Below are 115,343 nucleotides of genomic sequence, written 5' to 3'. Positions count from 1 at the left end.
CGGCCTTACGACGCGGCCGTCACTTCTTGCCCGCGTAGATCACGTTGTCGATGAGGTCGCGGTAGCGCTCGGTGATGGCCTCGCGGCGCGCCTTCATCGACGCGGTGACGAGCCCGTTCTCCTCGGTGAAGTCGTCGGGGACGATCTCGAACTTGCGGATGGATTCGGCGCGGGAGACGAGCTCGTCGGCCTGGTTGACGGCGCGCTCCACCTCGGCGCGCACGATCGGGTTGCGCGCGGCCTCGGCCAGGTCGGCGCACGGCTTCGCGCCCTGCGCCTGGAGCCACGTGTTCGTCTCCGCCAGGTCGAGCGCGACGATGGCGGCGACGAACGGCTTGCGGTCGCCTACGACGACGCACTGGTTGACGACCGGCGAGGTCATCACCGACGCCTCCAATTCGCCCGGCGAGACGTTCTTGCCGCCCGCCGTGATGATGAGGTCCTTCTTGCGGCCGGTCACGGTCACGAAGCCGTCCTCGTCGAGCGAGCCGAGGTCGCCGGTGTGCAGCCAGCCGTCGCGGATCTGCTCCTTGGTGGTCTCGGGGTGGTTGTGGTAGCCGACGCATACGGCGGGGCTCTTGATGCACAGTTCGCCGTCGTCGGCGATGCCGACCGCCGTGCCCTGCATGGGCAGGCCGATCGTGCCGATCCGGTATCCGGCGGTCGGATTCACGGTGGCGGGCGCGCATGTCTCCGTCATGCCGTAACCCTCGAGCAGCGGCAGGCCGATGCCGTTGAAGAAGTGGGCGATGGACCTGTCGAGCGGGGCGCCTCCCGAGACCGCGTATTCGACATGCCCGCCGAACACGTCGAGGATCGACCGGTAGACGAGCCTCGCGTAGAACGCATGCCTGAGGTTCAGCGCGAACGGGATCGGTCCGCCGGACTGCTGCGCCTCCGACCAGGCGCGCGCCGTGGCGGCCGCGCCCGCGAAGACGCGTCCCTTGAGACCGGCGCCGGCCTTCTGCGAGGCCGCATTGTAGATCTTCTCGAAGATGCGGGGCACGGCGAGGATGAACGTCGGCTTGAACGCGGCGAAGTCGGCGAGAATCGTCCTCAGGTTCCCGGACAGGCCGAGCGTGACGTTGCCGGCGAAGCAGAAGAACTGCATGTAGCGTGCGAACACGTGCGCGAGCGGCAGGAACAGCCATAGCCGCGCGTATTCGGGCATGGCGATGGCCGGCATCGACCTCACGCCCGAATAGGTGATGAAGATGAAGTTGCCGTGGCTCAGCTCGACGCCCTTCGGCGTACCCGTGGAGCCGGACGTGTAGACGATGGTGGCGAGGTCGTCGCCGCGGACGGCCTGTTCGCGTTCGCGGAACTCCGCGTCGGTGACGCCCTTGCCGTACTCCTCGAGCGTGTCGAGCGCACCGAAGTCGATGACGTACACGTCGCCGAGGTCCGGGCACCGGGAACGCACGGACTCGACCTTGTCGCGCTGCATGTCGTTCTCGGCGAACGCCATGCGCACGTTGGAATCGTTGAAGATCATGCTCACCTGCGCCGGCGAGTTCGTCTCGTAGACGGGTACGGTGAGCGCGCCGATCGACATGATGGCCATGTCGAGCGCCGTCCACTCCCAACGGGTCTTCGAGATCACGGACACCGCGTCGCCGGGCATGACGCCGCGCGCGATGAGGCCTTTGGCGAGCGCGATGACCTTGTCGCGGAATTCGACGGCGGTGAACGACCTCCACTCCCCCGTGCCGGGTTCCTTGTATTCGATGAGGGACCGGTCCGGAGTACGCGCGGCGCGCTCCTCCAGTATCGAGAACAGGTTCCTGTCGGTGTCGATCGGCTGTTCCAGCGGCCGCAAGTATTCCGTGATCATCGTCTCCGTGACCTCCTTGGCTGTGTCGTCACCGATTGTACCGTGCGTCCGTACGGTGCGACGGTCATTCCACCGGTTTGAGCGCGATGCGCCTGGGCCCGGCCAGCGTCTCGGGATCGAGGTAGTCCTCGCCGCGTCTGACGCCCCAGTGCAGGCAGGCCCCGTCGCAATGGTCCGAGCGCGCGCCCACCTCGCCGAACGGCTCGTCGCGGATGGTCCGCGCCCCGACGGGCAGGTCCGTGACGGCCGGTTCGAAGGTGAGCGTCAGTCCGTCGTGCCGGACGCTCACCACCTGTTTGCCCGCCACCGTTCCGGCGAACGAGACGACGCCGTCGGCGGGCGCAAGCAGTTCGTCGTGTTCCGCGGCCGCGAGATCGATGCCGCGATGGCCGGGCAGCCATGGCCGATCGGGGGCGTCGAACGCCTTCAAACGCTCGACGCGGCGCAATGGCCATGACAGCGTCCGGCGGCATTTCCCGTCCGCATCGGCTCCGATCCCCTGCGCCAGCGCGATGTTCCGGTTCCGGACGGTTCCGGACGGTTCCGCCATCGTGGATACGGTCTCCATGCCGGTCGCGCACCATGCCGTCATGACGCCGGTCCCGGATATGGTCCGGTCCGTCGGACGCCCGACCGCGACGGCGTCCCGGCGGACCGCGTCGGCGGTGGGCAGGAGCGTCACGATGGCGATGGCGGCCACCGCGATGAGCCGCATCCGGATCTCCCGGCGGCGTTCGGCGAGGCGTCGTCGTCTCCTGGCCATCACCGCGCGTCTGCGCCGTACGGCGCGTCGTGCTCCGTCATTCTGTCGCCATCGCCCGTCCATGTCGGCTCCTCATCATCGGCATCGTCATCCGGCCGATGCCGGATATCCGTCATCACCAACGATGACGCGGCGGACGGGTCCGGGTCCAGCCGTACGGGGAATGTGGATAGAGCTCCCGGAAATCTTCACAATCGCCCGCGGACCGTGGGTGCCGGATACGGGCGGCCGGGGAGGAGATGCAGGAGATATCCGGAATACGCATGCCCGGAATACGAAAGAACCCCGCACGATGGCGGGGTCCGGGATGGAGCGGACAACGGGACTCGAACCCGCGGTCTCAACCTTGGCAAGGTTGCGCTTTACCAACTAAGCTATGTCCGCATAGAATCCCGCCGTGAGAAGCGGGATTCAGTGGGCGATGTAGGAATCGAACCTACGACCCCTTCGGTGTGAACGAAGTGCGCTAGCCGCTGCGCCAATCGCCCGAATCGCTTCGGTATTCAGTTATCAGGCCGAATCACTTCGGCATGGTGGGCGATACAAGATTCGAACTTGTGACCCCTTCCGTGTCAGGGAAGTGCGCTACCTCTGCGCCAACCGCCCGGGCCTGCATCCAGCAGTCGACCGAATCGCTTCGGTTCGCTGAGAGGTGGGTACGAGAGTCGAACTCGTCTATACGGCTTTGCAGGCCGCTGCCTAACCGCTTGGCTAACCCACCGTAAGGTCGTCAACTCATCGGACCTTAGAGCGGACAACGGGACTCGAACCCGCGGTCTCAACCTTGGCAAGGTTGCGCTTTACCAACTAAGCTATGTCCGCATTTGGCCTTGGGGATTTCTCCCCGCCGAAGCACGAGTCACTACTATATCCATCCGCGGGCGAATTGCAAACACGGCGTGTCGCGGTTGCGCCGCACCCGCCTCCGGTTCGGCGTCGAGCACCGGAGAACGGCGGGATTCCGCCCCTGCACGCCCATGGCGAACAGCGGGCGAATACGCGTTCGGGCGGCATCGGCCACCGCTATTGTGGAAGGCATGAGCGAGGAACGGGATCCGCGGCAGAGCGTCATGCTCGCCGCCTTCGAAGGGTGGAACGACGCATGCCAGGCGGCGACCAACGTCATCCGGCATCTGCTGGGCCGCTACGAGGCGCGCGAGATACGCCACATCAGCTGCGACGGCTATTACGACTACCAGGTGTCCAGACCGATGCTGTGCCGGGTCACCGGACGGCCGCGCATCATCTGGCCCCAGACCACGTTCTACGAGATCGCGCTCTCCCCCGACCGCCGCATCTACACCCAGATCGCGCCGGAACCGAACTACCGTTGGCGCGAGTACTGCCGGCAGAGCCTGCATATCGCCGACGAGTTCGACGTCGACCGCATCGTCACGCTCGGCTCGATGTACGCCGACTGCCCCCACACCCGTCCCCTTCCGATCGACGTCTCCCACGACCTCGACGGATGCGGCAGCAGCTGCGACTGCGGCGCGAACGACGGCGAGGGCGGGTACAGCGGCCCCGTCGGCATCCCCACCGTATTGGACGACATGGCCCGGGAGCAGTCGTTCGACACCACGTCGATGTGGGTGTCCGTCCCCCAGTACACCGGCAACGACGATTGCGCGCCCGCCACGCTCGCCCTGCTGCGCCGCCTCGGCGAGGAGCTCGGCTGCGACCTCGACGAGGGCGATCTGCCGTCGCGGGCGGACGAATGGAAGGCGAAGGCCTCGATGCTGCTCAGATGCAGCGACCAGCTGGCCGACTACGTGCACCATCTCGAACAGCAATGGGACCGGGCGGAGGCGGCGCGCGCGGCCGCCTCCGAGAACCCCGGACAGGCGGAACGGCTCGTGAGGGAGACGGAGGACTTCCTCAGAAACCTGTGAACGGCGGCGTCCGGCCGGCCGAAGCGCCGCCGCCCGGCCCACGTTCAGCCCAGCAGGGAACGGCACATGGAGCGGTATTCGCCCACGTAGCCGCCGCCGAAGAACACGCAATGGCCGGCGATCGGGTACAGACGCCACAGGGTCATGCGCTCCTGCCAGCCCGCCTTGAGCGGATGGACGCCCTGATAGCCGTCGAGGATGTCACGCAGATAGGTCATGCCGAACAGTCCGAGCATGGCGAGGTCCTCCTCGCGGTGGCCGCCGTGCGCCGCCGGGTCGATGAGCACCGCCTCGCTGTAGCCGCGATCGGCGGTCCACATCACGTTGCCGCTCCACAGGTCGCCGTGCACGCGCGCCGGCTTGTCCAAGGCGGCGCGGCCGAGCAGGTCGGGCATCGCATCAATCACCCGCTCGGTGAGCGCCATATCCGATTCGTCGAGTTCGCCGCGGCGGATGCCGAGCTCCACCATCGGGCGGAGACGGCCTTCCGCATAGTAGGAGACCGGATCGTCCCATTCGCCGGTGTCCATCGGCACCGGGTCCTGCAGCGGGCCGAAATAACAGGTGCCGTCGTACCCGGCCGGCGCGGAGCCGAAATGCGGGGCGCCCGCGTCGTGCATGCGCGCGAGCGCCGCGCCGAAGTCATGCGCCGCCTTGACGGTGGGCATCGCGGAATGGACCTTCTCGATGTCGAGATGGTCGTCGCCCCAGCCGATCACCTGCACGACGCGGGGACCTCCCTGCGGCATCGCCTCGCCGAGCCATTCGAGGCCCCTCCCCTCGCATTCGAAGAACCCCTTCGGGGCGTATCCCCTGCTCTTGCGGTACGTATCCATGAATTCGCTCCTTCGTTGACGGGCCCCTCGCGGCCCTGGTCCTCGCCCAATTGTGGCCTCATTGTGTGCATTGTGCAAGACATCATCCGCGATGCGCCATGCATGAGTGCGGTCTTAGACCCCTATGAGTACAGTGGTCTTCGCAATTGACGAACATCGCAATACCCGAGTTCTAGAGGTTAGAGGGGTTTATGAATTTCTTCCAAGCGATTTTCCTCGGTCTCGTCCAGGCGCTGACCGAATACCTGCCGGTGTCCTCCAGCGCGCATATCCGCATCATCGGCGACCTGATGATCGGCTCCGATCCGGGCGCCGCGTTCACGGCCATCATCCAGCTGGGCACCGAGCTCGCCGTGATCCTGTACTACCGCAAGGACATCATCCGCATCCTCGGCGCATGGTTCGGCTCACTGTTCGGCCGTGAGGGCAAGGACTGGAAGTCCCGTCTGGGCGCGAAGAACCCGGACACGCAGATGGGCTGGTTCATCATCATCGGCACGATGCCGATCCTCATCGCGGGCCTGCTGTTCAAGAACATGATCGAGACGACGCTGCGCAACCTGTGGATCACCGTCACCGTGCTCGCCGTGTTCGGCGTGCTGCTGTGGATCTTCGACAGCCGCGCCAAGCAGGTCAAGACGATGAACCAGATGACCGCCAAGGACGCGCTGATCTTCGGCGTCGGCCAGATGCTGGCGCTCATCCCGGGCGTCTCCCGCTCCGGCGGCACCATTACGTTCGGCCGCGCCATGGGCTACACCCGCGAGGCCGCCGTGCGCGTGAGCTTCCTCATGGCGATCCCCGCCGTGTTCGGCGCGGGCATCCTGGAGGCCGTCTCCGCGGTGAAGGACGTCAGCGCCTGCGAGGCCACGAAGGCCGCGGACGCCTGCGCCGCGATCGGCGGCGCCGCCTGGCCGGGCTGGGGCCCGACCATCGCGGCCACGATCGTCGCGTTCTTCGTCGGCTACATCGTGATCATCGGCTTCCTGAAGTTCGTGAGCACCTTCTCCTACAAGGCGTTCGCCATCTACCGCATCGGCCTGGCCGTGGTGGTGGCCGTCCTGCTCATCGCCGGCGTCCTGCCGGCCATCGACCCGTCCGTGGCCGGCTGACCTCCGCCTCCGCCGGCTCACGCGGCGGACGGATGGCATGACGAAGGCCCCGTTGCGTGGTTCATGGGAATGAACCACGCAACGGGGCCTTCGTCGTAGGGCACGGCCGACGGCCTACCGGCGGCGGAACAGCCGCCGTAGCCGCCGAAGCGCTCTTCAGCCCAACGCGTCCTTCAATTTGCTGAAGAAGCCCTTCCTGCCGGACTGGCCGCCGGTGGAGGGCCGGGAGCTCTGCGCCACGTGGGTGGCGTCGCCGTCGTGCGAGGAGGCGAACCGCTCGATGAGGGAGCGCTCCTCGTCGTTGAGCTTGGTGGGGATTTCGACGGCGATATGCGCGATGAGATCGCCGCGCTCCCCCTGCTCGCGCATGCGGGTCACGCCGAGGCCCTTCAGTGTGACGGTGTCCTCGGGCTGGCAGCCGGCCGGGACGGTCACGGTCTGCTCGCCGTCGAACGTGTCGATGGTGAGCTCGTGGCCGAGCACGGCCCAGCTCATCGGCACGCGCACCCAGCAGTGCAGGTCGTCGCCGTCGCGGGTGAACTGCTTGTTCGAACGGATGCGGATGTCCACGTACAGGTCGCCGGCCGGGCCGCCGCCCTCGCCGACCTCGCCCTGTCCGGCGAGGCGGATGCGCGAATCGTCGCCGATGCCGGCGGGCACCTTGACGCCCACGTTGCGGGTGACGCGGACACGGCCGTGGCCCATGCACGAGGAGCACGGCTTGGAGATCACGTCGCCGTGGCCCTCGCAGCGCTCGCACGGCGCGGAGGTCATCATCTGGCCGAGCATCGTGCGCACGACCTTCTGGCGGTGGCCGCTGCCGTGGCAATCGGGGCAGGGGACCGGCTTCGAGCCGTCGGCGGACCCGGAGCCCGAACAGTCGGGGCACAGGCCGAACGTGGTGATGCGCACCTGCTCGGTGCCGCCGAACACGGCGGTCTTCAGGTCGATGGTCATGCTGGCGAGCGCGTCGCGGCCGGGCTGGGTGCGCGGGGTGGGCCCCTGCGAGCCGCCGCCGAACGCGCCGCCGAAGAACGTGCTGAACACGTCGCCCATGTCCCCCATGCTGCCGAAGCCGCCGGCGCCGAACCCCGCGGAGGAGTTCGGGTCGTTCGGATCGACGCCGGAGTCGTACATGCGGCGCTTGTCGGGGTCGCTCAGCACCTCGTAGGCGTTGTTGACCTCCTTGAACTTGTCCTCGAATTCGGGGCCGGCGATGTCGGGATGGTATTTGCGGCTCATCCGGCGGTACGCCTTCTTGATCTCGTCGTCGCTCGCGCCGCGCTCGACGCCCAGCACCTCGTAGTAGTCTGCCACGGTTCGTTCGTTCCTTTATGCCTGTATATCTTGTGTTGCTAGCGGGTTATTGTGCCATAAGGAGGGGTCAGCGCGACCGGTCGCCGGCGGCCGGCGGAGCCCCCTGTCCGGCGTCCGGAGGCGGATCGGGACGCGAGGGTTCGCCGTTGGCGAGGAACGCGGTCAGGTACCTCGCGACGGCCCGCACGGCGGCGATGGTGTTCGCGTAGTCCATGTGGGTGGGGCCGATGGATCCGACGAAGGCGACCGGCTCGCCGCCGGGTCCGTGGACGGCGGCCGTCGGGCATGGGGCGTCACCCTCCGCCGTCCGCATCCCGCTGTCGTCGGGGCCGGCCGCTTCCGTCGACGCGTCGTCGCCCGTCTCGGTCCTGCCGTAGCCGCTGGTGACGACGGCGGCGTGGAGCAGGCCCGGCGTGTGCGTTTCGGATCCGATGGCCACGCCGACGCCGTCGCCGCGCGCCGTCTCCTCGCTCAACGCGCTCATCAGCCGCATCAGCACGACCTGTTCCTCCAAAGCGTCGAACAGGGGCGCGAGGTCGGCCATGGTGCGCTGCTGGTGGGCGAGGCTGGATGCGCCGGACATGTACAGTTCGCTGCCGCGCTCGTCGTCGTGCATGACCGCGAACGCCTGCGCGAGCTGGCCGGCGAGCGCGGCGACGGCGTGGAAGCGTCGGTCGGCGCCGAGCGCGCGGATCCGCTGCGCCGCCTGTGCGAGCGACATCCCGCCGCATTCGGCGTTGACGGTGTCGGTGAACAGCCCGAGCAGTTCGGACGACGGCATGTCGGGCACGGCTATCGTGTGCTGCGCGACACGCCCGGTGTCGGTGATGACGACGGCGAGCAACGTAGCGGTCGCGACGGGCACCAGCTCCACGTGGCGCAGCGTGGAGCGCGCGAGCGACGGCGAGGCGACGACGGCCACCTGACCGGTGATGCGCGCGAGCAGCCGCGCGGCGCGCTGCAGCGTGTCCTGCAGGCTCGCCGAACCGGACAGGAAGCTGTCGATGCCGCGGCGCTGCGCGCCGGACAGTGGCACGACGGTGGCGAGACGGTCCACGAAATAGCGGTAGCCCTTCTCCGTGGGCACGCGCCCGGCCGACGTATGCGGCTGGATGAGGTAGCCCTCCTCCTCGAGCGCGGCCATATCGTTGCGCACGGTGGCGGAGCTGACCCCCAGATCGTGCTGTCTGGTGAGCGAGGCCGAACCGACCGGCTCCTGGGAGCGGATATAGTCCTCGACGACGGCGCGCAGGACCACCATGCGTCTCGTCTGCGGCATGCACGCCTCCTTCGTTACGTACCCGACGGGCACATTTCATCCATCATTCATGTCGTGTTCCACGGCGCTTCATGCGGCGGCCGAGGGCACGGCGCGACACGCGCATGCGGGGCCGTGGCGGGCCCTCCGATCGCCTCGGGAGGCGACGGGAACGGCTCTCCGCACGCGTCATCGCGGTATTCCATTGTATTAGCACTCCCCCGTTTCGACTGCTAATCCGTTCGTCGCCAGCGTAGCGACACATATTGTGAACGCTAACAGAACAGAAGTTACCAAAACACGCCAAAATCACAACGCTACGTCGCGAAATGAAGGTAGCATGGGTAACGCAATGTGAGGGCGACAGCGCCCGGCACAAGCCGGATACGCGGCCCGACCAAGCGGAAGGAAAGACATCCATGACCGAATTCAAGGAGACCGAGCTGGACGAGCGCGCCATCAAGATGGCCAAGGTCCTGTCGGCCGACGCGGTTGAGAACGCCGGTTCCGGCCACCCCGGTTCCCCCGTTTCCCTGGCGCCCGTCGCCTACACCCTGTACCAGCACTTCATCAAGCATGATCCGAACGATCCCAACTGGGAGGGTCGCGACCGCTTCATTCTTTCCGGCGGCCACGCCTCCCTCACCCAGTACGTCCAGCTGTACTTCTCCGGCTACGGCGTGACCCTGGACGACCTCAAGCACTTCCGCGGCGGCGCCGACACCCGCACCCCGGGCCACCCCGAGTACGGCCTGACCCCGGGCATCGAGATGACCACCGGCCCGCTGGGCCAGGGCTTCGCCTCCGCCATCGGCTTCGCGTACGGCGAGCGCTTCCAGCGCGGCCTGCTCGACCCGAACACCCCGAAGGAAGAGTCCCCGTTCTACCACAAGATCTGGGCCATCTGCGGCGAAGGCGACATCGAGGAGGGCATCTCCGGCGAGGCCGCCGCCCTGGCCGCCAACCAGAAGCTCGGCAACCTGACCGTGATCTTCGACGCCAACCGCATCCAGATCGAGGGCGACACCAACCTGGTGCTCGCCGAGGACGTGCTCAAGCGCTTCCAGTCCTACGGCTGGTACACCGACGAGTTCAGCTTCATCCAGCCCGACGGCTCCTACAAGGAGGACGTCGAGGGCCTGGCCGACGTCATCGCCAAGGCCGAGGCCGCCGCCCCGGACCAGCCGAAGCTCATCAAGGTCCACTCCCTGATCGCCTGGCCGACCCCGGGCAAGACCAACGATCCGTCCTCCCACGGCTCCAAGCTGGGCGCCGAGGCCGTCGCCGGCCTCAAGAAGCTGCTCGGCTACGATCCGGAGGAGAGCTTCCACGTCGACGAGGAGGCCCTCGCCCACGCCCGCAAGGTCGCCGAGCGCGGTCTCGAGGCCCACAAGGAGTGGGACGAGAAGTTCGACGCCTGGCGCAAGGCCAACCCGGACAAGGCCGCCCTGTACGACCGTCTGAAGGCCGGCGAGCTGCCGGAGGGCTTCGACAAGGCCATCGACGACCTCGAGGCCACCTTCGAGGTCGGCAAGTCCGTCGCCACCCGTGGCGCCTCGGGCTCCGTCCTCAACGCCATCGCGGCCGTCATGCCGGAACTGTGGGGCGGCTCCGCCGACCTCGGCGGCTCCAACAAGACCGACCTCAAGGGCGCCGCCACCTTCGCGCCCGAGGAGTGCGCCACCAAGCAGTGGCCGGTCTGCAACGAGTTCGGCCGCCAGCTGCACTTCGGCGTGCGCGAGTTCGCCATGGGCTGCATCACCAACGGCATCCTGCTCGGCTCCCACACCCGTCCGTTCGGCGGCACGTTCTTCATGTTCTCCGACTACGAGCGCTCCGCCGTCCGTCTGGCCGCGCTGATGGAGATCCCGAACCTGTACGTCTGGACGCACGATTCCGTCGCCGTCGGCGAGGATGGCCCGACCCACCAGCCGATCGAGCACCTGGCCTCCTTCCGCGCCATGCCGCAGCTCGAGGTCGTCCGCCCGGCCGACGCCTTCGAGACCGCCGAGGCCTACCGCTACTTCTTCGAGAAGAAGAACACGCTGCCGACCGCCATGGTGCTGTCCCGCCAGGGTCTGCCGGTGCTCGCCGAGACCGCCGCCAAGGCCAAGGACGGCGTGCGCAAGGGCGCCTACGTCCTGGTCGACACCGAGGGCACCCCGGACGTCATCCTGCTGGCCACCGGTTCCGAGGTCCAGCTGGCCGTCTCCGCCGCCAAGACCCTGGCCGGCGAGGGCGTCAAGGCCCGCGTGGTCTCCGTCCCGTCGCTCGAGTGGTTCGAGGAGCAGGACGCCGAGTACAAGGAGGCCGTGCTGCCGGCCGCCGTCAAGGCCCGCGTCTCCGTCGAGGCCGGCGTGGCGATGCCGTGGTACAAGTACCTCGGCTCCTACGGCAAGCCCGTCTCCATCGAGCAGTTCGGCCTGCAGGGCTCCGGCTCGCAGAACCTCATCGACCTCGGCATCACCGCCGAGCACGTGGTCGAGGCCGCCAAGGCCTCCATCGCGGAAGTCGAAGCCGCCAAGTGATCCGGCGGGTGCCGCCGCCCACGAACGACGTGGGCGGCGGCACCCCTCCCCCAATCAGATTCAAGATTTGTTCCATGCGAAAGCGGCATGGAATGTTAGGAAGGAACACAATGACTGAAGCAACTCAGCGTACGTCCGACAACGGCGTCTCCATCTGGCTGGACGACCTGTCCCGCTCCCGCATCGAGTCCGGCTCCCTGCAGGACCTCATCGCCAACAAGAACGTCGTCGGCGTGACCACCAACCCGTCCATCTTCCAGAAGGCCCTGAGCCAGGTCGGCCCGTACGACGCGCAGCTCAAGGAGCTCGGCAAGGTCGACGTCGAGACCGCCGTGCGCGAGCTCACCACCACCGACGTGCGCAACGCCACCGACATCTTCCGTGAGATCGCCGAGAAGACCGACTTCGTCGACGGCCGCGTGTCCATCGAGGTCGACCCGCGTCTGGCCCACGAGACCGAGGCCACCGAGAAGCAGGCCGTCGAGCTGTGGGAGAAGGTCAACCGTCCGAACGCGATGATCAAGATCCCGGCGACCCTCGAGGGCCTGCCGGCCATCACCGCCACCCTGGCCAAGGGCATCTCCGTCAACGTCACCCTGATCTTCTCGCTCGAGCGCTACGAGCAGGTCATCGACGCCTACATCGAGGGCATCGCCCAGGCCGCCGCCAACGGCCACGACCTCAAGCACATCGGCTCCGTCGCCTCCTTCTTCGTCTCCCGCGTGGACACCGCGGTCGACAAGCTGCTGGAAGCCAACGGCTCCGATGAGGCCAAGGCCCTCGAGGGCAAGGCCGCCGTCGCCAACGCGCGCCTCGCCTACGAGCTGTTCGAGAAGAAGTTCGCCTCCGATCCGCGCTGGGCCGAGCTGGCCGCCAAGGGTGCCAAGGTCCAGCGTCCGCTCTGGGCCTCCACCGGCACCAAGAACCCGGCCTACTCCGACTGCAAGTACGTCGATGAGCTCGTCGCGAAGCACATCGTCAACACCATGCCGGAGAAGACCCTGAACGCGCTGGCCGACCACGGCAACGGCGCCCCGTCCATCGAGGGCACCTACGAGGAGTCCCACGCCATCATCAACAAGCTGGCCGAGCTGGGCATCAACCTCAAGGACGTCACCGACAAGCTCGAGGCCGACGGCGTCGCCGCCTTCATCAAGTCCTGGGATTCGGTCCTCGCCGACGTGCAGTCCGGCATCGACCGCGTCAACGGCTGAGACAGGCGCATCATGCGGACGCCCACGCGTCCACATAACGGCTGAATAGCTGGAACCACAAGACTCCCGACCGCATGGCCGGGAGTCTTTGCGTATATGGTGGGCACTCGGAAGACGCGTCGGGCGCACCCTATGGAAACGGCCCGCCCGACGCCGCACGATACGACACGACACGACGTCCGGAGACGGACCGACCGGAGCGAAGGAGGCCCACCCTCATGCATCTGACCGCAAGGCAACGTCTGGTGATGACGTTCACGTTCTTCTCGATGTTCTTCGGGGCGGGCAACCTCATCTTCCCGCCGTTCGTCGGCGCGCAGGCGGGCTCCGCCATCGTGCCGGCCGGCGTCGGGTTCATCGTCTCCGCGGTCGGCCTGCCGATCCTCGGCGTCATCGCCGTCACCTTCGCCGGCGGCTTCGACGCGCTCGCCTCGCGCGTCTCCCCCGGCTTCTCGCTCTTCCTCGGACTTGCGATCATCCTCACCATCGGCCCGTGCTTCGCGATCCCGCGCACCGCGACCACCTCGTTCGAGATGATGGTGGCGCCGTTCGCGTCCGGCTCCTCCAAATGGATGGCACAGCTCGCCTATTCGTTCGTGTTCTTCGCGCTGGCGTTCCTCTTCGCCCAGCACCCCGAACGCCTGTCCAAGGTGCTGGGACGCTTCATGGGGCCGCTGCTGCTCGCGCTCATCGTCATCCTGTTCGTCGCCTGTCTCGTCCACGGCGGCGTCGCACCGCATCCGAGCGGCGACTACGCGACGAACCAGATGGCCCGAGGCTTCCTCGACGGCTATCAGACGATGGATCTGCTCGCTGCCCTGTACTTCGGCATCGTCATCTCGGCGAACATCCGCGCCCAGAGCGTCGACGACGAGAACGAGGTGCGCCGCGAGACCGCGTTCGCCGGTCTCGGCACCGGCGTGCTGCTCGTGCTCATCTACGGCGCGCTGAGCTACGTGGGCGTCGTGTCGGGCGGTATCACGGCGATCGACTCCGCGACGGACACGGGCGCGACGGTGCTCACCAACCTCACCTCCTCCGTGTTCGGCGCGGCCGGAACCGCGTTCCTCGGCGTCGTGTTCGTCATCGCCTGTCTCAACGTGTGCACCGGCCTGATCTGCACGTGCGCCACCTACTTCCACACGCGGTTCCGCTCCGTCGCGGGGCATGGCGTGAGCTACCGCGCATGGCAGGTGGTCTTCACCGTGTTCAGCTTCGTCGTGTCGAACGCGGGTCTGAGCGCGATCATCAAGGTCTCCGTGCCGGTGCTGTCCGCCCTCTACCCGCTCGCCATCGTGCTCGTGCTGCTCGCGCTGACGCATCGCGCGCTCGGCGCGCGCTTCCCGCGCGTCTACCAGTGGACGATCCTGCTGGTCGCCATCCCATCCGTCGCCACATGCGTCGCCTCGCTCGCCGTCGTCTTCGGCGGCTCGCTGCCGTGGCTGGACGCCACGCTTCGGCTCCTCCCGTTGCAGGAGCAGCAGCTCGGCTGGCTCGTCCCCGCGGCCGTGGGCATGGCGGCGGGCGTCGTGGATTCGCTGGCCCGGAGGAGGGCCGCCGGCCGTTCGTGACGCATCCCGCCCATGGCGACTACTATGAGGGTGAGTCAACGAATCCCCGATGATGAACAGGAGCGTTTCATGGGTGAAGTGGTCACCGACAAGGACAGGGAATACGAGGCCGAGGAGCGTGCGAGCGCGCCGGGCGCCGACCAGGCGATGGCCGACCGTGTGAACAACCGTTCGCTGCGTCCGCGTTCCGAGGCGTTCAAGGAGTTCATGCGCTCCGGGTGGGCGGACGACGAGCCCGACATCGAGCCGCTCGAATCCTCGAAGTTCACGCCCGCACGCCTGAAGGCCCTGGGCGCGGCGTTCCCCGGCGAGCGTCTGGTGATTCCGGCCGGACAGCCCAAGGTGCGCAACAACGACTGCGACTACATGTTCCGTCCGGACACGGCGTTCGCCTACTACACGGGTCTCGGCGTGGACTACGAGGCGGGCGCGGTGCTCGTGCTCAACCCCGTCGACCCGGATTCGCCCGAGGCGAAGGCCGGCGAGACGCATGTGCCGGAGCTGTTCGTCGCCCCGCGCGCCGACAACTCCACCACCGACTTCTTCATGAACGCGCATTACGGCGAATACTGGGTGGGTCCGCGCGCCGGCCTCAAGGAGATGACGGCGATGACCGGCATCGAGACCCATGACATCGCCCAGCTGGCCGACGCCCTGTCCAAGGACGTCGGCGGCGAGGCGGGCGCGGTGCGCGTGCGCGTCATGCGCGAGACCGACCCGCGGATCACCGCCCTCGTCGAATCCGTGCGCGAGGCGAACGGCGCGGCCGACCCGGACCGCAACGCCGCGGCGGACGACAAGCTGCACGAGTTCACGTCCGAGGCGCGCATGGTCAAGGACGCGTACGAGATCGGCGAGATGCGCAAGGCGGTGGCGGCCACGAAGGCCGGCTTCGACCGCCTGCTCTCCTCCCTGCCGAAGGCGCTCGACAAGCCGCGTTCGGAACGCATCCTCGAGGGCGCGTTCAACGCGGTGTCGCGCGAATTGGGCAACACGGTCGGCTACGATTCGATCGTCGCCTCCGGCCCGCACGCCCCGATCCTGCATTGGATGCGCAACACGGGCGTCGTGAAGAGCGGCGACATGCTGCTCGTCGACGCCGGTGTCGAGGTCGATTCGCTGTACACGGCGGACATCACCCGCACCTTCCCGACGAACGGCAGGTTCACCGATCTACAGAAGCGCCTCTACCAGGCCGTGCTGGATTCCCAGCAGGCCGGTTTCGAGGCGGCGAAGCCGGGTGCCACGTATTCGGACATCCACCACGCCTGCATGCGCGTGATCGCCGAGCGTCTGCACGAGTGGGGCCTGCTGCCGGTGGACGTGGAGGAATCCCTCTCCCCCGAGGGCCAGCAGCATCGCCGTTGGCTCGCCTGCGGCGTGGCGCACCATCTGGGCCTCGACGTGCACGACTGCGCGCAGGCGCGTTTCGAGTCCTATCAGGGCGCGCCGATTCGTCCGGGCATGATCTTCACCATCGAGCCGGGCCTGTACTTCCGCGAGGACGATCTGCTCATCCCGCCGGAGTACCGCGGCATCGGCATCCGCATCGAGGACGACGTGCTCATGACCGAGGACGGTCCCGAATGGATCTCCGCCGGCATCCCGAAGCGAATCGACGACGTCGAGGCATGGATGCGCGAACGCGCCGAGGCCGCCGGGAAGGACCTCGCATGACCACGCCGCAGTTCATCCTCGACCTGAGAAAGAAGATCGGCCACGATCCGCTGTGGCTGATCGGCGTGACCGGTTGCGTGCTCGACGACCGGGGCCGCGTGCTGCTCGGCCGCCGTTCGGACACGGGCGAGTGGGCGATGGTGTACGGCATCAACGAGCCGGGCGAGCAACCGGCCGACACGGTGGTGCGCGAGATCAAGGAGGAGACGGGCGTGGACGCGGTCGTCACCGATCTGGTGGCGGTCACCTCGGACACACGCGTCATCACCTACGCGAACGGCGACAACGCGCAGTACATGGACCATTCGTTCCTGTGCTCGCTGAAGCCGGGAGGCAACGCCGAACCGTTCGTCGGCGACGACGAAAGCCTCTCCGTCGGCTGGTTCGCCCTCGACGAGCTGCCCGAGCCGCTGGCGAGGAGCACGGTGGAACGGCTGAAGCTGTTCCGCACGTATCTGGAGAACAAGGCGAAGGGCGACGCGCACGCCCTGTTCCTGTTCGACGGCGAACGCCGATGAACCGCGCGGCGCGGGAGCGCGTCTTCAGGCTGTTGTATCCGACGGCGACGCTCTCCCGCGCCGCGCTGGGCCGGCTCGCCGGACTGTCGCGCGCCACCGTGTCCGACGTGGTCAACGGCATGATCGACGAAGGCCTCATCCGGCGTACCGGACGGGAAGCGGGATCCGACGGGAGCGGCAGGCGCGCCGCGCTGCTCGGCATCGACACGACGCGGCTATACGCGATCGGCGTCACCGTACCGCCACGGAGGTCGCGGAAGCCCTCCATCGACGGCGCGCTCACCGATCTGAGAGGCGTTCCCCGGAACCATATGGGCGTCGCCCGCCCCGCGGGTCCCGATGACAAAGGGATCGTCGACGCCGTCGCACGGCTCGTGGACCGTCTCCGCAACGACGCGGACGGCATCCCGGTCATCGGCGTCGGCGTCGCCGTGCCCGGAACGAATGACGAGGACGACGGGACGGTCTCCGGACTCGAGGCACGGCTCAGGAGCCGGATCGAGGCGGAATCCGGCATCCCCGTGACCGTGGTCGCCGGCACGGTCGCTTCCGGCACGGCCGAACGCTTCTTCGACGACGTCGGCCCGAATCTCATGCTCGTGAGATTGGACGACGGCGTCGACGCGGCGACGTTCATCGACGGCGTTCCCGTCGGCGGCGGATACGGGTCGGGCGTCCGCATCGGCCGCATCTCCCTCGATCCCGATCACGGGCTTCCCTGCCCCTGCGGCGGGCGCGGATGCCTGGAGACGATTCTCGGCGCGCCGGCGCTCAGGGAGCGTCTGGACGGAGCGGATGATTCCGGCCGGGACGCGATCCTGCGCGACGCCGGTTCGCGCCTCGGCTCCGCCATCGCCCTGACGGCGGGACTGCTCGCTCTCGACGACGTGCGCGTGCTCGGCCCCGACGATGTCGTCGGCGACGGATTCCTCGATGCGGCGCAGCAACGTCTGGACGCGATGACCTCCTCCCTGCCATGCGTGCGTACGCGTATCCGGCGATGCCGGTACGGGGCCGACGGGGTCCTGCGCGGTGCGGCCATCGCCGCGGTGCTGCGACGTCTCGCACCGTCATCGCGGTGAGTTTCCCGATGTAATAGCACTTTTCGCCGCGCGACACGCAAACGTTTTCGCAACACGCCGAACAAATCTTAATTGCGTTCATGTATTAACCGCGTTAATATGTCCACGAAGTTCAGATTCAACGGCGAGCGGACAGCCACTCAATCGCGCAAGGAGGTGTCGAGATGAATAGCAGTACCCAAGCGAACACCACGGCATCCCAGGCGACGGTGGCGGAATCCAACCGTTCCCGCGTGCTCCAGCACCTGTATCACAACGGCGTCAGCTCCAGGGCGCAGATCGCCAAGGCGTTGGGCCTCACCCCCGCCGCCATCACCAAGATCACCGCGCAGCTCATCGAAGCCGGCGCGATCGAGGAGACCGGCGACATGGAGGGCGCGAAGAACCGTCGTTCCATCGGACTGACGCTTGACACCGAACGGTTCCACATCATCGGCGTCAAGTTCGCACGCTCGCTCGTGCAGGTCGGCGTGTTCGACCTGTGCGGCAACGCACTCGGCCTGGAGGATCTGCCGCCGGTCACCAACGAGACCATCGGCGAGGCCGTCAGGCTCATGCACGTCCGCATCGAGTCCCTGCTCGACGCGGATCCGTCCATCATCGCCATCGCCATGGCCGTCCCCGGCCCGTACATGCGCGACGAAGGCCGCACGGCCGTCGTCTCCTCCATGCTCGGATGGCGCGACGTCAACTTCATCGAGGAATTCGGCCACGCCTTCCGTGTGCCGGTGTTCATCGAGCAGGACGCCCGCGCCGGCGCGCTCGCCCACTACCTGTTCGATCCCGAATCGCACGGGGAGGACGACATCTCCTACTTCCTCGTCGGCGAGGGTGTGGGACTCGGCGTCATCGAGAACGAGCGCATCATCAACGGCGCCCTCGGCGCCGCCACCGAGATCGGCCACGTCTCCATCGACATCGACGGCAGGCCGTGCGACTGCGGCAACCGCGGATGCCTCGAACGCTACTGCTCCACCCCCGCCATCCGCGAGATGCTCATCGAGGAGGGCGGTCCCGTGCCGCACGCCGAGCTGATGAGCAACACGGAGGCGACCCGCGCCCTGTTCTCGCTCGCCAGGGAAGGCGTCGACAAGGCCGTCGAGATGGTACGCCGCATCGGCCGCTACATCGGCTACGGATGCGTCAACATCTTCAACACGTTCAATCCCCGGCTCATCATCATCGGCGACATCGTCTCGGAAGCGGGACGCCTGCTGCTCGACGAGGTGATCGCCACGGTGCGCAGCCGCTCGATCCCGGAGATCTGCGACTCCACCGAAATCAGACTGTCCACCATGCCCACCGACGCGACCGTCTGCGGCGCCGCGGCGGTGGCGGCCACCCAGTTCCTCGACCATCCTTCGATGTTCTTCGACCTGAGCTGACCGCGAAACCCAAGATTTCCATACGGAAAACCAATAGAAGGAAAGGAACCATCATGTCCAAGCCCATCGTTCTCTCCCTCGGCGAGCTCCTGTGGGATATGCTGCCCTCCGGCAAGCGCGCCGGCGGCGCCCCGGTGAACTTCGCCTACCATTCGATGATGAACGGCGCGGACGGCTACTCCGTCTCCGCCGTCGGCGAGGACGAGCTCGGCGACGAGCTGCTCGCGGAGACCGCCAAGGCCGGCATCCACGCCGTCATCCAGCGCAATGCCTGGCCGACCTCCACCGTCGAGGTCGAGCTCAAGAACGGCATCCCGGAGTACACGATCGTCAAGGGCGTCGCCTGGGACCACATCCTGTACACCCGCCAGCTCATCGACGTCGTCAAGCAGGCCGACGCCGTGTGCTACGGCACCTTGGCGCTGCGCTCCCCCGAGTCCCACGCGACCATCACTGAGCTGCTCAAGCACACCAAGCCGGGCGCGATGAAGTTCTTCGACATCAACCTGCGCGGCGACCACTACTCCAAGGAGCTCATCGAGGAGCTGCTCGGCGTCGCCACCGTCTTCAAGATCAACGACGAGGAGCTGCTGCTCCTGCGCGACATGTTCGACATCCGCGGCACCTCCGGCGAGGACGCCTGCCGCTGGTTCCTCGAGCAGTACGATCTCGACTACGTGATCCTGACCGCCGGCTCCGCCTACTCCACGATCATCTCCAAGAACGGTGAGATCTCCACCGTCGACACCCCGCGCGTCGAGGTCGTCGACACGGTCGGTGCGGGCGACTCCTTCTCCGGCACCTTCACCGCGCGCATCCTGCTCGGCGACACGCTCTCCGAGGCGCACCGCAAGGCCGTCAACACCGCCGCCTTCGTGTGCACCCAGAACGGCGCCTGGCCGGAGTACCCGGCCCAGATGACCGACTACCTGGCCGAGGCAGGCAAGTAAGCCGCGCCACGACCCGCGGGAACGGTCCGCGCACGACGGGTTCCACCCGATCGGCGGATTGTTCCGACACCACCTTTCCTGGCATAGAGCCCGATATCCGGCGACGTCCGTGCGACAATGACCGCCGCCCGCCCGTCGTCGGGTATCGGGCCCACCGCTGACGCCAGGCAGCCATAACTGAATATCGAATATCGACAATTTCGTCAGTCTCATTACAGGAAAAAGGGAATTATTACAATGAGCAACGAAACCGCCAAGACCGGCAACGCCGGATTCGCGAAGATTCTTCCGGTGATGTTCGCCTTCTTCGTCATGGGCTTCGTCGACCTCGTCGGCACCGCGACGAACTACGTCAAGGGCGAGTTCAACCTCGCCGACGGCACCGCGAACCTGTTCACCACGATGGTGTTCTTCTGGTTCCTCATCTTCTCCGTGCCGACCGGCATGCTGATGAACAAGATCGGCCGCCGCAAGACCGTGCTGTGGTCCATCCTCGTCACCCTCGTGGCCATGGCCCTGCCGATCATCGCCTACGTCGCCCTGTCCGGCACGCCGCGCCTCGTCCTGATCGTCATCTCCTTCGCCTTCCTCGGCATCGGCAACACCCTCATGCAGGTGTCCCTCAACCCGCTGCTGACCGTGTTCGTCAAGGGTGACAAGCTCGCCTCCACGCTGACCACCGGCCAGTTCGTCAAGGCCTTCGCCTCCCTGTTCGCCCCGTACATCGCCATCTGGGGCGCCACCAAGCTGAACATGTGGTGGATCCTCTTCGTGATCTACTTCGTCGTCGGCATCGTCGGCTACATCCTCCTCGCCTTCGACAAGATCGACGAGCCCGCCCCGGACGCCGGCACCACCACCATCGGCCGCTGCTTCAAGCTCCTGTTCTCCGACGGCATCGTGTTCCTGTGCTTCCTCGGCATCGTCGCCCACGTGGGTGTGGACGTCGGCATCAACGCCCAGGCCCCGCGTATCCTGACCGAGCACACCGGCGACACCTACACCGCCATCGCCGCCACCGCCACGATGGTCTACTTCATCGCCCGTATGATCGGCTGCTTCACCGGCGGCATCGTGCTCCAGAAGATCAGCAACAAGGTCGGCCTGCGCATCTGCGGCGTCATCATGACCGCCTCCGCCGTGTGCTTCGCGGTCTTCGCCCTCGTGCAGGACAACCCGCCGGTGTGGCTGTTCTGGGTCGCCGTCGCCCTCGTCGGCTTCGGCAACTCGAACGTGTTCTCCCTGTTCCTCTCCCACGCGCTCATGTACCGTCCGGACCGTCAGAACGAGATCTCCGGCCTCATGCTCATGGGCCTGATCGGCGGCGCGATCTTCCCGCCGATCATGGGCGTCGCGGCCGACGCGGCCGGCCAGTTCGGTGGCATCCTCGTGATGGCCGTCGGCTGCCTGTACGTGCTGGTCATGGGCTTCGCCTACAAGGTGCTCGAAGGCAAGAAGGCCGAGGCCTGATTCCTTCCCTGACGTGAACGGTCCGAGACCGCGCGTCTGAACCGCAAGGGGGTGGGTCTTTCCCGGAAATGATTTCCGGGAAAGACCCACCCCCTTGTTCGTGTGCTCCTCCACGGCGCGGAAACCGTCGCGGTCGCAGGTCTCATCTCCGCACGCGCAGCGTCGCCAGCTGGAACGGCCCGAACGCGAGCGGCGCACCGCCTCGGCCCGCCGTCACCTCGCCGTCGAGCGCACGCGGCAGGTCGGGCGCGGGCGGCTCCCCTTCCGTCAGATCGGTCTCCGCGACCACGCATCCGTCAAGCTCCGGGTCGAGGCGCAACGTCGCCCGTGCCCGGCCTCCCGCCGCCTCGTACAGGCGCAGGACGATGTCGCCGGAACCGTCGTCGGCGGGTTTCACCCAGTCGTGCACGACGACTCCCCGCACGTCGTCGAGCACGACGAGCGGCGGGACGGCCGCCGCGCCATCGATGTCCGGCGTGTTGAGCCGCGCGGCCTCGGTGAGCGTCGCCGGCATGTCGGCGGCGGCGAGCACCGACCAGTCGAACGTGTGCCGTCCCATGTCGGTGTCCGGGTCAGGGTAGCGCGGCGCGGACAGCAGCGATGGCCGGATCATCACGCCGCCCGCACTCCCCCGCACCGGGTCACGGCGGATCGACGACACGTCGGCACCGTAGGTGGAGCCGTTCACAACGGCGACCGCATAGCCTCCATCGGATTCGGCGACGCGCACGAACCGGTGCGTGCAGCTCTCGTATGCGGGGTTCTCCCCGATCGGACCGGCCGTGACCGGCCGTTCCACGAATCCGTACGGACATTCGAACCGCGCACGGTCGGCGTGCACGGCCACGGGGACGTCGACCTTGAGCATACGTTCCGGCGCATGCCAGTCCACGTCGGCATGGAAGTCGAGTGCACGCGCACCGGGGCGTAGCGTGACGCGCGTGCGTATCCGCACGCCGTCCGCCGCGGTCTCGGCGACGGCCTCCGCCGCGCCGTCTCCGGTTGCGGCGACGCCGATGAGCGCGCCGTCCGCGAGCGGCGTCACGGTGTCGAACGCGTCCCGTTCCAGCTCCCATGCGTCCCATTGCGACGGCTCGTCGCGCAGCAGCTCGTAGCGGCCGAGGGCCGTTCCCTCGGGCACGATCTCGCGATCCGCGGCGAGGTCGATCAGGGAGTCCACGGTGCCGTCCACGGCGATGTGCGCGCGGAGGAGTCCGTTGTCGAGCGTCGTGCCGTCGGCGTCGCGAATGATGTGGACGGCGCGGACGCTGCGCCCGTCGCCGTCGTGCGAATCCTTCCGACCATCCCCATTCCCATCTCCATCCCCGTCCGTGGCCGATGGGCTGTCGCCGCCGTCGCCGTGCGCGGCGAGCAGGTGCGTGGTCTCCGTCGCGATCGCCCGCAGTCGTGCGATGTCGCGCGCATAGGCCTCCCGCGCCTCGCGGTGGACGCGGGCGATGCCGGTGCCGGGCAGGATGTCGTGGAACTGGTCGGAGAGGAGCCGCTTCCAGATGCGGTCGAGCTCGTCGCGCGGCGGCGTGTAGCCGGGGACGCGTACGAGCGCGGTCGCGGCGAGACGGTCGACGACGCGCAGCAGGGATTCCTCCTCGCGGCAGCGTCGTTTCATCTCCTGCTGGGCCGTGGTCGTGCCGCGATGGAGTTCGAGGTACAGTTCGCCGCGGTGCACGGGCGCGTCGTGTGCGTCGTGTGCATCGCCGACGATGTCGCGCCGCAATGCGGCGAACAGTCGGTCGGGCGTGCCGAAGCCGACCCGAGGCGCGCCTTCGAGGTCGTGCGCGCGGCGGATCCGCGCGGTCATCTCGCGGGTGGGCCCTCCTCCCCCGTCGCCGTGCCCGTAGAGGATGATCGCGTCGCCGACGAGGTTCTTGTCGGCGAGGTCGCGTTGCGAGCGCATGAGCTCGTTCATCTCCATCGTGGAACCGTAGGTGGCGGATGGCGGCATGTGCGCGAGGATGCGCGTGCCGTCGATGCCCTCCCATAGGAAGGCGTGGTGGCGCGGCCGGTCCGTGTCGTTCCAGGAGAGCTTGCCGGTGAGGAACCAGTCGAAGCCTGCGCGGCGGGCGATCTGCGGCAGGCCGGCGGCGAAGCCGAACGAGTCGGGCAGCCAGACGCCGTGCGGACGTACGCCGAGATGTTCGCGGAAGTAGGCGAGTCCGGTGGTGAACTGGCGTACCAGCGATTCGCCGGCGGGCATCATCGCGTCGGATTCGACCCACATGCCGCCCACGGGGACGAAGCGGCCCTCGTCGATGCGCCGGCGCATCCGGGCGAACAGGTCGGGGTGGTCGTGTTCGAGCCACGCGTAATGCCGGGCGGAGCTCATGACGAACGTCATGTCGGGATCCTCGTCCATGAGGGCGAGCACGTTGGCGACGGTGCGCGCCACCTTGCGCCGGGTCTCGCGCATCGGCCACAGCCATGCGGTGTCGATGTGCGCGTGGCCGACGGCGACGTGCCGCACGGCGCTCGGCGCGGCGGGCGACGCGAGCACGCCGGCGAGTTCCCCGCGCGCCTGCGGGACGCTTGCCGCGCGGTCGCGTTCGTCGTAGGCGTCCAGCGCGCGGCGGAGCGCCCCGGCGAGCCGCCATCGGCGCGGATCGTCGGCGGCGAGTTCGCGGATGAGGCCGGACACGGTTTCGAGATCCATCATCAGGGCGTGCAGGTCCCGGTCGAACAGGGTGACGTCCACGCGGTTCAGCGCATACGGCAGGTCGCGCACGCCGGTCGGGTCGCCGCCGAGCGAAGTGGGCGCGTATCCGCCCGCCTCGCTCAGGTCGGGGTTGCACGCGGCTTCCAGGTAGAGCGTGAACCGGCCGTCGGCGTCGAGTCCGGCGATGTCCGTGCCGTCGGCGCGGACGAGCGGCACCCATCGGTTGCGCGGGTTGACGGCTTTGACCGCCGTGCCGTCGGCGCGGTAGACGAGTCCCTCCGCCTGGAATCCCGGCCAGTCGGGACGGTTCCAACCGAGGTCGGCGACAAGTTCGACGTCATGGCCGCGTGCGGCTTCGCGGTCGACGTGGCCGGATATCTCGAACCATGTGGTCCCCCAAGTCGTCCCCCACGGCCCGGGCACGGCGAACGGGCGGAATCCAGCCGTTCCCGCGCGGGCGCGCGCGAGGAACGCGTCGGCGGGTTCCGGTTCCCCGGGGTTGGCGGCGGCGCGCACGTCGCATGGGGCGAGCGTGGCGTGGACGTATGGCGCGATGCGTTGCGTGACGACGCGGTCGCAACGCGCAAGCTGGTGTTCGATATCGAGCGGCATCGTCCTCCACGATACCAGCGTCTCTTATAGATTTGTGCCTTCCCTATCCCCGAATCATGCTCTACCGTCCATAAACATTGTTAGTTGAATAAGCTATCTCAATATAACGACATGAATAAAAATACGTCTATTTTATAAGCATCGCACAACGATGCGACAACAAGCTCTAAAAATATCCATAGACGATACCGTGAATCATTTCAGTGAAGTATATATAACCATATAATCCACTTCCATCTTTAATGGGATAAAATAAAACGGCACCTTAAAATTATGCAACAAGAAATGAAGACAACCTCACCTGTTTACAATAATAGTACCAACAAGCCAAGATTACATAAATCTTCAATCATCAGAATGAGTTATCCAATTTATAAATCGACCAAGGTATAAACGGATGTGACTTGACTTTGTTCTGCGTTTCGCCTCTTGATGGGAGACTAGGAACATGACCGGAAAGACCCGTTATACGAAGGAGTTCCGAGCGAAGACGCTCAGGCTTCTTGAGGAGCCTCGTGCGGATCATTCGTCGGAGACGAGGGCCGTTGGCCTTGGTCTCGCAGAGTCTGTGGATCCCGCCCGAGACGTTACGTAGGTAGAGGAACGAGGCCGATCGGACGACCGGAGCACAGTCCGCGGGCGGCGTGGAGGAGACGGTCGCAGAGCTGAAGCGTCTCAGAACGAAGGACGCGGAATTGAGGAAGGCGAACGAGATCTTGACGACGGCGTCGGTTTTTTCGCGGCTAGGCTCGACCCGACACGGCGTTGAAGGCCGCATACATCGACGTGTACCGGAGCTGTTTCGGAGTCGGGCCTATCTGCGAGGTGCTGTCCGCGGCGCTGGATTGCGGGTTCCTGACTGCCTGCGGCCGCTGGGACCGGTCAGCCGTACGACAGCGCGCCACGAGGCGTTGGCGCGTGACATCGTCATGATCCGCGAGGACGGGTTCATGCGCATGTACGGGGTACCGGAAGGTATGACGGTAGCTCGTCCAGTAGGGATGGGCCCCGTGGGAGGTCGGCCACGACCGGGTCGCCCGCATCTCATGCGCGGGCTCGGTTTCCAGGGCGTACGAGGCGGCAGGAAACCGGTCACCACGGTTCCCGCCAAGGGCCGTGGCGGCAGGCTTGATCTGGTTGGAGCGCAAGTTCTTCGTATCAGCGCCGAACCGTCCGCACGTCGCCGACATCACCTACCGTGCGTCTGGCTGACGGACCGTTCGCGTGCGTCGCGTTCGCCGCCGGCGCGTACGCCAGGAGAATCGTGAGCTGAGCGGTCGTCTCGACGATGCGCCCCGAGAAGTCACTCCCCGCAGGCGTTGAGCCAGGCCGTCATGCAGGCGCGCCTCCATGGCGGGGCGGCCGGGTGCGTGCGCCACTCCGACCACGGCTCGCAGTACGTCAGTCTGGCGTACTCCACGCACGTGGCGGACGCGGGCATGTTCCCCTTGACCGGCACGGTCGGCGACTCGTATGACAACGCGCTGGCGGACCAACAACACGTACAAGCGCGAGCTGATCTGGGTCAAAAGGCCGTACCGGACGGTTGGGAAGCTAGAGTATGCGACGATGCGGTGGGGTCTCGTGGTACAACACAAAACGCCTGCACGCCTCCCTAGGCCACTGGACACCGGAAAAGGCCGAGAACGAGTATCATCGACAGCAGACGGCATAAGAATCAGACCACTTCAACTAAGCATGCGAGAGTACGAGATCCATACAAGCAAAATACATAGAAACTGCCGCATTTCGCTGATTATAAATCTTCGAAAGATTTCTAGTCTTAATGAAGGAATGATAGTACAATAAACACGAAAGGTTAAAAATGAGAAACAAGCCTATATTGAGAGATAGCCCTATACGGCGTCTTGCTCGAGACCTTAATATAGAATATCCAATCGAACCCGATTATATTATTTTCAAACCAAAATTCTGGCTATTTTGCATATCCGTCATATTGACAATCATCGGATGGATTAATGCAAACAATACTGCTCTTAACGCATTGGCCTTCATGTTTGCTGGAATTTTTTGGGGAATGATGGCTGAGCCAATCGGCAAACAGATAGTCGAAATTTTAAACAAGGCGGAAGTCAATGCTGTTTCATCCCCCAAAGAACACCTTACTTCAAGTCTTCTTCGAGCGACTGATTTAGATAGCAATCATGATGCATACCTTCTTTCCAAAGAAGGAATAATCCCACTTGGCCCCACTCATTTTAAGAAACGGATTATGATACTACGTTTTAGAAGTATTGCCAAAAGATGGAAATCCTTATATAAGGATAAAGACAGAATACAAGATCCTCGTCACCCTGATTTAGATCCGGTCATAGAAACTCCTTCAGCAGCTGACTATTGGTCTATAACAAACGACAACCTTGAGACAAAAATTAGACGCTGGCTACACTGCGGAAGAAAGCAATTCCAAAAGACCAAACTTATCGCCGGCTTTATTCTTTTAATCATCTCTTCCTTGATTCTAGAAGCATTGTGCAGTAATTTCGTCAGAAACATCGAACGTAGATACCGAGAATGGAAAGGACGGCGATTACTACTCACCATTGGAAAGTATTTATTCTTGTTAGAATATGGCAACTTCGAAATTATTGATTTGATTGTGGATTTCGGCATGATACATCATCTGAACATCAGTCAATATGACATTTCTGAAGGTCGTCATGTTGACTATACTTCAATAGAAATGCCCACGGATGATTTCCAATAGATTTTGGTAAACAGCGAGTTTGAATGAAATATTTGCAAATAGCTCACTAGATACGTCAAAGGAAGCGAGGGACCCTATGATGCAATTCGCAATTTAACTCGATATTGATATCAATATTTTTAATTATCTGCTTTCAAAAGACTCGATAACCACAACAGACGTCTTCAGCATTCAATCAGGCAAGCTCTGACACCAAGTTCAGCATACATTATTGCTTGCTTAAGACAGATACATGATGTAAATCAACAAAGAGAGTTAATCGCGCCAATAGGTATGGCCGTCGAGATGCCGTTTTGTCTACTTGACACCGCGAAATTCTTCACCCATTACCATGTTTGGTAGGTCCCGGTGGTCGGGGCCGGGTCGCCGGTTCCGGTATGACTTTCCTGCCCTGTCGTTGATGATCCGGGGGGGGTGTTGTCGCCGGGAGCGGGGACGTTCGATGACCGCTGATAGGAACCAGGCCGGCCGCATGGACGCGTCGGGGCGCATGGCCCAGGTCTCTCCGTAATGTGGATGCGGCACGGGCGTCCGGACTCCATCGACCGAGTCACGGCGGCCGACGGAACATCCCCTGACGGGAGGAACGATGATGAGCCCGGACGACATCGACGTGTGGGTCGGCCTGGACGTGGGCAAGAGCGCGCACCACGCGTGCGCCCTCGACCGCGACGGGAACACCCTATACGACAAACCGCTGAAACAGGACGAGAACGCCATCCGCACGATGCTGGAACGCCTCTGCGGACACGGCCGCGTGCTGCTGGTCGTCGACCAGCCCAACACCATCGGCTCCCTGCCCCTGACCGTGGCCCGGAGCATGGGCGTCGCGGCCGCGTACCTGCCCGGAACGGCGATGCGCCGGACCGCGCAGCTCCTTCCCGGGACCGCGAAGACCGACCAGCGCGACGCGCACGTGATCGCGTGGGCCGCGCTCAGGCTCCCCGAGAGCCTCAGGGACGCCGGCCCGGACGACGAGACCCTCGCCGCCCTGAAGCTGCTCGCCGGCCATGACGAGGACCTCGCCCACGAATCCACCCGCCACATCAACCGCCTGCGGAGCCTGCTCCTGCAGACCCACCCCGCGTTCGAACGCGCCCTCAAGGGCGACCGCATCGCCCGCGACGCGACCCTCGCCCTGCTCGAGCACTACGGCGGGCCCGCCGGCATGAAAAAGACCGGCATCGACCAGGTCAGGGCGTGGGCCAAGGACAACAAGCTGCGCGCCGGGACCATCATCGACGACATGTTCGAGGCGATCGGCCGGCAGACCGTCACCGTGCCCGGCACGCTCACGGCCGAGACCATCATCCCCTCGATCGCCCGCGACATCAAGACCATCAAGGACCGGCGGCGCGACCTCGCCGCGCAGGTCGAAAGGCTCCTGGAGGACCACCCTCTTCTCCGGGTCCTGACGTCGATGCCCGGGGTGGGCGTCAGGACCGCGAGCAACATCCTCCTCGGCATAGGCGGAGACGTCACCCGCTTCAAAAGCGCGGCCCACCTCGCCACGTACGCCGGCATCGCCCCCGTCACCAGCCAATCCGGCACCAGCATCAAAGGCGAACGCCCCGCCAGAGGCGGCAACAAACGACTCAAGAACGCATTATGGCAATCCGCGTTCGTCGCATCCACCAAACACCCATCCTCCATCGCCTACTACAAACGCAAACGCGAACAAGGAAAACACCACAACGCCGCCGTCATCTGCCTCGCCCGACGCCGCTGCGACGTCATCTACAGCATGCTCAAGAACGGCACCCTCTACCAGGAACCGACCCTCGCCGCCTGAACACCACGAAGGACAAGCACACCAGCCGCCACCGGCAAGGCGAAGCACACCCACGACAACCAACCAAAACCCGACACATCAACCCCCTACAGAATTGACAAAAACATAGGAACACCCCCTAGCAATCTCCAATGGACCGATAGCTTCCTTCGAGGTTATGTTGCCGCATTGCTAGGCTTTCGCATTTGTGCAATCCTTTATTAAAACCAACCCCTATCCCCGTAACACACCCCGGACCCATCCTTCACCCATCCCGCTGCGATTTCAGCAGTTGAGGTATCAACACGTTACAAGCCCCTCCATAGCCTGCAAAGGTACCATCGGCAACAATCTCGATAATCACACCCAATCACCCTATTCATATCAATAATCTCTTGTTCCAAGAAAACAATCATGCACCATATTCATAACACCTAAATATTTACCTATAAATCCACCGAACAAAAAGAAACTATAACATCAACACACTAAACAAGTCGAAGTCGGGAATAGGTATCATATTGACGAGCCCCACCCCTGTAGATTACATATCTACTATCACGAAAGCTCCGTCGCAAATATGCAAACGGAGCTTTCACTATTCTTAGAAATAAATATTGCCGCAGTAGGATCAGGCGATGGCGGCGTCGGCCTTGGCGCGGCGCTCGGCGAGCGCGGCGCGGATGGCCGGCTCGTTCTTCTCGAAGCGGCGGTAGAGCAGCATGATTGCGATGACGACCGCGTAGACGATGACCGGCAGCCAGATGAAGCAGAACTGGATGGCGCCGAGCGCTTCGGCGGTCTGCTTGGCGTTGGCGACGTAGCCGGCGGCGGCCATGATCTTGGAGGGGATCAGGTTGCCGAGGCCGGAGCCGAACTGGATGCAGAAGGAGGCGCCGACGGCGGACAGCAGGCCGGACGCGCGGATGCCGTTCTTGTATTCGCCGTAGTCGACGGTGTCGGCGAGCATGGCGAACGGCATGGCGAGCGCCATGGCGGCGCCGAGGATGGAAATGGCCCAGAACACGACGAACAGGGCGAAGCTGTGGGAGGCGGTGAGCAGCAGGAGCTGGCCGACGATGGCCATGACCATGCCGAGAATCATGGTGTCGGTCTTGCCGGCCTTGCCGAGCTTCTTGGAGATGTTCGGGATGAGGAACGTGGTGATGAGGCCGAGGATCTGCATGCCGTTGAGGACGGTGGCGAGGTTCTCGTTGTTCAGGTTGTACTTGGCGTAGTACACGGCGACGGACATGCGGTCCTCCTGGGCGATCCAGAAGATCACGAAGGCGACGATGAGGATGATCCACGGCCAGTTGCCCTTGATGGCGTGCAGGCTCTCCTTGAACGGCAGCGGGTTCTGGGTCTTCGGATCGTAGTTGTGCTCCTTGATGTTGCGGAACGCGAAGAGCAGGAGGGCGATGGCGATGACGCCGTAGACGGCGAAGGTGAACATGAAGCCGACCTTCTGGTTCGTCTGGCCGGTGATGGCCTTGCCGGCCCAGTTGACCAGCGGGATGGTGCACACGGCGGTGATGAACGTGCCGAGCAGGCCGCCGGACAGGCGGAAGGTGTTGGCCTTGACGCGTTCGGCCGGATCCGGCGTGAGGTTGGACAGGATGGCGGTGATCGGCGTCTGGATGCCGGTGTAGACAAGGCCGGCGGCGAGGATGTAGGTGACGGTCGCGTAGATGACCTTGCCCATCGGCGGCAGGTCGGGGGCGGTGAATGCGAGGAACACGGTGATGGCGAACGGCACGCACATCCACAGGAAGAACGGGCGGGACTGGCCCCACTTGGTCTTGGTGTGGTCGACGATGGAACCCCAGACGGGGGCGCTGATGCAGTCGCCGATGCGGGCGATCAGCAGAATCCAGCCGGCGGCCGCGGCGGTGATGCCGAACACGTCGGTGTAGAAGAACATGATGTACGTGCCGAGCGACGAATACAGCAGGTTGCCCGCCATATCGGTGCTCATGTACGAGACCTTCTCCTTGAGGGGCAGGACGCCGTTGAAGCCGGTCTCCGTCTCGTCGCTTCCCACGGTCGCGCCCGCCGCACGGGGCTCGGACACCGTTGCGCTGAATGCCATGGCTCATCCTCTCTGAATGCTGCGCGAATGTTCGCATCGTGTTCGCATCTGTGTTCGCATCTGTGATGCTCGCGTTCGCTTCTATGCCGTGATTGTCGGCTGTTGTTTGTTGGCGTGAAGAATATTCACGCGACGAGCCCACGAAAACCCATGAAAAAACGGCTTCTTCACATTTCCATCATCATTGTTATGGAATATATACCAGAAAACGGCCGATTATAACGCTTTCACAACGGTATGGTAACGATGCCATAACGAAATCACCCTATGGAAAACGCCCTATATTCCATTATATGGGTAAATTCCTCTCACATAATGGAATATAGGGCGTTTGGCGGGGTTCGGACCGTCCGGCGGCACCGGTCAGTTCTGCCAGTAGTATCCGAAGAAATCGGCGATCTTGTCGGTCGCGTCCTTGAGCACCTCGATGCGCGGCAGGTAGACGATGCGGAAGTGGTCGGGCTCGGCCCAGTTGAAGCCGCCGCCGCGCGTGATGAGGATGCGCTTCTCGTGCAGCAGGTCGAGCGCGAACTGCTCGTCGTCGTGGATGTTGAACCGTTTCACGTCGATCTTCGGGAAGATGTAGAACGCGGCCTTCGGCTTGACGGCGGAGAGTCCGGGGATCGCGTTGATCGCGTTGTAGATGTATTCGCGCTGCTCGTAGAGACGGCCTCCGGGCACGACGTAGTCGTTGACGCTCTGGTGGCCGCCGAGCGCGGTCTGCACGATGGACTGGGCGGGCACGTTCGAGCAGATGCGCATGTTCGCGAGCATGTTGATGCCCTCGATGTAGTCCCGGGCGATGCGCTTGTTGCCGGACAGCACCATCCAGCCGACGCGGTAGCCGGCGATCATGTGCGACTTCGACAGGCCGGAGAAGGTGACGCAGAACAGGTCGGGGGCGAGCGAGGCGATCGAGGTGTGCGTCAGGCCGTCCATGACGAGGCGATCGTAGATCTCGTCGGAGAAGATCATGAGGTGGTGCTCGCGCGCGAGGTCCACGATCTGCTGCAGCACCTCCTTCGGATAGAGCGCGCCGGTCGGGTTGTTCGGGTTGATGAGCACGATGGCGACGGTGCGGTCGGTGATCTTGGCGCGCATGTCGTCGATGTCCGGATACCATTCGGACTGTTCGTCGCAGACGTAGTGGACGGCGGTGCCGCCGGCGAGGTTCACGCAGGCGGTCCACAACGGGTAGTCGGGGCTCGGGATGAGCACCTCGTCGCCGTCGTCGAGCAGCGCGGACATGCACAGGTTGATGAGCTCGCTCACGCCGTTGCCGGTGTAGATGTCGTCGATGGTGACGTTCGGCAGGTTCTTGAGCTGCGCGTACTGCATGATCGCCTTGCGTGCGGAGAACAGGCCCTTGGACGGCGAATAGCCTTCGGTCTCGGTGAGCTGGTGGGCCATGTCGTAGACGACCTCGTCCGGCGTGCGGAAGCCGAACGGCGCCGGGTTGCCGATGTTGAGCTTGAGGATGTGCGTGCCGTCGGCCTCCATGCGGGCCGCCTCGTCGACGACGGGGCCGCGCACGTCGTAGAGCACGTTGTCGAGCTTGTGCGACTTGCCGAAGGTGCGTCGGCGCGGAGTCGCCGGCTCGGGGGCCTCGTCCCCATCCGTCGTAGCGGGAGCCGTGGCGGACGCTTCCCCGTCCGAGGCCGCGGCGCCGGCGGACGGCGTGGCCTCGCCCGTCGTCGTGCCGCGCACGCCCCTGAGCCAGTCCGCATCCACGTTGAGTTCGGCGGCGAGGAATTCGAGGATGTCCTCGCGCGGCATGGTCTTGCCGGCGACGTACTGGCTGATGTGGCTCTTGCCCATCCTCACGCCGCGGGCCTCGGCGGCGCGCACCAGATCGACCTGCTTCAGCCCCCTGTCGTTCATCGCCTCGTGAAGTCGTTCCGCGAACACCGCTGTGGACATGTCTTCCTCCAAACCATGAAGTTCAATATCCGTATTGAACATTGGTTCATAACCTAGAGGGAGTTCAAGACAAGTTCAATTCCGATCGCATCGCATATCATATGCCGGACATGCCCGCCGCCGTCAGATTGAACTTTCCGTTTCCCGCCCGATCCGCGCGCGGGGTCATAGCAGATGCGTCTCGATCCACTGGGCGACACCGTCCTCGTCGTTGGACGGGCAGATCTCGTCCGCGATGGCGAGGACCCTGGGATTGGAGTTCGCGACGGCGACGGAGCGGCCGGCGGACCGCATCATGTCGATGTCCACGAGATCGTCGCCGAAGGCGACGGCGTGTTCCGGGACGACGCCCATGCGCTCGCACAGGATGCCCAGCGCGTCGCGCTTGTTCGCCTTCGGGTTCATGAACATGTACAACGTGCCTTCGGAGACGGACAGCGCGAAATCGTCGGGGATCAGGCGGCGAATCGCCTCGCGCTGCTCCCCCTTCGGGAACGCGATGATCTTGTCGGCGACACCCGCGGGAACGTCCGTCTCGGTGAAGTCGGTGAACCGCCAGGTCTGGGTCTTCCAGTAGACGCTGACGTCGAAGTTCGTGTACCTCACGTCGTCCATGACGATGCCGACCTCGAGATCGGGCATCGCGTCGAGGAGGGACCGGCACACCTCGCAGGCGCGGGACGACGGGAATCCGATCTTCATGAGATGCCCGTCGGCGGGCATACGGCCCGAGGTGAGCATGTCGTAGTCGGATTTCGCGGGCTCGAAGTCGATGAGCGCGCCGTTCAGATAGATGCAGGCGTCGACCGGCAGCCGCTCCGCGAGGGCGTAGCCGGTGCTCACGGGCCTGGCCGTGGCGATGGCGAACCGGTACCCGGCGTCATGCAGGCGTTCGACGGCATCGATGGACCGTTCGGTGAGGTGTCGCCCCTCGAAGGTGGGGGCGCCGTGCAGCAGCGTGCCGTCGAGGTCGGCGACGACGAGCCGGGATTCCGGCGGGACGTGCGCGGCCGGGATCACAGCAGTCCCTCGCAGTAGGAGCGGACGAGCTCGGCGGAGTGGTGGAGCTTCGCGTGCTCCTCCTCGGTGAGTTCGAGTTCGACGATCTCGTTGGCGCCGTTGGCGCGCAATTCGGTGGGCACGCCGAGGAACACGTCGTGCTCGCCGTATTCGCCGTCGAGCAGCGTGGAGACGGGTACGATGCGCCGCTCGTCCCACAGGATCGTCTGCACGATGCCGGCGACGGTGGAGGCGATGCCGAAGTTGGTGCCGCCCTTCGCGGCGACGATCTCGTTGCCGCGCATGCGCGTCTTGCGCTCGATCTCGGCGGTGGAGACGGAGGCGAAACGGCTCTGGTTGTCGGCCAGGAACTTGGCGAACGGCTTGCCGCCGAGCGAGACGGTGGACCATGCGGCGAACTGGGAGTCGCCGTGCTCGCCCATGACGAACCCTCCCACGTTGCGCGGGTCGAGTCCGGTCTCCTCGCCGATGATGGTCTTGAGACGGGAGGTATCGAGCGCGGTGCCGGTGCCGAGCACCTGCGTGCGCGGCAGACCGGAACGCTTCCACGCGTACCAGGCCATCACGTCGACCGGGTTGGAGACCATGACGATCACGCCGTCGAAGCCGGAGGCCATGACATGGTCGACGACGTCGCCGACGAGGCCGACGGTGAAGCCGAGTTCGGCGAGACGGGTCGAGTTGGCCGGCGGCTTGCGCCCCACGGTGACGACGACGATGTCCGCGTCGCGGCAGTCGGCGTAGTCGCCGGTGCGCACCTTGACGTGACGGTCCTGGAATTCGCTGCCGTCGTCGAGATCGTGGCTCTCCCCCGCCGCCTTGGCGGCGAAATGGTCGATGAGCACGAGCTCGTTGCACAGTCCGTGCGTGACGATGGCGAACGCGGCGGTGGCTCCCACCTGTCCGGTGCCGACGATGACGACCTTGTTGCGGTTCATGGTGACCATGATGATGTCCCTTCGATGGTTCGGCGGCTCCCGGTTCCGGCGCGGAACCCGCCATAACGAACGCGACCCATGGCCGACTGGCGGTCATGGGTCATACGATCACGGACGGATTACGTGTCAGATGAGGTTGAACTTGGTCATCAGGCCGAGGGCGATGATGATGGCCACCCAAATCAGGGCGATGATGACGGTCCAGCGGTTCAGGTTCTTCTCGGCGACGCCGGACGTGCCCGCGTTCTGGGTGAGGCCGCCGCCGAACATGTCGGACAGGCCGCCGCCCTTGCCCTTGTGCATGAGGATGAGCAGGGTCAGCAGGCAGCTGAGCACGACGACGACGATTTCGAGGGCGATTTTCAGAGCGGTCACGAGTGGATTACCTCCGGTTCGGTATAAGTCTGCGCTCCAGCATAGCGCAATGTCTTGAAAAAGGTGGAGACCCGGGCGGTTTCACCGGGTGGCTTTGGCGGTGAGCCGGCAGATGCGGGTCAGCTCGTCGACGTCGAGCGCCGCGCCGCCGATGAGGAAGCCGTCCACGTCGGGCTCGCCGATGAGTTCGACCGCGTTCTTCGAGGAGACGGAGCCGCCGTAGAGGATGCGGACGGTGTCCGCCACGGTGTCCCCGAACGTGGCCCTGAGATCGTCGCGGATGGCCTGGGCCGCGTACTGCGCGGACTCCGGCGTGGCGACCATGCCGGTGCCGATGGCCCACACGGGCTCGTAGGCGATGATGAGCTTCGCCGCCTCGGCCTCGTTGAGGTCGCGGGTGACGTCGTGCACCTGGCCGACGGCGAAGTCGAGCTCGATGCCCTGGCGGCGCTCCTCGAAGCTCTCGCCGACGCACAGGATCGGCTGCATGCCGGCGGCGAGGACGGCCCTCACCTGGTCGACGATGTTGGCGTCGTCCTCGGGATGGTATTTGCGGCGCTCCGAATGGCCGATGATCACGTACGAGCATCCGAGGTGCGCGATCATGTCGGCGGAGATGTCGCCGGTGAACGCCCCCTGGTCGGTGACGGACACGGACTGCGCGCCGTAGCGGATCTTGAGCTTGTCGGCCTCGACAAGCACCTCCACGCTGCGCAGCGAGGTGAACGAGGGGAACAGGGCGACCTCCACCCTGCGGAAGTCGAAGTGGGCGTCACGCAGCTGCCATGCGAACTTCTGCACGAAATACGTTGCCTCGAGATGGTCGAAGTTCATTTTCCAGTTGCCCGCGACCAGCGGGACGCGTTCGGACGCCATGGATCCCTTCCTAGAAATACGTGAGAAATACGCGATACGTGAGAGACACGCGAAACGGGTGCGTATGGGGTGCGATGAGAAGCGTGTGCGGGGCGAAACGGCATGGCTCCCCACGCCACGACGGGACGTGGACGCGGGGAGCCGATGCGGAACCGATGTCAGGCGAGCACCTTCAGGCCCGGCAGCTCCTTGCCCTCGAGGAACTCGAGGGAGGCACCGCCGCCGGTGGAGATGTGCGAGAAGCCGTCCTCCGGGAAGCCGAGGTTGCGCACCGCGGAGGCGGAGTCGCCGCCGCCGACGATGGTGAACGCGCCGGCCGCGGTCGCGTCGACCAGGCCCTGCGCGACGGCCTTGGTGCCGGCCGCGAACTCCGGGATCTCGAAGACGCCCATCGGGCCGTTCCACACGACGGTCTTGGAGTCGACGATCTTGTCGTGGAACAGCTTCTGGGACTCCGGGCCGATGTCGAGGCCCATCTTGTCGGCCGGGATGGCGTCGGCGGCGACGACCTCCGGGGCGACCGGGGTGTCACCGGCCGGGAAGCCGGCGTTCACGACGATGTCGGTCGGCAGCACGAGCTCGACGCCGTTCTTCTCGGCGGTCTCGATGTAGCCCTTGACCTTGTCGAGCTGATCCTCTTCGAGCAGGGAGGTGCCGACCTCGTAGCCCTTGGCCTTGAGGAAGGTGAACACCATGCCGCCGCCGATGACGAGGCGGTTGGCCTTGTCGAGCAGGTTCTCGATGACGCCGAGCTTGTCGGAGACCTTGGAGCCGCCGAGCACGACGGTGAACGGGCGCTCCGGGTTCTCGGTGGCCTTGGACAGAGCCTTGACCTCCTTCTCGACCAGCAGGCCGGCGGCGGCCGGCAGATCGGCGGCCACGTCGTAGTTGGAGCCCTGGGCGCGGTGGACGACGCCGAAGCCGTCGGAGACGAAGACGTCGCCGAGGGCGGCGATCTTCTTGGCGTACGGGGCGCGCACAGCCGGATCCTTGCTGGTCTCCTCCGGGTTGAAGCGGACGTTCTGCAGCAGGACGACGTCGCCGTCATTCATCGCGGCGACCTTGGCCTGGGCGTCCTCGCCGTAGGTGTCGGCGGCCAGCGGCACGTCGACGCCGAGCAGCTCGCCGAGACGGGCGGCGACCGGGGCCAGGGACAGCTCCGGGACGACCTTGCCCTTCGGACGGCCGAGGTGGGCCATCAGGATGACCTTCGCGCCTCCCTCGCGCAGGGCCTTGATCGTCGGCAGGGCGGCCTTGATGCGGCCGTCGTCGGTGATCGTGGTGCCGTCCAGCGGGACGTTGAAATCGGCGCGGACCAGGACGCGCTTGCCCTTGAGGTCTCCGAGATCCTTGAGTGTCTTCATGAATATCCTTTCCTAACCGCTTGCGCGGGAAAGTGGCGGTTTCTTGCCACTTCGCATAATACAACAGGCCCGCCGTCCGGGCGGGCCTGACACAGGAATTTTTGGAACGTATCGCCGAATCGTTATGAAAACGTTCAGGAACGCGACTTGGCGGTCTTCTCCGCGAGCTGGAGCAGACGGCGGATGCGTCCGGCGATGGCGTCCTTGGAGATCGGCGGCTCGGCGAGACGGCCGAGCTCCTCCAGGCTGGCGTCGCCGTGCTCGAGGCGCAGCTGGCCGGCGGCGCGCAGGTTGTCCGGCACGTCCACGCCGGCGGCGTCGAACAGTTCGAACGCCTTGCGCACCTTGTCGCACGCCTCGGCCGCGGCCTTGGCGGAGCGGCGCATGTTCGCGTCGTCGAAGTTGGCGAGGCGGTTCGCCTTGGAGCGGGTCTCGCCGTCCGAGCGCTTGCCCGTCCAGTCGCGGGCGGAGCGCATGGCGCCCATCGAGTTGAGCATGCGTTCGATGGAGTCCGGATCGGTGAGCGTCACGCGATAGGATTTGCTGAGCTGGCGCGGCTTGGCGGTGATGCCGAGTCGCCGGGCGAGGCCGGCCAAGGCCATCGCGGCCTCGTTGCACGGGCAGATGATCTCCATGTACGGGTTCTTGCCCAGGTCGGACAGGATGCCCTTGGCCATGAAGGCGCCGCGCCATGCGGCGCGCACCTGGGCGATCTTGCCCTGCACGATCTTGACGGGCAGGCCGCGCACGGCCTTGTTGCGGTCGATGAGGCCGGTGGCCACGGCCAGGTTCACCGCGCCGCGCTCCACCTTGACCACATGGTACTGGTGGGAGCCCTTCGGCGTCGTCCTCGTGGAGCTGATGAGCTTGGCCTCGAGGTTGTACAGGTCCTCGATGTTGTCGCGCAGCCACTGGGCCGCGACCAGGGAATCGAAGGTGGCGAGCATGACGATCTGCTTCTGGGCGTTGTTCATGAAGCCGCCGGCGAAGCGGATCATGGCGGTGACCTGCGCCTTCCTGGCGTCCGCCTTCTCGTCCTCAAGCGCCGCGAGCTCGCTTTTCACATCATCCAGAAGAGCCAAGAGCCAACCTCCTAAGTCTCGTCCCTCTCAATGGTTTCAGGGGTTCGGGTCTGCAAGCGGGGACTCTTCCCCGCCGTCCGCCGAATCTGTGATACCGACCATCTTGGACAACAGTCGCGCCGTTTTCACTTTTTCGCGGCCGACGTCTCGACATGTGGTCAGCGCCGCGACGGGCGCGTTCACCGGCGTCTGCGCTGTTCGCGGGCGGAAACGGTGACATCCAGCCCGTGTGAGCGCAAACGTTTCGCCAGGGCCTCGCTCATGGCGACCGACCGGTGCTGGCCGCCCGTGCAGCCCACCGCGATCGTCACGAAATGCTTGTCCTCGCGCGCGTATCCGTCGATGGCGACGAGCAGCGCCTTCTCGTAGGCGTCGAGGAATTCGGACGCCCCCTTGCTGTTCAGCACGTAGTCGGCGACGGGCTTGTCCCATCCGGTCAGCTCGCGCAGGCTGGGCACCCAGAACGGGTTGGGCAGGAACCTCACGTCGGCCACGAAGTCCGCGTCGGTGGGGGTGCCGTATTTGAACCCGAAGCTGAAGATGTGCACGGAGACCGTCCTGGGGCCGGATCCGACCATCGCCTCGTACAGTTTGGTGGACAGCTGGTGGATGCTCAGCGCGGAGGTGTCGATGACCATGTCCGCGCGCTCCTTGAGGTTCGCGAGCAGCGCTCGCTCCTCGTTGATGCCGTCGATGAGGCGGTTGCCGTGCTGGAGCGGATGGGGTCTGCGCACCTTCTCGTAGCGGGTGACGAGCACGTCGTCGCTGGCGTCGAGGAACAGGATGCGGGTGTGCACGCCGAGGTCGTCGAGATGGCTGAGCACCTCGTTGAGGTCGTCGAAGTATTCGCGCGACCTCACGTCGATGACGGCGGCGAGCTTGTGCACGCCCTTGCCGTCGCCGGCGTTGGTCATCATGTCGACGAGCGGGACGAGCAGCTTGGGCGGCATGTTGTCGACCACGTACCAGCCCATGTCCTCCACGCAGTCGGCGGCGTGCGAGCGCCCCGCACCGGACATGCCGGTGATGAGCAGCACCTCGAAGCCGTTGGCGGGCGCGGGCTCGTCGTCGTGCGTGGCACCGGCCGCCGCAGCGGCGTTCATCGCGTCATGGTCCTCCATCACAGCGCCTCCTCCAACGCCTTTCTCATGGCGATCTCCAGATGGTCGTCGTCGACGGTGACGTCCTGCAGGCGGCGGTCGGCGTCGGACGGCGGATCGTCGTCCCAGATGCCCGTCATGAGCAGCACCTGGATGAGCGCCTGGTACAGGAGCATCTCCTCGCCGCCGATCGCGTGGCCGCCGTGGGAGCGCCATGCCTGCATGAGCTTCGTGGGACGCGGGTCGTAGACCACGTCGAGCAGCATGCCGCCGAACGCGTCGCCGGTGCGGTCGAGCGTTTCGGCGAGACCGTCCGCGGCATGCCCGGGAATCGTGTTGATCACGTAGTCGGATTCACGGGCGGCGGCGGTCACCCCGTCCGCGTCGGACAGGTCAATCTCGTCGTAGGGACGGCCTTCGACGCCGCGGAACGCCTTCGCGGCGGAGTCCAGTCCGAGGTCGCGGCCGGGATGGCGCGCGGCGATGGTGATGCGTTCGACGCCCGGCAGCATCAGGCAGGCCGCCGCGGCCGACGTGGCGGTGTTGCCGTTGCCGACGATGAGCGCGCGGCGTCCCGTCCGTCCGTCGCGATGCACGCCGAGTTCCCGGTCGGCGTGGTCGAAGGCCAGCTGGATGCCGACCACGTCGGTGTTGTAGAGCCTGATCGCCGGCTTCCCGTGGGGCCATGCGGGATCGTCGTGGGTGGCCTCGTCCCAGTCGAACACCGCCGTGTTGGCGACGTTGAGCTCCCGCGCCCACACGTTGCGGGGCGTGCCGTACGGCTGGATGGTCTTCTTGAGCGGCATCGTCAGGCTGAGTCCCCGCCACGTGGGGTCGAGCCCCTTGAGGAACCCGTCGAGGTCCTCCTCCCCCACCTCGTGCCTGTCGTACGTCCAGTCGTCGAGTCCGAGCGAACGGTACGCCGCGTTGTGCAGCACGGGCGACAGCGAATGCGAGATGGGTTTGCCGAGCACCGCGCACCGATTGGCGATCGTCATGCTTCCCTCCTTGCCTTCCCGGTTCTCCCGACCATCCTACTCGGGCCGTCCGGACCGCGGTCGGAAGCCGTCTGCTCATGGCCGGCGCGTGCCGGGGCCGCCGACGGTGCCGACCGTATCGCCGGTGCCGCCGGCGCCGTCCGCACCGTCCGCGTGCAGGGCGTCGTAGATGGCCTGCGCCTTGGCATGGCCTATCCCCTTGACCTGCTCCAGCTCCTCGACGCCGACGCCGCGCATCGCCTTGACCGAACCGAACCGCGCGAGCAGCCGTTTCTGGTAGGCGGGTCCCACGCCGGGGATGCCGTCGAGGGCGCTGCGCAACGCCCCCTTGCGTCTCGTCTGCCGGTGGTAGGTGATGGCGAAGCGGTGCGATTCGTCGCGCACGCGCTGCAGCAGGTACATGCCCTCGGATTGGCGTTTGAGGATGATTGGGTAGTCGTCGTCCGGCACCCACACCTCTTCGAGCCGTTTGGCGAGCCCGCATACGGCCACGTCGTCGACGCCGCAGTCGGCGAGCGCCTTCGCGGCGGCCATGGCCTGCGGCCTGCCGCCGTCGACGACGACGAGGTTCGGCTTGTAGGCGAACCGGTGCCGGTCCGTGTTCTGCTGGACCGTGTCCTTCTTCGTTCCGTCGTCTTCCGCGACCGTGCCGCTTCGGGCGTCGGCGCGCGCGTCCGTCGCCGTCTTCGCGCGTCGTTCCGCCTCGATGCTCTCGCCGGAGTCGCCGGCGATGTTGCCGTGACGGAAGCGCCGCGTCAGCGTCTCGTAGAGGGCGCTCAGGTCGTCGAGCGCGCCTTGGCCGTCCTTGCCGCGGATGGCGAAGCGCCGGTATTCGCTTTTCTTGGCGACGGCGTCCTCGAACACGACCATGGAGGCCACCTGGAAGGCCCCGCCGACCGTGTTGGAGATGTCGTAGCATTCGATGCGCAGCGGGGCTTCGGCGAGGCCCAGCGCGTCGGCGACCTCGTTCATGGCGCGGGTACGTGCGCCGATGTCGGCGATGCGGCTCATCTTGGCGCGGGCCAGCGCCTGCGCGGCGTTGTCGTTCGCCCGGTCCATGAGCTGCCGCTTGTCGCCTCTGCCGGCGACGCGGATCGTGACCGCGCCGCCGCGCAGTCCGGTCAGCCAGGTTTCGAGCTCCTCGCGCCGGGACGGTTCGAGTTCGATGGGCGTGATGACCTCGCGGGGCACCGGGGCGATGGGGGCGAGCAGGTCGGCGCGTCCGGTGATCTCCTGTCGCGCGTTGCGTTCGCGCGTCGCCCGCGCGCGGGACGCCGCGTCGGTCGCGGTCACGCGCTGCGTGGACCCGATGGCGTCGCGCCGTTCCTCGACCTTCGCCGTCGCGTTCCCGGCCGCGGCGTCGTTCCGCGCGTCCGAGTAGACGCGCACGAGCAGGTCGGCCATGAGATCGGCGTCGTCGGCGTCGTCGACGCGTTCGACGCTCCAGTTGCGTTCGCCGCGGATCGTGCCGGCGCGCACGTGGAACGCGTGCACGGAGGCTTCGATCTCGTCGGTGGCGAAGCCGAACACGTCGGCGTCGACCTGGTCGTCGAGCACGACCGCGTTCTGTTGGACGACGGTGGAGAGCATGGCGATTTCGTCGCGCAGACGCGCCGCTTTCTCGAATTCGAGGTCGGCGCTGGCGGCCTTCATGTCGCGGGTGAGCTGCGCGATGTACGACTTGCCGAGTCTGCCGGTCATCACGCCGACGAGCCGTTCGCACATGCGCCGGTGCTCCTTCGCGTCGATGCGGCCGACGCACGGCGCGGAGCATTTGCCGATGGAGGCGAGCAGGCAGGGGCGTCCCGTGAGTTCGGCCTTGCGGTAGACGCCGTCGGCGCAGGTGCGCACGGGGAAGGTGCGCAGGAGCCGGTCGAGTCCGTGGCGCAGATCCCATACCTTCGCGTAAGGGCCGAAGTAGCGGGTGTCGCGGCGTTTGCGGCTGCGCGTCACCCACACGCGCGGCACCGTCTCGCCGACGGAGACCGCAAGGTACGGGTAGGTCTTGTCGTCGCGGAACTGCACGTTGAACCGGGGGTCGAACTCCTTGATCCACGTGTATTCGAGGGTGAGCGATTCGAGTTCGGTGCCGACGACGGTCCATTCGAGGCTGCGGGCGGTGAGCACCATGGTCTGCGTGCGCGGGTGCAGCAGGTGCAGCGGCTGGAAGTAGTTGGCGAGCCTGTTGCGCAGGTTCTTCGCCTTGCCGACGTAGATGACGCGGCCTTCGCCGTCGCGCCATTTGTACACGCCGGGTTCGGCGGGGATGTCCGAGGATTTCGGTCGGAACAGGTCGCGCGAGTCGCCGAGCAGCGGCGCCCCGTTGCGGTTCGTCTTCGCCGTCGTGCCGTCGGCGTCGGACGCGCCGTCCGTCGCCTCCCCGCGCAACGCGTCGGCCGTCCGTCGCCATACCTCGGGCGAGTGCCGTTCGATGTCGTTGGTCACGGCGTCGCCTTTCAGAGCATGCCTTTGAGGAAGCGGCCGGTCCACGACGCCTCGCATTGCGCCACCTGTTCGGGCGTGCCCTGCGTGACGACGGTGCCGCCGCCGTCGCCGCCCTCGGGCCCGAGGTCGATGATCCAGTCGGCCGACTTGACCACGTCGAGGTTGTGCTCGATGACGATGACCGTGTTGCCCTTGTCGACGAGCCCCTGCAGCACCTTGAGCAGTTTGTTCACGTCCTCGAAGTGCAGGCCGGTGGTCGGCTCGTCGAGGATGTACACGGTCTTGCCGTCGGACCTGCGCTGCAGTTCGGTGGCGAGCTTGACGCGCTGGGATTCGCCGCCGGAGAGCGTCGGGGCGGGCTGGCCGAGGCGGATGTAGCCGAGGCCGACGTCCACGAGGGTCTTGAGGTACCGGGAGATGCCGGTGTACGCCTTGAAGAAGTCGGCGGCCTCCTCGATGGGCATGTCGAGGATGTCGGAGACGGTCTTGCCGTTGTACTTCACCTCGAGGGTCTCGCGGTTGTAGCGTTTGCCGTGGCAGGTCTCGCATTCCACGTACACGTCGGGCAGGAAGTTCATCTCGATCTTGAGCGTGCCGTCGCCGTGGCACGCTTCGCAACGGCCGCCCTTCACGTTGAAGGAGAAACGGCCGGGCCCGTAGCCGCGCACCTGCGCCTCGGGCGTCTTGGCGAACAGTGCGCGGATCTTGTCCCACACGCCCGTGTAGGTGGCGGGGTTGGAGCGCGGCGTGCGCCCGATCGGGTTCTGGTCGACGTGGATGACTTTCCTGACCTGGTCGAGCCCTTCGACGCGGCGGTGCTTGCCGGGCACGATGCGCGCGCCGTTGAGCTTGTCGGCGAGGACCGGGTAGAGGATCGTGTTGACGAGCGAGGATTTGCCGGATCCGGAGACGCCGGTGACGACGGTGAACACGCCGAGCGGGAAGCTCACGTCGATGTTCTTGAGGTTGTTCTCGCGCGCGCCGACGACCTTGAGCTGGGCGGTCCTCCTCACCTTGCGGCGGTGTTCGGGCACGGCGATCTCGCGGCGGTGGGCGATGTAGTCGCCGGTGATCGAGCGTTTCGCCTCGACGAGATGCTTCGCGGGCCCCGAGTAGACGACCTCGCCGCCGTGCTCGCCGGCGCCGGGGCCGATGTCGACGAGCCAGTCGGCCTCGCGGATTGTGTCCTCGTCGTGTTCGACGACGATGAGCGTGTTGCCGAGGTCGCGCAGATGGTGGAGCGTCTCGATGAGACGCGCGTTGTCGCGCTGGTGCAGGCCGATGGACGGCTCGTCGAGCACGTACATGACGCCGACGAGGCCGGAGCCGATCTGCGTGGCGAGACGGATGCGCTGCGCCTCGCCGCCGGACAGGGTGGCGGCGGCGCGCGACAGGGTGAGGTAGTCGAGGCCGACGTCGTTGAGGAAGCCGAGGCGGGCGCGGATCTCCTTGAGCACCTCGCCGGCGATCTTCGCGTCCGCGCCTTCGAGCTTGAGCCCGTTGACCCAGGCGAGCCCGCGCACGACGGGCATGTCGCACACGTCGAAGATGGACAGGCCGCCGACGGTGACGGCCAGCACCTCGGGCTTGAGACGCCTGCCGTGGCACACCTGGCAGGGCACTTCGCGCATGTACGACTCGTAGTACTCCCTCATCGACTGCGAGTCGGTCTCCTCGTGCTTGCGCATGAGCGAACGCACCACGCCTTCGAAGCCGGTGGAGTATTCCCTGAGACGGCCCCAACGGTTGCGGTAGGAGACGTCGACCTTGAACTCGTGGCCGTAGAGGATGTCGTGGCGCACGTCGGCGGGCAGGTCCTTCCACGGGGTGCGCATCGAGAAGCCCATCTCGCGGGCGAGGCCTTCGAGCAGATGGCCATAGTACTGGGCGGTCATCTTCGTGTTGCTCCACGGTTCGATGACGCCGTCGGCGAGCGACTTGTCCGGGTCTGCGATGACGAGCTCCGGGTCGATCTCGAGCTTGAAGCCGAGACCGGTGCAGGCGGGGCATGCGCCGTAGGGCGCGTTGAAGGAGAAGGTGCGCGGCTCGATCTCGTCGAGTTCGAGCACGTGCCCGTTCGGACAGCTGCGGTGTTCGGAGAACGGCCGACGGCGGGCGGGGCTTCCCTCCTCCTCGTCGACGAAGTCGATGACGATGGAGCCGTTGGCGAGCTTCAGCGCCGTCTCGACCGAGTCGGTGAGCCGCTGGCGCATGCCGTCCTTGACGACGAGACGGTCGACGACGACCTCAATGGTGTGCTTCTTCTGCTTGGCGAGCGTGATGTCATCGGACAGCTGCCGCATCTCCCCATCGATGAGCGCGCGGGCGTAGCCGTCGGAGCGCAGCAGTTCGAGCATGTCGACGAATTCGCCCTTGCGGCCTTTGACGACGGGCGCGAGGATCTGGAAGCGGGTGCGTTCCGGATAGTCCATGAGCGCGTCGACGATCTGCTGCGGGGTCTGCGAGGCGACGGGTTCGCCGCATTCGGGGCAGTGCGGCACGCCGGTGCGCGCGAACAGGAGGCGCAGGTAGTCGTAGATCTCGGTGATGGTGCCGACGGTGGAGCGCGGGTTGCGGTTCGTGGTCTTCTGGTCGATGGACACGGCGGGGCTCAGGCCTTCGATGAAGTCGACGTCCGGCTTGTCCATCTGACCGAGGAACTGGCGCGCGTACGCGGACAGCGATTCGACGTAGCGGCGCTGGCCCTCGGCGAACAGGGTGTCGAACGCGAGCGAGGATTTGCCCGAACCGGACAGGCCGGTGAACACGACCATGCGATTGCGCGGGATCGCGAGGTCCACGTTCTTGAGGTTGTGCTCGCGCGCGCCCTGGATGGTGATCTTGAGGTCGTTGGGGATGTGCGAGATGTCCGCCACGAGCGAACCGTCGTGCTCGACGAGCGGCGCCTTGCGGATCTCGCGCGTGAGGAACGAATCGCTGGTCATCACCTTCTCGACGACGACCTCGCCGTTCCTGCCGCCCGTCGTCTTCCGTTTCGTCGCCACGATCCCCGCCTTCCGTCAGTCGCCGCGGCACGCGTCCGGCCGCGGATTTTCCGCACCCAGAATACCCGAAACCCCGACGCATATCGAACACCTGTTCGACGGCGTGTCTCCTTCCGAATAGAAGCGAATCAAATCATCGGCACATCGAACGGTGCAGTGTCACGCACGGCTATGCCCTTCTGGCTGTCGACATACGGCTGCAACACAGCGATTACCGCGGGAAGCTCCCGCTTGACCGCATGATACAGTCGTCCGAAATCAAGCTCGTCATAGTCATGGACGATCCAATCCCGGGTGCCGGCGATGGCCCTCCACTCGGTCTCCGGCTCGCTTTCGCGGAACCCTCTCGACAGACCTTTGACATGCTCTCCCACCCGGGCCACCGCCATCGCGACCGCGTTCTGGGTCTTGTCGTCGTCATGGAATTCTTCAAGGCTCATATCACCGAGAAAACGCTGGGCGTCCTTCATGGCACGCATGATGGCGACGATGTGTATCATGTCGCGTTCGCCGACGACTCCCATACCACGCCCCTTTCTATCGTCATTCACCGTGAGCGGGCCTACACGATTCTGAACATGGGTTTCGAGGTGATGCTGTTGGCGAACAGCACGCGCTGAAGCTCCTTCAATCCGTCATGCTGCGGATCGGTCACATAGGCCTTACGAACCAAATCGACGTCCCTGCCGAATGCGTGCTCCAGCTCGTCACGCAACGCGATGAGATCTATCTGCGGATTGGCATCCGGTGCGAACTGGTAGATGAAATCGATGTCCGAATCGGCTTTCCCCTCACCGCGAGCCATCGAGCCGAACAGATACAGCTCGGAGACCCGGTTCCTCACCGCAATCGGCCGGGCGACCGAGGCAATCCGACCCGGAGTGAGATCGGCCCGTTCCATATGATGCCCCGAAACCTTCGACGAGGCATCGTCAGCTGCTTTCACATGTTCGGAAACACCCATCATCCGCGTCATCCCAGCACCTCCCGTTCGATTCCCGTATTCCGGAAGCCCGTTTCTTCATCATATGCCCATGCACGTATCCCGCCCCTCCGCGGTTTTCAACGACGCTCTGTCCGGCCATACGTCATCGACCCCTTCGTATCTCACGGGGAACCCCATGTTCGTCAAGCGCGACGCGGCATAGCTCATCGTAATGCGTTCCTGCTCGATGCGAAGACAATCGACGCCCTCCCCCGTGCACAGGGATTCGTACAACGCCCGTTCCTCATCGGTCAGTCCGGGAAGGTTCTGCGGAATCCGCGCATGAAGCGTTTCATTGGTTTCCGTGAGCTCGGATCCGAATTCCTTATGAGTCTCATACGTCTCCCTGTCCATGCATACCGATTCGCAGGAGATGCCGATCTGCCTGACTTTGGATAGGATTTCAAAGCCGGAGGCATCCAGGTCTCCCCAGTACGCCACGTGGATGCCATGCCCTGCATCGTCGAACAGCCACGGCAGCAGCGGCAACGAATCCGATGCCGCAAATCCCTGTCCGAATACGCATAGTCCCCCGTCAATGGACGGCATGGTCTGATAGGTGTCCTTGTTCTCGCAGATGACGACGTATCGGATGCCGCACGACGGCCCCTCGTTCCAAGGCTGGACGGCGACCATATCCGGAGACCGATACAACGCTGGGTCCAAGTACCTGAAACGACATTCGCGAGGACGTTCATCAAGCCCGAGATCATCCAAACCGCATAACAGTTCAATGGTCTGCCGACGTACCTTATGCGACTGGTCCAGCCATTTCGCGCTGAATCCGGCGAGCGGCACCGCCCTTGGCCTTCTACCGGTAGCGTCATAACGCAGGAAGAACTCGCAGGCCCGTATCAGCAGTTCGAAATCGACATCCGATTGGGCTTGGGTCTTACGGACCGCCTTCATCGCCAGCGCCGGTCCCGTCCCCAGGCGGTCGCGCAACCGATCGGCCCGTTCCCGCATCCTGCGGTATTCGGCAGCGTCCCGCCGGCCGATGACCCGCAACGCGGTGGCTTCATCCTCGATCAGCACCTTGGACACGAGCCGCACCGGCGTTCCCATCTGTCGCGTCACGTATTCCAAGCCGCATCCATGGCCATCCGCCCATCTTCTGATCGCGTTGTTGTTGTCATGCACCTCGACGATATTGGATTCCAATTCACTTTTGCCGGGTAACCCCACCCTCACCGTCAACGGCCACACCGTATCAAGTCGGTACATGCGGGCACGCACCGCGCGCCGCACCTCGACGACGATGTCCTCCACGCTTTTCATACGGCTCATGATCGTGCCTCTTCCTCATACGTCGACGGTTCTTCCTCACGGGACTCCTGATTCGAATCCTGTGTTCCGGAACCGGCGAGGTCGGCCTCGCGCAGGGAGGTGAGGCCGGTGTCGGGGTTCTTGTAGGTGACGTAGGCCTTGGTGGAGACCTCGAGAATCTCGCCAGTCTTGCTTTCCGGCGCGGAGACGATCACCTGGAAGCCGAGGCGCGGCAGCACGGTGAGGGCGCGCTGCGTGTAGCGGCCGTCCGCCTTGATGAGCGCCTCGTCGAGGAACAGCGTCGTGTAGCTGGGTTTGAGACGGTTCTCCATGCCTCCGCCGAGCAGGTAGATGAGCGCGGCGCCGTAGACGAACGAGGTGAGCTCCTGCAGGGCTCCGCCGGACCGTCCGCCGGTGGAGGTGATGCGCTCGTCGAGCCCGTCCTCGTGGTGCACGATCGCGTAGAAGGACGAACGGCACCGCGGGTCGAGGTCGCGCGCGCCGTAGCTCTTCACACCGTTCGCGTCCCTCACCTGCGCGAGCTGGGCGCGCAGCAGGCCGATGACGCCGCCGCACGAGGCGAACACCTTGCGCATCGCCGCCGGATCGTCGTTTCCCGACGCCTTCCAGTCGTTGAGCGCGCCGATGGTCCGCGTCAGCTGCGAGGAGAAGCCCCGGTCCGGCTTGCGCACGTCCGCGTGCAGGGACAGGCTGCCGTGCTTGGGGCCGAACCGCTGCCCGTCGAGCATGGCGTTGATGCGGTCGAGCTGGTCGCGGATGCCGGCCTCGTCGGTGTCGACGGCGCGTTTGATGGTCAGCAGGCCCATCAGCAGCTGTTCCAGGCAACGCCGGTATTCGGAGCCGGTCGCCTCCCCGGCGGTGAGTCGCGACAGTCCCTCCAGCTCGTCGAGATAGTACCGGCGGTCCTCCACTGTGGCCGACAGCGCGTCGTCGTCCGCGGCGTACATGCCCTTGTACGATTCCATCCGGGCTTCGACGACCGTCTTCGCGGCCGAGACCTGGGAGGCGAGCGCGTCGATGCGGGCGGTCATGTCGTCGCGCATCCTCGCGATGACGCGTTCGGGGAACGACGTGCCCGCGGCCGGCGCATCTGCGCCCGCCCCGATGATCATGTGGGCCCGCAGCGCGGCGTCCGTGATTCCCGGGAACCCGTCCTCATAAGAGTGTTCGAGCGTCGTTTCCGCGCTTTCGTCCAACGGCGCGGCGCCCACGCGCCCGGCGGCGTCCGCATCGCCGTCGGTCTCCCACGACGCATGGCTCCGGTTGGCGTCCAGCCACCGTCGGGCGGCTTCGCAGGCGGACGCCGCGGCGTCGGCGTCACGTTTCTCGGCGAACCGGCGTTGCTCGTTGCGGTCGAGCTCCTCTCGCATCGCCTCCTCACGTCGGACAAGCTCGGCGAGCTCGGGGTTGTTCCTGATCGCGGCGATCGACGTCTCGAGCCCGTCCACCGTGGCCGAGGCGGATTCCACGTCGACGCTCTCCCATGACGTGTAGGCGAGCTGCTTGGCGAGTTCGAGTCCGCTGCGCAGGGCCTCCGCACGCCGTTTCGCCTCCGTGTAGTCATGTTCCGCCCGTTCCGAGCGGCCGCGCGCTTCGGCGATGCCGTGCTTCAGCGCGTCCAGATAGGCCTCGGTGACGTAGCCGATGACCTCGCGACGGTCCTTGACGCCGTGCTGTCCGCGTTTGCCGCTTTTGATCTGCCCGTCGGCCTGCACCTGACGGCGCTCGCGGTCGGCGTCGTCGATGGCGTCGACGCATACGGCGTCGAACCGTTCGGATGCGGTCTGCGCGCGCAGCCAATCGGCGAACGGCGAATCCTCGCGGTACCGCAGCTTGGAGGACATCCACGGGCCGTCGCCCGCGGCCTTCCCGTCGTCCGCCCCGAAGCGCTCCGAGGTGTCGACGAACTGCCAGGTGCGTCGCGCCATCGCATGCGGGTCGATGGCGCTGATCTTGGCGGCGAAGCCACGTTCGTGGCGCTTGTCGACGAGGATGGTCTGCGCGATGGCGCCGTAGGTGACGTTCATGGCCAGACGCCACTGTTCCTCGTCCTCGCGCACGTCCATGAGTTCGGCGACGTACGGCAGTTCGCCGGCGGACAGTCCGGTGGCCCTGCAGAGCATGGCGCGGGTCTCGTCCATCTGCTGGGTGATGCGGGTGCGCTGCGTCTTCTGGCGCTCATAGTCGCGTTCGAGGCGGCGCAGCTCGTCGTTCGCCGCGGAGCGGGCGGCGACCGCACAGTCGCGCGTCTCGTCCAGTTCCTGCGCCCGCCGGTCGTACAGGCGGGTGAAGTCCACGGCGGCGATGCGCCTCTCCGTCCAGGCGTGCTCGTCTCCGGGCATCGCCTCGCCGATCGCCTCGAATCCCGCCTCGATGCGCCCGTGGGTCGTCTTCACGTCGTCGAGCGAGCGTCGGGCCTGTTCGAGTTCCATCTCCATCCGCGCGAGGTTGCCGCCGTCCAGCCCTCTGATGCGGTCGCGGATGGCGTCGATGCCCGCGCGGATCTTCTCGCCGTCGCGGTATGCGGTTTCGGCGGCGGCCTGGTGCTCGCGGTGCTCGCGTTCGTCGATGGGCAGCCGTGCGGCGACCTCGTCGGCCATCCGCGCGATCGCCCAACGCCGTATCGCCGCCGATCCGGCCTCCTTGGACGGATCGACCGGGTCGAATGTCCGGACGTGCCGGCATGCGTCGTCGTAGGCTTCGCATGCGTCCCGGATGCCGGCGAGCGCCGTCACGCGTTTCGCCTTGCGTTCCATTTCGGTGAAGTTCGCCTCGTAGCGTTCGTAGTCGTCGACGGTGTCGCGTGCCAGGGCCAGGGCTTCGGGCACGCCGAGTACGCCCTGCTTGAAGATGTCGTCGAGTCTCGACGGCGCGTCGGCCGATTGAATCTTGTGCAGCAGCCGGCAGGCCTCCTCGCTCAGCCCCATCGTGTCCCAGATGTGTTCGTGGAACGCGTCGGCGCTGGTGAAGGTCTCGCATCCGGGGTACGTGTCCCTCAGCTGCGTGGGGGTGAACGGATGGTCGCGGTAGGCGTCCATGAGCCGTGGGTCGATCGGCTTGCCCCATGCCGCGTACTGCCGGCGTACGTCGCCGCGGCCGTCGCCCGCCATCAGGTAGAGGAATTTGGCACATGACAGCGTCTGGCCGCTGGTGGCGTTCACGTAGGTGTCGACGATGGCGCCCCATACGGCCTGCGGCGCCCCGTCGTCGTCGCGGCCGCGCAGGTAGACCGGCTCGTCGCCGCCCGCGGTGCTGCCGACGCCGACCATGCCGCGCAGGTACGTGTAGTCGCTGCGTTCGGAGCGCCCCGAGTTCGACGCCTTGTTGAACGGCGTGCCGGTCGGGTACAGCAGCGAGATCTGCGCGTCCACGAGCGTGGACTTGCCGGATTCGCTGGCTCCGGCGAGCAGCGTGACGGGGAGTTTCGGGTCGGTGGACGGTCTGAATTCGTGGTAGCCCTGGTACGAGCCCCAGTTGACGAGACGGCGGCTTTCCATCATCCACCGGTCGGCGATCATCTGCAGTTCCCTGGCGGCCATGCTCACTCCTCCTCTTCCGCTTCGGCGTCGTCTTCGTCGGCGCCATCCACGTCGGCGCCATCGTCCGCGCCGTCATCGACGGCCCCGTCGCCGTCACCGCCGGCGACGCCGAGCCATGCGTCCGCCAGCTCCCGGTCGAGCACGACGGGGACGAGCGGCGTGACCCGGTACATGGCGTCGTCATCGGTGTCGGACAGATAGCCGTAGGTGACCATCGTGTTGACGAGCGTGCCCACCTGTCTGAGCACGCCTTCCTCGTCGTTGCGCGCGGCGAGGTATCCGGCGCCGGTGGCGAGCGCGGCGCGCATCTCGTCGAAGCCGACGATCCACTGGTCCTCCGCCACCCGCATGTTCTCGTATTCGAGCACGCGGATGCGCAGGAACGCGAGCAGGGCGGCCTCCTCGCGTTTGAGGCTGGTGCGCGTCTTGAGCGAGCGCAACGTGACGTCGGGCCCGGCGACGGGCGTCGCGTACATGATGCGGTAACGCTCGTCCTCGACGAGCTCGAGCATGTCGTTGTTGAGCGATCGGACGACGGCGTCACGGTTGTCGTTGATAAGGTCGTACAGCTCGCCTTCGACGTACCGTTCGCGTTTGAGCGCGATGGCGGCCCTGCGGGCGTCCACGCCCATATCGCCGCGGTCCCCTTCGAACAGGGCGTCGGGGTTGGTTTCCTCGTCCATGATCATCCTTCCTCCATGATGGCGTCCAGTTCATCCTCGCCGGCGATCAACGCACGCGTACGCCAGTCCCGCGGCCTCCCGTCGATCGTCACGCAATGCCAGACGGCGTCGCCGTCCTCCTGCCCGCCGATCGCCCCGAGGAATCCGACGAGTTCGCTTTCGCGCCGATCCGCTTCCGGCAACCGGTTGAAGCTGGCGGCGATGTCGATCCCGCCGTCGGCCATCACCGGTTCCCGCCGGATGAGCGCGACCATGCGGCGCAGCCGTGGGCCGCCGTTGTCGATCAGCGTCTTCAGGTCGATGCGGGGCATGCCGGCGTCCCCGGCGTCATGATCCAGTCCGGGCGCCGCCGCGCGGACCATCGACCGTGCCGGCCGCGTAGGCAGCGGGGAGAGCCTGACGCCGCCGACATCGGTAGCGTAGGGTCTGCCGTCGGTGCCCGGATGGGCTTTCGCATCGGCGTTGACGGCGGCATACAGACGGTTGAGCCGCGCGAGCATCGACCGGTACCGCGTGTCGGTCTGCTGGCGCACGAGTCTGCTGATCTCCTCGTCGGAGACGCGCATCTGCGCGCGCACCGCCTCGATGCCGTCGTAGATGTGGGCGAGCTCGTCACGCACCTGCCCGAGCAGCACGGAGGCCTCCCCGGCGAGGTAGGGCGTTTTCGCGATGTCGCGCATCGCCTCGTCGATCTGCTGGCGTCCCTCGTCGGTGATGATCACCTGGAAGGCGTCCTCGAAGCGGCGCCCCATGTCGGATTCGCCGAAGTTCGCACGGTATTCGGCGTTGTACGCCCCCAGGATCTCGTCGACGTCCATATCGCCGGCCTGCATGCGACGGCGGAGCGCGTCGCCGTTGTCCCGTTCGGCGAGCACGAGCTCGCGCAGGTCGATGGGCACGCCGCGCAACGTGTTGTGGATGACGGCGATGATGTCCTCCACCTGCGCGTCGTCGAGCGTCTCGTGCCGCAGCCCCTGTTGGATGCGTTTGATCTCGTGCTTGCGCTCCTTGATTTCGCGGTTGAGCAGGCGCACGCGTTCGCCGGGGTCGGCGGTCAGCCGCATGCGGGCGTGCTCGATCTCCATGATGATGCTGTTGGCCTGGGCGCCGGACAGGGTGCGGGATTCGTCCTCCAGCCGCCCCAGCGCCTCGATGGCGCGGTGGGCGCGTGCGGTCAGCCGGTAGAGGAACCGGTGCGACGCGGCGTCGTGCGAGTTGGCGAGCCAGGCGTACTCGCCCTCGCCTTCGCGGGTCAGGTCGACGAGCACGCGGTGCGCGGCCTGGCCGAACGTGAGGTCGGGGTCCGGCGCGTATTCGCCGATGTCGGCGAGCGCGGCGAGCCCCTGCGCGAACCGCTCCTCCAATGTCTCGCGCGGCAGTTCGCCGGTCAGCGGGTCGAACGCCGATCTGAGCAGCGCCACGTACATGCGCGAGTTGCGGCGCAGCAGCAGTCTGAGCACGCCGGTCTCGTAGACCGGCCGCAGCCGTTCCATCTCCCGTCGCGCATCGCCCATGGCGCACCTCCTGATGCCGTCGCCTGCCGTGCCGTGCGAGACGGGAACGGCGACGGTCCCGCGTCTCATCTAGAAGCTAACACACGCCCGCGCGGGCCGGCATATCGGGTGCGGTTCCCGCCGACGCGGCGTGTCGCGCACGATCCGGCCGATCCGATCACGCGGACAGGTCGATTACGCGGTCGCACCATCCGGCGGCGAGCTCCTCGTCGTGGGTGACGACCAGCACCGCCGTTCCACGCCGCGCGACGTCGCGCAGCAGCCCACCCACCTGTTCCATATGGAACCGGTCGAGCCCGCTGGTCGGCTCGTCCAGCACGACGAGACTCTTGCCGCACATGAGCGCCGCGCCGATCGCCACGCGCTGCTTCTGTCCGCCGGACAGGCTCATCGGATGCCGGTCCGCGAACGCGGCGAGATCGAGGTCGGCGAGCAACCCGTCCCGGCGCTCCGCGAGCCCCGGATCGGACGGGTCCATGCCGAGCGTGAGCTCCTCGCGCACGCTGTCGGAGAACAACTGGTGGTTGACGTCCTGCATGACGAGATATCCGGCGCGCATGAGATCGCGGGGTCCCGCCGCGCCGCCGTCCAGGAGGACGCGGCCCGCAAGCGGGCGCGCCAGTCCGGTGAGCGTGCGCACCAGCGTGGTCTTGCCGCATCCGTTGCGTCCCATCAATCCGACGATCTCGCCGCACCGCAACGTCAGGTCCGGCACGGCGCGCGAGAACCCCTCCCGGGTCTCGACGCGCCGCCGCTGCCAGGGCAGGCGACGCGGCCGTCCGTAGCCGACGACGAGCCCGTCCGTGCGCAGCAGCACGCCGCCGGCCGCGGCGCCATCGTCCGTCGGATCGTCGGCCGTCACGCCGGTTCGCGCCGCCGGCCGGGACGCCAGCCGGGCGGTCTCGCGCCGGTAGGGTTCCAGATCGAGCGCGCGCAACCCCATGGCGGCGACGCGTTCCGGCGGCAGGGCGAGGAATTCGCCGGCCGCGTATTCGCGTGCGATGCGGCCGCGCTCGCATATGAGGTACCGGTCGGCGACGCCGTTCAGCCAGGCGAGGCGATGCTCCGCCACGAGGACGGCGACGCCCTCATCCTTCAGCCGCCGCATCGCCTCGCGCATGTCGTCGATCGCCGCGGCGTCGAGGTTGCCGGTCGGTTCGTCCATGACGACGAGACGGGGTCCGAGCACCGTCGCCGCGGCGACGGCGACGCGCTGCCGCTGCCCGCCGGACAGTCGGAAGACGCTGCGTCCGAGCAGCCCGGTCACGCCGAAGCGCCGGGCCACGTCCTCCACGCGGCGGTTGATCTCCCCGGCCGGCATCCCCATGTTCTCGCAGGGGAAGGCGAGCTCGTCGGTGGTGTCCGCGTTGAAATACTGGGTCTTCGGATTCTGGAACACGCTGCCCGCCAACGGCGTGAGCCGGTCGATCGGCCCGTGTGCGGCATCGACGCCGCACACGGTGGCCTCGCCGGCGAAGTCGCCGTGGAAGAACGATGGCGCGAGACCGTTGACGACACGGGTCAGCGTGGTCTTGCCGCATCCGCTCGCGCCGGCGAGGACGACGCACTCCCCCGGCCGGACGGTCAGCGACACGTCATCCACAGAGGGTTCGACGGCGGCGTCGTAGCGGAAGACGACGTCGCGCACGCGCACGGGATCGGCGGTCATCCGATCACCCCCGCGATGTCGAGCGCGAGCGGCGCGGCGCACACGGCCATGACCAGCCAATCGGCGGCGGCCATGCGGATCGTCGTGCGCGAGGTGTGCGCCCCGTCGCGTCCCAGACCCTTCGTCAACGCGGCGACGGACAGGTCCTGCGCGACGATGGTCGCGTTCATCAGCAACGGCACCAGCACGTATTCGAGCGTCCGCGCCGGATGCCGCAGCATGGCGAGACGGCCGGACACGAGCCCGTGCAGCGCCATCGCGTCGCGGATGGCGCGATAGTCCTCGCCGATGGTCGGGAAGAAGCGGATGATCACGACGCACGGCACGACCACGGCCTCGGGGACGCGCATGCGCCGCATCGCGCACACGAACGCGCTGGCCGAGGTGGTCGTGAACGCGTAGGCGCCGGTGATGAGGCACGGCAGCATCATCGCGGTTCCGACGGCGAGCGCGGCGACGACATGCAGCCACGGCATGCCCAGCGCCTCCGGGTCGACCGCCCCGAGCGCGAATGCCGCGACGTACAGGATCGCGAAACGCACGGCCATGCGCCATCGGCCCGCGGCGAGGGGCGGGATGAGGAACAGGACGACCATGACCGCCTGCGTGGCCGCCGCGGCGTGGAAGAACAGCATGAGATTGGCGAGCAGCAGCAGCGCCAGTTTCGTGCGCGGGTCGAGATCGCGCGCAGCCGTCGCCATCAAACGACGCCGGCCTTGGCGAAGTGCTTGGCGCACAGGCGCTGGCCGAACCATCCGCCGAGAACCGCGCACACGAGGATCGCCGCCATCGACGCGGCGAACGTGCCCATGTTGATGTTGGCGAACACGCCGTCGATGTACGCCGCGTCCTTGCCGCGCGCCTCAAGGCTCGCCACGTAGGCGTCCTTCATGAACCACAACGGCAGGATGGGGCCGGTCAGTCCGTAGGAGAACACCACGTAGGAGACGAGCAGCAGCGCCTTGCTCCGGTATGCTCCGGCGCGCGCGATCAGGTCGGCGGCGACTGGGAACACGACGCTCGCCGCGAACGAGAGGATGAAGTGTCCGGAGACGAACAGGAACAGGCCGATCACGAGGCCCATCACCGTGATGCCGCCGAACCTCGGCGTGCGTGCGGCGGCGAGCATGAACACGGGGCCGGAGATCAGCGCGGCGATCGCCGGCAGGAAGATCGAGCCGAAGCCTCCGGTGAACAGGGTACTGACGAGGGTGGCGACGCACACCATCACGAAGTACAACGCGGCGAACACGCCTATCGAGATGAGGTCCGGGATGGACAAGCCCCTCGTCTTCGGCGTCGTCGCGGGGCGGGCGGGGTTCGTTTCGCTCATGTCGGGTTCTCCGTTTCCGTATCGGGCTCTATCAATGTAGCGGCGAAGGGCCGCGTTGGCAATACCCCCGAGCGGATTTCCCCTCCGGTCTCTCCCGGTCCGTCCATGCGGCGGGTTCCGACGCCGACTTATGCACCGGGTTATGCACCGTTATGCACAATGGAGTCCCCGGGGTTGCGGCACGTCGGCATCCGCGCCATCGTGGTGTGTGGCGTCGGCCGAGGAAGGCCGGACGGCGACCCCAAGCCCGGGGGCCGTGCAGAGGAAGGGATGCAGCATCATGTCGGATGAAGTCATCGATCAGGACGAGGATATGCCGGGGGACGCGTGGATGAGGCGGTTCGTGCGGGACATCGACAGGCGTTACGTGTCGGCCGGCTGCGTCGACAGGGCAACGAAGCTCATCGGCGGAATCGCCGGGCTGGCTTCGGAGCACGGGTTCTCCGTTGTCGCGCCCTCGGAACCGCTGTTCGCACGGACGCGCGCGGCCAAATGGCCGTGGCCGCACATCGTCATCCGCAACGGGGAGGGATTCCTCCTCTCCTTCCATCTGTCCGAACTGTCGAAGCCGGGGACCGCACCGAAGTCCCGCACGCTCGCCGGCACACCGAAGGGTGACGCGCCGTTGTGGATCGAGGAGCGGTCGCGCGAGTTCGAGCCGACGGGCGTGATGTCGCTGCGCGTCGACGGGGACATGCCGCACTCCCGTCAGCGTTCCATGCGCGACACGGCGAACTCCCTGATGGACGAGCGGCTTCCCGCGTTGTTCGATTCGCTGTCCGCCGAAGCGCGTGGGTGTCTCGCCCGCGCCGAGGAGGACCGGCGCCGCGAGATGACCGTCGACCAGGCGCAGCGAGCGTGCCGCGGCGAACGGATGTACACGGCGTTGTGCGAGGAGGTGCGGCTGCATGACGTCCTGCAGAGCCAACGCGTCTACCTCGATCTGGTCGAGCAGCGGCTGCGCCGCACGGATCCGGAGGAGCTGCGGCAGGCGTCGGGCGACATCGCGTCGATGAGGCGTCGCATCGACGCCCGCGACCCGCTGCTGTCGGGCGGCACGGCATGGATGGACCAGCCCGAACCCTCGGACGTGGACGTGTACGAGTACATGCATCGCGACAGGAGGCCCGCGGTGTCGGGGCGCGTCCGCAGGGACCCAGACCGCACGCGCCGGCCTCCACGCCACGGCGCGCCCTCGATGGGCAACGGCGGGTTCTTCGACTGATCGCGATGGTTCCGCGCCTTCCGGCGCCCCGGCGATTCCGCGCATCGGACGCTCCGGTCCATGGGAAACGCCCCGATGGCATACTGGCCGGCAATCATGCGGATGCCGCGGCGGGTTCATGGTCGTGTGAAGGGAGACCGTGAGCCCGCCGCCATACGCGTCGGACGGATGTGTAAGGAGTATGCCGCCATGCCGAAGGTATCGAAGCGCGCCGCCGAGGCGCTGTATCCGAGCGTGCGTGAGATGTTCGAGCTCGCCGCGGACGTGCCGGACGCCGTCTCGTTCGCGATCGGGGAACCCGGGTTCGACACCCCGCAGCCGGTCATCGACGCCGCCTACCGCGCCGCGAGCCTCGGCGACACGCACTACACGCCGAACCGGGGCGCGGCCGCGTTGCGCGAGGCGTGGTGCGAGCACCGCAACGCGGCGGACGGCACCGACTACGATCCGGACACGGACGTGATCGTCACGGCAGGCGGCATGGAGGCCGTGTATCTGGCGCTGCTGGCCACGCTCGATCCGGGCGACGACATCCTCATCCCCGATCCCGGCTACGCGAACTATTTCGGCCAGGTGCGGCTCGTCGGCGCGAACGTCGTGCCGGTGCCGCTCGACGCGGCGCACGGGTTCCGCATGCAGGCGGCGGACGTGGAGGCGGCCGTCACGCCGCGGACGCGCGCGATCCTGCTCAATTCGCCGTCGAACCCGACCGGGGCGGTCATCGACCCGGAGCAGCTGGATCTCATCGCCGAGGTGTGCGAACGGCACGACCTGTGGGTGATCAGCGACGAGGTGTACCGCTCGTTCGTCTACGATCCGTCGGTCGAATGTCTGTCGATCGCCGCGGTGCCGGGCATGCGCCGGCGCACCGTGGTGGTGGACAGCTTCTCGAAGACGTTCGCGATGACCGGCTGGCGCATCGGCGCCGCGTTCGGTCCGAAGCCGATCGTCGACCGCATGACGGTGATGCAGGAGGACATCGTCTCCTGCGTGCCTGGCGCGTTGCAGCAGGGTGCCGTCGCCGCGTTGGAGGGGTCGAACGAGATCCTCGACGAGATGATGGCCGTCTACCGCGCGAACCGCGACATGGTCGTCGCCGCCGTGGCGGACATGCCGCTGGTCTCGTGCGCGACGCCCGACGGCGCGTTCTACGTGCTGGTCGACGTGCACACCACCGGCATGGACGATCATGCGTTCGCGGTCGACCTGCTGCACCGCGCCAAGGTGGTGGTGACGCCCGCCTCCGGGTTCGGCGAACGCGGACGCGGCTACGTGCGTCTGAGCTACGTGGGCACGCCCGAGGCCACCGCCGAAGGCCTGCGCCGCATGCGCGCGTATCTGGAGTCCCTCGCCGCCGCCGTGGAGTGACGCCGGGGACGCTCCGTTACTCTTCGGCGACCAGCTCGAGGTAGCTGTCGTTCCACAGATCCTCGTCGCCGTCGGGCATGAGGAGCACGCGTTCCGGGTTCAACGCCTGGACGGCGCCCTCGTCGTGGGTGACGAGCACGATCGCGCCCTCGTATTTGGCGATCGCCTTGAGGATCTCCTCGCGCGAGGCGGGGTCGAGGTTGTTGGTGGGCTCGTCGAGCAGCAGCACGTTGGCGCGCGAGGTGACGAGCGTGGCGAGCGCGAGTCGCGTCTTCTCGCCGCCGGAAAGCACGCGGGCGGGCTTCATCGCGTCGTCGCCGGAGAACAGGAACGAGCCGAGGATGGATCGCGCCTGCGTGTCGTTCAGTTCGGGGGCGACGTGCGTGAGGTTCTCGAGCACGGTGGCGTCGAGGTCGAGCGTGTCGTGCTCCTGCGCGAAGTAGCCGATCTTGCAGCCATGGCCGTAGTCGACGGATCCGGTGTCGGGCTGTTCGATGTGGGCGAGCAGCCGCAGCGTGGTGGTCTTGCCGGCGCCGTTGTAGCCGAGGATGACGACGCGCGAGCCCTTGTCGATGGCGAGGTTGACGCCGGCGAACACGATGTTGGAGCCGTACGCCTTGGAGATGTCCTTCGCCATGATCGGGGTCTTGCCGCAGGGCGCGGGTTCGGGGAAGCGGATGTCCGCCACCTTCTCCTTCTTCTGCGCCTCCGACGTGTTCTCGAGGAGTTTTTCGGCGCGGCGCATCATGTTCTGCGCGGCGACGGCCTTCGTGGCCTTGGCGTGCAGGCGGATGCCCTGCTTCATGAGGCGTTCGGCCTTCTTCTCGGCGACCTCGCGTTCGCGGCGGCGGCGCTCCTCGTCGACGACGCGCTGGTGCAGGTACGCCTTCCAGCCGAGCGAGTACATGTCGATCTGGCCGAGCTGGGCGTCGAGATGCCACACCTTGTTGACTACCTCGTCGAGCAGTTCGGTGGAGTGGGAGATGACGAGGAATCCGCCCTCGTACTTCTTGAGGTAGCCGCGCAGCCATTCGATGGAGTCGGCGTCCAGATGGTTGGTGGGCTCGTCGAGGATGAGCGTGTCCGCGTCGGAGAACAGGATGCGCGCCAGTTCGATGCGTCGGCGCTGGCCGCCGGACAGGGTGCCGAGCTGCTGCTCCATGACGTCCTGCGGCAGTCCCAGGGAGGCGGCCATCGCGGTCGCCTCGGACTGGGCCGCGTAGCCGCCGGCCTTGTCGAAGTCCTGCATGGCCTTGTCGTAGCGGTTCATGGCCTTCGTCATCACGTCCGGGTCCGGGTCGGTCATCTCCTTCTCGGCCTTGCGGATGCGGTTGATGATCGTGGCGATGTCGCGCGCGCTCATCATGCGGTCGAGCGCGGTCTGCTCCGGATCGGCGGCGTGCGTGTCCTGCGGCAGGTAGCCGAGCTTGCCGGAGACGCGCACCTTGCCGGCGGTGGGCAGCATGTCGCCGGTGATCACGCGGGTCAGCGTGGTCTTGCCGGCGCCGTTGCGCCCGACCAGACCGATCTTGTCGCCTTTGGCGACATGGAAGTCGCACGGATGCAGCAGGGTCCTCGCCCCGATCTGAATCTCCAGACCCTGTGCGTCGATCGCCATGTCGCCTCACCCGTCGCTTTCCGTATAGTCGCTTATCGTTCTCAAGCCGTTCTCAAGCCAACGAACACTATAACGGAAGGCTGGAAAATCACTCGCCCGCGGCCTCCTTGACGCAGCGGAGCGCGTTGAGCGTGCGCGGATAGCCGATGTACGGCATGATCTGGGAGACGACGGCGATGAGGAACGCCTTGTCGTTGCCGACCGCCAGGTTCGCCTTCGCATGGGCCGTGAGCTGCGGCTCGCAGCCGCCCTGCGCCGCCAGATAGCACAGGGTGGCCATCTCGCGTTCGCGGGTGCCGAGCCCGCCGCGCGTGTAGTAGTCGCCGAAGCAGTTGTCGGCCAGCCACTTGTTGATGTGGCGCGTGTCCTCGGGGCCGGAGGAGGCGAATCCACGCATCCCCTCGCCGAAGATCTCGACCTGCTTGGCCTCGCCGGCCGCCGCGCGGGTGTCCGGCGTGGTGGTGGACTGGCCTTCGAGCGGCAGGTCCACGCCCGCCTCGACGAGCACGTCGTTGGTGATGTTGAGGAACGGCAGCACGCGGCCGAACCCGCAGTAGGCGACCGCCTGGTAGGCGACCTCCTTGGCCTGGACGGGCGTCACGCCGCTTTTCAGGGCGACGGGCAGCAGCATCGCGTACGCGTCCGTCCCCTGGCAGCCGATGAGCGCGGCGAGGATCGCCATCGAACGCGTGGCGTCGTCGAGGTCGGGATGGTTCGCGCCCGGCTCGCGCACGACCTCGCCATAGGCGAAGTCCGAGAAGAATCCGATGAACTCCGGATCGCACTTGGCGAGCGTCGGTTTGCCGTCCGCGAACAATCCGTCCTTCTTCCTGCTGAACATGATCGGTCCTTTCCTTGGCGCGGCCCGCCGCGCGGTTCCATCGTTCCGACGCCAGCGTAGGAGTCCCGCGCGGCCCCGGTCAAATGCCCGCCGTCTCGCGCACGCCATACGGGACGGGCATGACGGGCGCGACTACACTGATGGATAGTCGCAGATCTTGTGGAACCGAGGAGGCCGCCATGGATACACCGAACGATGCGGAACGTCGCATGACCCTGCTGCACACCGCCTATACGGCGGCCGACGTACGCGGGATGGAACGCCCCCTGCTGGACGACGGCGTGCCGCTGATGCGCATGGCGGCCAACGCGGTGGCGCACACCGCCGCGGCCATGCTCGACGACGAGGGCATCGACATCGAGGAAGCGGTCGTCACGCTGCTCGCCGGCGCGGGCGACAACGGCGGCGACGGCCTGTTCGCCGCGGCCATGCTCGCCGAGGAAGGCGCCCAGGTGAACGCCGTGGCGGTCGGCCGCTCCCTGCACGACGAGGCGTTCGCCGCGTTCGTGCGCGCCGGAGGCAAGATCCTCGTACTCGATCCGGAGGCCGAGATCCCCGGTTGCGCGTCCGGGTTCACGCCCGGCGAGGCGGGCGAACGGCTCGAAACGGCGGTCCGGGTGGCGCGCCGCTCGCATCTGGTGATCGACGCGATGACCGGCATCGGCCTGAACGGCCCGCTGCGCGGGATTCCCGCGGCGCTCGCGGCCTCGCTGGGCATGCCGGCGAAGGACGCGCGCGACGGGGGTTCGCCGCTGCCCGACGTCCCGGCGTCGGCCGGACGCGAACCGGAAGGCGACCTGCCGCTCATGCTCGCCGTGGACACGCCTTCCGGCGTCGGCGTGGACGACGGTTCGCTCGTCGGCGCGTACGTTCCGGCGGACGCGACCATCATGTTCGGCGCGATGAAGCCGTGTGCGGTGCTGCCGCCGGCCACGTTCGCATGCGGCCGCATCACCCTGGTCGATTTCGGTTTCGATCTGGACGGCGTCGAACCGGCCGTCGAGGCGGTGGGCCGCGACCTCGCCGGACAGGCGGTGCGTCTGCCGCGCGTGGCGGACGCGAAGTATTCGCGCGGCGTGACGGGACTGGTCACCGGTTCGACGCGTTATCCGGGCGCGGCCGTGCTGACCGCGCGCGCGGCGGCCCGCACGAACGTGGGCATGGTCCGCTATCTCGGCCCGGAACGCGCGCAGGACATGGTGCTCGCCGCGCTGCCGGAGGCCGTGATCGGCAAGGGCCACGTGCAGTCGTGGGTGGTGGGTTCCGGCGTGCCCGGCAACGACGCGGATCCCGAATTGAAGGACATCCAGCGTGAGACGATCGCCGCGTTGCTCGCCCATTACGCCGTCGACGACGAGACCGCGGGACGGGCTGCGCTGATGCCGCCGATCGTCGTGGACGCGGGCGCACTCGAACTGCTGCCCGACCATGTGCCCGCCCAGGTGGTGCTGACGCCGCATGCGGGCGAACTGGCCCGCATGCTGGGAGTCTCCCCCGCCGACGTCGCCGCCGAACCGCTGCGGTTCGCGCGCGAGGCGCAGACGCGCACCGGCGCGACGGTGCTGCTGAAGGGCGCGGCCACGATCGTCGTGAACGGCTCCTCCCGCGTGCTGGTCGCCGGCGCGGGGCCCGCATGGCTGGGAACCGCAGGCGCGGGTGATGTGCTCGCCGGCATGACCGGCGCCCTGCTCGCCCAGATGGACGTGGACGACGAGGGCGACGGGGATGACGGAGATGGCAAGGGCACGGCGATCGATCCGGAGATCGTCGCCGAGACGGTCGCCGCGGCCGCCTGGCTGCACGGATCGGCGGCGGCCATCGCCTCCGAATCCGAACAGTGCGGCTGGCAGCCCCCGGAGCTGTTCGGCATGAACGGCCACCGTCAGCGCTTCAACACGCTGGGGCATCCGATCGTCGCCTCCGACGTGATCGCGGCGATTCCGGACGCCCTGGCGGACGCGCTCTCCTGACCGCGGCGGTGCCGGTCACTGCCTTATCCTGCCGTTCTAAAGCGAACGACTGCGCAGAAGTGGACTCGTCGCCTATCAGGCGTCCGCGCGCGGCGGAGTCATCCATGCCACTGTCGACGGCGACCGGGTGAGTCTCGGCGGCACGGCGGCGTTGTTCTCCGTCGGCGAAATCCTGCCCGACCCGTCCGAACGATGAGGGCCGGTCGCGCCTGACCGCCGGCATCGGCCGTCAGGCGTGGCGTCTGCGCCGGATGGCCAGTCCCAGGCCGGCGGTGGTGAGGAGAACCACCGCGCCGCCCAGGCCGAGTGCTGCGGCACCGGTCGCAGAGAGAGCGTCGCCGGGTTTGCCGGCATCCTTGTCTCCGCTCGCGTTCGGGTTGTCCGGATTGCCCGGATCACCCGGGCTGTCCGCGTCGCCCGGGCCTCCGGGGTTCTGTGTACCGTCCCCGACCACGTTGATGGTGAATTCGGTGGCCTGCCCGTCGGCGGTCACCGTGACCGTGGTCGAACCGGCTTTGAGGCCGGTGAATGTGACGGTCTCGCCCGTCGCGGAATCGGCGGAGACCACGGAACCGTCGGCGGCGCTCCAGGTGATTTCGGCGCCCTCGGCCAGTCCGTTGGCGACGGCGGTCAGCGTGGTCTTCTCTCCTACCGTGACCGTCACGTCCCTGACGGCACGGTTCGCGGCGTCCAATACGGTCAGCGACTTCGCGGGCGTGGCACCGCCGTCGCGTACGCTCACGGTGAAGGTGGCGGTTCGCTGCGGGTCGAGGTTGAGGCTCACAGTGAGGGTGACGGAGTCGGCCGCCTTCGAGGAGTCGAAACCGGTGATCGTGTATTCGTCGGAGCCGAGCACGCGCCGTTCACCGGTCGAGGCATCGGTCAGGGTGATTTCCAGCCCGGAGGCATCGAATTCGTCGCCTACCGCATACTCGGTCTTGGCGGGCTGCTTGGTGACCTCGATGGGGCCGGAACCGGGGATGGACGGCACGGAACCGTGGTAGGCCTTGGTCACACGCACATACTCCGCGCGGGTGATCGGCAGGATCGTGCCGTGGCGCTTGAGCAGTGTGCCGAAGTCGATGTCGTCGCCCTTCGACCATGCGCTGCCCTCCTGACCGGCCGGAACGGTGTTGTTCAGATCGGTGGTGCGGAACGGCTGGTATCCCTTGCCGCCGTCGCGGATGTAGTCGGCCATGAGTCCCCATGTGGGCACGGCGTCGCCGTCCGCGTCCTTGGACCAGTCGTCCTCGTTGTATTCGAAGAGCTCCGGTCCTTCCATCTTGGATTTGTAGCCCGCGCCGAAGATCTGGTCGGCGGAGGTCAGGGCCTCCCAGTCGCCGGTCTTGTCGGCGCTGGCGTAGTTGGTGCCGGTGGTCACGGAGTAGAAGTCCTTGCTGCGTTCCAGCGAGATCACGCCGTCGCGGTTGCGCGAGCCCGCCTTGGTGGACATCGACCGGTAGTACCAGTCACCGACCTTGGTCACGGTGATGTCGAGCGCGGGGGCGGAGAAGTCGATCCACTTGACCGGGTCGGAGAAGGTTCTGAAGTCCTTGGTGGTGACGTAGTACATGTTCGTCGCGTCGGACTTGTCGAACTGTTCGTTCGGGTCGGAGCTCACGGCGAAGTACACGACGTACTGCTGCCTCGCGGCGTCCCAGAACGCTTCGGGCGCCCACGCGCATCCGCCGTCGGTCTTGGACGCCACGTCCGGGTAGGAGACGTTCCAGTGCACCAGGTCATCGGATTCGTAGATCGCCAGCCTCGTGCTGCCCTTGCCGGGCGTGATCGCATCGGTCCACGGCTTCTCCGCGCCGTTCAGCCTGCGCTGGTAGATGCTCAGATCGGTGGCGAGCAGATAGTATTCGCCGTTCTCCCCGCGCAGGAGGAACGGGTCGCGCAGGCCTTTGTCGTACTGGTCCGAAGTGAGCACGGGATTGCCGTCATCGGTCAGATCGGTCCATGTGGTGCCGTCCTGGCTGGTGGCGAAATAGATCTGCTCGTCGGTGGCCTTGGTCTCGCCGCCGGTGAAGTACGCGAACAGATAGTCGGTGGTCTTCGTGGGGTCGAAGGCGTTTCGTCCTTCACCGGCATCGGTGTCGCCCCGCGTCTGACGGGAGGTCGTCTCATCCGCCGCGTTTCCATCCGCGGCGTAGGCCGCCGCGGCGGTCATGGCGGGCGATCCCGAAAGGAGCAGCACGGCCGAAAGCATGGCCGCCGTCAATGTCCGTATACGCATCATCACCTCTGTCTCATCATCGATGCACCGGTGCATCGATGGCCTTTGCCTTGTCCATTCGTTTCGTGAGCGTTCACGAAACCCCTTCATCATCGCATTCCCCCACGGCCGCGACACCTTGGCCGGACCATCGGAAAACGACAAGCATACGGCAGAAAACGACAACGGAGCACCCGGGCCCGCGCCCGCGCTCCGCATCCGGCATGGAAGACGGTGATGCCGGATACGGAGCGCCCCGGGTCCAGGGACGATTCCATATCCGGCATCACCGGTTCATCAGGCCGTCACACCGCCGGCCGCGTCATGCGCGGCGCTTGCGCCAGACCGTCAGGCCGACACCCGCAGCGGCAAGGACGGCCACCATGCCCAGCACACCGGCCACGGCGCTGCCGGTCGCGGGCATGCCGCCGTTATCGTTGCCGTCACCGCTCGGTTCGCCCGCATCAGGCCGCAAACCACCCTGCTGCTGCGCACCGGTCTGTGGCTTCGGCGCGGGTGTCGGCTCCGGCTCCGGCTCGGGTGTCGGCTCCGGCTCCGGCTCCGGCTCGGGTGTCGGCTCCGGCTTGGCGGCGACCTTGACGGTGTCGGCGCTGGTCAGCTCGAACGTCTTCGACGGGGACGCGCCGGCGGTGCCCGGCTGCGCGTTCTGGAGGACGCCGGTCGTGTTCTCGCCGATGGCCTTCGCGAACACGGTCTTGCCCGCGTCCGCATCGGTCAGCGTGTACTCGGCGGCGGTCGCGCCGTCGATGGCGACGGCCTTCGCGACGTCCGCGGCATCGGCGGAATCCGCGCGATACCACTGGACGGACGAAAGCTTCCAACCATCGTTGAACGCGGCCGTCAGCGTCGTACCCACCGGAGTCACGGCATCACCGGAACCGGAACCGGCGACCGCGCCCGTGACGGACACGGACGGCGTGGTCTCCGGCGGCACGCCCTCGTATGTCACCGGCACGGTCGTGATCGTGCCGTCCGCGCCGTAGGTCATGCGCGCGATGCGCACCTCGCGCTTGTTGCCGGTGCGGATCCGTTCGCCGGTGTCGGCGTCGACGCCGCGCGGGCGCATCTCGTCGGTGAGGAACGCGTGGTACACGATGTACCAGTCGTCGGTGCCGGGAACCTGCAGGATCGAATGGTGCCCGGTGCCGAGGATGCCCTTCGACGTGTCCTGGTTGAGGATCTCGCCTCCGTACTCCCACTTCGTCACCTTCGCCAGGCTTTCGCCGCGGGCCATCGCGTAGCCCACACAGTAGCGGGGGTCGTTGGTGTCGTGCTTGGAATACGTGAAGTAGTAGATCCACGTCCTGCCGGACTTGTCGGCGGGGTCCTTGCGGGCGGTGAGATACTGCCCCTCGTTGAGCCCCTGCGCGGCGGTCCTGCCGACCTGATGCTTCGCGCCGACGGTCTTCATGTCGTCGTTGAGCCGCGCGTAGGCGCCTCGGTCCCCGGACTGGCCCCAGGTGAGCCAGTACGAGCCGTCGGCGGGGTCGACGAAGGCGGCCGGATCGATGTTGGAGGTCACCTTGCCGTCCTTGCCGGCGCCGGCGTCGCCCTGGAGCACGTAGCCGGACGTGATCGTGCCGCCCTTGGCCGGATCGGAGATGGCCACGTTGGTCTGATTCGTGCCCTTCGCTCCCTCGTTGCCCGAGAAGTACAGGTAGAACCTGCCGTCGCGTTCGACGAACCCGGGCGCCCACGCCGTGGAGGTGCGCTTGGGCAGGATGTCGGAATCCGGGGTGCCGTCGAGGTTCTGGTCCTTCAGATCCACCACGACGCCCTTGTCCTCCCAATTCACCAGATCGGACGATTCGAAGGCGTGGATCTGCGATCCGCTCCAGCCGGAATGGCCGTCGGTGGTCGGGAAGATGTAGTACTTGCCGCCCCAGGCCACGACCTGCGGGTCGGCGAAGAACATGCGTCCGGTCTCGCCGGTCGGAGCCTTCTGGCCGGGGATGCGGATCGGGGTGACGAGCACCTGCGCGGAGACGTCGTACACCTGCGACGCGGACCCGTCGGCGGCGGTGACCTTGACCTTGAACGGCTTGGTCAGGTCCTGGGTCGCCGGGATCGCGGAGCCGTCCGCCATCGTGACGGTGGCGCCCTTGGCCGCGGTGAAGGTCAGCGAGAGCTTCGACGTGTCGGTCTTCGTGCCGTCGCTGCCGCCGGTCGGCGTCCAGTAGTCGAGCACCAGGGCGAGCCTCTTGTCGCCGTTCCCGCCGTCGCTGACGGTCTGCGAGAGCACCTGGTTGTTCGGCGCGGTCCTCTCCACGGCCAGCCCCAGATCGGACGCCGGCGTCTGCGCCTTGTCCACGGTGAATCTCACGGTCACCTTGCGCTGCCCTTCCGCGACCTCGCGGGCGGAGGTCATGTCGAGGATGATGTTGTCCTCCGGTCCCCAGCGCACGGCGCGGACGGTGGCGTAGCGCTCGCCGCCCTTGGTCTGGGGGCTCTTGCGCGCATGGATGGCGGTGTACAGCTTGCCGTCGAGGCCGGTGAAGTAGGCGTTGTGCCCCGGCCCCCACTGGCCTTGGATGTTCGTGGAGGTGAGCAGCGGCGCGTTCTCCTTGCGCCAGCTGGACGGGTCGAGCAGGTTCGAGCCCTCCTCGGCCGTCAACTGGCCGACCGCATAGCACGGCTTGGTGGCGGCGCCGGAGTAGGTGACCACGATCTTGCCGTCATGGTGCAGTGCGTAGGGGCCTTCCACGATCGGATACTCCGCGTACCGCTCCCATCCGGCGTCGGGCCGTGCGACGATCACCGGCGTGGACGTCAGCACGGCCGGGTTCGCCGGGTCGAACGTGGCGATCTTGAGATCGGCGGTGCCGGCCTTCTCCTTGGTGCGGGTCTCGTCCGTGTACACGATGCGGTCGGACCACATCGCGTACCAGGTGCCGTTGTTCTCGAAGGCGGTCATGTCGATGGTGTTGCCCCGCGGCTGGGTCATCGACCCGTCGGCGAGCCTCACCTCCTTGCGCTTGGACCATTCCCAGTCGTTCGGATTGGCGGGGTCGCCGCCCTTCTTCAGCGGCACGATCTGGCTCTGCATGTTCTGCCAGACGTCGCCGTAGGCATAGTAAAGGTACGTGATGCCGTTGATCTCATGGATTTCGGGCGCCCACGCGAGCATCTCGTCCTCGGAATCGGGCGTGATCTTGGTGACCTTGGCGGTCTGCAGGCCCTCGATGGTCTTCGAGGGTCCGCGCATGTACAGCCGCTTCTGGCCGTTGTGCTCGCCGCCGACCGAATCTCCGGTGGTGGACACGAAGTAGTAGCTGCCGTTGTAGACGAACACCTCCGGATCGGGGCTGCCCACGTCGCTGGTCTTGCCGTTCACCGTCTCCGTGAGGAACGGGAAGTCGTAGTCCTTGGATTCCACGGTGCCGGTCACCTCGTAAGTGCCTGCCTTCCTCGTGTTCACCTTGGCCAGCTCGTCGGCGTTCCAGTTGACGGGGAGCTTGCTGGTGGTGCCGTCGCTGTATGTGGCGGTGACGGAGCCGAGATCGGCCGCGGTGGGTGCCTTGTCGCCCACGGTCAGCGTCTTCTCGATGGGCTTGGACGCCCCTTCGACGCCGGTGTTCACGGCCTGGAGGAACCGCGCGCGCAGACGCTTCGCCTCGGCCCGTGTGAGCACGAAGCGGCCGCCCACCAACGCGTCGGCCACGCCGATGTCCGGCTTGCTCTCGTCGGCGGCGGCCACACGCTCGCCGGCGGTCACTTCGGCGAAGTCCTTGGTGGACGCCCGGTAGGTGTTGCCGTCGGCGTCCTTCCAGGTGACGCGGTAGGCGTCAAGCGCGCTGTCGTACTGCGCGGTGGGCGCGATCACGTCGCCGCCGTCCTCGTCGAAGGCGACGAGACCGACCTGCTTGTAGGCGATGAGGTCGTCGGAGGTGAAGAACAGCGCCTTGCCCTTGGCCGCAGGGTCTAGGGTTTCGGTGTTCTTGTTGCTTTTGGCGTCCGTCTGGTTGGCGAGCACGCCGAAGGTGCCGTCCTTCATGCGGAACACGTACGGGTTGGACATCCACTTGGCTCGGCCGTTGAGCTCGTTGGTGCCGGTGAAGTCGGCCGCGGCGTACAGCACGCCCTCGTTGAGGTTCAACGCCTCGTAGGTCTTGCCGTCGTCGCTCAGGGCCAGATGCATCGAGGCCTTGCGGTTGAGGTTGGAGCCGGGGATGGTGTAGGAGGCGCCATAGACCGCGTGCCTTTCCGCGATTTTCACGTTGAACGTCCGGCTGTTCGAGGGATGTCCCTCATGGGTGGCGGTGACGGTGAGCGTCACGTCGGCGAGCCCCTTGCCGTCCGTGTTGCCGATCACCTTGCCGTCCTTGACGAGCGTGTCGTCGGAACTGGTCCAGCTCAGCGCCACGGCACCGGACTTGGCGGGCAGCGTGTCCCCCGCCGCGAGCACATACGGCAGATCGAGGCCGTCCAGCGCCTCGGCCGGCGAGGTGGTGTTCGCGGGGACGGTGGCCTCGAATTCCCTCGTGGCGGTTTGTCCGCCGAAGCCCACCGTCGCGGTGAGGGTGACGGTGGCGTCCCGCGTCCCGCGCGTCACCGTGCCGTCGGCGGCGATGACGTCCGGCGCGCTGGACCGCCATGCGATGGTCGATCCGTAGTCACCGGCGGTGGGCAGCGTGAGGTTCGACGTGACGTCGCCCAGATCCCCCAGGCCGAGCGAGTCGGCCGCTTTCCGCGCCACGGCCTGCTTGGTGGCATCGGTCCGCGCGTCGGTGAACACCTCGCGCACCTGTGTCTGGTCCAGCGCGGAATCGTAGAAGCGCACGTCCTGCACGGCTCCGCCCCAGGTCTTGTCGGCGGCGTAGTTCGACCTGCCGATGTAGGTCTCCAGGGTCTCGCCGAAACCGGCCAGGGTCAGGTCGGCCGAACGCTTGGCCTCGGACACCTTGACGCCGTTGAGGTACCCGGTGATGGACGTCGCGTCGATGACGGTGGTGTAGTTGGCCCACTTGCCGAGCAGCCCGGTGGTGTCCGTGTCGGACAGGCCGATTTCGGTGTTCCACGATTTGGCGGCATCGGTGCCGTCGGTGATGACCGACTTGAACTTGCCGTAGCTGGGATTGAGCAGCCAGTAATGCACCGGCGTGGGCCCCTGCGTGCCGAAGTAGAGCGCGGCGGTGTTCGCCTTGGCCGTGTCGTTCCTCAGCCAGGCGCTGATGGTGACGGTGTTCTTGGATTGGAACTTCGCCGCCAGTCCGTCCGGCAGCTTGATGTATTCGGCGCCGCCGGACTTGCCGCCGCCGAATGTGGCGCCTTCGCCGCCGGCGAAGGTCACGCCCTTCGACTCACCGTTCAGCTTGTTCGCGGATGAGTCGTCGGCGTCGGTCTCAAGCGGATAGCTGGCGATGGGGTCGGGGACCGTCGCCGTGTCCGCGGCCGCGGCGGGCGCCACGGCCACCATGAATTGGGCAAGGGAAAGCGGCACCGCGACCAATGCGGCGAGCGCCTTCCGTAATGGGGTTGTCATACTCGCTCCTTCTGTGTGTATCGGGTTGGATGTGGGTTGGATCGGATGATGCATGGGCATGTCGATCGTGCGTCGGATCGGATCGGCGACGGCCTTCTACCTGTCCGCACGACGCCGGGAGACGACCATCGCCACGGCTCCGCCGGCGATCAGGGCCGAGGCGGCGAGGATGGCGCCGACGATCGACGCCCCGGTGTCCGGCAGTCGCCTGACTTCCGTGCCGCCGGCCGCCACGGTTCCCGCCTCGTCCCGGGGCTTGCCCGCGCTGCCGTGGCCGCCGTCGCCATCGCCGGAGTCGCCATCGCCGGGATCGGTCGTGTTTCCGGGATGCTCGCCGCCCGGATTGTCCCCGCCGCCCGGATTGTCCCCGCCGCCCGGGTTCTCTCCACCGCCCGGGTTCGTCCCGGCCGGCACGAGGCCTTCGATGGCGTCGTCGACCAATGCGGTGGCCTTGGCGATCGAAGCCGACGTGGAGGCGGATCCCGCCGCCACGACCTTGGCGATTTCGACCGCCTCGTCGAGCGCGGCGAGGGATTCGGCCGTGTATCCGTCACGGTCGATGCCCTCGGCCTTGGTGATGGCGGCGTTCAATCCGTCCATGCCTTCCGGATTCGAGGCCTGGGTGAGGGTGAAGTCGTCGATGGTGCCGTACAGGCCGCCGGCGAGCGCCGCGTCGAGCGTGACGGTCACGGTGCCGGACGCTCCCACGACGATGTTCGGCACGGTGGCGGTGGAATCGAGCTCTGTGTTGATGGCGGTCATCGGATTGGCGTAGTCCTTGCCGTCGGCGCTGGCTTTGAGGGTCATCGTGTCCGTGTCCGACATGTCGGTGCCGCGCACGGTGGCGGTGAGCTGGTAGGTGCCGGGCTTGAGGCCGGTGACGGTCTGGGAGGCGCTGAATCTCGCACCTTTGCCGCCGTCCTTGCCGGACCAGTAGTACAGGCCGTAGCTGCCGTCGGAGGAGTTGCCGCTCTTCTTGCGGGTGAATTGGGCGTCTGCTTCGAATCCGGGGTCGAGCGTGACGGTCCACTTGCCCATGTCGTCGTCCTCGAAGCTGGGGTTGGACAGATGGTTGGTGGGGGTCACGGTCACGACGGCCTTCGCGGTATGGCCGGAGGCGGTGACGCCGGTAACGGTGAAGGTGCCCGATCCGGCGGCCCAGTCCAGGGATCCGCGCCATGTGACGTCCTCCTGTTCGTTCCTGCCGTCCTTGTAGGTGAGGGTGACCTGCCGCGGCAGCGTGACGATTTCCCCTTCGGGGACGGTGACGGTCGTGTCTTCGACGCCGAGGAACGTGTGCGGCGCTGCGGCGCCGGTGCGGATATAGTCGAACGAGTTCAGCGATCCGAGCGCGTTGCCTTTGGCGTCGAAGAGCGCCATGTTGTCCCAGCCGGAGCCGTCGGTGGTGCCGGCCCAACCGCCGGACTTGTAGTAGCCTTTGGCATATTCGCTGATCCAGCCGGAACCGTATTTGCGCCATTTGTCGCGGTTCGCCTCGATTTGTTCGGGAGTGTCGGCCGGGCCGACCGCGATCCATGCCGGCTCCCAGTAGAAGAAGCCGAGACCGTCGTCATGGCCGTCGCCGTCGTTGTCTCCGATGGCGCTGATCGCGGCCGCCACGTCGTGGATGTTGTCGGCCTGCCCCTGCGGGCTGACCGGATAGGCCTTGAGTTTGTCGGCGTTGTGGGGGCCGTAGTTGTTCTTGTATCCGTCGGTGTCGGCGATCTGGTAGGGCCATGCGGTCTCCGCGATCATGACGTCCTTGTGGTGGGTCTTCGCCACGGTCCTGAGCACGTTCGCCACCTGGGCGATGCTGGTGGAGCCCCAGGCGTAGAACGACATGGCGAACACGTCGTAGTCGATGCCCCGCCGTTCGAAGTCGTCGGCCCATGAGGCCTTGGCTTTCTGGTTGAAGTGCAGCGCCACCTTCACGGCGTGCTCTCCGTCGGCGTCGGTTTCGGGGTAGACCTCGCGCACGGCCGCGCTGCCGGCCTTGTAGATCTTGGCCATGTCGTCGGCGCCGGAGATGCCGGTGATCTTGTTGTTGGATTCGTTGCCGACTTGCACCATGCCCACGTCGACCCCGGCCGCCTTGAATTTCTCCAGGGATTCCTTGGTGAAGTCGTGGACCGCCTCGGCCATCTTGTCCGGGTCGGAGACGTACTGCCTCCACGCCTTCGGCGCCGGCTGTCCGTCGGGCCAGAAATCGGAGTAGTGGAAGTCCACCAGCACTTTCATGCCCGCCTCGGTGGCACGTTTGCCGATCCGGATGGCGCGGTTCACGTCCACGTTGCCGGCGCCGTATCCGTTGCCGTTCGCGTCGAACGGATCGTTCCACACGCGCACGCGGGCATAGTTCACGCCGGCGTTCCTGAGGATCCGTACCGCGTCCTGCCGTTCTCCCTGCGGATTACGGTAGGTGACGCCGCTTTCCTCTTCGCTGAGCAGCGACGAGAAGTCGGCTCCGGTGATGAAGTCGGAGCTCAGTCCTTCGATCTTCCCGACGTTCACCTCGCCTTCGGGTACGCCGCCGTCCGTCGCGTCTTCCGCCGCGGACGCGGGAACGGCTCCCGCGCCGAGCGCCACGGCCAGAGCCGCGGACGCCGCCAACAGGCGTATCCCCGACCGGCCACGGCGCCTCTCCCGTGCGGCATCATGCGTCAGCGCATTCATGTTCATGGTTCTTCCTTTCTTCGGTACACCGGTGTCTCTTCATGAGACGACCACGGAGATCCTTCCGGACCGCCCCGCGGAACGTCATGAGCGGCGTCTGCGCCAGACGACCGTGCCGATGCCCGCGGCGGCCATCAGCGCGGTCACGCCGGCCAGACCGGACGCCGAGACGCCGGTCGCCGGCAGCTTGCCGTGGGCGGGGACGTCATCGGCCGCATTGTCCGTCTCATGCCGATCGATTGCGCCGCCCGCGCCCTCCGAGGTCCCCGGTCCGACGGGCTTGCCCGGGTCGGCCGGCGTCTCCGGATCGACCGTTTCGCCGCCGTCGCCTTCGCCGCCGGCGGCACCGTCCGCCTCGACGATCACATTCATCGTGACCGTCCTGTTGGCGTCGGAAAGTTCCTCGGACGGGGTCATGTCGAGGATGAGACGGTCGTCCGCGCCCCAGTGGACACGACGGATGTAGGCGTCGCGGCCGTTGGTCTTCTTCACCGCGTCGCCGGTGCCGTCGCCCTTTCCGCCGCCGTTGAAGCCGTCGGCGCGGGTGACGTGCGAGTAGGTGTGGTAGACGAACAGCAGCTCGCCGTCCGGGCCTTCGGCGAACGCGGCGTGGCCGGGGCCGGACTGCCATTCGCCGTCGACCAGGGAGGAGAACAGGGTCGGGGTCATCGGCTTGCTCCAGCTGGCCGGATCCATGAGGTCGGCGTCCACCGCGGCGGACTGGTAGCCGAGCGTGTAGCGCCCGTCCACGCGGCGGGCGGAATACGTCACGTAGTAGCGTCCGTCATGCTCGATCGCGTATTGGCCCTCATAGGCGCCGCCGGCCTCCCATGCGTAGTCCTTGCCGGGCAGTTCGACCAGATTCGGATCGTTCCTGTTCGAAGCGGCCTTGATCTTCCACGGCGTGGACTCGTCGATGGGGCTGATCGCGAACCCGGCCCACATGTAATACGCCTTGCCGGCATGGTTCTTCAGGAAGGTCATGTCGCAGAACGATCCCATCCAGGTCCTGCCGTCGGCGTAGGTGATGATGCGCGGCGTATCCCAGTTGGCGGCGACGGTCGGATCGAGGTCGTAGCCGTCCGCATCCTGCCTGAGCTGCATGATCGCGGACTGCGTGTTGGTGTCCTCCGCGCCGTTGGCCAGACTGTTCACCGCGAACAGGATGGAGAGCCTGCCGCCGATGCGATGGATTTCGGGCGCCCAGAAGCTGCCTTCCATCTCGTATGTCCGGCCGCTGTCGCCGAGTTCGATCCGCTCGCCCGGTTTCAGCAGCACGGATTCCAGCTTGTTGCCGCCGGTCGCGCCGTCGAGCGTCCGTTCGGGATCGCCGGCCGTATCGGCGAGCGCCTCGATGCTGTCCCCGGAGCGGATCGCGAGGTAGTTGCCTTTGCCGTCGGGCAGCAGTCGGCAGTCGCCGTTGGTGTCGTTGGTGGCGGTGAACAGGTACTTGGTCTCGGTCACTTCCCTGCCGTCGACCTTGTGCCTCCACGCGAATTTGTACAGGTCGGGGTCGGCGCGGTCCTCGGCGAACGGCACGGTGTAGTCCTTGCCCGTGGCCTTCGGATCATAGTTCGTCTGCCGCACGGTGCCGTTGATGGTGTAGACGCCGGGCTTGCCCGTGTCCACGGTGGAGGTGTCCCATGAGACGGGCAATGTGCCGGTGGAGCCGTCGGAATAGTCGAGGGTCACCTGCTTGGGCAGGTCGGCCTTGGCGATGTCGGAGTGCCGCGCGACGGTGACGTCGTCGAATTCGCGGTGGCCGGTGTTGGTCACGCGACCGAAACGCTTGGTCAGCGCGTCGGCCAGATCGTCGCCGATCGGCACGGCGTATCCGGGCACGTAGTCCTCGATGCCGTTCGCCGTGGCGACGGCGCCGGACCGTGGCACTTCGCCTTCGACGACATCGCCGTGCACGGAATCCGGCCCGTCGAGCTCGGCGAAGGTGGTGTATTTGCTCACGCCGTCGTCGTCCGTCCATCCGACCACGTAGCGGTCTGCGGCGGAGTCGTAGACGGCGTAGGGATCGTTCACGCCGTTGGTCTCGCCCACGTTCACCGTATTGTCGTTCTTTTCCTGTTCGAAGGTCTGGAAGTCCTTCGTGGTGGCGATGAGCACGCTCGTTTTGGCGGAGGCGTCCGGCGTGCCGGTGGCTTGGTTGTATTGGAATCCGGTGCGCGTGGCGATCACGCCGTACGAACCGTCTTTGCGCACGAACACGTCCGGATCGATGAGGCCGGTGCCGGTGTCCTTCCGGGCCGAGTAGGTGCGCGAGAACATGATGCCGTAGTTCTTGTTGAGCGCCGTCCAGGCGGCCGGTTCGCCGGCGTCGCCGTCCGCGCCGTCAAGCGCCAGATGGAGGCTGTAGGCGGACGAGCCGTCGTTGCCCTTGAGCGGGCCGTCGGCGCCGTCATACGGAGTGCGCTGGTACCCGAGCAGCTTTCGGGCGGACGCGGGCAATACGGTGACCGTGAAGGTCTTGGACACGACGCCGCCATCCGCGCCATCCGGCCCGTCGCCCTTCAGCGTGGCGGTGAGCGTCGCCGTCACCGGAGTCGCCGCATCCGAGGTGACGACGCCATCGGAGACCGTCGCCCCTTGGGCGTCCACCGCGACCGACACGCCGGCCGGGGCCGCGGGCAACGCATCACCGGAACGCAACAGCGGCGGAATCACATACGCATCGGCCGAGACCCGCGGTTCCGGATCGACGGCCCGTACCCCCTGAGCCGCATATGCGGGACCCACGGCGACGAAACAGGAAACGGACAACGTCACCCCCAATACGGCCGCCGCCACTTTCCGCATGAACATCTTCAGCTCCTCCATTCCGATTGACACACCGGTGTATCTAAGTCACATGCCGTCCCGTGAACGCTCACTCGGACGATATAATCAATTTCAGCCGCCGCTGACGGCCCACACACCCGACGACAACCGCAAAAAGAGACAACCATGACGCAGAAAACGACAACGACGTCGTCACGTCGCAACGCCCCGCAGATCATCCATCCGGTCGAGGAAGGCGTCGTCCCCGATGAATCCGAACTGCTCATCGTCTCGCCGACCACCGGCGCGCGGAGACATCTGCTGTATCCATTGCGCATCGGACGGTTCACCTACCGGCCGGGGTTCGAACTGGTCAGATCCCGGTTCGACAGTTTTCTGCTCGGCATCGTGCGGGAGGGCACGCTGCACGCCACCATCTGGCTCGACGACGAACCGACCCTGTATGACGTCGCCGCCGGCAGCGTGTTCCTGTTCGACACCTATCTCAAGCACGAGGGCCGGGCGGACGAGACCACGCGCACCAGCATGATCCATTTCGACGGAGCCCCCGCACGTCTGTATTACGAGCGTATCGTCGGAGCGTTGGGCAACGTGTTCCCGGTGGGCAATCCGGCATTGATGGAGAACTCCATCGACCGGCTGCTCGACGCCTATACGTCGGACCAGGCGCACGCCGATCTCATCGGCGCGCGGATCCTCACCGATCTGCTCACCGGACTGGCGTTGCGCACTCCCGCCACCATCGCCGACGACGACATGCTCGCCGTGAGGGAGACCCTGTCCTATCTCGACGACCATTACCGCGACCCGATCACCGTAGACGCGCTCGCGCAACGGGCCTCGCTGAGCCCGCGGCAATACCTGCGCAAATTCAAGACGCTGACCGGACGGACGCCCTACGCCTACCTCACCATACGGCGCATGGACGAGGCGAGACGGCTGCTGTCCACGACTGCCATGCCCGTCCGGCAGGTGGCGAGCGCCGTGGGCTATCCCAGCCTCAACACGTTCACCCGCGCGTTCAAGCAGCGGTCCGGCATGACTCCGATGCTGTACCGCGCCGGTCATCCCGCCGGCTGAATCTTCCGGAACCGCCGTTCCATCCCATCCATGCCGCTACACTGGGACGCATACGATGATGCACCCCACCGATCAGGAGCTTTCCATGGCCATCTCCACCACGCCTTCCCCCGACTCCCCCATCACCGACGTGATCTTCGACTTCTGCGGCGTGCTGTTCGACTGGCAGGTGCGCGCCTGCCTCGAAGGGCGTTTCCCGGACGACGTGGTGGATGCGATCTGCGCCGACGACGATCCGCACGGCTTCTTCCGCTACGAGGACCGCATGGACGCCGGCGAGGACTTCGCGGACATCTACCCGGACGTGGTGCGCGAGCAGGGCGGGGAGATCGCGAGGATCTTCAAGTACTACATCGGCCATTACGGCGACGCCCTGCCGCGCATGCTGCCGGGCATGGAGCAGCTGCTGCGCGACCTCAGGGCGCACGGCTACGGCGTGTGGGGGCTGACGAACTGGTCGCACGAGACGATCCACGTCGCCTTCGACAAGTACCCGGTGCTCGTCGAGCTGCTCGGCGGCACCGTCGTCTCCGGCATCGAGAAGATGCACAAGCCGAACGCCGACATCTACGAGCTCGCGCTCTCCCGATTCGGCCTCGAAGCGGACAGGTGCGTGTTCTTCGACGACACCGCGAAGAACGTGGCCAGCGCGGATGCGGTGGGCATCCACGGACTGCCGTTCACCGATGCCGCCAAGGCACGCGAGGACCTGACGACGCTCGGCGTGAGGTTGTGAGCCGTCCGCCGGTCTCACCGTGCGGCCATGCGGATGGAATCCGCGGCTATAACCCGCCCCCTCGGCCATCCCCACTGGTATAAAGAGATTTTATGACGCTTCTGCAACTCAAATACATCGTCAAGATCGTCGAATGCGGTTCGATGAACGAGGCCTCGCACGAGCTCTACGTCTCGCAGCCGGCCCTGAGCTCCTCCGTGAAGGAACTGGAGAAGGAGCTCGGCATCGAGATCTTCACCCGCTCCTCGCAGGGCATCGCGCTGACGGTCGACGGCGCGGAGTTCCTCACCTACGCGCGCCAGGTCCTCGACCAGGCGTCGCTGCTCGAGGAACGCTACAAGAACGCGAAGCCGCGCAAACAGCTGTGCACCGTCTCCACCCAGCACTACATGTTCGCGGTCGAGGCGTTCGTCGAGATGATCGATTCCATCCATTCCGACGAATACGAGTTCACGATCCGCGAGACCCGCACGCGCGACATCATCGACTCGGTGGCGAACATGCGCTCCGACGTCGGCATCATCTACCTGTCCGACTTCAACAAGGACGTCATCGGCAAGCTGCTGCGCGAGAAGCATCTCGAGTTCCACGCGCTGTTCCGCGCGCCGCTGCACGTGTTCCTGGCGCGCACGAACCCGCTCGCCTCGAAGAAGATGGTCACGATGAAGGACCTCAGGCCCTACCCGTTCATCCAGTACGAGCAGGGCGAGGACGGCTCCTTCTACTTCGCCGAGGAGGCGGTCTGGCCGGACTACTCCCCCAAGCAGATCAACGTGACCGACCGCGCCACGATCCTCAACTTCATCATCGGCCTCAACGGCTACACGGTGTGCACGGGCATCGACAACGGTGATCTCAACAACGAGAAGATCTGCACGGTGCCGCTCGACTCGGACGAGACGATGCTCGTCGGCTGGATCACCAACGAGCGCGCCAAGCTCTCCAAGGCCGCCGAGACCTATCTGGAGAAGCTCAAGAGCGTCGTCGCCGACCACGGCTACAAGCTCATCGACTGACGGCGGCCGACGGCAAGAGGGGGCTGCACATGGAATCCATGTGCAGCCCCCTCTTCGTTTTCCCCGATTACGGCAGACGATTCAGCCACGCTGCCCGTACGCGACGAACAGCACGACCACGTGCGCGAGCAACGCGGCGTAGACGAGGAACGACAGCAGCGACGTGCCGGTGCCGTACACGCGGCAGACCCACAGGATCTGCAGCAGCAGCTCGACCGCGGATCCCGCGGCCAGGAGGACGAAGCCGGTCGTGCGGTACCACTTCACCGATCCGACCACGTGCAGGCCGATGATGAACAGCGCCAGCGCGAGGGTGAGGTACACCCACGGCGAGAAGCCGATGATGACGTCCAGCGGGCCGCCGTAGCCGTAACCGAGGCCCGGCCGGGACATCAGCGAGATGAGCGACTGCAGCAGGTCGATGCCCAGGAACACGATCATCGCGATCAGCGAATCCTTCGTGGTCTTGGCGATATCCAGCGTGTCGAGGAAGTTCGGCTTCCGCGCGGGCGCGACGGACTGCTGGCCGTAGCCGGGCTGGACGCCGTAGCCGGGCGCCGGCTGCTGGGGCGCATAGCCGTAACTGGGGGCGGGCTGCTGCGGCGCGCCTGCCACCGGCTGCGCGTACTGGGGCACCGGCTGCACGGGCGGCACGGGCTGCCCCGCGGCCTGCGGGACCTGCGGCTGCGGGGCCTGAGCCTGCGGGGCCTGAGCCTGAGTCTGCAGGGCCTGCGGCGCGTAGCCGTACCCCGGCTGGGACTGCTGTTGAGGCTGGGACTGCGGCTGAGGATTGGGATTCTGCGGAAGCGGCTGCTGTGGAACGGTCATCGATATCCTTCTTTCATCGAACGGGCGACGGTGTCACGATTCCAGACTACCCCCGTCGATGTTTCCGCGGATCCGATATCCCACTCCGTCATCCCCTCGTCCCGTCGCTTCGCGTCTCACCGATCGCCGCCGGGGATGACCGACGTGGCCGCGGTCGCCGCGAACCCCTTGAGCACTTCGACCATCACCCCGCGATCGTCGGGGGCGATGCCCCGCGCCGCCGCGAGCATGGCCGGCAACGACTGCGTCCAATGCGCGGTGAGCTCGCCGAACGTGGGGTATCCGCCCGCCTCGAGGATGGCGAACAGGCCCTCGATGAACAGCCGGCGCCGTTCGTCGTCGTACCGAGCCATCCAGTCGTTCAACGTGCGCGCCGCATACCGCGCCCCGGCCGTCAGACCGTCCGCATGGACGAACCGGCCGTCCCTCACCTGCCAGTTCAACGCGAAATGCTGCATGATGCCGAGCCCGTCGCTCGCCACCACCTCATAGCCGGCGTCCGCCTGCTCGCGCCGTTCGAACAGCATGCCGATGACCGACGATTCCGGCACGGACTTGTGCACCCTGGCGGCCAGACGCAGATAATCCGGCGATCCCAGAAACGCCTCGTCGAAGCCCGGGCCGTCATGCGAATACACGGCCGTGATGCGCGAGACGACGTCGTCCGGCATCGCGGACGCCGCATACACCGCGAGATTGCCGCCCTTGGAGTGGCCTCCCGCCATCAGCGGCCCGTCCCATCGCGCGGCCACGTCGGCGAGGTAACGCACGGCCGCCGACTGCGAGGCGACCGGCCGCCGGAACGCCATCGTGAAATCCTCCTTCCATCCGACGATTGAACTGTCGGTGCCGCGGAAGGCGACGTAGAGCGCGCCATCCCCCACGTCGAACACACACGCCGAGAACTGCTTGGTGGAGGCCGCGTCGAACTCGTCCACATAGGCACCCACACGCAGGGCGCGCCAACGCGGGTTCTCGCACACGGCGCGAAGCAGGTCGACGTTCAGCTGCGGCGACCACACCCGCCCGAACATGGCGTCGTAGCATTCCGCGCGCAGCAGGTCGCGGACGGGGACCGTCGGAATGGGGCCTCCCCATGCCGCCTCCCCGCCGGCATGCGCGTCGTGGGCACCGCCGACATTGCCGTTCCAGCGTGGGACATTGTCCGGCATGCGCGCATACGCCAACTGCGACAGCACCAGACTGTCCACCTCATCGAACGCGTCGTCTCCGAACGTGGCGAACCGCACCCGCAGATCATCCGTCACATTGCCCATGGCGACCTCCCCTCCGCAGGCGGCGATGCGCGATGGCTTCGGTCGCCGTCATTTCCTAGGTACATTACGCATATCTTAGGTGCGTCGCCGGCGAAAGGCACCCCATTACGACAGGTGGACGGGCGTCGCGGCGAATCCTATGATGGGCCTCATGAATTGGTTGGCGATCGTAGTAACGGTAACGTTCGTCGTCGTCATCGCGCTGGTGGCGATGTGCTCCGTACAGCACCATCTCGATGCCAAGGCGGACCGGTTGAGGAGGGGGTCCGAGGAGGAGCGGCAGATGGCGCACGACCTCGACGAGATATCCCACAAGATGGATCAGGGCCGGTATTTCCCGTTCTGAGCACCGGAGCGACCCCGTTTCATCCGGCTACCGCCGCGTGAGCTCCGTGTAGGATTCCTCCAGCGCGAGCGAGATCCGTTCGATCTCCTCGCGGGTGAGCGGTTCGCGGAACGTCATGCGCAACGCCGATTTCGCGATGGCCGGCTCGAATCCCATGGCGAGCAACGTGGCGGGGATCTCATGCCGTCCGATCGCGCACGCGGATCCGGAGGATGCGGCGATGCCGCGCGCGTCCAGGTCGACGAGCAGTGCCTCGCCGGTCACGCCGGGGAAGACGAACGAGGCGTGTCCGGGGAGCCGTCGTTCCGGGTCGCCGGTGAGCTCGGCACGGGGTATGACCCTCCGCACCGCGTCGATGAGCATGTCGCGCGAGGCGACGAGTTCCCGATACCGTGCCGCCATGCGCCGGTTCGAGCCGTCCAGGGCGATGGCGAGCGCGACCGCGCCGGCCACGTTCTGCGTGCCGGAACGCAGTCCGCGTTCCTGCCCGCCGCCGGAGAGCACCGGTTCGATGGGCGTGCGCCCGCGTACGAGCAGCGCGCCGAGTCCTTTGGGCGCGCCGAACTTGTGTCCGGAGACGCTCAACGCGTCCACGTCCCAGTCGCGCATGCGGATGGGGATGAGCCCGGCGGCCTGCACGGCGTCGACGTGCACCGGCACCCCGTGCGCGTGCGCGATCGCGACGATCCGCTCCACGGGCTCGACGGTGCCGACCTCGTTGTTGGCGAGCATGGCGCTGACGAGCGCGGTCCGCTCCCCCGCCTCGCCGTCGAGCGCCCGTTCGAGCGCATCCAGGTCGAGGTGCGCCTCGCGGTCGACGGGGATGCGCACGACCTCGAAGCCGAACCATCGTGCAAGCCAGTCGGCGGACGCGGAGACGGCCGGATGCTCAATCGAGGAGATGACGATGCGCGGGTGCGCTCCCAGCCGCTTCATCCGGGCCATGGCGATGCCTTTGACGGCGAGGTTGTCGGATTCGGTGCCGCCGGAGGTGAAGATCACGTCGTCGGGTTTGGCGCCGAGACCGGCGGCGAAGGAGACTCGCGCCGCGTCGAGGGCGCGCGCCGCGGTCTTGCCGGGCTGGTGCACGCTGGCCGGGTTCGCGTACGCGTCGGTGAGGAACGGGGTCATCGCGGCGATGACGTCCCGGCTCACCGGTTCGGTGGCGGCCGCGTCGAGGTAGAGTTCGCCGGCTTCCCGCGCCTTGCCGGCTTCCTGTTCCCGTGTCGCGGCGACGCCGCCCGTCCGTTCCTGAATCGTCCCGCTCATCGCGACCAGTCCAATCCGAGGTCGATGGCGCGCACGGAGTGGGTGAGCGCGCCGACGGAAATCACGTCCACACCGGTGGCGGCGACCGCGGCGACGCGTTCCAGCGTCATGTTGCCGCTCGCCTCGACGATGGCGCGTCCGTCAATCGTCTCCACGCCGCGTCGGGTGTCGTCGAGCGTGAAGTTGTCGAGCATGATGGTGTCGGCGCCGCCGTCCAATACCGCGGGGATCTGGTCGAGCCGATCGACCTCGACCTCGATGTGCGTGGTGTGCCCCACTTGGTCGCGCACGTGGCGGATCGCGCCGGCGAGGTCGATGCCTCGGGCGGCGAGCGCGGCGAGATGGTTGTCCTTCATCATGACCGCGTCGGACAGGCCGTAGCGGTGGTTGTGTCCGCCGCCGCAGACGACCGCGTATTTCTCGAACGGGCGCAGTCCGGGCGTGGTCTTGCGCGTGTCGACGATGCGCGTGCGCGCGTAGCGCCGCGGGGGCGTGACCGGCCCGGCGGAACCGTCGTACCCGTCCTCGTAGATCGCGTCCACGGCGGCGACGAACGCGGCGGTCATCGTGGCGATGCCGCTCATGCGCTGTGTGAAGTTCAATGCGATGCGTTCGGCGGTCAGGAGGCCGCGCACGCGGCCGCGCACGGTGGCGAGCGTCTGTCCGGCCTCGAACCGTTCGCCGTCGCGGATGGCGGGTTCGACGGTCACGGACGGGTCGAGCGTGGCGAAGGCGGCGGCGAACACGTCGATGCCGCTCATCACGCCTTTCTCGCGCGCGACGAGTCGGGCTTCGCCGGTCTCGTCGGCGGGGATGGTGGTCTCGCAGGTCACGTCGCCGTAGGGCGCGTCCTCGGCGAGCGCCGCCGCGACGGCGGCATGGATGGTCTGTTGCGTGAGCATGGTGCTCCTTGGTCGTGGATTACCGCTTGACGTAGGCGACGGAGTGCGCCCACTCGTCGCGGGGTTCGGGGAAGTCGGTGCGCGCGTGGGCGCCGCGCGATTCGGTGCGGGCGAGCGCGGCGGTCGCGGCCACGTAGCCGACGGTGAGCATGTTCCGGTTCTCGAGCGTGGTCACGTCGGCGGATTCCGCCGGAGTCGCGGCGTGCGCGGCGTGCGCATCCGCGACGGCGAGACCGTCGCCGAGCGCGGCGATGGCGCGCGCGAGCCCGTCGGCGTCGCGCAGCACGCCGACGTCGTGCCACATCGTGTTCTGGATGCGTGTGCGGTCCCACACGTCGTCCGTGGTCGCGACGTCGTCGCCGTGGTCGCCGGCACCGGCGACGGGCGGCGTGGCGAGCGCGACGGGCGGCTTGTCGTAGACCCCGCCGGTCGCGGAGTTGAGCAGCGGCTGCGGCGTCCATGTCGTGTCGTCCGTGTCATGCACGGCGGCAAGGCCGGCGCGGCGGCCGTAGACGAGGCCTTCGAGCAGCGAGTTGGAGGCGAGGCGGTTCGATCCCATGACGCCGGTGCGCGCGCATTCGCCGGCTGCGTACAGTCCGGGGATGGAGGCGCGTCCGTCGAGGTCGGTGCGGATGCCGCCCATGAAGTAGTGCGCGGCGGGCGCGACGGGGATGGGCTCCCGGCTCCAGTCGTAGCCGAGCGAACGCGTGTAGGCGTCGATGGTCGGGAAGCGTTGCGCGAGGAACGCGGCGAGGTCGGGGTGTTCGTCGCGCATCGGAGAGACGTCGAGCATGACGGGACGGCCGTCTTGGCGCTGCATGACGCGGAAGTTCTCGCGGGCGACGACGTCGCGCGGCGCGAGTTCGGCGCGCGGGTCCACGTCCTTCATGTAGCGGCGTCCGTGCTCGTCGAGCAGGATGGCGCCTTCGCCGCGCACGGCTTCGGAGACGAGGAAATGCTCGCCGACGGCCATCGCGGTGGGGTGGAACTGGGTGAATTCGAGGTCGGCGACCTGGGCGCCCGCGCGCCATGCGGCGGCGAGTCCGTCGGCGGTGGCGACGATTGGGTTCGTGGTGTACGGGTACATGCGGCCCGCCCCGCCGGTGGCGAGGACGACGCGGTTCGCGCGCAGGGGGACGTCGTGCCCGTCCTCGAGCAGCGAGACGCCGGCGATGCGGCCGTCGCGCACGAGGAGGTCCTTGAGGAACGCGTGTTCGACGATGCGGATATGCGGGTTCGCGCGCACCATGGCGGACACGTCGAGTTCGAGGATGCGTCCGGTGGCGTCGCCTCCGGCGTGCACGACGCGGGCCCGCGAGTGCGCCGCCTCCAGTCCGCGCAGCATGTGGCCGTCGGCGTCGCGGTCGAAGCGCACGCCTGCGGCGGCGAATTCGCGCACGCGGTCGGCGCCTTCGCGCGTGAGGATGTCGACGGCCTTCGGGTCGCACAGGCCGTGCCCGGCGGCGATGGTGTCGGCGGCGTGCAGTTTCGGGTCGTCGTCGGCGAAGATGGCCGCGGCGATGCCGCCCTGCGCGTGGTAGGTGTTCGATTCGACGAGTTCGGTCTTGGTGACGAGCGTCACGTCATGGCCTTCGCCCGCCACGGCGAGCGCGGCGGACAGTCCGGCCACGCCCGCGCCGATGACGATGATGTCGGTGTCGTTCATTGTCTCGTTCCCTGTCTCGTTCTCTGCGTTCACGGGTGGACGCGCAGCATGCGTTCGAGCGCGATCTTGGCCTCGCGGGCGGTGTCCTCGTCCACGGTGATGCGGTTGACGACGTTGCCCTGTTCGAGGTTCTCCAACGCCCAGGCGAGGTAGGCGGGGTGGATGCGGTACATGGTGGAGCAGGGGCAGACGACCGGGTCGAGGCAGAATACGGTCTTGTCGGGATGCTGCGCGGCGAGGCGGTTGACGAGGTTGATCTCGGTGCCGACGGCGATGGCGGAGCCGGCGGGCGCGTTCTCGATCTCCTTGACGATGTACGCGGTGGAGCCGGTGCCGTCGGCGGCGTCGACGACCTGCATCGAGCATTCGGGGTGCACGATGACCTTGACGCCCGGGTACGCCTTGCGGGCGCGTTCGATCTGGTCGACGGTGAAGCGCTGGTGCACGGAGCAGAAGCCCTTCCACAGGATCATCCTCGCGTTCGCGTAGTCGGCGGGGTCGGCCGCGCCTCCTCGCGCCTTGAACGGGTCCCACAGGGGCATCTCGCTCAGCGGGACGCCCATGGCGCGCGCCGTGTTGCGTCCCAGGTGCTGGTCGGGGAAGAACAGGACGCGGCGGCCGCGGGCGAACGCCCATTCGAGTACGGCGTGCGCGTTGGACGACGTGCACACGATGCCGCCGTGGCGGCCGCAGAACGCCTTGAGGGCGGCGGACGAGTTCATGTAGGTGACGGGGATGATCGGCTGCAGGCCGTCGGAACCGGGCCTGGTGCCGCAGATCTCGCCGAGCTGCTCCCATGCCTCCTCGACCTGGTCGATGTTGGCCATGTCGGCCATCGAGCATCCGGCGGACAGGTTCGGCAGGGTCACGGTCTGCTCGGGCGTGGAGAGGATGTCGGCGGTTTCGGCCATGAAGTGCACGCCGCAGAACACGATGTGGTCGGCGTCGGGGCGTTCGGTCGCGTTCTTGGCGAGCTGGAAGGAGTCGCCCACGAAGTCGGCGTGCTCGATGATCTCGTCACGCTGGTAGAAGTGGCCGAGGATGAGCAGCTTGGAGCCGAGGCGGCGCTTCGCGTCGCGGATGCGCTGCTGGAGCTCCTCGTCGGAGGCGTTGCGGTATTCGTCGGGCAGCACCTGCTGGCGGGGTGCGTTCTTGGGCAGACGGTCGAGCATGGAGGCGCCGGGGCCGTAGCTGGGCTTCGTCGTGTCGAAGTGCCACGGGTCGAGTGTGAGGCCCGCGTCGCAGGTGCTTTGCGCGCCGAGCCGGGCGATGATCTCGTCGACGGAGGGTGCGGTGAATGTCGCTGTCATGATCGTTCCTTTGTTTCTTTGTTCTGGTGTTCTGGTGGATGGTGATCGGTGCCGACGGATGGGGGCACCGGTGTTTTCGGGTATGCTTCGCCGCCCCGGGCGCGCGGGGCGCGTCGGGGTTCCGGTGCGGTGATGGGTAATGGTCGATGGCCGGAGGAGGGAGGACGGACCGGATCCGGCTCAGCGCGAAAGCGCGGACATCGGATCGTCATCCACGGCCGCGGGCGGCGGGTCGGGCCCGGGCAGGCCGTCCGCCGCGCGTCCGTCCGCGCCCGCGCCGCCTTCATCGTCCTTCAGCCAGTCGTATGGGTTCCATGGCTTGGAGGCGGCGTCCACGTACCGGTACACGGCGGCGGGGCGGTGCTTGCCGACGCGCTGCTTGGCGCCGGTGTCCTCGAGCTCGCCGGAGGCGAGGATGCGCCGTCGGAAGTTGGCGAGGTCGACGGGTTCGCCGGTGACGGCCTCGACCACGTCGTGCAGCTGGCTGAGCGTGAACGTCTCGCCGACGAGGCGCGCGGCCACGTCGGGGTAGGCGATCTTGGTGCGCAACCGCCACAGCGCGTAGTCGATGATCGCCCTGTGGTCGAAGGCGAGTTCGGGCAGTCCGTTCTCGGGGAACCAGCGGACGTTGTCGGCTTCGACGAAGTCCTTCGCCTCCGCGGTGCCGACGAGCGCCCAGTAGACGATGGAGACCATCGGCAGGCCCCCGCGGGAGCGCCCGGGGTCGCCGAACGTGTACAGCTGCTCCAGATACCGCGGGTGCAGCGTGGTGGTCGATTCGAGCGCGGCGTACGCGGACTGCTCGAGGGACCGGCTGGCGGCCAGGTCGCCGCCGGGCAGCGCCCATGCGCCGAGGAACGGCTGGCGCACGCGTTTGACGAGCGGCAGCCATAGGCGGCTGCGCCCGGTCGAATCCGGCCCGAGGGCCAGGATCACGACGGATACGCCGACCTGCGGCGGCGCGAGCCGTCGTTCGGAGACATTGCCGATGCCCATCGTCCACTTCCGTCCGATCGTGGTTTTCGTTGACGGTGCATCAGCATAACACTGCTTATAGTCAAACTGACTATAAGTTGTTCACGACATGTTCGGCCGGCGCTTCACCGCACCAGCTCACAGATGGATGCCGCTGGCGTCGGCGGTGACCTCACCGATCGAATCAGGCAGGAACGGCGCGAGTTCGGGCAGCTCGTCGAGCGAGTCGAACCCCATCTTCTCGAGGAACAGGTCGGTGGTGACGAGCAGGGTCGCGCGCGATTCGGCGTCGACGCCCTGGCCACGCACCAGCCCGCGCACGATGAGCGAACGGATCACGCCGTCCGAATTGACGCCGCGGATCGCGGAGATCTGCGCGCGCGTGACCGGCTGCCGGTAGGCGATCACGGCGAGCGCCTCCAACGCGGCCTGGCCGAGGCGGGCGGTCTGGCCGTCGGTCACGAACGCGGAGACGACCGGCTCGTACACGGCGCGGCTCGCGAACCGCCATCCGCGCGCGGTGCGGCGCAGTTCGAAGCCGCGGTCGGACACCTCGTAGGCGTCGCGGAGCCGTTCCAGCGCCTCGGTCACCGTAGTCGGGTCCACGCCGAGCACGCGCGCCGCGGCGTCCGGGTCCAGCGGCTCGTCGGCGACCATGAGCATCGCCTCCAGGCACGCCTTCAATCCGCCCGGATACTCCTCCACGTTCATGCGAAATCCCTTTCGTCGATCGATATGGCGGCCTCGTCGTCCAGAGCGGCCGCAGCGTCCGGGGCCCCGGCACCGTCCGCGAACGACGGCTGGTCGGGCGCCCACTTGAGATGGAGCGTCGCGTACGGTCCGGACTGGCGGAACCGCACGCTGCCCTGTTTGAAGAACATGAGCACGGCGAGGAAGCGCGCCACGACCTCCGCGCGCCCGTCCGCGTCGGCGGCGAGTTCGGCGAAGGTCATCGACCCGTCCTCGCCCAATGCGCGCAGCCTGTCGCGCACCAGCGCGGCCTGCGTCTCGAGGTCGACCAGCGGCACGTGCAGCTGGCGGGTGCTCACCGTCGTCGCCGGCACGTCGGCGAACACGCGCGCGGCGATCGACGCGAGGTCGTCGGCGCCGATCGTCCACACGAGCTCCGGCAGCATGGCTGTGATCGATTCGTCGAGTTCGCCGGGATGCGGGAAACGCCCCCTGTTCGCGGCGATGCGCGCGCGGAACTCGCCGGCCGCCTGTTTGAACGCCCGGTACTGCAGGAGCCTCGCGAACAGCAGGTCGCGTTCACGCAGCGCCTCCATCCCGAGCTCGTCGCGTTCGCCGGACAGGTCGGCGGGCAGCAGCGCCGCGCTCTTCGCCTCGACGAGGATCGACGCGACGTCGAGGAACGAGCTCGCCTCGTCCATGTTCGCGGCGAAGTCGAGCCCGCGCACATAGGCGAGGAACTCCTCGGTGATCGCGGAGAGGGACACCTCGGTCAGTTCGAGCCGACGGTTGGCGACCATGCCGAGCAGCACGTCGAACGGGCCGGAGTACACGTCGAGGTTCACGGTGAAACCGGCGGGCGACGACGACGCGGCCGGCTCCCCCGCCGCGGCCGGATCCGACGCCGCCGCGGTGGTGCGCATATCGTCCATTCAGGCGATGACCCCGTTGGCGACGAGTTCGCGGGCGACCTCGCGATACTCCTTGCTGGTCTTGTGCTGCGGCGCGAAGATCGTGATCGGCGCGGCCGCCACGGTCGAGTCGGGCAGTTTGATGGAGCGGGAGATGACGGTGTGGAACACCTTGTCCTGGAACGCCTCGTAGATGCGCTGCATGACCTCCTCGCAGTGGAGGGTGCGCGTGAACATCGTGATGAGCACGCCGTACACCTTGAGCGAGGGATTGATGCGGCTCTGCACCTTCTCGATGGATTGCATGAGCAGGGCGACGCCGCGCAGCGCGAAGAACTCGGCGGCCACGGGGATGATGACGCCGTCCGCGGCGGTCAGCGCGTTCACGGTGAGCAGGCCGAGCGACGGCTGGCAGTCGATGATGATCACGTCGTATTCGTCACGCAGGGGCTTCAGCACCTGGGCGAGGATCTGCTCGCGCCCCACCTCGGTGACGAGCTGCACCTCGGCGGCGGACAGGTCGATGTTCGCCGGGATGATGTCGAGGTTCTCGAAGGCGGTGTGGCGCACCACCTCGTGCACGTCCATGCGGAAGTCGAACAGCGCGTTGTAGATGGTCTTCTCGACGGTGTTCGCGTTGATGCCGAGGCCCACGGTGGCGGCGCCCTGCGGGTCGAAGTCGACGATGAGGCATTTGCGCCCGTACTGGCTCAGCGCGCCGGCGATGGAGATGGAGCTGGTGGTCTTGCCTACGCCGCCCTTCTGGTTGCACATGGCGATGACCCTCGCCGGGCCGTGCTGCCGCAACGGTCCGGGGGCGGGAAAGGTCTCATACTCGCGTCCAAGCATATCGGTAGGCATATGGTTTACCTTATCATCATTGGTGCGCCAATCCGGCTCATCGCGCGCGGGGATGCGCGGTCAGATACGTCTCGATGAGGTTCTCCGGACTCACGTGGGTGTAGATCTGCGTGGTGGTGACGGAGGCGTGGCCGAGCAGCTCCTGCACGGTGCGCACGTCCGCGCCGCCCTGGATGAGATGCGTGGCGAACGAGTGGCGCAGCGTGTGCGGGTGCAGCGGACGCGTGATGTGCGCGCGCTCCCCGGACGCCTTGACGACCTCCCACACGGATTGGCGCGACAGACGCCTCCCCCGTTTGTTGAGGAACACGGCCCGTCTCTCGGGCCTGCCGGAACGGTCGCGCGCCTCCAACGCGGGCCGGCCGAGGTCGAGGTAGCGCGTCATCGCCGTGCACGCGTAGCCGCCGACCGGCACGAGCCGCTGCTTGGAGCCCTTGCCCATGAGACGCGCCACATGCTGGTCCGCCAGGTCGATGTCGTCGAGGTTCAGGCCCACCGCTTCGGAGACGCGGCATCCGGTCGCGTACATGAATTCGAGCAGCGCCTTGTCGCGCAGCATGACCGGGTCGTCGCCGGCGGTCGGCACCGCGTCGAGCAGACGCGCCACCTCGTCCACGGTGAGCACGTCCGGCAGCGTGGAGGTCCCCTTCGGCGCCTTCACGTCCGCGGAGACGTCCTCGCCGACCTCATGCCGGCCGAGCGCGAACCGGTGGAGCTCGTGCACGGCGGCGAGACGGCGCGCCTTCGAACGCGCGGATTCGCCGTCCGCGTCCAATGCGGCGACGAAGTCCTCCACGTCGTACCGCGTGACGCCGCGCAGGTCCGTCACGCCGCGCGAGCGCAGGAACGCGACGTAGCGCGCAAGGTCCGACGAGTATGCGGCGACCGTCGCCTTCGCGAGCCCGCGTTCCACGTCGATATGCGCGGTGAACTGCTCCAGCAGCCTTCCGAATCCGTCGTTTCCGTCGGTCACGATGCTCCTCCCGTACCCCCGTATCGTCCGATCGTATCGGCGATGCCGTGCGGCATCCCGTCACAAACACGAAGACCCCGCGCGTGCGGGGTCTTCGATCAGGATTCGCGTCAGCGGAATCAGGCGGCCTTCGGGGCGTTCACGTCCTCCGGAAGGGCGGCCTTGGCGGCCTCGACGATGGCCTTGAAGGCGTCGGCGTCGGAGATGGCGAGCTCGGCGAGGGCGCGACGATCCAGCTCGATGCCGGCGAGGTGCAGGCCCTGGATGAAGCGGTTGTAGGTAATGCCCTCGGCGCGGACGGCGGCGTTGATGCGCTGGATCCACAGCTTGCGGAAGTCACCCTTGCGGGCCTTGCGGTCGCGGAAGTTGTAGTTGAAGGAGTGGAGCAGCTGCTCCTTGGCCTTGCGGTACAGACGGGAGCGCTGGCCGCGGTAGCCGGAGGCCCTCTCGAGAACGACGCGACGCTTCTTGTGGGCGTTCACTGCGCGCTTGACACGTGCCATATTTCTATTTCCTCAGCTTTCTGAAGTTTGCAGGTCTTGTCTCTGGTCAGGCTCAGCGGGCGCCCAGGAGGCGGTTGAGCTTCTTGGTCTGCGGCGTGGGCAGAACCTCGTCGGCCTTCAGCGCGCGGCGCTGGCGGGCGGACTTGTGCTCGAGGTTGTGGCGCATGGCGCTGCCGGCCGCCATCAGCTTGCCGGTGCCGGTGCGGCGGACGCGCTTGGAAGCGGCGGAATTAGTTTTCATCTTCGGCATTGCTGCCCTCCTTGTTGGTGTGCTTCTTGGAAGTCGTGGCGGAGACCGAGGCTTTCGCCTCCGCGGCGGCCTGCGCCTGCGCCTCCTGCTTGGCGGCGAGACGCGCGGCCTGTCGGGCCTGGCGCTCGGCGCGGGATTCGGCGCCGCGGCGTCGCTGCTCGGACTGGGTGTGCACCTTCTTGCCCTTGGGCGCAAGCGTCATGATGATGTTGCGGCCCTCCTGCTTGGGCTTGGACTCGACGGTGCCGTACTCCTCCACCTCGGCGGCGAGACGCTGCAGCAGTTCCACGCCGCCGATCGGGCGGGACTGCTCGCGGCCGCGCAGCATGATGGTGACCTTGACCTTGTCTCCGCCGTTGAGGAAGCGGACCACATGGCCCTTCTTCACGTCGAAGTCGTGGTCGTCGATCTTGAGGCGGAAGCGGATCTCCTTGATCTCGGCCGTGTTCTGATTGCGGCGGGCCTCGCGGGCCTTAATCTTCTCGTTGTACTTGAACTTGCCGTAATCGATGAGCTTGGCGACCGGAGGCTTCGCGTTGGGCGCCACCTCGACGAGATCGAGGTTCGCTTCCTTCGCCAGGTTGAGGGCGACCGAGGTCGCGATGACTCCCACCTGTTCGCCGTTCGGGCCGATCAGGCGCACCTGCGAGACGCGAATCTCGTCGTTAATGCGTGGTTCGTCGCTGATGATGACTCCAATCCTCTGATTTCCGTAGCGGAGCCCATCCGTAAGACCTCATACCGTCTCGATTCCATGGCATGACGACATGGCATCGCATACACACGCGTTGCATCACATCGGACGTTCCTGACGTCGCTCGCGCATCACCCGAGGATGCGCCGGCCATTGCCGTGGACCCGAGGCCGTGAAAGGCTTCCAGGTGGGGTTGCCCCGCTTTCTTGATTTCTCAAGCCAAATGGAGAGTCTACCACACCCCCGGACATCGCCGCCCTGCGTGTCGCGGGCGGACGGGGACGCCTCACCGCATCTCGCGCAGCAGTCCGCCGACGCCCTCCTTCCTCAGGATGTCGCGGTACGGCCCCGCCTGTTCGGCGATGATGTTGTCGATCGCCCGCATGCCGAGCAGTTCGACGGGCGCGTGGTCGTCGGTGAGGATCAGCGACCGGTCGCCGGAGCCGGTCGACGGGTCGCGCACCGGCGTCATGCGCGAGGCGACCTCGCTCATGTACGCGGCGAGCGCGCCGTCGTGCGTGCGCTCCCATGCCGCGGCACGGAGCGCCGTCGCCTTCACGTCGTCGCGCATGCCGCTGCCGACCGGTTCGGGGACGGTGGCGATGCCGCCGGTGCGCCGCCACGAGTCGCTGCATCCGTCGTAGCGTTTCAGTTCGGCGGCGGTGGGCGCCTTGGCGAACAGCTCGCGGTTGGTGGTGCCGGGCACGTCGGCCGTGTAGGTCGTGCCGATGCGGCACGCGCCGTCGAACACGTTGGCGATGGTGGTCTGGAGCGCCTCGTTGATGGAGCCGCGTCCGTCGGAGACCATGTTCATGTTGACGACCATCACGCCGCCGGGATTGAGATGGTTCCTGACCATCGTGAAGAACTCGTCGGAGCTCATCTGGAACGGGATGGTGATGTCCTGGTACGCGTCGACCATGATCACGTCGTACCGCTCCCGGGACGCGGCGAGCCACGCGCGTCCGTCGTAGGTGGCGACGGGCACGTCGTCCGGCTCGTCGAAGTATTCGCCGGCCAGGCGCGTGATCTTCGCGTCGATCTCGACGCCCTGCACCTTTATCTTCGGATAGTAACGCCTCAGCTGCCGCGCGTAGGTGCCGGTGCCCATGCCGAGGACGAGCGCGGAGCGCGCGTGGTCGGCGAGCGCGGGCGCGGCGAGGGCGGTGTCGTAGTACATGCCCGTGAGCCCCCGGTCCTTCATCGTGACGGACTGCACGCCGAACAGCACGTTGGTGGACAGGATGGTCCGGTCGGGCAGGTTCTTCACCTGCAGGTAGTTGTAGATGGACTCGCCCTCGTAGGCGAGCGTCGAGGAGTCCTCCCAGAACGCGAATCCGCTCATCGGCGAGAGCACGGCGGAGACGGCGAACACGGCGGCCGAGACGGCGCAGGCGACGCGTCTCGCCCGCATCGAGACGAAGTAGACGATCGGGATGGCGAGCAGCAGTCCGGAGAAGACGAGGAACGTGACGAACGTGCCGACGGCGGGGATGGTGACGAACGTGGGCAGGAACGTGCCGAGGATCGAGCCGATCGTGTTGCATGCGGACAGACGCCCCACGACGGACGCGTTGTCGTCGAGCGAGTCGGTGGCGAACTTGTTGAGTCCGGCGGTGACGGTGCCGAGCAGGAACAGCGGCGGCACGAAGACGACCATGCAGCTGGCGAACGCGGCGATGACGAGGAAGTTCGTGGAGACGGTCACGATGAGCAGTCCGGAGACGAGGAGGACCACGTATTTGCCGACGAGCGGGATGAGCGAGATCCACACGGCGGCGGCCATGATGCGCAGGTACAGCTTGTCCGGATCCGGATCGCGGTCGGCCCACCTGCCGCCGAACACGGCGCCCAGGGCGAGCGCGATCATGATGGTGCCGATGATGATGGTCCACACGATCTGCGAGCTGGAGAAGTAGGGCGCGAGCAGGCGCGACGCGCCGAGCTCGGCGGCCATCACGGCCATGCCGGAGAAGAACTCGGTGACGTACAGGAACGTCTTGGATCTGAGGATCGGCCGCTCGCTCGCCGCTGTTTTCACTGCCATGGGACGAACACTAACGCGTCTCGCGTACACTGGACCGGTATGTGTGCGGATATCGAGGGACGCGTGTGCGTCGTGTTCGCGGCGGGCGAATATTACGCCTCGCCGGACTACCGTCCGATCGTCGTGCCGGACGGCGCGTTCGTCGTCGCGGCGGACGGCGGGCTCGACCATGCGCGCGGGGCCGGCGTGACGCCGGACGTGGTGGTCGGCGATTTCGATTCGCTCGAAGGCGATCGCCCCGCGGCCGGTGCGGACACGATCGCGCTGCCGCCGCTCAAGGACGATCCGGATCTGCTGAGCGCGCTGAAGGTGGCGTGGTCGCGCGGCTGCCGCACGTTCCACGTGTACGGCGCGCTGGGCGGGCGCATCGACCACACGCTTTCCGCGATCCGGCTGATGGCGCTCGTCGCGCATCACGGCGGCATCGGGTTCCTGCACGGCGACGGCACGGTCGTGACGGCGATCTGCGACGCGCGTCTCGACTTCCCGGCGAACGACGTGGCGGCCGGGCGCATGGTGTCGGTGTTCTCGCATTCCGACGTCTCGCGGGGCGTGGACGAGCCGGGCCTCAAATACGAGATGCTCGACGGCACGCTCACGTCCGACGCGGTGCAGGGCGTGAGCAACGAGTTCCGTCCGGGCGTGCCCGCCTCGGTGGGCGTGCGCGAGGGCACGCTCGTCGTCACCTTCCCCGCCGAGGCGCCGATGCCGCGCGTGACGCGGCGGCATCCGTTCGGCGGCGATCTGGGCGCGCTGGACACGCGCGTCTCGCCGCTGCTGCGGGGCTGACGGCGGCGGCATCGCGCTTTCGCCGCCGACGCCCGGCCGCCCTGATGCTACTCATGTGAACGCTCACGGAATTTTCGGGATTTTCGACTGAAACACGATGGAAGACGTTGCGTTTCGTACAGACGACGCACTAGAGTGGTCGATGTTGGTAAACAATGGCTCCGGCGTGCCCAGCGTGCCGGCGTCACCCTACAAGGGAGAATTACATGACAGTTAAGATTGGTATCAACGGCTTCGGTCGCATCGGTCGTCTCGCCTTCCGTCGCATCTTCGAGCTCCAGGCTCGCGGCGGCCAGGCCGGCGACATCGAAGTTGCCGCCATCAACGATCTGACCACTCCGGCCACGCTGGCCTACCTGCTGAAGTACGATTCCACCCACGGCACCTTCCGTCACGACGACGGCACGCCGGTCGACGTGAAGGCCACCGAGGACTCCATCGTCGTCGACGGCAAGGAATACAAGGTCTACGCCGAGAAGGACGCCAACAACATTCCGTGGGTCAAGAACGACGGCGTCGAGTTCGTGCTCGAGTGCACCGGCTTCTACACCTCCGCCGAGAAGTCCCAGGCCCACCTGAACGCCGGCGCCAAGAAGGTCCTGATCTCCGCCCCGGCCAAGGACGACGTCACCCCGACCGTCGTGTTCGGCGTGAACCACGACATCCTCAAGGCCTCCGACAACATCGTGTCCGCCGGCTCCTGCACCACCAACTCCATGGCCGCCATGGTCAAGCTGCTGGACGAGAAGTTCGGCATCAAGGCCGGCTTCATGACCACCATCCACGCCTACACCGGCACCCAGATGCTGCTGGACGGCCCGCGTGGCACCAAGTCCGGTCGCAACCTGCGCGCCGCCGGCATCAACACGATCGCCCACTCCACCGGCGCCGCCAAGGCCATCGGCAAGGTCGTCCCGTCCGTCAACGGCAAGCTGCAGGGCCACGCCCAGCGCGTGCAGGTCCCGGACGGCTCCGTCACCGAGCTGACCACCGTCCTCAACACCGAGACCACCGCCGACGAGATCAACGCCGCCTTCAAGGCCGCCTTCTCCGACACGGACTACTACGGCTACAACGATGAGGGCATCGTCTCCTCCGACATCCTCGGCGACACCCACGGTGGCGTCTTCGACCCGACCCAGACCGACGTCAACACCATCGACGGCGTGACCCTGGCCCGCACGGTCTCCTTCTACGACAACGAGTACGGCTTCACCTCCAACATGATCCGTACCCTGCTGTACTTCGCCGAGATCTCCGAGTGAACCCGCGCGGATCCGTCCGCATCGCTTCACCGCTGATATAAGGTGAATGAAACCCCCACCCTTCCGGCGGGGGTTTCTTCGTATCATGGGAGCCATGGCGAAGAAAAAGAAGCATGAGAAAGGCGCCGGTTCCACGCCGGCCACCGTGCAGTTGGAGAAGGCGGGCGTCGCGTTCACGCCCTACGAATACGAACACTCGAACGACCACATGGACGACGGCTACGGTGTGGAGGCCGCCAAGAAGCTCGGATTCGACGAGCATCAGGTGTTCAAGACGCTGATGGCGGATACGGGTTCGGAACGCGTCGTGGGCGTCGTGCCGGTGTCCGGCCACATGGATCTCAAGGCCCTCGCCGCCGCGGTGGGCGCGAAGAAGGCCGCGATGGCCGACCCGAAGGTCGCGATGCGCGAATCCGGCTACGTCGTCGGCGGCATCTCCCCGCTCGGCCAGAAGACGCATCACAAGACGGTGCTCGACGAAAGCGCCTTGCAATTCGACACGATCCTCGTCTCGGGAGGCAAGCGCGGCTTCTCCGTCGGCGTCTCCCCCACCGATCTTCTCCAGGTCCTCGACGCCACCGCCGCCCCCATCGGCACCTGGTGACCGTTCACCCTCCGACCGTTCATCTCCCAGCTCCCCCTTGAGGGGGGAGCTGTCCGCGGAGCGGACTGAGGGGGGTGTCTCGCGCAACGAATGAGGCTCCTGCCGCTCCGGTATCACGGGCGGCAGGAGCCTCATCGATTCGGCATCCCGAACGTCACGCGCCGTACTGTTCGAGATACGCGTCGGCCGCGGCCTTGATGGCGTCGGTCACATACGGCTCGCCGGAATCGGTGAGGATCGAACGTCCCGCCTCGAAGATCTCGCGCACGTTCGCGATGGCGAACACCGGGAAGCCGAACTCGGCCTCGACGGCCTTCACCGCGGACAGGTCGGAGTCCTTGGTCTTCTCCATGCGGTCGACGGACAGCACGAGGCCGACGACCTCGACGTCCGCCTCGGCCTTGAGCTTCGGAATGACCTCGCGCACGGCGGTGCCGGCGGTCATCACGTCGTCGACGAGCAGCACCTTCATGCCGTCCTTCAGCTGGGTGCCGACCATCATGCCGCCGTCGCCGTGGTCCTTCTTCTCCTTGCGGTCGAACGTGTAGCCGACCTCCATGCCGTGGGCGGAGGTGAGGGCGATCGCGGTGGACACGCCCAGCGGAATGCCCTTGTACGCCGGGCCGAACACGGTGTCGATGTCCTCCGGCAGGTTGCCGGCCTCGATCTCGGCGGCGATCTTCTCGGCGTAGAACGCGCCGAGCGTAGCGATCTTGCGGCCGTCGTCGAACGCGCCCGCGTTGATGAAGTACGGGGACCTGCGTCCGGACTTCAGCGTGAAGTCGCCGAACTTGAGCGCCTTGGATTCGAGCAGGAACTGCGTGAATCGGATGTCGAGCGATGCGTTGTCGGTCATGTCTGTCCTTTTCCCCTCCCGCTGGCGGGAGGTGTCACGAAGTGACGGAGGGTGGTCCACCCCCAGTCGGCTTGCGCCGACAGCCCCCGCCAGCGGGGGCCGTACGATTGTCCGGAACGTCCGGTCAGCGCCAGGTCTCGCCAGCGGCGAGCTTGGCGGCGAGTTCGGGACGGTCGTCGAGCAGGTCGTCGAGCTCGCGGGCGACGCGCAGCGGCGCGACCGGGTCGAACAGCGCCGCGGCACCCACCTCGACGGCGTTCGCGCCCGCGTACAGGTATTCGAGCGCCTTCTCGCCGGAATCGATGCCGCCGATGCCGATGATCGGGATGTCAGGCAGTACGGTGCGCGTGCGGTAGACGGCGACCAGGCCCATCGGCAGCACGGCCGGACCGGACACGCCGCCGGTCGTGTTCGCGATGATCGGCTCGCCGGTGCGGATGTCGATGCGCATGCCGAGCAGCGTGTTGATCATGCTCAGCGCGTCGGCGCCGTGTTCGACGGCGGCGCGCGCCGGCACGGTGATGTCGGTCACGTTCGGCGTGAGCTTGATAATCATCGGCTTGTCGGTCATCGGGCGCAGACGGTCCATGAGCTTGGCGAGCGCGACCGGGTCGGTGCCGACGCTCATGCCGCCGTGCGTCACGTTCGGGCAGCTCACGTTGATCTCGAGCATGTCGGCGTCGGAGTCGGCGAGCTTGGCGACGACGGCCGCATAGTCGTCGTCGCAATGTCCGGCCACGTTGGCCACGACGGTGGCGCCCGCCTTCTTGAGCTTGGGCAGGTCGTCCTCGAGATAATGGTCGACGCCCGGGTTCTGCAGGCCGACCGCGTTGATGTTGGAGGCGGGGCCCTCGGCGGTGCGCGGCGACGGGTTACCCTCCCACGGTACGGGCGAGCAGCCCTTGGTGGAAACGGCTCCCAGCTGGCTCACGTCGTAGAACCAACGCACGGCCGCGTACTGGAAGGTGCCGGAGGCGGTGCCGACCGGGTTCTTCCAAGTGACGCCCGCCACCTGGGTGGAGTGCTTCCACTCGTGGGCCTCATACAGGTTGATGTGGTCCGTGTGCTTCGCGTCGGTCATGTTCACTTCCCCCATCCGAGCTGTTCGCGGGTGAACACCGGTCCGTCGGCGCACACCTTGAGTCGTCCGTCCACGGTGTCCACGGTGCACAGCACGCAGGTGCCGTAGCCGCAGCCCATGCGCTGCTCCATGCTCAGCTGGCAGGCGAGGTCGCGTTCCGCGGCCCATGCGGCGACGGCCTTCATCATCGGCAGTGGTCCGCAGGACAGGATCACCGTGTCGAGTCCGTCGACGGTGAGCCTGCCGTCGGCTTCGAGACGGTCGAGCAGGGTGATGACGTTGCCTTCCGACTCGTCGATGCTCACGGTGGTATCGGCGTACGGCTCGACGAACTTGTCGGCGAAATGCTCGTTGCGGTAGCCGAACACGGCGGTGGTGCGCGTCGCCGGGTCGTCGGCGAGACGCTGCGCCGTGTAGATGAGCGGTGGCACGCCGAGGCCGCCGGCGACGAGCACGTAGTGGGCGGCCGTCTTCGTATGGAACGGGCGTCCTAGGGGTCCGAGCACCTGGATCGTGTCGCCGGCCTTGAGCTGTGCGAATCCGGCGGTGCCCTTGCCGACGACGGCGAAGATGACGCTCACCTCGTCGTCATGTGTCTCGCTCACGCCGAACGGGCGCGGCATCGGCATCATCGGGTCGTCGGTGAAGATGTTCACGAACTGCGCGGGGCGTGCGTGCTTGGCGATGTACGGGTCGCGGAAGGTCAGCCGGACGACGCCCGGCGCGGGTTCGGTGACGTCGGTGACGTCGACGGGATGGCGCGGCGGGAAGAATCCCGCGGCGACGGCCTCGTTCACCACGTCATAGGTCGGGGTGAAGGTGGCGCTCATGGTGCTCCTTACGTTGGTCGGTGGTCGGTCTGTTTCGGTGCGCGGGTCCGGGGGCTACAGCACGGCGCGCAGGTCGTCGCGCATGCGGATGGCCGCGTCGCGCGCCGTCTCGTCGACGAGCGCGAGCGCGTCGTCGGCGGACATGGACGGGTTGTAGCGTCCGTCCTTCTTCCATGCGCCGATGATGCCGCGCGACGAGTTGACGATGGCGCCGGAGCCGTCCGCGTCGAACATGCCGCGCACGTCGGCGGCGGTGCCGCCCTGGGCGCCGTAGCCGGGCACGAGGAAGAACGTGTGCGGCATGCGCTTGCGCAGCGCCTTGCCCTCCTCGGGGTGGGTGGCGCCGACGACCGCGCCGACGCGCGAGTAGCCGTGCGTGCCGATCGAGTCGGCGCCCCAGCCTTCGACGAGGTCGGCGACGCGCTCGTACACCTTCGATCCGTCGGCGAGGTCGAGCATCTGCAGCTCGCTGGACGAAGGGTTGGAGGTGCGCACGAGCACGAACAGGTCCTTGTCGCTTTCCTTGGCGGCGTCGACGAACGGAGTGATGCCGTCGGTGCCGAGGTACGGGTTGACGGTGACGGCGTCGACCTTCCACGGGTCGAAGCCGTCCACGCCGGTGAGCATGTGCGCGTAGGCGGCGGCCGTGGAGCCGATGTCGCCGCGCTTGGCGTCGGCGAGCACGTACAGGCCGCGGCTGGCCGCATAGTCGCAGGTCATCGTGTACACGTCGACGCCGGCGGGACCGAGCGCCTCGTACATGGCGATCTGCGGCTTGACGGCGGGCACGATGCCGGCGACGGCGTCGATGATGGTGCGGTTGAACTCGTAGAAGGCGCTGGCGAGCTGTACGGCCGGCGCTTCGGCGGGGTCGTCCACCGAATCCCTGACCTCCTCGGCGAGACCCGCGACCACCTGCGGCGGCACGAGCGCTTCGGTGGGGTCGAGTCCGACGACGCTCGGGTTCTGCGTCGCCTCGATGGCGTCGATCAAGCGGTCCATGCGTTTCCTTTCGTTGAAGTCCTTATCGTTCACCCCGGCCCCCGCTGGCGGGGGCTGTCACGCAGTGACTGGGGGTGGTTGTCGGAAAGCCCGTCACAGTCGGCTGAACACCATCTCGCCGCCGATGATGGTGGCGAGCGGGCGTCCGGTCACCTTCCATCCGCCGAACGGGGTGTTGCGCGCCTTGGAGTGGAAGCCCTCGGGGTCGACGGTCCACTCGCCGGACGTGTCGAGCACGACGAGGCCGATCCCGGCCGTGTCCTTCACCGCGCCCAAATCGAGCACACGCCTGGCGTCCGGTTCGCGCGAGGCGTCGGTCTCGCGGTCGAGCAGCGCGGTCACGTCGGTGGCCTCATGGCCCATGAGACGCATCGGTTCGACGCTCATCAGTTCGATGAGGCGTTCGTCGGAGATGTAGCCGCCGTCGACGAGGGTCTTGTGGCACACGCCGTACGCGCATTCGAGGCCGATGATGCCGTTGGGGGCGTCGAGGAAGCCGAGCCCCTTCTCCGCCATGGTGTGCGGCGCATGGTCGGTGGCGAGCAGGTCGACGGTGCCGTCGGCGACGGCCTCGCACGTGGCCTTGCGGTCCTCCTCCGAGCGCAGCGGCGGGTTCATCTTGGCGAGCGTGCCGTACGTGAGCAGCGCCTCGTCGCTCAGGGAGAGGTAGTGGGGCGCGGTCTCGCAGGTGACCGGCAGGCCCTCGGCCTTGGCGGCGCGGATCGCCTCGAAGCTGCCGGCGGTGCTCACGTGCTGGAAGTGCACGTGCACGCCGGTCTCGCGCGCCTTGGCGATGTCGCGCGCGACGATTCTGAGCTCGGTGTCCTCGGGGATGCCGGGCACGCCGAGCTTGCGCGAGACGGGACCCTCGTTCACCGCGCCCGTGTCGTGGTGCTCGCAGTGCTCGATGAGCGGCAGGCCGGACTCCTTGGCGAGCGCGAACACCGCATCAAGCGTCTCCGGGGTGACAGCCGAGCCGTCGTCGCTGATCGCGGTGACCGGATGCGCGAGCTGGTCGGCGTCCTTGGTCTCGTCGCCGACGCCCGGCATGTGGCGGCGCCAATGTTCGAATTCGGTGGCCTCGCGGCCGGCGCGGCCCTTGGAGGCGCACACGCACAGGTCGTAGCGCACGGGCAGCGTCACGCCGTGGTCCGCCGAGTAGTGCTGCAGGAAGTCGATGACGTCGTTCCTGCCGGAGGACAGCACCTCGTCGGCGCCGGGGGCGTCCCGGTCGACGATCGTCTCGCCGTCCATCGCGGGCACGGTGTTCGGCATGATGAGGACGTCGGTGTATCCGCCGGAGGCCGACGCGGCGCAACCGGTGACCATCGACTCCTTGTAGGTCTGGCCGGGGTCGCGGAAGTGCACGTGCGGGTCGGCGAATCCGGGCGCGAGCGTGAGCCCGGTGGCGTCGATCTCGAGTCGCTCGAACCCGGCCGCGCCGGAGCGCTCCCCTTCCAGGACGGATCCCGCGGCGAGCGGCACCTTCACGTCGATGATCTCGTCGGTGTTCCACACCTTGATGTTGCGCAGCGTCGGCATATCGGCTCCTTACAGTTTCGCTTCCTCGTCGCAGTAGTCGCAGCGGTACTCCTGGCGCTCGGAGTGCGTCAGGTGGAACATCTGGTCGATGCCGCGTTCGGTGGTGGTCACGCAGCGCGGGTTGCGGCAGGTGAGGATGTTCACCACGTGTTCGGGCAGCGTGGGCGTCTTCTTCTCGACGATCCTGCCGCCGCGCACGATGCCGACGGTCGCGGTGCGCGCGACGAGGCCGAGCACGTCGAGGTCGATGGACGGACCCTTCTTGCCGTCCTCGTCCTCGATCTTGATGATGTCCTTGCGGCCATACAGGTGGCTGTCGGTGTTCATGATGAGGGCGAGCTTGGTCTTCGCCGGGTTGATCTTCAGGTAGTCGAGCACCTTCAGCGCGGTGCCGGCGGGCACGTGGTCGATGATGATGCCGTTTTGGATGCTGGTGACCTCCATCAGGCCTGGACCTCCTTGTTCTCGAACGGTTCGTAGCCGGGCAGCTCGTCGCCCATCACCGTGCTCTCGAGCGCCATGCGCATGAGCATGCCGTTCTTCACCTGCTCGAAGTAGGCGGCGCGCGGGTCGTCGTCGACCTCGACGGCGATCTCGTTGATGCGCGGCAGCGGATGCAGCACGGCCATGTCCTTCTTGGCGTGGGCGAGCTTGTCCTCGTCGAGGATGTACGTGTCGCGAAGACGCAGGTAGTCGTCCTCGTTGAAGAAGCGCTCCTGCTGCACGCGGGTCATGTACAGCACGTCGAGGTCGCCGATCACGGAGACCAGGTCCTTGACCTCCACGTAGGAGCAGGACGGGGTGGCGTCGATGCGGTCGAGCACGTACTGCGGGGTCTTGAGCTCGTCGGGGCTGATGAGCACGAAGCGAACGTTGCCGAAGCGGCAGAGCGTCTCGATGAGCGAGTGCACGGTGCGGCCGAACATGAGGTCGCCGCACAGGCCGACGGTCAGGTCGGTGACGCGGCCGAAGCGCGACTGGAGCGTGGCGAGGTCGGCGAGCGTCTGCGTGGGGTGCATGTGGCCGCCGTCGCCCGCGTTGATGACGGGCACGGAGGCGGCGCGGGAGGCGACGAGCGCCGCGCCTTCCTTCGGATGGCGGATCGCGACCACGTCGACGTAGTTGGACACGGTCTTCAGGGTGTCGGCGATGGATTCGCCCTTGGAGACGGAGGCGAGCTGCGCGCCGGCGAAGCCGATCACCTTGCCGCCGAGACGCAGCATCGCGGTCTCGAAGCTCAGACGCGTGCGGGTGGAGGGCTCGTAGAAGAGCGTGGCCAGCACCCTGCCGTCGCAGGTGTGCGCCACCTCCCTGCGATGCGCGTCGATGTACTGCGCCTTGTGCAGCAGATCGGTGATCTGGGGGATGGAGAGATCGTCGAGCGAGATGACGCTCTTGCCGAGCATCGGCGTCTCCGCCGGTTCCTGTTCAGTTGACACGGCTCACCTTTCGTGTGTGAAACGGACAAGGTGGCCACTAACGTGACCTATCCGACTATAGACCATTTCTCCGACGCCCGCCGCACAAGCCGTCCCCCGCGCGTCACCTTCCGTTCACCTTGCGCGGGCGTGCGGCGGATCAGTCGCACGCCATGCGCGCTACAGTACGTAACCATGTTCACCTTCGAGCAGTTGGAACGCTGCAACCGCACCGAGCTCGCGATCTGCCGGTTCGTCTCCGCGCATCCGGAGGCCGCGGCGTACATGTCCGTGCGCGAGCTGGCCGCCGCCACCTATGTCTCGCCGTCCACGGTGATGCGCTGGTGCGCGCGGATGGGATTCGACGGGTTCGACGCGTTCAGACGGGCCGCGCGCGACGCCGCCGAACGTCCGGAGCAGGGTCCCGTCCCGCAGGCCGATCTGGGCGAGTTGTCGTTGTTCTTCTCCCGCGCCGACTCCCCCGCGTTCGAGGCGATGCTCGGCGAGGCGACGTCGCTGCTGGAGAAGGCCGACCCGATCGTCTTCATCGGCGAGGGGTCGTCGGGCACGATCGCCGACTACGGCGCGCGCCTGTTCGCGAATCTCGGCCTGTTCGCCATCGGGTTGACGGACGCGTTCTATCCGTCCGGGACGTTCGCCCGACCGGGCATGGCGGTCATCGCCGTGTCGGAGAGCGGCGAGACGCCGAAGCTGCTGGAGACGGCGGAGGGCTTCGCCTCGCGCGGCGCGAGGCTCCTCGCGTTGACGAACACGCCCGGCAGCACGCTGGCGGGGATGTGCGACTGGTCGTTCGCCGCCGGTCTCGCGCCGGAGCGCGTCAACGGCGGCTACAACGCGACCAGCCAGCTGCCCGCCGTGTTCGTCATCGAATCGTTGGCCCGTCGTCTCGTCAGGCTGCGCTCCGATGCGGATCGGCCCGATCGGCCCCGTTCCCGTTGATCGGCCGCAGCACACGGCACGGGTTGCCGACGGCGACCACGTTCTCGGGGATGTCGCGCGTGACGACCGATCCGGCGCCGATCACCGTGCCGTCGCCGATGGTGACGCCCGGCAGCACGATGACGCCGCCTCCCAGCCAGCAGCCGCGCCCGATGCGGATCGGCCTGGCGTACGTGTTCCACCGGTAGTGCGCGTCGCCTGGCTTCCAGCCTTCCGCGAGCCGGTCCGCGAGCTCCACCGGATGCGTGGCCGTGTACAGCTGCACGTTCGACGCGATGAGCGTGTCCGATCCGATGTCGATCGTGTTGCAGTCGACGAACGTGCAGTTCATGTTGACGGACACGTTGTCGCCGATGCGGATGTTGCGCCCGTAGTCGCAGATGAACGGCAGGCCGACGGACACGTTCGCGCCGATCGAGCCGAACAGCGATTCGAGGATCTCGCGTTTGCGTTCCTTCGCGTCGTAGGGCAGCCGGTTGTATTCGGCGAGCAGCCGCCGCGCGGTGTTCTTGTAGTCGAGGAATATCGGATCGTGGCAGTCGTAGATCTCCCCCGCCATGCATTTGTCGAGCTCGTTCATGTCCTCTCCTCACTCGGTCACGTCGAGGCGACGGTCGTGCCAGTAATATTCGCGGTCGTGTTCGCCGATCGGACGCACCACCTTGCATGGCACGCCCACGGCGACCACGTTCGCGGGGATATCATGCGTGACGACCGAGCCGGCGCCGATCACGCTGTTCTCGCCGATGGTGACGCCCGGCAGGATGCTCACGTTGGAGCCGACCCACACGTTGCGTCCGATATGCACCGGCAGCGCGTACGTGTAGTGGTGTTCGCGCAGGATCGGCAGAATCGGGTGTCCTGCGGTGGCGATGGTGACGGACGGTCCGAACATCGCGTAGTCGCCGATCCATATCTCCGCGTCGTCGACCATGCTCATGAACGCGTTGATGTAGATGCCCCTGCCGAGGTGCACGCGTCGGCATCCGTTGTTCGCGTGCAATGGAGTCTCGATGTGCACGCCTTCGCCGACCTCGGCGCACATGCCTTTGAGCAGTTCGGCGCGGCGGTCCTGTTCGGTGGGTTTGGTCTGGTTGTACTCCCACAGCTTGTCCTGCCATGCGAGCTGTCCGTCCATGATGGCCGGGTCGTCGTAGTGGTACGGCAGTCCCGCGTCCTTGCGCGCCACGTTGTCCATCGTCTCCCGCGTATCCTCCATGCGTGTTCCTCGCCTTCCGTCCGCTTCGCCGCCGATCCGCGGCACGACTCCCATGGTAGCGTTGCCATGGTTCGCGGACCCGTTCCGGCGGTCATCCGGTACGTTCCGTGCCGGATCGGGAACGGCCGGCGGGCCCGGAGGATCAGCCCGCCAGCCGCCGCCCGATGACGTCGAGGAAGGCGTCCGCCCCGTCCCGGCGGCGGCGCGCGTCGGGATGCGAGGAGGTGTCGTCGAACACGTAGACGTCGAAGGTGGGCAGCGTCGCGCCCGTCACCGGCATGAACGCGATGCGTCCGTCGCCTTCCACCGCGACGGACGCCATCAGTCCGACGGCGATGCCGGACGCGATGATCGACTTCATCGTGCCGACGTCGGCGACCTCGATGATGTCCGTGGGGTCGATGCGGGAGCGGATGAACGCGCCCGCTGCCTTCGAATGCACGAAATCGTCGGACAGGGTGACGAACCGCATGCCTCGCATCGCCTTCCCGTCGGACAGGTCGAACGTCATCCTGCCGGCGAGCGCCGTCGCGGCCGCGCCGGCTTTCGCGTAGGCGAGACCGAACGGGAACGACGCGATCCGGAACGTGCGCGCGACGCCGAACGACGGCGATGATTCGACGGCGGCGACCGCGCCGAAATCGACCGTATGCCGTTCGATGGCGTCGAGGAGCCGGCGCGATCCGACGGATTGCACGGTGACCTCGCCGTCGAGTTCGCCGGACAGGGTGTGTGCCAGGGCGTCGATGGTCTCGTCGCCCAGCAGGTAGGCGGAGATGATCGGCGGCAGGCCCCCGGAGTAGGAGACGGTCTGGTCGTCGCCCGCCGCGAGGTCCGACCGTCCGGCGCGCGCGATCTCGTCGGGCAGGCGGTTGATCTCGTCGAGGATCGCGGCGGTGTGGCGGATGAGGGCGAGGCCGGCCGGGGTGAGCGTCGCCTCTCCCCCGGCGCCGAAGCGGCGTCGTTCGATGAGCGTCGCGCCGAGCCGCCGTTCCAGCCGTTTGACCGCCTGGGAGACGGTGGGCTGGGAGACGCGGGCGGCCGCGGCCGCATCGGTGAAGCTGCCGAGTTCGGCGACGAGCTGGAAGAACTCCAGATCGCGGATGTTGTCTATCGATGCCATGAGCCGCCTTGCCTTGAGGTTCCTCACGCCATTGTAGCGTGGTCCCCGAGGCGAGGCGGCTCCGATCCGACCGCGGCGGCGCCCGCCACGGTGTCCGTCCGCGGCTCAGCCGATGCGCCAGGTGTTCGCTTCGACGGCGGCTTCGACGTCCGGCACGGGTTCGCGGTTGAGGCTTTCGGCGATGGCTTGTTCGGCGACGGCGACGGCGACCCTGCGCGAGATCTCCTTCAGATCGCTGACGGGCGGCAGGACGGCGGCGCCCGGCTCGTCCACGTCGGACATGCCGGAGATGGCGTGCGCGGCGGCGAGCAGCATGCGGTCGCTGACGAGCCGCGCCTTGCCGACGATCGCGCCGAAGCAGATGCCCGGGTACATGAGCGCGTTGTTGCCCTGGCCGATGTGGTAGGTCACACCCTCGTACTCGACGGGCGCGGACGGGGTGCCGGTGATGACGAACGCCTTGCCTTCGGACCAGCGGATCACGTCGGCCGCCTTCGCCTCGGCAAGTTCGGTCGGGTTGGAGATCGGGCACAGCAGCGGGCGTTCCACGTGGGCGCACATGGCGCGCACCACGCGCTCGTCGAACGCGCCGGGGCGGGTGGAGGTGCCGATGAGCACGCTCGGTTGGAACGCGTCGACCACGGACGCCAGGTCGGTCGGATCGGCGAGCGACGGGAATTCGCCGGCCTTGCGCGCGTACTTGCGTTGGCCGTCGGTCAGTCCGTCCTGGCCTTCGACGATGAGACCGTAGCGGTCGACGAGCGCGACGCGTCCCATCGCCTCGGCGCGGTCCATGCCGCCGCTGACGACGAGGTCGTCGACGAGCTGGTCGGCGATGCCGACGCCGGCGGTTCCCGCGCCGAAGACGAGGATGCGCGTGTCGTCATAGGAGGTGCCGGCGATGCGGCGGGCGGCGACGAGCGCGGCGAGCACGGTCACGCCGGTGCCCTGGATATCGTCGTTCAGGGTGAGCACGTCGCCCCGGTAGCGTTCGAGGATCGGCGCGGCGGTGGGGCGTCCGAAGTCCTCCCAGTGCAGCAGCGCGTCCGGGTAGAGCTCGAGGCAGTCATGGACGAACGCGTCGATGAACGCGTCGTAGCGTTCGCCGCGCACGCGCGGGAAGCGGTTGCCGACGTAGCGCGGATTGTCGAGGAGCTCCTTGCGGTCGGTGCCCACGTCGATCATGACGGGCAGGACGCGGGCCGGGTCGATGCCGGCGGCCGCCGTGTAGACGGCGAGCTTACCGGTGAGGATCTCCGCGCCCTGCGCGCCCCAGTCGCCGATGCCGAGGATGCCTTCGCCGTCGGTGGCGACAATCAGGTCGATGTCGCGGCCTTCAGCGTACTGGCGCAGCGCATCCTTGATGCGCTCGGGGTGTTCGATGGACACGTAGGCGACGTCGGAACCGAGATAGTACTTGTCGTACTGCATGATCGACTGGGCGACGGTGGGCGCGTAGACGATCGGCATGTATTCGGTCAGATGCTTGGACATGCCATGGTAGAACAGACGGCGGTTCTCGCGGCACACGCCCATCAGGAACAGGCGCTTGCCGAGATCGTCACCGATGCTCCGGAAACGCTCGTACACGGTCTCCTCCTGCATGTCGAGCGACTGCACGGCGGCGGGCAGCAGGCCGTCCACGTCGGCGATGACGCGTTCGTCGATCGTGGCGGCGAGGCCGCGGTTGGTGAAGGAATCCTTGAGTGTGGCGAATCCGGTCATGGTGTCGCTCCTTTTCCTTGTGTTCGGATGTCGGTTCAGGTCCTGTCGTCGGCTTCGTCGCCGCGTCGCCTCATACGATAGGAGCGGACCGCACGCTCCCACAAATAAGCGGGACCACTATGACGACACGCCGTTCCCCGCAACGGTTCCGACGATTCGCAACGGCGTGCCGGAACAGTCGGCCCCCATATAGGCGTCGCTTATTTGCGGGTGCCGAAGCCCACATCGTAGCCTTGGGGCAATCGGTCGCATCATCCGTTCCCTCCACCGATGAAGTCCGGAGGGACAGCCCCAATGAAGGAGTCACGATGACCATGTCCATACCGTTGAAGTCTTCCCCGAGCGCGCAGTCGGTCTCCGCGATGCCGGCGGCGGCCAAGGCCGCAGCCTCCATCCCGCATGCGCAGGCGCTCAAGGCCGCTATCTGCATCGCCGTGACCCTCGTCATCTACGTCGTGCCCGTGCCCGACGGCCTCACCGCCCAAGGCATGCACATGCTGGCGATCTTCCTCGGCACGATCCTCGGGCTCATTCTCCAGCCGCTGCCCACGTCCGCCGTGGCGATCATCGGATTGACCGTGGCGATGCTCACCGGCACGATGGATCCGAAGACCGCCGCGTTCTCCGGTCTCGGCTCCGCGTCGATCTGGCTGATCGTCGCCGCGTTCTTCATCGCCCAGGGATTCGTGAAGACCGGACTGGGCCGACGCATCGCGCTCGTGTTCATCAGCCTGCTCGGCAAGTCCAGTCTCGGCATCTCCTACGGTCTGACCGCGGCCGATCTGCTGCTCGCACCGGCGACGCCGTCGAACACGGCGCGTCTGGGCGGCATCCTGTTCCCGATCATCACGTCGATCAGCGACGTGCAGGAATCCACGCCGAAGTCCGATGAGTCGCGCCGCCGCATCGGAGCGTTCCTGTGCATCACCGCGAACAACGTGAACGCGATCACCTCCTCCATGTTCATCACCGCAATGGCCGCCGGCCCGGTGGTCGCCCAACTCGCCTCCGATTCGGATGCACCGATCTCCTGGGGCACATGGGCTCTGGCCGCAATCGTGCCCGGCCTGCTGTGTCTGATCGTCATCCCCGCGCTCGTCTATCTCATCTACCCGCCGAGCGTCAGGCACGTGCCGAGCGCGCAGGCGGATGCGAAGGCCGAGCTGAAGTCGCTGGGACGCCTGTCCGTCAAGGAGTGGATCATGCTGCTCACCTTCGCGGCGATGCTCGTCCTGTGGGCGACCGGCCAGATCACCGGCATCAACGCCACGACCGTCGCGTTCCTCGGCGTCGCCGTGCTGCTCGTCACGGGCATCATCACATGGAAGGAGATGGCGGCGAACTCGTCCGCATGGTCCACGCTGATCTTCTTCGGCATCCTCGTCGGTATGGCCACCCCGTTGAACGAACTGGGGGTCACCGAATGGGCGGGCGCGTTCATCGCCGATTCCATCGAAGGCTGGTCCTGGCCGGTGGTGCTCGTCCTGCTCACCGTCTGCTACTTCCTGCTGCACTACATGTTCGCCTCCGAACTCGCGCAGGTCGTGGCGATCTACACGCTGTTCCTGTCCGTGGCGGTCGCGGCCGGCGCTCCCCCGATGGCGACGGCGCTGCTGCTCGGCTGCACGTCCGGTCTGATCGGCGCGATGACGCATTACGCGTCCGGCCCGTCCGCACTCATCTACGGCGCGGGCTACGTGAAGACCGCCGAGTTCCTGCGCGTCGGCCTGGTATGCGGCGTGGTGACGGTCGCCATCTATCTGACCGTCGGTCTGGGATGGTGGAGACTCATCGGCCTGTGGTGACGGCCGGGCTCCCTCTACACTGAAGACACTGAAGGAAAACGTGCGTCGCGTGTCACGGATGGCATGCGACGCACGGCCATGTGCGACAGGAAGGAACAATCATGCGTCTCAGTTCGGTGAACCGTATCGAAACCATCGCCACGGACGGCGATGGGAGGGCGGCCGACGACCGTCTGTTCGTCATGTTCCACGGCTACGGCAACGATGAGCGTGAGATGATCCGCGTCATCGACGGCGTGTATGCGGGGACGGGACGGACCCCGAGCTACCTGTCGTTCCACGGCACCTACGACCGCGATTATATGGGCGGCGCTTACTGGTATCCGGACGGTTGCGGCGTCGAGGAGCGACGCCGGGAGTGCTCAGCGGTGGGCGATGCGGTGGTCGCGCTGCTGGATTCGCCGATGTTCGCGTCCCGGCGGAAGATCCTCGTAGGATTCTCGCAGGGCGGCTATATGTCCTACCGCATCGTGCGCGAACACCCCGACGTGTTCGATGCGGCGATTCTGATGAGTCCGTCGTTCAAGGGAGAGGAGACGACGGACGGTTCGGCGATCGGCGGCGATACACGTTTCCTGCTGCTCTACGGTTCCGAAGACCGCACGATCCCAATCGACGACCAGCGTACCGCGCACCGTGTGCTCGGAGAGACCGGTCGCCTCGAATCCCGCGAATACACCGGCATGGGCCACGCCATCCGTGAGACGGAGATCGAGGACATCAGAAAGTTCATTGAACTTTGAACTTTCCTATTCCGCCCTTCCTCCGCCGTGTCGCGGCTTGCGAATCAGATTAAACCGAGATGCCGGAAGGCGACGGCGATGCCGTCCTTGTCCACCGCGGTGGTGGTCCAATCGGCGATGGCCTTGATGCCGTCGGTCGCATTGCCCATGGCGACGCCCACGCCGGCCGTTTCGATCATCTCGGTATCGTTCTCCGAATCGCCGATGGCGATGGTATCGGCGATGTCGACGTCATACAGACCGGCCACGTATGCGAGTCCGGTGCCTTTGTCGTTTCCCGGCGTCATCCCTTCGCCGTTCGTCGGCGCCTCCAATCCCATCGAACCGCTGACGATGTGGAGACGATCGCCGACGGCTTCACGGATATCGTCCAACGTGAGTCGTGACGAGGGTGGTGCGAAGAACGTGCATTTCGAGGCGGGGACGAGTTCGCCGAGATCGACGTGATCAAGCCAGGCGTCGGCTTTGCTCGCTTCGAGTACACGCCACCAATCGCCGCCGTAGTCGGCGCGCAGGTTGCGGCGCACCCAGTCGACGTGCGCCATATATCCGGCCGACGCCCATAATCCCTGTGACGACTGCCACATGTAGTTGACGCCGATCTCATCGAACACGCGCGTAACGCGCGTCACCGTCTTGGGATCGATGAACCGGTCGAGCAGCACTTTGCCGCCGATCTCGATGTAGGCGCCGACCGAACCGACGATGCCGTCGAATCCGGGCGCGAGCACGTCGTCATCGATTTCGGGACGCGAACGCCCTGTATCGATGAAGACGAGATGTCCGTTGCGTTGCGCGGTATGAATCGCGTCAAGCGTGGATGGGGCGATGATATGGTCACGCCCGAACAACGTGCCGTCGATGTCAAGGAAGATGATGCTGCGGTTCATGTTCTTCACCTTTCACCGTGTCCTGTTTCCGTGGTCCGACGCCCGATCAATCCAAGTCGTGCGAACGCGTGCGCCAGACCATCCTCTTCGACGTCGTCGGTGACGAGATCTGCGGCCCGCTTGACGTCGGGCGACCCGTTACCCATTGCCACGCCATAGGCACAGTATTCGAGCATCGGCACGTCGACGGCCGCATCACCGAATGCGATGGTGTCGGCCCGATCGGCACCGAGATATGCGAGCAGGCAATCGATGGCATGTGCTTTGGTGATGTCCTTGACACCGAGATCGCCCCATAGGGCGGTCGCTCCCCTACCGCCCCAGGTGCCGTTATGCATGTCGTCGAATTCCTGTTCGGCATCGAGGAAATCCTGTTGGGAGCCGAGCACGTAACTGATCTTGTTCACGTCATCACGATACAGTTCGCCGCCGTAGATCATGTCCGGGTATCCGTCGTGAACGGTCATCGTATCCGCATTCGTTTTGCCTTTGCGCGCCGAATAGGCGCGTACAGCCTCCAACGCACCGTTCTCGAAATCCCTGCTGGCGAACAATCCGCTGTTGCTTTCCAGATAGAACGCGAGTCCACGCGCGTCCAACCAGTCGACGGCGCGCGTGCACTGGTCGAGGCTCAATGTCCGGTGCATGACGATTTCGCCATCGCTCTCCACATAACTGCCGTTACCACCGATCATGCCGTCCAGCCCGATCTCCCATAATGGCGGATAGACCTCGGCTTTGCTACGACCGGTGCAGATGTAGATCCTGTGTCCATTCGCACGGGCTTCGCGAATCGCCCCGACGGCGGAGTCGGGCAGGTTGTTCTCATAATCGACGAGCGTCCCATCCACATCAAGAAAGATGATTTTCGGAGTATCGGCGGGCATCATCGCTGCCTTTCTCTTGGCGGCCGCAGGACACAGAACATCATACCGCAACATATTTCAACAAGCGAAGGTTATATAGATTTTTCCCCGCCCCGCAAGAGCTACCTAATGTCGGAGTGTGTTTCCTCCCGCTGGCGGGAGGTGGCGCGCGGCACGCGCGTCGGAGGGTGGTCCCCGGCGTGCCGGCGGGGGCGCGTGTGGTGGGTGGGTTCGGATATGCGAGGGCCCTTGGGAGCTGTGCTCGACCAAGGGCCCTTTCTTATCGTGTGGATGCGGCGGCGTGCTACTCTCCCACACTCTCTCGGGTGCAGTACCATCGCCGTGCCAGGTCTTAGCTTCCGGGTTCGGAATGGGACCGGGCGTCTCTCCTGGGCTATGACCGCCGCAAATCTTCAATTGTGGGAGGGAACCATGTGGGGTTCCGCAGTCCCTCGGGCTGGTGGTTCGGGGACCGGATGGTGGACGCTGTTGATCGCTTGGGTTGTGCTGTCACGGTTGCTCCGTGTCGCGTATGATCCGCAGAAGAGGTTGATGCCGTCCCCTATAGGAGGGGATGAATGTGTGTCGCGCTTCCCCGTTAGTACCGGTCGGCTCCACCCCTCGCGGGGCTTCCACGTCCGGCCTATCGACCACGTGTTCTGCATGGGGGG

At 66.6% G+C, this 115,343-nt stretch carries 86 protein-coding genes, 5 tRNA genes, 2 rRNA genes and 3 pseudogenes; 27 read left to right on the top strand and 69 right to left on the bottom strand.

Features of this window, described 5'->3' with window-relative positions; all coding sequences use genetic code 11:
* Window positions 1-19: 19 nt before the first annotated feature.
* From AC1AYN_RS08670 to AC1AYN_RS08640, 7 genes are all read right to left on the bottom strand, one after another.
* Entirely contained in the window at window positions 20-1,834 is a 1,815-nt protein-coding gene (locus AC1AYN_RS08670; protein WP_476532941.1) for an AMP-dependent synthetase/ligase, read from the bottom strand.
* Window positions 1,835-1,898: 64 nt separating this feature from the next.
* Window positions 1,899-2,264: a M23 family metallopeptidase gene (locus tag AC1AYN_RS08665; RefSeq protein WP_476532965.1), complete on the bottom strand. Its 366-nt coding sequence runs from the start codon at window positions 2,262-2,264 to the stop codon at window positions 1,899-1,901.
* Window positions 2,265-2,905: 641 nt separating this feature from the next.
* Window positions 2,906-2,981: transfer RNA gene (locus tag AC1AYN_RS08660), tRNA-Gly, on the bottom strand.
* A gap of 31 nt (window positions 2,982-3,012) precedes the next feature.
* A tRNA-Val gene (locus AC1AYN_RS08655) sits at window positions 3,013-3,085 on the bottom strand.
* A 43-nt stretch (window positions 3,086-3,128) separates the two neighbouring features.
* A tRNA-Val gene (locus AC1AYN_RS08650) sits at window positions 3,129-3,203 on the bottom strand.
* 44 nt (window positions 3,204-3,247) lie between these two features.
* Window positions 3,248-3,318, bottom strand: a tRNA-Cys gene (locus AC1AYN_RS08645).
* A gap of 28 nt (window positions 3,319-3,346) precedes the next feature.
* Window positions 3,347-3,419, bottom strand: a tRNA-Gly gene (locus tag AC1AYN_RS08640).
* A gap of 215 nt (window positions 3,420-3,634) precedes the next feature.
* Here AC1AYN_RS08640 and AC1AYN_RS08635 point away from each other — a divergent pair.
* A complete protein-coding gene (locus AC1AYN_RS08635; protein WP_476532940.1) occupies window positions 3,635-4,489 on the top strand; it encodes a PAC2 family protein in 855 nt (284 codons plus the stop codon).
* A gap of 44 nt (window positions 4,490-4,533) precedes the next feature.
* Here the strand turns inward: AC1AYN_RS08635 and AC1AYN_RS08630 are convergent, their stop codons facing one another.
* Complete coding sequence (locus AC1AYN_RS08630; protein ID WP_476532939.1) at window positions 4,534-5,325, bottom strand: fructosamine kinase family protein; 792 nt, start codon at window positions 5,323-5,325, stop codon at window positions 4,534-4,536.
* A 191-nt stretch (window positions 5,326-5,516) separates the two neighbouring features.
* Between AC1AYN_RS08630 and AC1AYN_RS08625 the strand changes: the two genes are divergently transcribed.
* On the top strand, window positions 5,517-6,437 hold the full coding sequence (locus AC1AYN_RS08625; RefSeq protein WP_476532938.1) for an undecaprenyl-diphosphate phosphatase: 921 nt from the start codon (window positions 5,517-5,519) through the stop codon (window positions 6,435-6,437).
* Between the two features lie 156 nt (window positions 6,438-6,593).
* Here the strand turns inward: AC1AYN_RS08625 and dnaJ are convergent, their stop codons facing one another.
* The 3 genes and pseudogenes from dnaJ to hrcA form a co-directional block, all read right to left on the bottom strand.
* Window positions 6,594-7,754, bottom strand: coding sequence for a molecular chaperone DnaJ (dnaJ, locus tag AC1AYN_RS08620; RefSeq protein WP_476532937.1), 1,161 nt, complete (start codon window positions 7,752-7,754; stop codon window positions 6,594-6,596).
* A gap of 67 nt (window positions 7,755-7,821) precedes the next feature.
* A pseudogene (locus tag AC1AYN_RS08615) lies at window positions 7,822-8,007 on the bottom strand (hypothetical protein); the annotation flags it as partial.
* Window positions 8,008-9,015, bottom strand: a pseudogene (gene hrcA / locus AC1AYN_RS08610) (heat-inducible transcriptional repressor HrcA); the annotation flags it as partial.
* Between the two features lie 416 nt (window positions 9,016-9,431).
* Here hrcA and tkt point away from each other — a divergent pair.
* The 9 genes from tkt (at window position 9,432) to AC1AYN_RS08565 (ending at window position 21,407) form a co-directional block, all read left to right on the top strand.
* Window positions 9,432-11,540 (top strand): transketolase, encoded by a 2,109-nt coding sequence (tkt, locus tag AC1AYN_RS08605; RefSeq protein ID WP_476502378.1) that lies wholly within the window; start codon window positions 9,432-9,434, stop codon window positions 11,538-11,540.
* Between the two features lie 110 nt (window positions 11,541-11,650).
* Entirely contained in the window at window positions 11,651-12,754 is a 1,104-nt protein-coding gene (tal, locus tag AC1AYN_RS08600; protein WP_476502377.1) for a transaldolase, read from the top strand.
* Between the two features lie 218 nt (window positions 12,755-12,972).
* A complete protein-coding gene (gene brnQ / locus AC1AYN_RS08595) occupies window positions 12,973-14,325 on the top strand; it encodes a branched-chain amino acid transport system II carrier protein (RefSeq protein WP_476532936.1) in 1,353 nt (450 codons plus the stop codon).
* 69 nt (window positions 14,326-14,394) lie between these two features.
* On the top strand, window positions 14,395-16,002 hold the full coding sequence (locus AC1AYN_RS08590; RefSeq protein ID WP_476532935.1) for an aminopeptidase P family protein: 1,608 nt from the start codon (window positions 14,395-14,397) through the stop codon (window positions 16,000-16,002).
* Window positions 15,999-16,520: an NUDIX hydrolase gene (locus AC1AYN_RS08585; RefSeq protein WP_476532934.1), complete on the top strand. Its 522-nt coding sequence runs from the start codon at window positions 15,999-16,001 to the stop codon at window positions 16,518-16,520. Before AC1AYN_RS08590 ends, AC1AYN_RS08585 begins: the two co-directional genes overlap by 4 nt.
* The gene (locus tag AC1AYN_RS08580; RefSeq protein ID WP_476532933.1) at window positions 16,517-17,602 is read left to right on the top strand and encodes an ROK family transcriptional regulator; all 1,086 of its coding nucleotides are present in this window, start codon (window positions 16,517-16,519) and stop codon (window positions 17,600-17,602) included. The genes AC1AYN_RS08585 and AC1AYN_RS08580 overlap by 4 nt, the downstream gene beginning before the upstream one ends.
* 164 nt (window positions 17,603-17,766) lie before the next feature.
* Window positions 17,767-18,987, top strand: coding sequence for an ROK family transcriptional regulator (locus tag AC1AYN_RS08575; RefSeq protein ID WP_476502372.1), 1,221 nt, complete (start codon window positions 17,767-17,769; stop codon window positions 18,985-18,987).
* A gap of 53 nt (window positions 18,988-19,040) precedes the next feature.
* A complete protein-coding gene (locus AC1AYN_RS08570; RefSeq protein WP_476502371.1) occupies window positions 19,041-19,937 on the top strand; it encodes a carbohydrate kinase family protein in 897 nt (298 codons plus the stop codon).
* Between the two features lie 237 nt (window positions 19,938-20,174).
* Window positions 20,175-21,407, top strand: a complete 1,233-nt coding sequence (locus tag AC1AYN_RS08565) for an MFS transporter (RefSeq protein WP_476502370.1) — start codon at window positions 20,175-20,177, stop codon at window positions 21,405-21,407.
* Window positions 21,408-21,549: 142 nt separating this feature from the next.
* Here the strand turns inward: AC1AYN_RS08565 and AC1AYN_RS08560 are convergent, their stop codons facing one another.
* The gene (locus tag AC1AYN_RS08560) at window positions 21,550-24,690 is read right to left on the bottom strand and encodes an alpha-mannosidase (RefSeq protein ID WP_476532932.1); all 3,141 of its coding nucleotides are present in this window, start codon (window positions 24,688-24,690) and stop codon (window positions 21,550-21,552) included.
* 448 nt (window positions 24,691-25,138) lie between these two features.
* On the opposite strand from AC1AYN_RS08560, the pseudogene AC1AYN_RS08555 reads away from it, so the two are divergent.
* From AC1AYN_RS08555 to AC1AYN_RS08545, 3 genes and pseudogenes are all read left to right on the top strand, one after another.
* Window positions 25,139-26,361 (top strand): annotated as a pseudogene (locus AC1AYN_RS08555) (transposase family protein); the annotation flags it as partial.
* Between the two features lie 154 nt (window positions 26,362-26,515).
* Window positions 26,516-27,418, top strand: coding sequence for a hypothetical protein (locus AC1AYN_RS08550; protein ID WP_476532931.1), 903 nt, complete (start codon window positions 26,516-26,518; stop codon window positions 27,416-27,418).
* Window positions 27,419-28,007: 589 nt separating this feature from the next.
* Entirely contained in the window at window positions 28,008-29,210 is a 1,203-nt protein-coding gene (locus tag AC1AYN_RS08545; RefSeq protein WP_476532930.1) for an IS110 family RNA-guided transposase, read from the top strand.
* A gap of 610 nt (window positions 29,211-29,820) precedes the next feature.
* Here AC1AYN_RS08545 and AC1AYN_RS08540 read toward each other — a convergent pair.
* The 21 genes from AC1AYN_RS08540 to AC1AYN_RS08440 all read right to left on the bottom strand — a co-directional run bounded on the left by AC1AYN_RS08540 (window position 29,821) and on the right by AC1AYN_RS08440 (window position 57,414).
* Entirely contained in the window at window positions 29,821-31,281 is a 1,461-nt protein-coding gene (locus AC1AYN_RS08540; RefSeq protein ID WP_476532929.1) for a glycoside-pentoside-hexuronide (GPH):cation symporter, read from the bottom strand.
* 363 nt (window positions 31,282-31,644) lie between these two features.
* A complete protein-coding gene (locus tag AC1AYN_RS08535; protein WP_476532928.1) occupies window positions 31,645-33,201 on the bottom strand; it encodes an aminotransferase class I/II-fold pyridoxal phosphate-dependent enzyme in 1,557 nt (518 codons plus the stop codon).
* 165 nt (window positions 33,202-33,366) lie between these two features.
* A complete protein-coding gene (locus AC1AYN_RS08530) occupies window positions 33,367-34,221 on the bottom strand; it encodes an HAD family hydrolase (protein ID WP_476532927.1) in 855 nt (284 codons plus the stop codon).
* Window positions 34,218-35,168 (bottom strand): L-lactate dehydrogenase, encoded by a 951-nt coding sequence (locus AC1AYN_RS08525; protein ID WP_476502365.1) that lies wholly within the window; start codon window positions 35,166-35,168, stop codon window positions 34,218-34,220. The genes AC1AYN_RS08530 and AC1AYN_RS08525 overlap by 4 nt, the downstream gene beginning before the upstream one ends.
* Window positions 35,169-35,285: 117 nt before the next feature.
* Window positions 35,286-35,534, bottom strand: coding sequence for a preprotein translocase subunit SecG (gene secG / locus AC1AYN_RS08520; RefSeq protein ID WP_476502364.1), 249 nt, complete (start codon window positions 35,532-35,534; stop codon window positions 35,286-35,288).
* A gap of 81 nt (window positions 35,535-35,615) precedes the next feature.
* The gene (tpiA, locus tag AC1AYN_RS08515) at window positions 35,616-36,410 is read right to left on the bottom strand and encodes a triose-phosphate isomerase (protein ID WP_476502363.1); all 795 of its coding nucleotides are present in this window, start codon (window positions 36,408-36,410) and stop codon (window positions 35,616-35,618) included.
* Window positions 36,411-36,568: 158 nt separating this feature from the next.
* The gene (locus AC1AYN_RS08510; protein WP_476532926.1) at window positions 36,569-37,774 is read right to left on the bottom strand and encodes a phosphoglycerate kinase; all 1,206 of its coding nucleotides are present in this window, start codon (window positions 37,772-37,774) and stop codon (window positions 36,569-36,571) included.
* A gap of 134 nt (window positions 37,775-37,908) precedes the next feature.
* Window positions 37,909-38,856 carry a DNA-binding protein WhiA gene (gene whiA, locus AC1AYN_RS08505; protein ID WP_476502361.1) on the bottom strand — a complete coding sequence of 316 codons (948 nt, stop codon included), beginning with the start codon at window positions 38,854-38,856 and terminating at the stop codon, window positions 37,909-37,911.
* A gap of 179 nt (window positions 38,857-39,035) precedes the next feature.
* A complete protein-coding gene (gene rapZ, locus AC1AYN_RS08500; RefSeq protein ID WP_476532964.1) occupies window positions 39,036-39,959 on the bottom strand; it encodes an RNase adapter RapZ in 924 nt (307 codons plus the stop codon).
* A gap of 17 nt (window positions 39,960-39,976) precedes the next feature.
* The gene (locus AC1AYN_RS08495; protein WP_476532963.1) at window positions 39,977-40,948 is read right to left on the bottom strand and encodes a shikimate dehydrogenase family protein; all 972 of its coding nucleotides are present in this window, start codon (window positions 40,946-40,948) and stop codon (window positions 39,977-39,979) included.
* Between the two features lie 81 nt (window positions 40,949-41,029).
* Entirely contained in the window at window positions 41,030-43,399 is a 2,370-nt protein-coding gene (gene uvrC / locus AC1AYN_RS08490) for an excinuclease ABC subunit UvrC (RefSeq protein WP_476532925.1), read from the bottom strand.
* Window positions 43,400-43,410: 11 nt separating this feature from the next.
* Window positions 43,411-46,344, bottom strand: a complete 2,934-nt coding sequence (gene uvrA / locus AC1AYN_RS08485) for an excinuclease ABC subunit UvrA (protein WP_476532962.1) — start codon at window positions 46,342-46,344, stop codon at window positions 43,411-43,413.
* 188 nt (window positions 46,345-46,532) lie between these two features.
* Complete coding sequence (locus tag AC1AYN_RS08480; RefSeq protein WP_476532924.1) at window positions 46,533-46,928, bottom strand: HepT-like ribonuclease domain-containing protein; 396 nt, start codon at window positions 46,926-46,928, stop codon at window positions 46,533-46,535.
* A gap of 38 nt (window positions 46,929-46,966) precedes the next feature.
* Entirely contained in the window at window positions 46,967-47,380 is a 414-nt protein-coding gene (locus AC1AYN_RS08475; protein ID WP_476532923.1) for a nucleotidyltransferase family protein, read from the bottom strand.
* Window positions 47,381-47,428: 48 nt separating this feature from the next.
* Complete coding sequence (locus AC1AYN_RS08470) at window positions 47,429-48,676, bottom strand: Wadjet anti-phage system protein JetD domain-containing protein (protein WP_476532922.1); 1,248 nt, start codon at window positions 48,674-48,676, stop codon at window positions 47,429-47,431.
* A complete protein-coding gene (locus AC1AYN_RS08465) occupies window positions 48,673-52,215 on the bottom strand; it encodes an ATP-binding protein (RefSeq protein ID WP_476532921.1) in 3,543 nt (1,180 codons plus the stop codon). The genes AC1AYN_RS08470 and AC1AYN_RS08465 overlap by 4 nt, the downstream gene beginning before the upstream one ends.
* Window positions 52,216-52,217: 2 nt before the next feature.
* Window positions 52,218-52,898 carry a DUF4194 domain-containing protein gene (locus AC1AYN_RS08460; RefSeq protein ID WP_476532920.1) on the bottom strand — a complete coding sequence of 227 codons (681 nt, stop codon included), beginning with the start codon at window positions 52,896-52,898 and terminating at the stop codon, window positions 52,218-52,220.
* A gap of 2 nt (window positions 52,899-52,900) precedes the next feature.
* Entirely contained in the window at window positions 52,901-54,412 is a 1,512-nt protein-coding gene (locus AC1AYN_RS08455) for a DUF3375 family protein (protein ID WP_476532919.1), read from the bottom strand.
* Between the two features lie 157 nt (window positions 54,413-54,569).
* Window positions 54,570-56,081, bottom strand: coding sequence for an ABC transporter ATP-binding protein (locus AC1AYN_RS08450; RefSeq protein WP_476532918.1), 1,512 nt, complete (start codon window positions 56,079-56,081; stop codon window positions 54,570-54,572).
* On the bottom strand, window positions 56,078-56,782 hold the full coding sequence (locus AC1AYN_RS08445) for an energy-coupling factor transporter transmembrane component T (RefSeq protein WP_476532917.1): 705 nt from the start codon (window positions 56,780-56,782) through the stop codon (window positions 56,078-56,080). The genes AC1AYN_RS08450 and AC1AYN_RS08445 overlap by 4 nt, the downstream gene beginning before the upstream one ends.
* On the bottom strand, window positions 56,782-57,414 hold the full coding sequence (locus AC1AYN_RS08440; RefSeq protein WP_476532916.1) for an MptD family putative ECF transporter S component: 633 nt from the start codon (window positions 57,412-57,414) through the stop codon (window positions 56,782-56,784). The genes AC1AYN_RS08445 and AC1AYN_RS08440 overlap by 1 nt, the downstream gene beginning before the upstream one ends.
* Before the next feature lie 280 nt (window positions 57,415-57,694).
* Between AC1AYN_RS08440 and AC1AYN_RS08435 the strand changes: the two genes are divergently transcribed.
* Window positions 57,695-58,639: a hypothetical protein gene (locus tag AC1AYN_RS08435; RefSeq protein ID WP_476532915.1), complete on the top strand. Its 945-nt coding sequence runs from the start codon at window positions 57,695-57,697 to the stop codon at window positions 58,637-58,639.
* 189 nt (window positions 58,640-58,828) lie between these two features.
* On the top strand, window positions 58,829-60,007 hold the full coding sequence (locus AC1AYN_RS08430; protein ID WP_476532914.1) for a pyridoxal phosphate-dependent aminotransferase: 1,179 nt from the start codon (window positions 58,829-58,831) through the stop codon (window positions 60,005-60,007).
* A 16-nt stretch (window positions 60,008-60,023) separates the two neighbouring features.
* On the opposite strand, the gene AC1AYN_RS08425 is transcribed toward AC1AYN_RS08430, so the two are convergent.
* Together AC1AYN_RS08425 and AC1AYN_RS08420 are read right to left on the bottom strand one after the other, a co-directional pair.
* The gene (locus AC1AYN_RS08425; RefSeq protein WP_034526041.1) at window positions 60,024-61,625 is read right to left on the bottom strand and encodes an ABC-F family ATP-binding cassette domain-containing protein; all 1,602 of its coding nucleotides are present in this window, start codon (window positions 61,623-61,625) and stop codon (window positions 60,024-60,026) included.
* A gap of 88 nt (window positions 61,626-61,713) precedes the next feature.
* Window positions 61,714-62,466, bottom strand: a complete 753-nt coding sequence (locus AC1AYN_RS08420; RefSeq protein ID WP_476532913.1) for a carboxymuconolactone decarboxylase family protein — start codon at window positions 62,464-62,466, stop codon at window positions 61,714-61,716.
* 179 nt (window positions 62,467-62,645) lie between these two features.
* Here AC1AYN_RS08420 and AC1AYN_RS08415 point away from each other — a divergent pair, with 179 nt between their 5' ends.
* Window positions 62,646-64,436, top strand: a complete 1,791-nt coding sequence (locus AC1AYN_RS08415; protein WP_476532912.1) for a bifunctional ADP-dependent NAD(P)H-hydrate dehydratase/NAD(P)H-hydrate epimerase — start codon at window positions 62,646-62,648, stop codon at window positions 64,434-64,436.
* Window positions 64,437-64,665: 229 nt separating this feature from the next.
* On the opposite strand, the gene AC1AYN_RS08410 is transcribed toward AC1AYN_RS08415, so the two are convergent.
* The 4 genes from AC1AYN_RS08410 to AC1AYN_RS08395 form a co-directional block, all read right to left on the bottom strand.
* Complete coding sequence (locus AC1AYN_RS08410) at window positions 64,666-66,678, bottom strand: bacterial Ig-like domain-containing protein (protein WP_476532911.1); 2,013 nt, start codon at window positions 66,676-66,678, stop codon at window positions 64,666-64,668.
* A 298-nt stretch (window positions 66,679-66,976) separates the two neighbouring features.
* Window positions 66,977-72,157 (bottom strand): family 43 glycosylhydrolase, encoded by a 5,181-nt coding sequence (locus AC1AYN_RS08405; protein WP_476532910.1) that lies wholly within the window; start codon window positions 72,155-72,157, stop codon window positions 66,977-66,979.
* A gap of 96 nt (window positions 72,158-72,253) precedes the next feature.
* Complete coding sequence (locus tag AC1AYN_RS08400) at window positions 72,254-74,836, bottom strand: glycosyl hydrolase 53 family protein (RefSeq protein WP_476532909.1); 2,583 nt, start codon at window positions 74,834-74,836, stop codon at window positions 72,254-72,256.
* A gap of 78 nt (window positions 74,837-74,914) precedes the next feature.
* Window positions 74,915-77,644, bottom strand: a complete 2,730-nt coding sequence (locus tag AC1AYN_RS08395) for a family 43 glycosylhydrolase (protein WP_476532908.1) — start codon at window positions 77,642-77,644, stop codon at window positions 74,915-74,917.
* A gap of 141 nt (window positions 77,645-77,785) precedes the next feature.
* On the opposite strand from AC1AYN_RS08395, the gene AC1AYN_RS08390 reads away from it, so the two are divergent.
* The 3 genes from AC1AYN_RS08390 to AC1AYN_RS08380 all read left to right on the top strand — a co-directional run bounded on the left by AC1AYN_RS08390 (window position 77,786) and on the right by AC1AYN_RS08380 (window position 80,452).
* A complete protein-coding gene (locus AC1AYN_RS08390) occupies window positions 77,786-78,700 on the top strand; it encodes a helix-turn-helix domain-containing protein (RefSeq protein ID WP_476532907.1) in 915 nt (304 codons plus the stop codon).
* A gap of 85 nt (window positions 78,701-78,785) precedes the next feature.
* Window positions 78,786-79,436, top strand: a complete 651-nt coding sequence (locus tag AC1AYN_RS08385; protein WP_476532906.1) for an HAD family hydrolase — start codon at window positions 78,786-78,788, stop codon at window positions 79,434-79,436.
* A 92-nt stretch (window positions 79,437-79,528) separates the two neighbouring features.
* A complete protein-coding gene (locus AC1AYN_RS08380) occupies window positions 79,529-80,452 on the top strand; it encodes a LysR family transcriptional regulator (RefSeq protein WP_476502344.1) in 924 nt (307 codons plus the stop codon).
* An 81-nt stretch (window positions 80,453-80,533) separates the two neighbouring features.
* Here the strand turns inward: AC1AYN_RS08380 and AC1AYN_RS08375 are convergent, their stop codons facing one another.
* Both AC1AYN_RS08375 and AC1AYN_RS08370 read right to left on the bottom strand, forming a co-directional pair.
* Window positions 80,534-81,280 carry a hypothetical protein gene (locus tag AC1AYN_RS08375; RefSeq protein WP_476532905.1) on the bottom strand — a complete coding sequence of 249 codons (747 nt, stop codon included), beginning with the start codon at window positions 81,278-81,280 and terminating at the stop codon, window positions 80,534-80,536.
* A 116-nt stretch (window positions 81,281-81,396) separates the two neighbouring features.
* Entirely contained in the window at window positions 81,397-82,557 is a 1,161-nt protein-coding gene (locus AC1AYN_RS08370; RefSeq protein ID WP_476532904.1) for a DUF2974 domain-containing protein, read from the bottom strand.
* 151 nt (window positions 82,558-82,708) lie between these two features.
* Between AC1AYN_RS08370 and AC1AYN_RS08365 the strand changes: the two genes are divergently transcribed.
* Window positions 82,709-82,903: a hypothetical protein gene (locus AC1AYN_RS08365; protein WP_476532903.1), complete on the top strand. Its 195-nt coding sequence runs from the start codon at window positions 82,709-82,711 to the stop codon at window positions 82,901-82,903.
* Window positions 82,904-82,930: 27 nt separating this feature from the next.
* Here the strand turns inward: AC1AYN_RS08365 and AC1AYN_RS08360 are convergent, their stop codons facing one another.
* The 13 genes from AC1AYN_RS08360 to AC1AYN_RS08300 form a co-directional block, all read right to left on the bottom strand.
* Complete coding sequence (locus tag AC1AYN_RS08360; RefSeq protein WP_476532902.1) at window positions 82,931-84,172, bottom strand: cysteine desulfurase family protein; 1,242 nt, start codon at window positions 84,170-84,172, stop codon at window positions 82,931-82,933.
* Window positions 84,169-85,074 (bottom strand): nicotinate-nucleotide diphosphorylase, encoded by a 906-nt coding sequence (locus AC1AYN_RS08355; RefSeq protein WP_476532901.1) that lies wholly within the window; start codon window positions 85,072-85,074, stop codon window positions 84,169-84,171. Before AC1AYN_RS08355 ends, AC1AYN_RS08360 begins: the two co-directional genes overlap by 4 nt.
* Window positions 85,075-85,093: 19 nt before the next feature.
* Window positions 85,094-86,740, bottom strand: coding sequence for an L-aspartate oxidase (locus tag AC1AYN_RS08350; protein WP_476532900.1), 1,647 nt, complete (start codon window positions 86,738-86,740; stop codon window positions 85,094-85,096).
* A gap of 29 nt (window positions 86,741-86,769) precedes the next feature.
* A complete protein-coding gene (nadA, locus tag AC1AYN_RS08345) occupies window positions 86,770-88,050 on the bottom strand; it encodes a quinolinate synthase NadA (RefSeq protein WP_476532899.1) in 1,281 nt (426 codons plus the stop codon).
* 180 nt (window positions 88,051-88,230) lie between these two features.
* Complete coding sequence (locus tag AC1AYN_RS08340; RefSeq protein ID WP_476532898.1) at window positions 88,231-89,046, bottom strand: NUDIX hydrolase; 816 nt, start codon at window positions 89,044-89,046, stop codon at window positions 88,231-88,233.
* Window positions 89,047-89,163: 117 nt separating this feature from the next.
* The gene (gene scpB, locus AC1AYN_RS08335) at window positions 89,164-89,736 is read right to left on the bottom strand and encodes an SMC-Scp complex subunit ScpB (protein ID WP_476502335.1); all 573 of its coding nucleotides are present in this window, start codon (window positions 89,734-89,736) and stop codon (window positions 89,164-89,166) included.
* Window positions 89,733-90,638 (bottom strand): segregation and condensation protein A, encoded by a 906-nt coding sequence (locus AC1AYN_RS08330; RefSeq protein ID WP_476532897.1) that lies wholly within the window; start codon window positions 90,636-90,638, stop codon window positions 89,733-89,735. Before AC1AYN_RS08330 ends, scpB begins: the two co-directional genes overlap by 4 nt.
* Window positions 90,639-90,647: 9 nt before the next feature.
* Window positions 90,648-91,487 (bottom strand): ParA family protein, encoded by an 840-nt coding sequence (locus AC1AYN_RS08325; RefSeq protein WP_476502333.1) that lies wholly within the window; start codon window positions 91,485-91,487, stop codon window positions 90,648-90,650.
* A gap of 37 nt (window positions 91,488-91,524) precedes the next feature.
* Window positions 91,525-92,460 carry a site-specific tyrosine recombinase XerD gene (gene xerD / locus AC1AYN_RS08320; protein WP_476532896.1) on the bottom strand — a complete coding sequence of 312 codons (936 nt, stop codon included), beginning with the start codon at window positions 92,458-92,460 and terminating at the stop codon, window positions 91,525-91,527.
* 119 nt (window positions 92,461-92,579) lie between these two features.
* Window positions 92,580-92,963, bottom strand: coding sequence for a 50S ribosomal protein L20 (gene rplT, locus AC1AYN_RS08315; protein WP_476502331.1), 384 nt, complete (start codon window positions 92,961-92,963; stop codon window positions 92,580-92,582).
* Window positions 92,964-93,015: 52 nt separating this feature from the next.
* A complete protein-coding gene (gene rpmI, locus AC1AYN_RS08310; protein WP_034526016.1) occupies window positions 93,016-93,213 on the bottom strand; it encodes a 50S ribosomal protein L35 in 198 nt (65 codons plus the stop codon).
* Window positions 93,194-93,913, bottom strand: coding sequence for a translation initiation factor IF-3 (gene infC / locus AC1AYN_RS08305; protein WP_034526013.1), 720 nt, complete (start codon window positions 93,911-93,913; stop codon window positions 93,194-93,196). The genes rpmI and infC overlap by 20 nt, the downstream gene beginning before the upstream one ends.
* Window positions 93,914-94,193: 280 nt before the next feature.
* Window positions 94,194-95,954, bottom strand: a complete 1,761-nt coding sequence (locus AC1AYN_RS08300) for a spermidine synthase (RefSeq protein WP_476532895.1) — start codon at window positions 95,952-95,954, stop codon at window positions 94,194-94,196.
* A 39-nt stretch (window positions 95,955-95,993) separates the two neighbouring features.
* Between AC1AYN_RS08300 and AC1AYN_RS08295 the strand changes: the two genes are divergently transcribed.
* From AC1AYN_RS08295 to ybaK, 3 genes are all read left to right on the top strand, one after another.
* Window positions 95,994-96,743: a thiamine diphosphokinase gene (locus AC1AYN_RS08295; protein WP_476532894.1), complete on the top strand. Its 750-nt coding sequence runs from the start codon at window positions 95,994-95,996 to the stop codon at window positions 96,741-96,743.
* A 206-nt stretch (window positions 96,744-96,949) separates the two neighbouring features.
* Complete coding sequence (gene gap / locus AC1AYN_RS08290; protein ID WP_034526007.1) at window positions 96,950-98,008, top strand: type I glyceraldehyde-3-phosphate dehydrogenase; 1,059 nt, start codon at window positions 96,950-96,952, stop codon at window positions 98,006-98,008.
* 94 nt (window positions 98,009-98,102) lie between these two features.
* Window positions 98,103-98,612 carry a Cys-tRNA(Pro) deacylase gene (ybaK, locus tag AC1AYN_RS08285; protein ID WP_476502327.1) on the top strand — a complete coding sequence of 170 codons (510 nt, stop codon included), beginning with the start codon at window positions 98,103-98,105 and terminating at the stop codon, window positions 98,610-98,612.
* Window positions 98,613-98,766: 154 nt separating this feature from the next.
* Here ybaK and pyrE read toward each other — a convergent pair whose 3' ends face one another.
* From pyrE to pyrB, 7 genes are all read right to left on the bottom strand, one after another.
* Window positions 98,767-99,468 carry an orotate phosphoribosyltransferase gene (pyrE, locus tag AC1AYN_RS08280; protein WP_476532893.1) on the bottom strand — a complete coding sequence of 234 codons (702 nt, stop codon included), beginning with the start codon at window positions 99,466-99,468 and terminating at the stop codon, window positions 98,767-98,769.
* A 124-nt stretch (window positions 99,469-99,592) separates the two neighbouring features.
* Complete coding sequence (locus AC1AYN_RS08275; RefSeq protein WP_476502325.1) at window positions 99,593-100,564, bottom strand: dihydroorotate dehydrogenase; 972 nt, start codon at window positions 100,562-100,564, stop codon at window positions 99,593-99,595.
* Window positions 100,552-101,379, bottom strand: coding sequence for a dihydroorotate dehydrogenase electron transfer subunit (locus AC1AYN_RS08270; protein WP_476532892.1), 828 nt, complete (start codon window positions 101,377-101,379; stop codon window positions 100,552-100,554). Before AC1AYN_RS08270 ends, AC1AYN_RS08275 begins: the two co-directional genes overlap by 13 nt.
* A gap of 54 nt (window positions 101,380-101,433) precedes the next feature.
* Window positions 101,434-102,381: an orotidine-5'-phosphate decarboxylase gene (pyrF, locus tag AC1AYN_RS08265; RefSeq protein WP_476502323.1), complete on the bottom strand. Its 948-nt coding sequence runs from the start codon at window positions 102,379-102,381 to the stop codon at window positions 101,434-101,436.
* A gap of 93 nt (window positions 102,382-102,474) precedes the next feature.
* Window positions 102,475-103,923, bottom strand: a complete 1,449-nt coding sequence (locus tag AC1AYN_RS08260; protein ID WP_476532891.1) for a dihydroorotase — start codon at window positions 103,921-103,923, stop codon at window positions 102,475-102,477.
* 9 nt (window positions 103,924-103,932) lie between these two features.
* Complete coding sequence (locus AC1AYN_RS08255) at window positions 103,933-104,367, bottom strand: aspartate carbamoyltransferase regulatory subunit (RefSeq protein ID WP_476502321.1); 435 nt, start codon at window positions 104,365-104,367, stop codon at window positions 103,933-103,935.
* On the bottom strand, window positions 104,367-105,329 hold the full coding sequence (pyrB, locus tag AC1AYN_RS08250; RefSeq protein ID WP_476502416.1) for an aspartate carbamoyltransferase: 963 nt from the start codon (window positions 105,327-105,329) through the stop codon (window positions 104,367-104,369). The genes AC1AYN_RS08255 and pyrB overlap by 1 nt, the downstream gene beginning before the upstream one ends.
* 207 nt (window positions 105,330-105,536) lie before the next feature.
* Here pyrB and AC1AYN_RS08245 point away from each other — a divergent pair, with 207 nt between their 5' ends.
* On the top strand, window positions 105,537-106,301 hold the full coding sequence (locus tag AC1AYN_RS08245) for a MurR/RpiR family transcriptional regulator (RefSeq protein ID WP_476532890.1): 765 nt from the start codon (window positions 105,537-105,539) through the stop codon (window positions 106,299-106,301).
* Here AC1AYN_RS08245 and AC1AYN_RS08240 read toward each other — a convergent pair.
* The 4 genes from AC1AYN_RS08240 to AC1AYN_RS08225 form a co-directional block, all read right to left on the bottom strand.
* Complete coding sequence (locus AC1AYN_RS08240; RefSeq protein ID WP_476532889.1) at window positions 106,252-106,881, bottom strand: sugar O-acetyltransferase; 630 nt, start codon at window positions 106,879-106,881, stop codon at window positions 106,252-106,254. The two genes, AC1AYN_RS08245 and AC1AYN_RS08240, sit on opposite strands and share 50 nt — an antisense overlap.
* Before the next feature lie 9 nt (window positions 106,882-106,890).
* On the bottom strand, window positions 106,891-107,520 hold the full coding sequence (locus AC1AYN_RS08235) for a sugar O-acetyltransferase (RefSeq protein WP_476532888.1): 630 nt from the start codon (window positions 107,518-107,520) through the stop codon (window positions 106,891-106,893).
* Between the two features lie 142 nt (window positions 107,521-107,662).
* Window positions 107,663-108,643 (bottom strand): LysR family transcriptional regulator, encoded by a 981-nt coding sequence (locus tag AC1AYN_RS08230; RefSeq protein WP_476532887.1) that lies wholly within the window; start codon window positions 108,641-108,643, stop codon window positions 107,663-107,665.
* Between the two features lie 105 nt (window positions 108,644-108,748).
* On the bottom strand, window positions 108,749-110,470 hold the full coding sequence (locus tag AC1AYN_RS08225) for an NAD-dependent malic enzyme (protein ID WP_476532886.1): 1,722 nt from the start codon (window positions 110,468-110,470) through the stop codon (window positions 108,749-108,751).
* Window positions 110,471-110,676: 206 nt separating this feature from the next.
* On the opposite strand from AC1AYN_RS08225, the gene AC1AYN_RS08220 reads away from it, so the two are divergent.
* Both AC1AYN_RS08220 and AC1AYN_RS08215 read left to right on the top strand, forming a co-directional pair.
* Complete coding sequence (locus tag AC1AYN_RS08220) at window positions 110,677-112,173, top strand: DASS family sodium-coupled anion symporter (RefSeq protein ID WP_476532885.1); 1,497 nt, start codon at window positions 110,677-110,679, stop codon at window positions 112,171-112,173.
* 101 nt (window positions 112,174-112,274) lie between these two features.
* Window positions 112,275-112,916: an alpha/beta hydrolase gene (locus AC1AYN_RS08215; RefSeq protein ID WP_476532884.1), complete on the top strand. Its 642-nt coding sequence runs from the start codon at window positions 112,275-112,277 to the stop codon at window positions 112,914-112,916.
* Between the two features lie 44 nt (window positions 112,917-112,960).
* Here the strand turns inward: AC1AYN_RS08215 and AC1AYN_RS08210 are convergent, their stop codons facing one another.
* The 4 genes from AC1AYN_RS08210 to AC1AYN_RS08195 form a co-directional block, all read right to left on the bottom strand.
* Window positions 112,961-113,806: an HAD family hydrolase gene (locus AC1AYN_RS08210; protein WP_476532883.1), complete on the bottom strand. Its 846-nt coding sequence runs from the start codon at window positions 113,804-113,806 to the stop codon at window positions 112,961-112,963.
* A gap of 5 nt (window positions 113,807-113,811) precedes the next feature.
* Entirely contained in the window at window positions 113,812-114,696 is an 885-nt protein-coding gene (locus tag AC1AYN_RS08205; protein WP_476502312.1) for a Cof-type HAD-IIB family hydrolase, read from the bottom strand.
* A gap of 267 nt (window positions 114,697-114,963) precedes the next feature.
* Window positions 114,964-115,080: ribosomal RNA gene (rrf, locus tag AC1AYN_RS08200) — 5S ribosomal RNA — on the bottom strand.
* Between the two features lie 170 nt (window positions 115,081-115,250).
* Window positions 115,251-115,343: ribosomal RNA gene (locus AC1AYN_RS08195) — 23S ribosomal RNA — on the bottom strand; the annotation flags it as partial.

Source organism: Bifidobacterium sp. LH_413, from assembly GCF_056357015.1.
This window is presented reverse-complemented; position numbering and strand designations above follow the sequence as displayed.

Coding starts and splice junctions, on each gene's coding strand:
- AC1AYN_RS08670 (WP_476532941.1), bottom strand. CDS start 1,834: ATGATCACGGAATACTTGCGGCCGCTGGAACAGCCGATCGACACCGAC.
- AC1AYN_RS08635 (WP_476532940.1), top strand. CDS start 3,635: ATGAGCGAGGAACGGGATCCGCGGCAGAGCGTCATGCTCGCCGCCTTC.
- AC1AYN_RS08630 (WP_476532939.1), bottom strand. CDS start 5,325: ATGGATACGTACCGCAAGAGCAGGGGATACGCCCCGAAGGGGTTCTTC.
- AC1AYN_RS08625 (WP_476532938.1), top strand. CDS start 5,517: ATGAATTTCTTCCAAGCGATTTTCCTCGGTCTCGTCCAGGCGCTGACC.
- tkt (WP_476502378.1), top strand. CDS start 9,432: ATGACCGAATTCAAGGAGACCGAGCTGGACGAGCGCGCCATCAAGATG.
- tal (WP_476502377.1), top strand. CDS start 11,651: ATGACTGAAGCAACTCAGCGTACGTCCGACAACGGCGTCTCCATCTGG.
- brnQ (WP_476532936.1), top strand. CDS start 12,973: ATGCATCTGACCGCAAGGCAACGTCTGGTGATGACGTTCACGTTCTTC.
- AC1AYN_RS08590 (WP_476532935.1), top strand. CDS start 14,395: ATGGGTGAAGTGGTCACCGACAAGGACAGGGAATACGAGGCCGAGGAG.
- AC1AYN_RS08585 (WP_476532934.1), top strand. CDS start 15,999: ATGACCACGCCGCAGTTCATCCTCGACCTGAGAAAGAAGATCGGCCAC.
- AC1AYN_RS08580 (WP_476532933.1), top strand. CDS start 16,517: ATGAACCGCGCGGCGCGGGAGCGCGTCTTCAGGCTGTTGTATCCGACG.
- AC1AYN_RS08575 (WP_476502372.1), top strand. CDS start 17,767: ATGAATAGCAGTACCCAAGCGAACACCACGGCATCCCAGGCGACGGTG.
- AC1AYN_RS08570 (WP_476502371.1), top strand. CDS start 19,041: ATGTCCAAGCCCATCGTTCTCTCCCTCGGCGAGCTCCTGTGGGATATG.
- AC1AYN_RS08565 (WP_476502370.1), top strand. CDS start 20,175: ATGAGCAACGAAACCGCCAAGACCGGCAACGCCGGATTCGCGAAGATT.
- AC1AYN_RS08560 (WP_476532932.1), bottom strand. CDS start 24,690: ATGCCGCTCGATATCGAACACCAGCTTGCGCGTTGCGACCGCGTCGTC.
- AC1AYN_RS08550 (WP_476532931.1), top strand. CDS start 26,516: ATGAGAAACAAGCCTATATTGAGAGATAGCCCTATACGGCGTCTTGCT.
- AC1AYN_RS08545 (WP_476532930.1), top strand. CDS start 28,008: ATGATGAGCCCGGACGACATCGACGTGTGGGTCGGCCTGGACGTGGGC.
- AC1AYN_RS08540 (WP_476532929.1), bottom strand. CDS start 31,281: ATGGCATTCAGCGCAACGGTGTCCGAGCCCCGTGCGGCGGGCGCGACC.
- AC1AYN_RS08535 (WP_476532928.1), bottom strand. CDS start 33,201: ATGTCCACAGCGGTGTTCGCGGAACGACTTCACGAGGCGATGAACGAC.
- AC1AYN_RS08525 (WP_476502365.1), bottom strand. CDS start 35,168: ATGGTCACCATGAACCGCAACAAGGTCGTCATCGTCGGCACCGGACAG.
- tpiA (WP_476502363.1), bottom strand. CDS start 36,410: ATGGCGTCCGAACGCGTCCCGCTGGTCGCGGGCAACTGGAAAATGAAC.
- AC1AYN_RS08510 (WP_476532926.1), bottom strand. CDS start 37,774: ATGAAGACACTCAAGGATCTCGGAGACCTCAAGGGCAAGCGCGTCCTG.
- rapZ (WP_476532964.1), bottom strand. CDS start 39,959: ATGAACGCCGCTGCGGCGGCCGGTGCCACGCACGACGACGAGCCCGCG.
- uvrA (WP_476532962.1), bottom strand. CDS start 46,344: ATGACCAGCGATTCGTTCCTCACGCGCGAGATCCGCAAGGCGCCGCTC.
- AC1AYN_RS08480 (WP_476532924.1), bottom strand. CDS start 46,928: ATGGGAGTCGTCGGCGAACGCGACATGATACACATCGTCGCCATCATG.
- AC1AYN_RS08475 (WP_476532923.1), bottom strand. CDS start 47,380: ATGACGCGGATGATGGGTGTTTCCGAACATGTGAAAGCAGCTGACGAT.
- AC1AYN_RS08470 (WP_476532922.1), bottom strand. CDS start 48,676: ATGAGCCGTATGAAAAGCGTGGAGGACATCGTCGTCGAGGTGCGGCGC.
- AC1AYN_RS08465 (WP_476532921.1), bottom strand. CDS start 52,215: ATGGCCGCCAGGGAACTGCAGATGATCGCCGACCGGTGGATGATGGAA.
- AC1AYN_RS08460 (WP_476532920.1), bottom strand. CDS start 52,898: ATGGACGAGGAAACCAACCCCGACGCCCTGTTCGAAGGGGACCGCGGC.
- AC1AYN_RS08455 (WP_476532919.1), bottom strand. CDS start 54,412: ATGGGCGATGCGCGACGGGAGATGGAACGGCTGCGGCCGGTCTACGAG.
- AC1AYN_RS08450 (WP_476532918.1), bottom strand. CDS start 56,081: ATGACCGCCGATCCCGTGCGCGTGCGCGACGTCGTCTTCCGCTACGAC.
- AC1AYN_RS08445 (WP_476532917.1), bottom strand. CDS start 56,782: ATGGCGACGGCTGCGCGCGATCTCGACCCGCGCACGAAACTGGCGCTG.
- AC1AYN_RS08440 (WP_476532916.1), bottom strand. CDS start 57,414: ATGAGCGAAACGAACCCCGCCCGCCCCGCGACGACGCCGAAGACGAGG.
- AC1AYN_RS08435 (WP_476532915.1), top strand. CDS start 57,695: ATGTCGGATGAAGTCATCGATCAGGACGAGGATATGCCGGGGGACGCG.
- AC1AYN_RS08430 (WP_476532914.1), top strand. CDS start 58,829: ATGCCGAAGGTATCGAAGCGCGCCGCCGAGGCGCTGTATCCGAGCGTG.
- AC1AYN_RS08425 (WP_034526041.1), bottom strand. CDS start 61,625: ATGGCGATCGACGCACAGGGTCTGGAGATTCAGATCGGGGCGAGGACC.
- AC1AYN_RS08420 (WP_476532913.1), bottom strand. CDS start 62,466: ATGTTCAGCAGGAAGAAGGACGGATTGTTCGCGGACGGCAAACCGACG.
- AC1AYN_RS08415 (WP_476532912.1), top strand. CDS start 62,646: ATGGATACACCGAACGATGCGGAACGTCGCATGACCCTGCTGCACACC.
- AC1AYN_RS08410 (WP_476532911.1), bottom strand. CDS start 66,678: ATGATGCGTATACGGACATTGACGGCGGCCATGCTTTCGGCCGTGCTG.
- AC1AYN_RS08405 (WP_476532910.1), bottom strand. CDS start 72,157: ATGACAACCCCATTACGGAAGGCGCTCGCCGCATTGGTCGCGGTGCCG.
- AC1AYN_RS08400 (WP_476532909.1), bottom strand. CDS start 74,836: ATGAACATGAATGCGCTGACGCATGATGCCGCACGGGAGAGGCGCCGT.
- AC1AYN_RS08395 (WP_476532908.1), bottom strand. CDS start 77,644: ATGTTCATGCGGAAAGTGGCGGCGGCCGTATTGGGGGTGACGTTGTCC.
- AC1AYN_RS08390 (WP_476532907.1), top strand. CDS start 77,786: ATGACGCAGAAAACGACAACGACGTCGTCACGTCGCAACGCCCCGCAG.
- AC1AYN_RS08385 (WP_476532906.1), top strand. CDS start 78,786: ATGGCCATCTCCACCACGCCTTCCCCCGACTCCCCCATCACCGACGTG.
- AC1AYN_RS08380 (WP_476502344.1), top strand. CDS start 79,529: ATGACGCTTCTGCAACTCAAATACATCGTCAAGATCGTCGAATGCGGT.
- AC1AYN_RS08375 (WP_476532905.1), bottom strand. CDS start 81,280: ATGACCGTTCCACAGCAGCCGCTTCCGCAGAATCCCAATCCTCAGCCG.
- AC1AYN_RS08370 (WP_476532904.1), bottom strand. CDS start 82,557: ATGGGCAATGTGACGGATGATCTGCGGGTGCGGTTCGCCACGTTCGGA.
- AC1AYN_RS08365 (WP_476532903.1), top strand. CDS start 82,709: ATGAATTGGTTGGCGATCGTAGTAACGGTAACGTTCGTCGTCGTCATC.
- AC1AYN_RS08360 (WP_476532902.1), bottom strand. CDS start 84,172: ATGAGCGGGACGATTCAGGAACGGACGGGCGGCGTCGCCGCGACACGG.
- AC1AYN_RS08355 (WP_476532901.1), bottom strand. CDS start 85,074: ATGCTCACGCAACAGACCATCCATGCCGCCGTCGCGGCGGCGCTCGCC.
- AC1AYN_RS08350 (WP_476532900.1), bottom strand. CDS start 86,740: ATGAACGACACCGACATCATCGTCATCGGCGCGGGCGTGGCCGGACTG.
- nadA (WP_476532899.1), bottom strand. CDS start 88,050: ATGACAGCGACATTCACCGCACCCTCCGTCGACGAGATCATCGCCCGG.
- AC1AYN_RS08340 (WP_476532898.1), bottom strand. CDS start 89,046: ATGGGCATCGGCAATGTCTCCGAACGACGGCTCGCGCCGCCGCAGGTC.
- scpB (WP_476502335.1), bottom strand. CDS start 89,736: ATGAACGTGGAGGAGTATCCGGGCGGATTGAAGGCGTGCCTGGAGGCG.
- AC1AYN_RS08330 (WP_476532897.1), bottom strand. CDS start 90,638: ATGCGCACCACCGCGGCGGCGTCGGATCCGGCCGCGGCGGGGGAGCCG.
- AC1AYN_RS08325 (WP_476502333.1), bottom strand. CDS start 91,487: ATGCCTACCGATATGCTTGGACGCGAGTATGAGACCTTTCCCGCCCCC.
- rplT (WP_476502331.1), bottom strand. CDS start 92,963: ATGGCACGTGTCAAGCGCGCAGTGAACGCCCACAAGAAGCGTCGCGTC.
- rpmI (WP_034526016.1), bottom strand. CDS start 93,213: ATGCCGAAGATGAAAACTAATTCCGCCGCTTCCAAGCGCGTCCGCCGC.
- AC1AYN_RS08300 (WP_476532895.1), bottom strand. CDS start 95,954: ATGGCAGTGAAAACAGCGGCGAGCGAGCGGCCGATCCTCAGATCCAAG.
- AC1AYN_RS08295 (WP_476532894.1), top strand. CDS start 95,994: ATGTGTGCGGATATCGAGGGACGCGTGTGCGTCGTGTTCGCGGCGGGC.
- gap (WP_034526007.1), top strand. CDS start 96,950: ATGACAGTTAAGATTGGTATCAACGGCTTCGGTCGCATCGGTCGTCTC.
- ybaK (WP_476502327.1), top strand. CDS start 98,103: ATGGCGAAGAAAAAGAAGCATGAGAAAGGCGCCGGTTCCACGCCGGCC.
- pyrE (WP_476532893.1), bottom strand. CDS start 99,468: ATGACCGACAACGCATCGCTCGACATCCGATTCACGCAGTTCCTGCTC.
- AC1AYN_RS08275 (WP_476502325.1), bottom strand. CDS start 100,564: ATGGGGGAAGTGAACATGACCGACGCGAAGCACACGGACCACATCAAC.
- AC1AYN_RS08270 (WP_476532892.1), bottom strand. CDS start 101,379: ATGAGCGCCACCTTCACCCCGACCTATGACGTGGTGAACGAGGCCGTC.
- pyrF (WP_476502323.1), bottom strand. CDS start 102,381: ATGGACCGCTTGATCGACGCCATCGAGGCGACGCAGAACCCGAGCGTC.
- AC1AYN_RS08260 (WP_476532891.1), bottom strand. CDS start 103,923: ATGCCGACGCTGCGCAACATCAAGGTGTGGAACACCGACGAGATCATC.
- AC1AYN_RS08255 (WP_476502321.1), bottom strand. CDS start 104,367: ATGGAGGTCACCAGCATCCAAAACGGCATCATCATCGACCACGTGCCC.
- pyrB (WP_476502416.1), bottom strand. CDS start 105,329: ATGCTCGGCAAGAGCGTCATCTCGCTCGACGATCTCTCCATCCCCCAG.
- AC1AYN_RS08245 (WP_476532890.1), top strand. CDS start 105,537: ATGTTCACCTTCGAGCAGTTGGAACGCTGCAACCGCACCGAGCTCGCG.
- AC1AYN_RS08240 (WP_476532889.1), bottom strand. CDS start 106,881: ATGAACGAGCTCGACAAATGCATGGCGGGGGAGATCTACGACTGCCAC.
- AC1AYN_RS08235 (WP_476532888.1), bottom strand. CDS start 107,520: ATGGAGGATACGCGGGAGACGATGGACAACGTGGCGCGCAAGGACGCG.
- AC1AYN_RS08230 (WP_476532887.1), bottom strand. CDS start 108,643: ATGGCATCGATAGACAACATCCGCGATCTGGAGTTCTTCCAGCTCGTC.
- AC1AYN_RS08220 (WP_476532885.1), top strand. CDS start 110,677: ATGACCATGTCCATACCGTTGAAGTCTTCCCCGAGCGCGCAGTCGGTC.
- AC1AYN_RS08215 (WP_476532884.1), top strand. CDS start 112,275: ATGCGTCTCAGTTCGGTGAACCGTATCGAAACCATCGCCACGGACGGC.
- AC1AYN_RS08210 (WP_476532883.1), bottom strand. CDS start 113,806: ATGAACCGCAGCATCATCTTCCTTGACATCGACGGCACGTTGTTCGGG.
- AC1AYN_RS08205 (WP_476502312.1), bottom strand. CDS start 114,696: ATGATGCCCGCCGATACTCCGAAAATCATCTTTCTTGATGTGGATGGG.